At 63.1% G+C, this 81,408-nt stretch carries 78 protein-coding genes, 2 tRNA genes and 1 pseudogene; 48 read left to right on the top strand and 33 right to left on the bottom strand.

Going from position 1 to position 81,408, the window contains the following annotated elements:
* Window positions 1-375: pseudogene (locus BLU67_RS10130) on the top strand (hypothetical protein); the annotation flags it as partial.
* A gap of 166 nt (window positions 376-541) precedes the next feature.
* Here the strand turns inward: BLU67_RS10130 and BLU67_RS10125 are convergent.
* The 10 genes from BLU67_RS10125 to dnaA form a co-directional block, all read right to left on the bottom strand.
* Window positions 542-614 (bottom strand) — tRNA-Ala (locus BLU67_RS10125).
* Between the two features lie 14 nt (window positions 615-628).
* A complete protein-coding gene (locus BLU67_RS12295; protein WP_176780778.1) occupies window positions 629-781 on the bottom strand; it encodes a DLW-39 family protein in 153 nt (50 codons plus the stop codon).
* 23 nt (window positions 782-804) lie between these two features.
* Window positions 805-881, bottom strand: a tRNA-Ile gene (locus BLU67_RS10120).
* A 65-nt stretch (window positions 882-946) separates the two neighbouring features.
* Entirely contained in the window at window positions 947-1,480 is a 534-nt protein-coding gene (locus BLU67_RS10115) for a DUF3566 domain-containing protein (protein ID WP_092565566.1), read from the bottom strand.
* Window positions 1,480-3,945, bottom strand: a complete 2,466-nt coding sequence (gene gyrA, locus BLU67_RS10110; RefSeq protein WP_092565580.1) for a DNA gyrase subunit A — start codon at window positions 3,943-3,945, stop codon at window positions 1,480-1,482. The genes BLU67_RS10115 and gyrA overlap by 1 nt, the downstream gene beginning before the upstream one ends.
* 94 nt (window positions 3,946-4,039) lie before the next feature.
* Entirely contained in the window at window positions 4,040-6,064 is a 2,025-nt protein-coding gene (gene gyrB, locus BLU67_RS10105; protein WP_092565564.1) for a DNA topoisomerase (ATP-hydrolyzing) subunit B, read from the bottom strand.
* A 150-nt stretch (window positions 6,065-6,214) separates the two neighbouring features.
* Complete coding sequence (locus BLU67_RS10100; protein ID WP_092565562.1) at window positions 6,215-6,769, bottom strand: DciA family protein; 555 nt, start codon at window positions 6,767-6,769, stop codon at window positions 6,215-6,217.
* A complete protein-coding gene (recF, locus tag BLU67_RS10095; RefSeq protein WP_092565560.1) occupies window positions 6,766-7,914 on the bottom strand; it encodes a DNA replication/repair protein RecF in 1,149 nt (382 codons plus the stop codon). Before recF ends, BLU67_RS10100 begins: the two co-directional genes overlap by 4 nt.
* Before the next feature lie 15 nt (window positions 7,915-7,929).
* Window positions 7,930-9,057 (bottom strand): DNA polymerase III subunit beta, encoded by a 1,128-nt coding sequence (dnaN, locus tag BLU67_RS10090; RefSeq protein ID WP_092565558.1) that lies wholly within the window; start codon window positions 9,055-9,057, stop codon window positions 7,930-7,932.
* A gap of 391 nt (window positions 9,058-9,448) precedes the next feature.
* Window positions 9,449-10,927 (bottom strand): chromosomal replication initiator protein DnaA, encoded by a 1,479-nt coding sequence (dnaA, locus tag BLU67_RS10085; RefSeq protein ID WP_092565556.1) that lies wholly within the window; start codon window positions 10,925-10,927, stop codon window positions 9,449-9,451.
* A 491-nt stretch (window positions 10,928-11,418) separates the two neighbouring features.
* Between dnaA and rpmH the strand changes: the two genes are divergently transcribed.
* The 8 genes from rpmH (at window position 11,419) to BLU67_RS10045 (ending at window position 17,436) form a co-directional block, all read left to right on the top strand.
* Window positions 11,419-11,556: a 50S ribosomal protein L34 gene (rpmH, locus tag BLU67_RS10080; RefSeq protein WP_092565554.1), complete on the top strand. Its 138-nt coding sequence runs from the start codon at window positions 11,419-11,421 to the stop codon at window positions 11,554-11,556.
* 14 nt (window positions 11,557-11,570) lie between these two features.
* Window positions 11,571-11,954, top strand: coding sequence for a ribonuclease P protein component (rnpA, locus tag BLU67_RS12715; RefSeq protein ID WP_092565552.1), 384 nt, complete (start codon window positions 11,571-11,573; stop codon window positions 11,952-11,954).
* Window positions 11,951-12,241 (top strand): membrane protein insertion efficiency factor YidD, encoded by a 291-nt coding sequence (gene yidD / locus BLU67_RS10070; protein WP_092565550.1) that lies wholly within the window; start codon window positions 11,951-11,953, stop codon window positions 12,239-12,241. The genes rnpA and yidD overlap by 4 nt, the downstream gene beginning before the upstream one ends.
* 3 nt (window positions 12,242-12,244) lie before the next feature.
* Window positions 12,245-13,390, top strand: coding sequence for a membrane protein insertase YidC (gene yidC / locus BLU67_RS10065; protein WP_261977095.1), 1,146 nt, complete (start codon window positions 12,245-12,247; stop codon window positions 13,388-13,390).
* Window positions 13,391-13,461: 71 nt separating this feature from the next.
* The gene (locus BLU67_RS10060; RefSeq protein ID WP_092565548.1) at window positions 13,462-13,998 is read left to right on the top strand and encodes a Jag family protein; all 537 of its coding nucleotides are present in this window, start codon (window positions 13,462-13,464) and stop codon (window positions 13,996-13,998) included.
* A 6-nt stretch (window positions 13,999-14,004) separates the two neighbouring features.
* A complete protein-coding gene (gene rsmG / locus BLU67_RS10055; protein WP_092565546.1) occupies window positions 14,005-14,634 on the top strand; it encodes a 16S rRNA (guanine(527)-N(7))-methyltransferase RsmG in 630 nt (209 codons plus the stop codon).
* A gap of 855 nt (window positions 14,635-15,489) precedes the next feature.
* On the top strand, window positions 15,490-16,347 hold the full coding sequence (locus BLU67_RS10050) for a ParA family protein (protein ID WP_261977097.1): 858 nt from the start codon (window positions 15,490-15,492) through the stop codon (window positions 16,345-16,347).
* 3 nt (window positions 16,348-16,350) lie between these two features.
* Window positions 16,351-17,436, top strand: coding sequence for a ParB/RepB/Spo0J family partition protein (locus BLU67_RS10045; protein WP_092565544.1), 1,086 nt, complete (start codon window positions 16,351-16,353; stop codon window positions 17,434-17,436).
* On the opposite strand, the gene BLU67_RS10040 is transcribed toward BLU67_RS10045, so the two are convergent.
* The 3 genes from BLU67_RS10040 to BLU67_RS10030 form a co-directional block, all read right to left on the bottom strand.
* A complete protein-coding gene (locus tag BLU67_RS10040; protein WP_092565542.1) occupies window positions 17,433-18,362 on the bottom strand; it encodes a D-alanine--D-alanine ligase family protein in 930 nt (309 codons plus the stop codon). The genes BLU67_RS10045 and BLU67_RS10040 overlap by 4 nt on opposite strands.
* Window positions 18,363-18,374: 12 nt before the next feature.
* The gene (locus tag BLU67_RS10035) at window positions 18,375-19,631 is read right to left on the bottom strand and encodes an aminotransferase-like domain-containing protein (protein WP_092565574.1); all 1,257 of its coding nucleotides are present in this window, start codon (window positions 19,629-19,631) and stop codon (window positions 18,375-18,377) included.
* A gap of 134 nt (window positions 19,632-19,765) precedes the next feature.
* Window positions 19,766-20,218, bottom strand: a complete 453-nt coding sequence (locus BLU67_RS10030) for a nucleoside deaminase (protein ID WP_222842467.1) — start codon at window positions 20,216-20,218, stop codon at window positions 19,766-19,768.
* A 146-nt stretch (window positions 20,219-20,364) separates the two neighbouring features.
* On the opposite strand from BLU67_RS10030, the gene BLU67_RS10025 reads away from it, so the two are divergent.
* From BLU67_RS10025 to BLU67_RS10000, 6 genes are all read left to right on the top strand, one after another.
* Window positions 20,365-21,054, top strand: a complete 690-nt coding sequence (locus BLU67_RS10025) for a FadR/GntR family transcriptional regulator (RefSeq protein WP_092565538.1) — start codon at window positions 20,365-20,367, stop codon at window positions 21,052-21,054.
* A complete protein-coding gene (locus BLU67_RS10020; RefSeq protein WP_176780777.1) occupies window positions 21,035-21,913 on the top strand; it encodes a dihydrodipicolinate synthase family protein in 879 nt (292 codons plus the stop codon). The genes BLU67_RS10025 and BLU67_RS10020 overlap by 20 nt, the downstream gene beginning before the upstream one ends.
* Window positions 21,914-21,942: 29 nt before the next feature.
* Window positions 21,943-23,268 carry an ABC transporter substrate-binding protein gene (locus BLU67_RS10015; protein ID WP_092565534.1) on the top strand — a complete coding sequence of 442 codons (1,326 nt, stop codon included), beginning with the start codon at window positions 21,943-21,945 and terminating at the stop codon, window positions 23,266-23,268.
* A gap of 28 nt (window positions 23,269-23,296) precedes the next feature.
* Window positions 23,297-24,244, top strand: a complete 948-nt coding sequence (locus BLU67_RS10010) for a carbohydrate ABC transporter permease (protein ID WP_092565532.1) — start codon at window positions 23,297-23,299, stop codon at window positions 24,242-24,244.
* On the top strand, window positions 24,237-25,091 hold the full coding sequence (locus BLU67_RS10005; RefSeq protein WP_176780776.1) for a carbohydrate ABC transporter permease: 855 nt from the start codon (window positions 24,237-24,239) through the stop codon (window positions 25,089-25,091). Before BLU67_RS10010 ends, BLU67_RS10005 begins: the two co-directional genes overlap by 8 nt.
* A gap of 68 nt (window positions 25,092-25,159) precedes the next feature.
* A complete protein-coding gene (locus BLU67_RS10000) occupies window positions 25,160-26,293 on the top strand; it encodes a hypothetical protein (RefSeq protein WP_143027400.1) in 1,134 nt (377 codons plus the stop codon).
* A gap of 4 nt (window positions 26,294-26,297) precedes the next feature.
* Here BLU67_RS10000 and BLU67_RS09995 read toward each other — a convergent pair whose 3' ends face one another.
* Window positions 26,298-27,224: a LysR family transcriptional regulator gene (locus BLU67_RS09995; protein WP_092565526.1), complete on the bottom strand. Its 927-nt coding sequence runs from the start codon at window positions 27,222-27,224 to the stop codon at window positions 26,298-26,300.
* 72 nt (window positions 27,225-27,296) lie between these two features.
* Here BLU67_RS09995 and BLU67_RS09990 point away from each other — a divergent pair, with 72 nt between their 5' ends.
* Window positions 27,297-27,659: a CBU_0592 family membrane protein gene (locus BLU67_RS09990; protein WP_143027399.1), complete on the top strand. Its 363-nt coding sequence runs from the start codon at window positions 27,297-27,299 to the stop codon at window positions 27,657-27,659.
* Window positions 27,660-27,760: 101 nt separating this feature from the next.
* Window positions 27,761-27,946, top strand: coding sequence for a hypothetical protein (locus tag BLU67_RS09985; protein ID WP_092565522.1), 186 nt, complete (start codon window positions 27,761-27,763; stop codon window positions 27,944-27,946).
* A gap of 86 nt (window positions 27,947-28,032) precedes the next feature.
* Here BLU67_RS09985 and trxA read toward each other — a convergent pair whose 3' ends face one another.
* The 5 genes from trxA to BLU67_RS09960 form a co-directional block, all read right to left on the bottom strand.
* Window positions 28,033-28,356 carry a thioredoxin gene (gene trxA / locus BLU67_RS09980; RefSeq protein ID WP_092565520.1) on the bottom strand — a complete coding sequence of 108 codons (324 nt, stop codon included), beginning with the start codon at window positions 28,354-28,356 and terminating at the stop codon, window positions 28,033-28,035.
* Between the two features lie 14 nt (window positions 28,357-28,370).
* Complete coding sequence (gene trxB, locus BLU67_RS09975) at window positions 28,371-29,345, bottom strand: thioredoxin-disulfide reductase (RefSeq protein WP_092565518.1); 975 nt, start codon at window positions 29,343-29,345, stop codon at window positions 28,371-28,373.
* Between the two features lie 73 nt (window positions 29,346-29,418).
* On the bottom strand, window positions 29,419-33,228 hold the full coding sequence (locus BLU67_RS09970) for a lipid II flippase MurJ (RefSeq protein WP_092565516.1): 3,810 nt from the start codon (window positions 33,226-33,228) through the stop codon (window positions 29,419-29,421).
* On the bottom strand, window positions 33,228-35,147 hold the full coding sequence (locus tag BLU67_RS09965) for a DUF6049 family protein (RefSeq protein WP_092565514.1): 1,920 nt from the start codon (window positions 35,145-35,147) through the stop codon (window positions 33,228-33,230). Before BLU67_RS09965 ends, BLU67_RS09970 begins: the two co-directional genes overlap by 1 nt.
* The gene (locus BLU67_RS09960; RefSeq protein ID WP_092565512.1) at window positions 35,144-35,662 is read right to left on the bottom strand and encodes an NUDIX hydrolase; all 519 of its coding nucleotides are present in this window, start codon (window positions 35,660-35,662) and stop codon (window positions 35,144-35,146) included. Before BLU67_RS09960 ends, BLU67_RS09965 begins: the two co-directional genes overlap by 4 nt.
* Window positions 35,663-35,777: 115 nt before the next feature.
* Here BLU67_RS09960 and BLU67_RS09955 point away from each other — a divergent pair, with 115 nt between their 5' ends.
* The 4 genes from BLU67_RS09955 to BLU67_RS09940 all read left to right on the top strand — a co-directional run bounded on the left by BLU67_RS09955 (window position 35,778) and on the right by BLU67_RS09940 (window position 41,795).
* The gene (locus BLU67_RS09955; RefSeq protein WP_261977096.1) at window positions 35,778-37,193 is read left to right on the top strand and encodes a CCA tRNA nucleotidyltransferase; all 1,416 of its coding nucleotides are present in this window, start codon (window positions 35,778-35,780) and stop codon (window positions 37,191-37,193) included.
* Entirely contained in the window at window positions 37,194-38,483 is a 1,290-nt protein-coding gene (locus BLU67_RS09950; RefSeq protein ID WP_092565508.1) for an MFS transporter, read from the top strand.
* Between the two features lie 95 nt (window positions 38,484-38,578).
* Window positions 38,579-40,861, top strand: coding sequence for a transglycosylase domain-containing protein (locus BLU67_RS09945; RefSeq protein WP_092565506.1), 2,283 nt, complete (start codon window positions 38,579-38,581; stop codon window positions 40,859-40,861).
* A 16-nt stretch (window positions 40,862-40,877) separates the two neighbouring features.
* Entirely contained in the window at window positions 40,878-41,795 is a 918-nt protein-coding gene (locus BLU67_RS09940; protein WP_092565504.1) for a NaeI family type II restriction endonuclease, read from the top strand.
* A 17-nt stretch (window positions 41,796-41,812) separates the two neighbouring features.
* Here the strand turns inward: BLU67_RS09940 and BLU67_RS09935 are convergent, their stop codons facing one another.
* Together BLU67_RS09935 and BLU67_RS09930 are read right to left on the bottom strand one after the other, a co-directional pair.
* Window positions 41,813-42,868: a DNA cytosine methyltransferase gene (locus BLU67_RS09935; protein ID WP_261977094.1), complete on the bottom strand. Its 1,056-nt coding sequence runs from the start codon at window positions 42,866-42,868 to the stop codon at window positions 41,813-41,815.
* Between the two features lie 19 nt (window positions 42,869-42,887).
* Complete coding sequence (locus BLU67_RS09930) at window positions 42,888-44,864, bottom strand: thioredoxin domain-containing protein (protein WP_092565502.1); 1,977 nt, start codon at window positions 44,862-44,864, stop codon at window positions 42,888-42,890.
* Between the two features lie 208 nt (window positions 44,865-45,072).
* On the opposite strand from BLU67_RS09930, the gene rpsF reads away from it, so the two are divergent.
* The 4 genes from rpsF to rplI are packed head-to-tail and all read left to right on the top strand — an operon-like array spanning window position 45,073 to window position 46,682.
* Complete coding sequence (gene rpsF / locus BLU67_RS09925) at window positions 45,073-45,360, top strand: 30S ribosomal protein S6 (RefSeq protein ID WP_092565500.1); 288 nt, start codon at window positions 45,073-45,075, stop codon at window positions 45,358-45,360.
* A gap of 40 nt (window positions 45,361-45,400) precedes the next feature.
* Complete coding sequence (locus BLU67_RS09920; protein ID WP_092565498.1) at window positions 45,401-45,925, top strand: single-stranded DNA-binding protein; 525 nt, start codon at window positions 45,401-45,403, stop codon at window positions 45,923-45,925.
* 47 nt (window positions 45,926-45,972) lie between these two features.
* Window positions 45,973-46,209, top strand: coding sequence for a 30S ribosomal protein S18 (rpsR, locus tag BLU67_RS09915; protein WP_092565496.1), 237 nt, complete (start codon window positions 45,973-45,975; stop codon window positions 46,207-46,209).
* A gap of 23 nt (window positions 46,210-46,232) precedes the next feature.
* The gene (gene rplI / locus BLU67_RS09910; protein ID WP_092565494.1) at window positions 46,233-46,682 is read left to right on the top strand and encodes a 50S ribosomal protein L9; all 450 of its coding nucleotides are present in this window, start codon (window positions 46,233-46,235) and stop codon (window positions 46,680-46,682) included.
* A gap of 134 nt (window positions 46,683-46,816) precedes the next feature.
* Here rplI and BLU67_RS09905 read toward each other — a convergent pair whose 3' ends face one another.
* Complete coding sequence (locus BLU67_RS09905) at window positions 46,817-48,337, bottom strand: ATP-binding protein (protein WP_092565492.1); 1,521 nt, start codon at window positions 48,335-48,337, stop codon at window positions 46,817-46,819.
* A 337-nt stretch (window positions 48,338-48,674) separates the two neighbouring features.
* Between BLU67_RS09905 and BLU67_RS09900 the strand changes: the two genes are divergently transcribed.
* The 11 genes from BLU67_RS09900 (at window position 48,675) to BLU67_RS09850 (ending at window position 59,040) form a co-directional block, all read left to right on the top strand.
* Window positions 48,675-49,586, top strand: a complete 912-nt coding sequence (locus BLU67_RS09900; RefSeq protein WP_092565490.1) for an alpha/beta fold hydrolase — start codon at window positions 48,675-48,677, stop codon at window positions 49,584-49,586.
* A 5-nt stretch (window positions 49,587-49,591) separates the two neighbouring features.
* On the top strand, window positions 49,592-51,322 hold the full coding sequence (locus BLU67_RS09895; protein ID WP_092565488.1) for a bifunctional 3-(3-hydroxy-phenyl)propionate/3-hydroxycinnamic acid hydroxylase MhpA: 1,731 nt from the start codon (window positions 49,592-49,594) through the stop codon (window positions 51,320-51,322).
* A gap of 10 nt (window positions 51,323-51,332) precedes the next feature.
* The gene (locus BLU67_RS09890) at window positions 51,333-52,283 is read left to right on the top strand and encodes a 3-carboxyethylcatechol 2,3-dioxygenase (protein WP_092565486.1); all 951 of its coding nucleotides are present in this window, start codon (window positions 51,333-51,335) and stop codon (window positions 52,281-52,283) included.
* Complete coding sequence (locus tag BLU67_RS09885; protein WP_222842466.1) at window positions 52,284-53,126, top strand: 2-keto-4-pentenoate hydratase; 843 nt, start codon at window positions 52,284-52,286, stop codon at window positions 53,124-53,126. It abuts the gene before it with no gap.
* Between the two features lie 2 nt (window positions 53,127-53,128).
* Window positions 53,129-54,058 carry an acetaldehyde dehydrogenase (acetylating) gene (locus tag BLU67_RS09880; protein WP_092565484.1) on the top strand — a complete coding sequence of 310 codons (930 nt, stop codon included), beginning with the start codon at window positions 53,129-53,131 and terminating at the stop codon, window positions 54,056-54,058.
* A gap of 1 nt (window position 54,059) precedes the next feature.
* Window positions 54,060-55,076: a 4-hydroxy-2-oxovalerate aldolase gene (gene dmpG / locus BLU67_RS09875; RefSeq protein WP_092565482.1), complete on the top strand. Its 1,017-nt coding sequence runs from the start codon at window positions 54,060-54,062 to the stop codon at window positions 55,074-55,076.
* 14 nt (window positions 55,077-55,090) lie between these two features.
* Entirely contained in the window at window positions 55,091-55,714 is a 624-nt protein-coding gene (locus BLU67_RS09870; protein ID WP_092565480.1) for a cysteine hydrolase family protein, read from the top strand.
* Window positions 55,711-56,472: an SDR family NAD(P)-dependent oxidoreductase gene (locus BLU67_RS09865; RefSeq protein ID WP_092565478.1), complete on the top strand. Its 762-nt coding sequence runs from the start codon at window positions 55,711-55,713 to the stop codon at window positions 56,470-56,472. The genes BLU67_RS09870 and BLU67_RS09865 overlap by 4 nt, the downstream gene beginning before the upstream one ends.
* A 74-nt stretch (window positions 56,473-56,546) precedes the next feature.
* Window positions 56,547-57,188, top strand: coding sequence for a VOC family protein (locus BLU67_RS09860; RefSeq protein WP_092565476.1), 642 nt, complete (start codon window positions 56,547-56,549; stop codon window positions 57,186-57,188).
* 222 nt (window positions 57,189-57,410) lie between these two features.
* Window positions 57,411-58,109 (top strand): SDR family oxidoreductase, encoded by a 699-nt coding sequence (locus BLU67_RS09855; RefSeq protein ID WP_092565474.1) that lies wholly within the window; start codon window positions 57,411-57,413, stop codon window positions 58,107-58,109.
* A gap of 4 nt (window positions 58,110-58,113) precedes the next feature.
* The gene (locus BLU67_RS09850; RefSeq protein ID WP_092565472.1) at window positions 58,114-59,040 is read left to right on the top strand and encodes a ribokinase; all 927 of its coding nucleotides are present in this window, start codon (window positions 58,114-58,116) and stop codon (window positions 59,038-59,040) included.
* Here BLU67_RS09850 and BLU67_RS09845 read toward each other — a convergent pair.
* The 10 genes from BLU67_RS09845 to BLU67_RS09800 form a co-directional block, all read right to left on the bottom strand.
* On the bottom strand, window positions 59,037-59,759 hold the full coding sequence (locus BLU67_RS09845) for an aminoglycoside 3'-phosphotransferase (RefSeq protein ID WP_092565470.1): 723 nt from the start codon (window positions 59,757-59,759) through the stop codon (window positions 59,037-59,039). The two genes, BLU67_RS09850 and BLU67_RS09845, sit on opposite strands and share 4 nt — an antisense overlap.
* A gap of 74 nt (window positions 59,760-59,833) precedes the next feature.
* Window positions 59,834-61,201 (bottom strand): MFS transporter, encoded by a 1,368-nt coding sequence (locus BLU67_RS09840; protein WP_092565468.1) that lies wholly within the window; start codon window positions 61,199-61,201, stop codon window positions 59,834-59,836.
* 197 nt (window positions 61,202-61,398) lie between these two features.
* Window positions 61,399-61,833: a PaaI family thioesterase gene (locus BLU67_RS09835; RefSeq protein ID WP_092565466.1), complete on the bottom strand. Its 435-nt coding sequence runs from the start codon at window positions 61,831-61,833 to the stop codon at window positions 61,399-61,401.
* Window positions 61,834-61,842: 9 nt separating this feature from the next.
* Complete coding sequence (locus BLU67_RS09830; protein ID WP_092565464.1) at window positions 61,843-62,307, bottom strand: hypothetical protein; 465 nt, start codon at window positions 62,305-62,307, stop codon at window positions 61,843-61,845.
* Between the two features lie 12 nt (window positions 62,308-62,319).
* The gene (locus BLU67_RS09825) at window positions 62,320-63,927 is read right to left on the bottom strand and encodes an AMP-binding protein (RefSeq protein ID WP_092565462.1); all 1,608 of its coding nucleotides are present in this window, start codon (window positions 63,925-63,927) and stop codon (window positions 62,320-62,322) included.
* Window positions 63,924-64,733 carry an SDR family NAD(P)-dependent oxidoreductase gene (locus tag BLU67_RS09820; protein ID WP_092565460.1) on the bottom strand — a complete coding sequence of 270 codons (810 nt, stop codon included), beginning with the start codon at window positions 64,731-64,733 and terminating at the stop codon, window positions 63,924-63,926. Before BLU67_RS09820 ends, BLU67_RS09825 begins: the two co-directional genes overlap by 4 nt.
* A gap of 3 nt (window positions 64,734-64,736) precedes the next feature.
* Window positions 64,737-65,318 carry an aromatic-ring-hydroxylating dioxygenase subunit beta gene (locus BLU67_RS09815; protein WP_092565458.1) on the bottom strand — a complete coding sequence of 194 codons (582 nt, stop codon included), beginning with the start codon at window positions 65,316-65,318 and terminating at the stop codon, window positions 64,737-64,739.
* Between the two features lie 18 nt (window positions 65,319-65,336).
* Window positions 65,337-66,566 (bottom strand): NAD(P)/FAD-dependent oxidoreductase, encoded by a 1,230-nt coding sequence (locus BLU67_RS09810; RefSeq protein WP_176780775.1) that lies wholly within the window; start codon window positions 66,564-66,566, stop codon window positions 65,337-65,339.
* Window positions 66,567-66,569: 3 nt separating this feature from the next.
* Window positions 66,570-66,914 (bottom strand): bifunctional 3-phenylpropionate/cinnamic acid dioxygenase ferredoxin subunit, encoded by a 345-nt coding sequence (locus BLU67_RS09805; protein ID WP_092565456.1) that lies wholly within the window; start codon window positions 66,912-66,914, stop codon window positions 66,570-66,572.
* A gap of 2 nt (window positions 66,915-66,916) precedes the next feature.
* Window positions 66,917-68,278 carry an aromatic ring-hydroxylating dioxygenase subunit alpha gene (locus BLU67_RS09800; protein ID WP_092565454.1) on the bottom strand — a complete coding sequence of 454 codons (1,362 nt, stop codon included), beginning with the start codon at window positions 68,276-68,278 and terminating at the stop codon, window positions 66,917-66,919.
* Window positions 68,279-68,470: 192 nt separating this feature from the next.
* Here BLU67_RS09800 and BLU67_RS09795 point away from each other — a divergent pair, with 192 nt between their 5' ends.
* Window positions 68,471-69,445, top strand: coding sequence for a zinc-binding dehydrogenase (locus tag BLU67_RS09795; RefSeq protein ID WP_092565452.1), 975 nt, complete (start codon window positions 68,471-68,473; stop codon window positions 69,443-69,445).
* Here the strand turns inward: BLU67_RS09795 and BLU67_RS09790 are convergent.
* Complete coding sequence (locus tag BLU67_RS09790; RefSeq protein ID WP_092565450.1) at window positions 69,442-70,176, bottom strand: hypothetical protein; 735 nt, start codon at window positions 70,174-70,176, stop codon at window positions 69,442-69,444. The two genes, BLU67_RS09795 and BLU67_RS09790, sit on opposite strands and share 4 nt — an antisense overlap.
* 146 nt (window positions 70,177-70,322) lie before the next feature.
* Between BLU67_RS09790 and BLU67_RS09785 the strand changes: the two genes are divergently transcribed.
* The 11 genes from BLU67_RS09785 to cas2e all read left to right on the top strand — a co-directional run bounded on the left by BLU67_RS09785 (window position 70,323) and on the right by cas2e (window position 81,241).
* A complete protein-coding gene (locus tag BLU67_RS09785) occupies window positions 70,323-71,198 on the top strand; it encodes a formate/nitrite transporter family protein (protein ID WP_092565448.1) in 876 nt (291 codons plus the stop codon).
* 30 nt (window positions 71,199-71,228) lie between these two features.
* On the top strand, window positions 71,229-71,732 hold the full coding sequence (locus BLU67_RS09780; RefSeq protein ID WP_092565446.1) for a hypothetical protein: 504 nt from the start codon (window positions 71,229-71,231) through the stop codon (window positions 71,730-71,732).
* Window positions 71,733-71,735: 3 nt separating this feature from the next.
* Window positions 71,736-72,224 (top strand): GNAT family N-acetyltransferase, encoded by a 489-nt coding sequence (locus tag BLU67_RS09775; protein WP_092565444.1) that lies wholly within the window; start codon window positions 71,736-71,738, stop codon window positions 72,222-72,224.
* Window positions 72,225-72,330: 106 nt separating this feature from the next.
* Window positions 72,331-75,201 (top strand): CRISPR-associated helicase/endonuclease Cas3, encoded by a 2,871-nt coding sequence (locus BLU67_RS09770; protein WP_092565442.1) that lies wholly within the window; start codon window positions 72,331-72,333, stop codon window positions 75,199-75,201.
* Window positions 75,194-76,849, top strand: a complete 1,656-nt coding sequence (gene casA, locus BLU67_RS09765; protein WP_092565440.1) for a type I-E CRISPR-associated protein Cse1/CasA — start codon at window positions 75,194-75,196, stop codon at window positions 76,847-76,849. The genes BLU67_RS09770 and casA overlap by 8 nt, the downstream gene beginning before the upstream one ends.
* Window positions 76,800-77,450 carry a type I-E CRISPR-associated protein Cse2/CasB gene (gene casB / locus BLU67_RS12710; RefSeq protein WP_092565438.1) on the top strand — a complete coding sequence of 217 codons (651 nt, stop codon included), beginning with the start codon at window positions 76,800-76,802 and terminating at the stop codon, window positions 77,448-77,450. The genes casA and casB overlap by 50 nt, the downstream gene beginning before the upstream one ends.
* Window positions 77,447-78,574, top strand: coding sequence for a type I-E CRISPR-associated protein Cas7/Cse4/CasC (gene cas7e / locus BLU67_RS09755; protein ID WP_092565436.1), 1,128 nt, complete (start codon window positions 77,447-77,449; stop codon window positions 78,572-78,574). Before casB ends, cas7e begins: the two co-directional genes overlap by 4 nt.
* The gene (gene cas5e, locus BLU67_RS09750) at window positions 78,571-79,278 is read left to right on the top strand and encodes a type I-E CRISPR-associated protein Cas5/CasD (RefSeq protein ID WP_092565434.1); all 708 of its coding nucleotides are present in this window, start codon (window positions 78,571-78,573) and stop codon (window positions 79,276-79,278) included. The genes cas7e and cas5e overlap by 4 nt, the downstream gene beginning before the upstream one ends.
* Window positions 79,278-79,937 carry a type I-E CRISPR-associated protein Cas6/Cse3/CasE gene (gene cas6e / locus BLU67_RS09745; protein WP_092565432.1) on the top strand — a complete coding sequence of 220 codons (660 nt, stop codon included), beginning with the start codon at window positions 79,278-79,280 and terminating at the stop codon, window positions 79,935-79,937. Before cas5e ends, cas6e begins: the two co-directional genes overlap by 1 nt.
* A gap of 9 nt (window positions 79,938-79,946) precedes the next feature.
* Window positions 79,947-80,873 (top strand): type I-E CRISPR-associated endonuclease Cas1e, encoded by a 927-nt coding sequence (cas1e, locus tag BLU67_RS09740; RefSeq protein WP_092565430.1) that lies wholly within the window; start codon window positions 79,947-79,949, stop codon window positions 80,871-80,873.
* Window positions 80,861-81,241, top strand: coding sequence for a type I-E CRISPR-associated endoribonuclease Cas2e (gene cas2e / locus BLU67_RS09735; protein WP_092565428.1), 381 nt, complete (start codon window positions 80,861-80,863; stop codon window positions 81,239-81,241). Before cas1e ends, cas2e begins: the two co-directional genes overlap by 13 nt.
* Window positions 81,242-81,408: the final 167 nt, after the last annotated feature.

Here is an 81,408-nt window from a genome sequence, read left to right as displayed (position 1 = left end):
CTGGAACGCCTGACCAAAAAAGGCACGTTATTCAACTTTTTGACCGCCCACCCCGGCCACGTGCTGCACGCTACAACGAACATCGCTGAGTCCCTCAATTCCCGCATCGCCGCCGTCAGCTACTACCACCGGGGCTTGTCCGAATCCCACCTGCTCACTGCCGTGGATTGGGTTCTGTACTTCCGCTGGGTCGCACCCAAACCCGTGCCGCAGATCTACACCCAGTGGCACCAGGCCGACAGACCCCGCAGGTGGATCATCCCCAAAAAATCGAACAAGCCGAACGAGAAAATCGGACCCGCCCACTACGACACCCACACCACCGCCGAAGAAGGCCTCTGGGCACGAAAAGGAAGGGCAGGACGCTCCAACTAGACAACGACACGCCGTCTAAAGCAACACGTTTTGGCCGGTATCCCACGCGCGCTAAGAATCGGGAGCCAGACTTTCGAGCTCCCTGATACGCGGTGGGCTTAGAAAAGCTACAAGGCCCGAACCGAAACCATCAACGATGGCAAGGGTTCGAGCCTTGTGGATCGAGTGGAGCCAAGGGGACTCGAACCCCTAACCCCCTGCTTGCAAAGCAGGTGCGCTACCAATTGCGCCATGGCCCCTAGTGCGAAACAGTCTACTTCTGCAGCGCGATGAGATCTTCGGGAGTCTCGCCGAAGCTGTCGGTGACCTCGGCCCAGATGTCGCGCTCTTCGCGCTCTTGCTGAATCCGAACCCACAGGGCGTAACCGGCGATGGAAGCTGCGGCGATTGCCAGAATCTTCTTCACGTTGCCCTCCTTAGGCGAGTACGTGGTGGGCCTAGCTGGACTCGAACCAGCGACCTCTTCCTTATCAGGGAAGCGCTCTAACCGACTGAGCTATAGGCCCGTGACCGAATGAGAATATCCCATTTTGTCGGTCAATCCCAAACCGGGATGTGGTGTTCCCGCTCACTACTCCTCGACGAGGGTGACATGGATGCCACCGACGAGGGACGCGACGATGTTGTAAAGGAACGCGCCGATAGTCATGAGGACTGTCAGCAGGATCGTGTTCGCGATCGCGACGATCGTGGCCAGCGAGATGACCTTGTCGAAGTGCAGGTAGCCAAGCAGCTTGGAGAACTCCCCGGAGGAGGTATCGATCTCGCCGATGATCTTGGTGATTTGGGCGAAGACCTGGAAGGAGTCCAACAGCAGCCAGACGAGCGCGGCGGCGATGACGGTCATGACGCCGATCGCGATCGACAGCAGGAAGCCAAGCTTCATGACCGACCACGGATCGACGCGCTGGATGATGCGGTAATCGACTGCCAGGCCCGTGGTTTCGCCCGTGCCGCGCCGCGCAAAGAAGCCGGTGCGCGGCTCATCGACCTCGGCGGGCTCACGGACGTCGCCTGCCTCGTCGTAGGTGAGGACGTCGTCCTCGCTCGGGGGCGGCGGGGAGACGAGTCGTGGGCGATCCTCGTTGGTGTTGTCCTGGCTCATTAGGCCTCCTCAGCCGACTCGGCGTCGTCTTCGTCGTCGGTCTCATTGTTCAAAGTGATCGCGATGATGCGATCGCCCTTGTCCGGTTTTGCGAACGTCACGCCCTGGGTGTTGCGTCCGGTGCGGTTAACCTCCGCAACCTTTGTACGCACGATCTTGCCACGTTCCATGATGACGAGGACCTCATCATCGTCGTGCGTCACCAATGCGCCGATCAAGTCGCCGCGGGCGTCGACGAGGTTGGCGACCTTCACGCCCATGCCTCCGCGGCCCTGGACCCGGTATTCGGACAGGCGCGTGCGCTTGGCGAAGCCGCCCTCGGTGACGACGAAGAGATCGGCTTCGTCTTCCACGACGTCCATGGTGAGCAGTTCATCGCCGTCGCGGAAGCGCATGCCGCGTACGCCGGAGGTGGCGCGGCCCATCGGGCGCAGGGCCTCGTCGGTGGCGGTGAAGCGCAGCGACTGGCCCTTCTTGGAGACGAGGATGAGATCGTCGCCGACGCAGGCCAGGCGAGCGGAGACGAGCTGATCGGCGTTGCCGTCCTCGTCTTCGCGCAACCGGATGGCGATGACGCCCCCGCTGCGGTTGGAGTCGTACTCGGTGAGGTAGGTCTTTTTCACGAGGCCTTCGCGCGTGGCGAGGACGAGGAAATCGGCCTGCTCGTAATCCTTGATGGCGAGCACCTCGGCGATGTGCTCCTCGGGCTGGAATGCGAGGAGGTTCGCGACGTGCTGGCCCTTGGCGTCGCGCCCGCCCTCGGGCAGCTCGTAGGCCTTGGCGCGGTAGACGCGCCCGAGGTTGGTGAAGAACAACAGCCAGTGGTGCGTCGTCGTGGTGAAGAAGTGCTCGACGATGTCGTCTTCGCGCAAGGCGGCGCCACGCACGCCCTTGCCGCCGCGGCGCTGGGAGCGGTAGTTGTCGATGCGGGTGCGCTTGGCGTAGCCGCCGCGCGTGATGGTGACGACGACGTCTTCTTCGGGGATGAGGTCTTCCATCCGCATTTCGCCGTCGAAGGGCAGGATCGTCGTGCGGCGTTCATCGCCGTATTTCTCGACGAGGGCTTCGAGCTCTTCGCCGACGATGACGCGCTGGCGTTCGGGCTTGGCGATGATGTCCTCGAAGTCGAGGATCTGCGCCTTGAGGTCCTCGTATTCCTGCTGGATCTTCAGGCGTTCCAGGGCAGCGAGGCGGCGCAGCTGCATGGACAGGATCGCCTCGGCTTGGACCTCGTCGATGCCGAGCAGTTCCATGAGGCCGCTGCGCGCGTCCTCGGTGGTGCGCGAGGCGCGGATGAGGGCGATGACCTCGTCGAGGGCGTCGAGCGCCTTCATGTAACCCTCGAGCAGGTGCATGCGTTCCTGCGCCTTGCGCAGCAGGTAGCGCGTGCGGCGGACGATGACCTCGAGCTGGTGGTTGACCCAGTGGCGGATGAAGCCGTCGAGCGAGAGGGTGCGCGGCACACCGTCGACGAGCGCCAGCATGTTTGCCGGGAAGTTCGCCTGCATCGCGGTGTGCTTATACAGGTTGTTGAGCACGACCTTCGCAACGGCGTCGCGCTTGAGCACGATGACGAGGCGCTGGCCGGTGCGGCCAGAGGATTCGTCGCGGATATCGGCGATGCCAGGCAGGCGGCCTTCGTTCACGCCTTCGGCGATGCGCTTGAGCAGGCGGTCGGGGTTGACCTGGTAAGGCAGTTCGGTCACGACAAGGCAGGTGCGACCGTTGATCTCGTCGACCTCGACGATCGCGCGCTGCGTGATCGAGCCGCGGCCCGTGCGGTAGGCCTCCTCGATGCCGCGGTAGCCGAGGATCTGCGCGCCGGTCGGGAAGTCGGGGCCCTTGATGCGCTGCAGCAGCGCTTCGAGGAGCTCTTCCTTCTCGGCTTCAGGGTGCTCGAGCAGCCACTTCACGCCGTCGGCGACTTCGCGCAGGTTGTGCGGCGGGATGCGGGTTGCCATGCCGACGGCGATGCCCTCGGAGCCGTTGACGAGGAGGTTCGGGAAGCGCGCGGGCAGCACGACGGGCTCGAGCGAGCGGCCGTCGTAGTTCTCCTGGAAATCGACCGTCTCGCGGTCGATGTCGCGCACCATCTCCATCGCGAGCGGCGCCATCTTGGCCTCGGTGTACCGCGGGGCGGCAGCGCCCTGATCGCCGGCGGAGCCAAAGTTGCCCTGGCCGGTGACGAGCGGGTAGCGCATCGACCACGGTTGCACGAGGCGGACGAGGGTGTCGTAGATCGCCGAGTCGCCGTGCGGGTGGTAGTGACCCATGACGTCGCCGACGATGCGCGCGGACTTGGAAAATGCGCTGTCGGGCCGGTAGCCACCGTCGTACATCGCGTAGAGAACGCGGCGGTGGACGGGCTTGAGGCCGTCGCGAACATCGGGCAGGGCTCGGCCCACGATGACGGACATCGCGTAGTCGAGGTAGGACCGCTTCATCTCGGTCTTCAGGTCGACCATTTCGATGCGGTCGCGGCCCTCGGTTACGACATCCAGCTCGTCGTTGGTCTGCTCATCGCTCACAGTGATACTTCTTTCGCGTCGTTAGTTCCGGCTAGATGTCGAGGAACCGGACGTCCTTGGCGTTTCGTTGAATAAAGCTGCGTCGGGATTCGACGTCTTCGCCCATGAGGATCGAGAAGATCTCGTCGGCCGCGGCAGCTTCCCCGATCGTGACCTGGCGCAGCGTGCGGGTCTCGGGGTTCATCGTGGTTTCCCACAGTTCGTGATCGTTCATCTCGCCCAGACCCTTGTAGCGCTGGATCGCGCTGTCCTTGGGCAGGCGGTTACCGGCCGCGCGGCCCTCCTCGATCGCGGCGTCACGCTCGCGATCAGAGTAGACGTACTGGTGCGGCGCATTCGTCCACTTGATGCGATACAGCGGGGGCTGCGCGAGGTAGACGTGCCCGTTTTCGACGAGCGGCTTCATGTAGCGGAACAGGAGGGTCAGCAGCAGCGTCGAGATGTGCTGGCCATCGACGTCGGCGTCTGCCATGAGGACGATCTTGAAGTAGCGCAGGCGATCCAGGTCGAATTCTTCGCCGATGCCGGTGCCGAACGCCGTGATGAGCGCACGCACTTCCTCGTTGGATAGCGCGCGGTCCAGGCGAGCCTTCTCCACGTTCAGGATTTTGCCTCGCAGGGGCAGAATTGCCTGGGTTTCCGGGTCGCGGCCCTGCACGGCCGAGCCGCCTGCGGAGTCACCCTCGACGATGAAGATCTCGCACTTCGTCGCATCGCGCGAGGTGCAGTCCTTGAGCTTGCCGGGCATCGACGCTGACTCGAGTGCGCCCTTGCGTCGGGTGGCTTCGCGTGCCTTGCGGGCTGCCATGCGAGCGGCTGCCGCTTGCTGCGACTTGCGAATAATGTCGCGAGCTTCCGAGGGATGTGCGTCAAACCAGTCGCCGAGCTTGGCGTACAGCTGTTGCTGGACGAACGTCCGCGCTTCGGTGTTGCCGAGCTTCGTCTTCGTCTGGCCCTCGAACTGCGGCTCTCCGAGCTTGATCGAGATGACAGCGGTCAAGCCCTCACGGATATCGTCGCCCGTGAGGTTATCGTCCTTGTCCTTCAGCAGGCCCTTGTCTTTGGCGTACTTGTTGACGAGCGAGGTCAGCGCCGAGCGGAAGCCTTCTTCGTGGGTGCCGCCTTCGGAGGTGTTGATCGTATTCGCGTAGGTGTGGACGGCCTCGGAGTATCCGTTCGTCCACTGCATGGCGATTTCCAGGGAGATCTTGCGCTCGGGATCTTCCGCGGAAAAATCGATGACGTCGGCGTGCACCGGCTCGACGCGCTTCGCTGAGTTCAGGTATTCGACGAAGTCGTACAGGCCGCGCTCGTACAGGTAAGTCACTTCGCGGTGGCCGGCTACCGGATCGTTTTCGGTGCCTTCGTCATCGCCGGTGATCTCGTCGCCCGCGTCCGTTGCCTCGTCGCGCTCATCGGTGAGCGTAATTCTCAGGCCCTTGTTCAAAAACGCCATCTGCTGGAAGCGTGCCCGCAGCGTTTCGAAGTCGAAGTCGACCGTTTCGAAAATTTCGGGATCCGGATAGAACGTCTGGCTCGTGCCGGTCTCGTCCGTCGGTTCACCCTTGCGCAGCTCGCCAACGGGCTTTCCGCCGTCGGCAAAGGACTGGTACCAGGTGTAGCCCTGGCGCTTGACGACGGTTTCGACCCTCGTCGACAGGGCGTTCACGACCGAGACACCCACGCCGTGCAGGCCGCCGGATACGGCGTAGGAATCGCCGCCGAACTTGCCGCCAGCGTGCAGGATCGTCATGGCCACCTGGACCGTCGGGATACCTTCGGTCGGGTGAATGTCCACCGGAATACCGCGGCCGTCATCATCAACGCGCAACCCGCCATCGTTCTGGATCGTCACCTCGATGTGGGTGCAATAGCCGGCTAGCGCTTCATCAACGGCGTTATCTACGACCTCATAGACCATGTGGTGTAAGCCGCGCTCACCGGTGGAGCCGATGTACATGCCCGGGCGTTTGCGGACTGCTTCAAGCCCTTCGAGGACGGTAATACTGCTAGCACCGTAGTCAGGCCGATCCTCGGCGCTCGTTGCGTCAGCCACGATAGCGGTGTCTCCTTCAAGGCACGGGTACAGCCCGGCGACTCACGCTGACGTCGCACGACACCGAGGCGTTTTTCGCACGGGCTCTGAACTTGACCAGTCTATCGGAAATCCGACAAACCCGAAGTTACACACAGCCTGTGGATAGCTCTAGTTGTAGGTGTCACGCGGACCTCGACCCCTGACAACTCGCGGCCCTTTTTTCCAACTCGGCGCCGCCGGTCCAACAATCTTGATGTCCGTGACGACGCCATCGCCCGCCTCTTCCGCGATGCGGCGTTCGATTTGAGGCAACAACAGTTTCAGCTGCGTGGCCCACGCTGTCGACGACGTCCGAATCGTTAGGACGCCATCCTTAAATGACTCGGCTGAGCAGTGTTGCGCCGTCTGTGGACCGACGATCTCCGCCCAGTTGCCAAGGACAGCACCGACGCCAACCTCAGAAAACCAATCCCGCATCCGAACGAAGCGTTCGGCCACATCGGCGACCGGCTGCGGATCGCGCCGCGAGCGTTTCGCACCTGATCCGACGTCGCCCAGCCCCGGTCCCCCAAGCGGAACTGCATCCATCTCCTCGACGAGATCGTCCGCGTGAATCTGCCGCTGCCGAGCAGACCGACCCCGACGATAGACGTGTCCTCGCGTCATGCGTCGCGCCCGCTGATAGGCCATGAGCGCGGCTTCGTCGCTTATTTCGTCGCTCATGATTCGTCTTTGCTGACCACTGAGTTTGCGACGGTATAACGCTGGGCGTTGAGTTTCTCGGGGACATCCGAGGCCACCGCTGCCGTAACAAAAACCTGTTCGGCGTCCGCGACCATTTCCGCGAGTCGGCGCTGGCGCGAGCTGTCGAGTTCGGCGAAAACATCATCCAAAATCAGGATCGGACTCGTGCGCCCATCGCTATCGTTTCGGGCACGAAGAAGCTCATAGGATGCCAGGCGCAACGCAAGCGCGAAAGACCACGACTCGCCATGGGAGGCATAGCCACGAGCCGGCAGCTCGTTCAAGGTGAGCACGAGGTCATCGCGATGCGGCCCCGCCAATGTCACTCCGCGTTCAATCTCTCGAGCACGATTATCGACGAGCGCCGACGCCAGGCGTTGCCTCATCTGATCGAGATCTCGCAGCTCGTCGAGCGGAACGTCCCCGAGCGAGGACTTGGTCGAGAAAGCCGCCGTGGACTGGCCGCTCGCAACTTCGTCGTACGCCGCTTCGACGAGGGGTTGTAACTCGGCGACCATATCCGCGCGCGCAACGATGATCTGCGAGCCCAAATCCGCAATTTGTTCATCCCAGACGTCAAGCGTTGACAGGTCGGGGCTGCGGCCGGCGCGCTGCTGGCCGAACGCACTTTTCAGCAGCGCCGAGCGTTGCCTGAGAACCCGGTCGTAATCAGTCTTGACGCCACCCAGTCGCGGCGAGAACTGCACGAGGAGGTCATCGAGGAATCGGCGCCGATCGGAGGGGTCACCCTTGACCAAGATGAGGTCTTCGGGCGCAAAAATCACGCAATGCACGATGCCGAGCAGTTCGCGCGTCTTCACCGGGGTGCGGTTCAGCCGGGCGCGGTTGGCCTTGCCAGCAAGAATTTCAACTTCCAGCATCAGGCTGCGATCGCCGTCTTGGACCTTCGCCCTGATGACCGCTGCCGACTCGCCCGCCTTCACCAATGCGGTGTCGGCTGCCACCCGGTGCGACGAGAACGTCGCGAGGTAGGCAATAGCCTCGACAAGATTGGTTTTTCCCTGGCCGTTCAGCCCGATCAGAGCCTGAGCACCCGTTGCGAACTGGACGACCTGGTGGTCGTAGGAACGAAACTGGTCTAGCGCTAGATCCGAGATGAACACGGTTGACTTGGGGAGCTAGATCCCCACCCGGAGGGGCATCAGCAGGTAGCGGAAGCTCGTGTCGTCATCACCGTCGAGCTTCTCCTGTCCCGTCAACGCCGCAGGCTTCGAGGGGTGAGTGAAGGAGAAACGAACGTACGGGGTGTGAATGACCGAAAGCCCATCCAGCAGGTACGGCGGGTTGTAAGCCGTGACGAGATCTTCCCCGACGAGGCTGGCTTGAACCGCTTCCGACGCCTGAGCATTTTCGCCCTGGCCGGCCTCCAAGGCCAGTTCACCGTCGGTAAACGTCAAACGAATGGGAGCATTACGCTCGGCTACGAGTGCCACACGCTTGACGGCTTCGGTAAGAGCCGCGGTATCGACAACCGCATGGGTCGGCATGGAATCGGGGAAGAGGCGACGCACCTTGGGGTAGTCACCCTCAACCAGCTGAGATGTCGTGTGCTTGCCACCGGCTTCGAAACCAATGAGAGATCCTTCGCCTTCGGCATCCAGCGTGATCTGGACATCCTCACCGGAGGTCATGGATCGAGCAACATCGGTCAGGGTCCGGGCGCGAACGAGCGCCGAGGTCGAAATTTCCGGATCTGTGGGGATCCAGGTCAGTTCGCGAAGCGCCAACCGGTACCGGTCGGTTGCCATCATGGTGATCTTTTCGCCCTCAATTTCGACCAAAACACCGGTCAGCAAAGGCAGGGTGTCGTCACGCGAGGCCGCAATGGAGACCTGGTTGACGGCATCGGTGAAGACCGCGGGCTCGACCTGGCCTGCAAGGCTCGGCATGTTCGGCAGAGCCGGGTAGTCCTCTAGTGGCATCGTCAGCAGGTTGAATCGGGAGGCTCCGCAGGTGAGCGACACATTCTGTTCATCCGATTCGATCGTGACCGGCTTGTTTGGAAGCGACTTACAAATATCTGCGAGCAGTCGCCCAAGAACGAGAACTTCGCCGTCATCGTCGATCTCGGCGGGTAGCTCACACTTGGCGGACACCTCGTAGTCGAACGAGGACAGCGTCAGTGCACCATCGCGAGCTGAAATCCGTACACCCGCAAGGACGGGAACTGCAGGACGGGTAGGCAGTGACCGAGCCGTCCACGTTACGGCTTCCGTCAACACATCACGATCAACCCTGAACTTCACGATCTCTCTCTTCTTCCGGTTGGCACTTCCCGGATCCTACCCAGGTTTCCTACGACTTAGAATCTCACGAATCGAGCTCCGACAGGACCATCCCCAGGTTTGGATCGGCCACATCCCGCCCGCCACAAGCCCAAGTACTTCGAGCTTTTGTCATTTCGCTTTTATAAGTAGTCATCATCATAGGGGGTGTTAATCCTGTGGAAAGGCCAAGTTTTTGGTGTGATCCCGCGGAGTTACCATGTGCATGGATTGTGGATAGTTTCAGGAGAAGTGACGTCGTGCTGTGAGGAGTTCGTTGTCATCACCAAGCTATCCGCAACCGCCGAGCACGTTGTCCACGACAAATCGCCCTCACTCACAGCTGGTTAACAACTGCTGTGAATGACAAGAACTACTGCCCTCCGCGCAGCGCGTGCTGGCGGATTCCCGTCGTGAGGTCCTTGACCTGCTGGTAGATGGTCGGCTCTTGAGCCAGCTGTGCGGTGATTTTCCGGCACGCATGCATGACGGTCGTATGGTCACGTCCGAAGGCATCGCCAATCTTCGGCAACGATAGGTCCGTCAGTTCGCGGCATAGATACATCGCGATTTGGCGAGCGGATGCGACGCTCTTGGAACGGTCGGGTGAGCGAAGGGTCTCGATAGAGATATCAAAGTGCTTCGCGGTTTGGGTCATGATCATCGTAGGAGTGATCTCCTGACCATTCGGGTCCGTGATGATGTCCTTCAACACGAGCTCAGCAAGACTGAGATTGACCGGCGTGCGGTTGAGATTCGCAAAGGCTGTGACACGGATTAGTGCGCCTTCGAGTTCACGGATGTTCGTGACGATCCGGGTAGCGATGTACTCCAGAACGTCGGACTCGACCTCAAGCTTTTCTGCTTGGGCCTTCTTGCGGAGAATTGCGATACGTGTTTCCAGATCCGGCGGCTGGACATCTGTCAGCAAGCCCATCTCGAAACGAGAAATCAGGCGATCGCCAAAGCCCTTGAGTTGTTTGGGCGGGATGTCGGAGGTGATGACGACCTGCTTGGAATTGTTATACAGCGTGTTGAACGTGTGGAAGAACTCCTCGACCGTCTGCTCCTTGCCCCCAAGGAACTGGATGTCATCGATCAGTAGCACGTCGACGTTGCGGTAACGGCGTTGGAAGTTCTCGGCTTTGTCGTCACGAATCGAGTTGATGAAATCGTTGGTGAACTCTTCGGAATTCACGTATTTTACTCGGATTCCCGGGAAGAGATGACGGGCATAGTGACCGATGGCGTGTAGCAGGTGTGTCTTACCAAGGCCCGATCCGCCGTAGATGAACAGTGGGTTGTATGCCTTGGCAGGAGATTCGGCGACCGCGGTAGCCGCTGCCTGCGCGAACCGGTTGGATGGTCCCGTCACGAATGTTTCGAATACGTACTTGGGATTCAGTCGTGCGGGATCCTCTTCGACGGGAAGGGCAGCGGTCGAAGCAAACGAACGAGTAGGAACCTCGGTAGGCGAGGATTCGGTGTCTCCGAAATCTGCTTGGATCACGTTGTCTGGCGCTGATTGTTCTGAGGAAGTGACAGCACGAGCTGAGCTGGAAGGCTCTGGTGTCGCCGGAGAATTGATGGGGACAGAATTCAGTTCCGGATTAACGGCGAACAGGATGGAGAGCTTCTTGCCCGAGACATCCTCCACGGCCTGGTGCAACGGATCCCGCAGGAGTGTTTCCAAGTGATCACGAGCGATCCCAGAGGGAACCTCGACGATGAGGTGTTGGTCAGTCTCGGCGGTTGGGCGGGCCATGAAAGCGAAAGCCATTGATACCCGGGGGGTGCTGGAGTCCTGTTGAAGGCGGGCTAAGACCCCATCCCACAGTTCCGTTAATTCCATGACACTCCTCGAGACACGACATTGGCAGCGGCAAGCGAACTCAAGTCTGCCAGATCTGGATCTCTCACCGTCTGCTTAGTATGCCTCAGGATCCACTTATCCACACAGCTATCCACAGATTGTGGGCAAGTGTCTTTCGCAGCATGATCGTGCGAATCTGGAACTACACGCTTGTAGTTTCACACAGCTTTTTCTTGGTCTTCCACAGCTGTTCACAATGGTTGTACCCAAGCTTGAAGGTTCATCGCCAGTGGTATGACGCTTTGGCGGACATTAGCCGCAGGATTGCCGGCCATTTGGTGTGGGTAACATCATGCGTGCTCGGCGCAGCCGCCCTTGACCCGCAGGCTCCAGTTCACGTAGCGTTGTGTGGCTGTCACTGTGCTGTTTTCGCATGCCATAACCTCGCGAAATTTCTCAGTGGCCACCTGACATTGCTTGGCTCGATGACCTCGAGTCAAGAAACACACCGAAATACTGGGAGAATTGCTGTGAGCAAGCGGACTTTTCAGCCGAACAACCGCCGTCGCGCCAAGGTGCACGGTTTCCGTCTGCGCATGCGTACGCGCGCCGGCCGCGCCATCCTGTCTGCGCGTCGTCGCAAGGGTCGCGCAAAGCTGTCGGCCTAGATCAAGCCGGCTAGGTGTTGCCGCGTAATAATCGGCTGACCCAATCGGAGGACTTTCGAAAGGTCTTTCGCAAGGGTCGCGCTAGTGGTGGCACCTATGTCGTTTTGCACTGGCTTCGGGGTTCCGACTCATCGGACGATCCACAGCTGCGCGAATCTGCGTGTGAGACAACTCGGATCGGTTTCATCGCCTCGAAGAAGGTGGGAAATGCTGTGATGCGGCACCGGGTCAAGCGACAACTTCGTCATCTGATGCGCGAGCGCCTCGGGGAGTTCCCCGCGGGCGCTCGTGTTGTTGTGCGTTCCTTACCAGCAGCCGCCGGAGTGTCCTCAAAGGACCTCGCAGAAGATCTCGACGGCGTGATTAGTCGGAGCTTGAAGAGGGTGGGTTCACGGTGAATCCCCTGTCGTGGATCCTGACGAAGCTGGTGCGCTTCTATCAAGTGGCGATTTCTCCACTTACTCCCCAATCGTGCAAGTATTACCCGTCGTGCTCGACCTATGCGATCGAGGCGATAAGAGTCAATGGAGCGATCAAAGGCGTGGCTCTCGCCACTTGGCGGTTGTTGCGTTGCAATCCGTGGTCTGATGGTGGCGTCGATTTCCCACCAAATTCAGACATGGAAGTTCCGATCCCTCCAGATCCAGAAGACCTGGATCATTCCGTAGATATGAAGGCGAGCTAAGCAGTGGGCTGGTTTGATAGTTTTCTCTACCCGATCAAGGTAGCGGTCGCATGGATCATGGTCATGATCCACAACGGACTCGTTGCGATTGGAGTTGACTCGGAGAACGGTCTTGCCTGGGTCCTGTCGATCGTCGGGTTGACCATCGTTATCCGAATTATCTTGATTCCGCTCTTCTTCAAGCAGATCAAGGCATCGCGCGGGATGCAGATTATGCAGCCTGAGCTGCAGGCGCTGCAAAAGAAGTACAAGGGTAAGACTGATCCGGCCTCGCGCCAGGCTCAGCAGCAAGAAATGATGGCCCTGTACAAGAAGCACGGAACGAACCCGTTCTCTTCGTGTATGCCGATCTTGCTGCAGATGCCGATCTTCTTCGCGCTCTTCCGGGTGTTGGCCTCGCTCCCTGAGCTCGCTCGGGGCACCTATCCCAGAGCGAGCATTGGTCCGCTCACTCAGGAACTCGCGCAGCAAGCCGAAGCATCGACGCTTTTTGGTGCGCGCCTTTCCGATACCTTCATGCAGACGACAGAGCTCACGCCGAAGATCGTGACGCTCATCCTTATCGCGTTGATGTCTATTACGACCTTCATTACTACGCGACAGCTGACGATGAAGAACATGTCTGCGGCGGCGCTCGATAACCCCATGGCACGCCAGCAGAAGATGATGATGTATCTCTTCCCCGTCATCTTCGCCGTAACAGGCGTCAACTTCCCGATCGGTGTGCTGATCTACTGGACGACGACAAACCTGTGGTCCATGGGCCAGCAGTTCTATACCATTCACAAGCATCCGGCCCCCGGTTCTGAGGCCGAGAGGAAGAAGATCGAGCGCGAAAACCAAAAGCGAGTGGCTAAGGGTTTGCCCACGATCGAGGAAGAAGAGCGGCAAAAGAGACTTGAAGCTGCCCTGGAGGAAGAGTCCAAGGGTCAGCGCCAACAACCTGTTCGCAAGGATCGGGCCGGTCGCGGCAAGACTTCCCGCGACATTCTCCACTCTGACGAGACTCAGCCAGAAGAAGAAGAGCCCGGTGTTATTGGTGCAGACGGTCTGACACCGGAACAGCGAGCACAGCAGGAATACGAGCGTCGGCGCCAACAGCGCGCTAAGGCTCGTCGCCAGCAAAAGAAGAGGAAGAAGCGCCGCTAACCGCTTCCCCATTTTTCAAGGTGAAGACCCCGGGAATCCAGCTCGGGTTCACCCATAAGGAAGGACACTCCATGGCAACGGACTCGAGCAGAATCAAGCAGCTCGAAGAGGAAGGCGATGTCGCCGCTGATTACCTCGAAGGGCTGCTCGACATCGCAGACTTCGATGGTGACATCGATATTGACGTCGAGCATGGTCGGGCGTCAGTTTCAGTCTTCTGCGAAGATGACGATAACCGTCAACTGTCAACTCTCGTCGGACGCGACGGTGAAGTTCTTGACGCACTGCAAGAGCTCACTCGATTGGCTGTCCAGACTAAGACGGGAGAACGTTCCCGCCTCATGGTTGACATCGCGAATTTCCGGGCGGACCTGAAGTCCCAGCTGCAGGAGCAGGGCCGTGAGGCTATCGAGACCATGCGCAAGGACAATCTCAATGAGTATGAATTTGAGTCCATGAACCCGTTCGAACGCAAGGTACTGCACGACGTTGCGGCTGCCGAGGGTCTCGCATCGGAGTCAGCGGGCGTAGAACCCGATCGCTACGTTGTGTATTCCTTTGCCAGTGCTGCAGCGTCCGAAGAAGACTCGGTCACGGAAGAGGCCTAGTTCCCGATGGGTGACATTGAGGAGATGCCCCCGGTCGTTAAGGAAAGGTTTCCTGAAACCTGGGGGCAACTCGCTCTCTTTACGCAGTTTCTGGCCGACGAGGGCGAGAAAAGGGGCCTGATTGGGCCGCGTGAGCTACCGCGACTCTGGTCGCGTCACATACTCAACTGCACAGCGATCAATGAGTTTATTCCTGAAGGAGCTACGGTCGCGGATATCGGATCTGGTGCGGGTCTTCCCGGTGTTGTTCTCGCTATTACAAGGCCGGACGTCCACGTGACGCTGGTCGAGCCGATGGAACGTCGCATCGAATGGCTTTATGACGTCACTGAAGTAATTAACCTTGAGAATGCCTGGATTGTGCGCGCTCGTGCGGAAGAACTACACGATCAGGATGAGTTTCAAGTAGTGACCGCGCGCGCCGTAGCTGCTCTCGACAAGCTCATGCGTTGGACAATGCCATTGGTTGCTGACGGAGGAAAGCTCCTGGCACTGAAGGGAGAGCGCGCCAAAGAGGAAGTCGACGCTGCACTGAAGGTCAGGCGGAAGTTCAAAGTCGCGTCGACCAGCGTTGTAGAAGTCCCCTCTCTCGTCCCAGACGAATCGCCAACTAACGTAGTGATCGTCGAGCGCTGAGAAGCTCGACCTAATCAGATGGCTCCGAGAGAGTCGCCCACCCCGTCTTCAGCTAAGTTCTGAAACCGGGTGGTTCTGTTTAACCTCGGACGCTATCGGTCTAGTTGCCGTCACATTGCACGCGAATAGAGATGCGGCCCCACCTATAGTGGCGGCCGAAGCGTCTTCGGAAGTTGTCTGATACTGACCGACCGTGTTAGGTCAGCTCGATTTCTCTCAGGCGGCGTTACTGGGCGTGCCTGTGGCGGGTTGGCGAGGTTTCCATTTTTGACGGGCTGGGACTCCTAGTTCGCTGCGCAAACCCGCGCCGGCCTTATCGTCTCAATCGTCTTGCGGATTCACCGGGGATATCCCTCTGCCGGCGCTGCACGCGATGGAGCGCGGGACAGCAGTACGGAAAGTCTGTCGCCTATGTCTGCTTGTTCCACGTGAAATGGCCGGTTTTCGGCAGGGATCTGATCTTTGTCATCCACGATATTCGGGCTCGCAGTAAGCTTTGGGTGGTTGCCTATAGGTTTCACGTGAAACCAAAACAGGCTTCGCGCGGCATCGGCACGGAGTTCGGATGCCTACGCATATTCCACTTGTACGGTTTCACGTGAAACGAACTCCGATAAGGTATCTCACTCCACTACTTCGTTGAGCTACGTTCTGCGGAGAACTCACCAAGAAGTCGGTTCGCGCCAATAAGTGTTTCACGTGAAACCATCATCCACAGGCGGTGTCTGGGCCCACTTTCCTCCGCTAGACTGGGTTCCTAGGCGAAACTTAGGAGAAAACCTGGTGGCGAAAAAAACTTCTCGCAGCAGAGACGACCTACTTAAAGCAATAAAGGACGTAGATCCCGGGACTCCCCTGGCAAATGAAGTAGCAGCCGATAGCGTATTAAAGCGGGAACTCGCTGGTGCTGAATTTCCTGCCCCAACGCGAACTCGTGTCTTAACAGTCTCGAACCAAAAGGGAGGCGTCGGGAAAACCACGACAGCCGTCAATTTGGCAGCAGCGCTGGCAAGCGAAGGACTGAAGGTACTTGTCATCGACTCTGATCCTCAGGGAAATGCGTCAACTGCTCTGAATGTTCCACATGGACAGGGAACGCCTTCGGTCTACGACTGTCTTGTGGACAAAACCCCTCTGGATCAAGTTATTGCTGAATGCCCGGACATTCCTAACCTCTGGGTCGCGCCCGCCACTATTGATCTCGCTGGAGCGGAGATCGAGCTTGTGTCTGAGGACGATCGGGCCTACCGGCTGCGGGATAGCCTGGAAGCGTTTCTGGCAACGCAGGACACACAGTTCGACTACGTCTTCATTGACTGCCCACCAAGCCTCGGCCTTCTCACATTGAACGCCTTCGTTGCAGCGGAAGAGGTCTTGATTCCGATCCAGACCGAGTACTATGCTCTGGAAGGCCTAAGCCAGCTCATGAGCAACATCGATCGCATTAGAGATGCGCTCAATCCGAAGCTGCACATTTCGACGATCCTGCTGACGATGAATGACCGCCGAACCAATCTATCAAGGCAAGTGGCCGAAGAGGTGCGGAAGTATTTCAAGAATGAGACCTTGAGAACGACTATTCCGCGCTCGGTTCGCATTTCAGAAGCGCCCTCGTTCGGGCAGACAGTGATCACCTACGACAGAACAAATAGCGGCGCACTGGCGTACCGCGTCGCCGCAAAAGAAATTGCAGACCGGGGAACGGAGAAATAGGGAATGGCTGAAAAGCGTAGAGGACTTGGGCGCGGTATCGAAGCGCTGATTCCGAGCGCTCGGACATCCGAGCGCCCCAGCGACATCTTTTTCCCGGCAGCGCCCGCTGAGAGCTCAAGTGCAGCCGAGCAAGACCAAGAACCTGCCAAACCGCAGCCAAAGAAGCAGACCACCAAGACCGCGGAAAAGCAGACTCCGGTGGTACGCGGAAGTGTTCGTGACGATGCAGCGGCTGACAATCTCGAGCCGGTCCCAGGTCTAACCGTCGCAGAACTTAAACTAGATGATATTTCACCTAATACGCGTCAGCCCCGCGATGTCTTTGACGAGGATGATCTAGAAGAGCTCGCATCCTCGATCCGTGAGGTTGGTCTGCTACAGCCCATCGTCGTGCGCCCCGGTGGCGAAGGTGTTGATACGCCCTATGAACTCATCATGGGTGAACGGCGCTGGCGGGCTAGCCGACTCGCTGGAAATGACACCATTCCGGCGATCATTAAGGCGACCGAGGACGAGGATCTGCTGCGAGACGCGCTGCTGGAAAACCTCCATCGTGCAAACCTCAACCCGCTAGAAGAGGCTTCAGCCTATCGGCAGCTACTCGACGATTTCGCGTGTACGCACGATGAGCTGGCACGGCGGATTGCTCGCTCGCGACCTCAGATCTCGAATACGTTGCGGCTGCTGAAGCTTCCGCCGCTCGTCCAGCGCCGGGTGGCTGCCGGGGTGCTGTCGGCTGGGCACGCCCGGGCACTTCTCGGGCTATCGGATCCCGCGGCAATGGAGCGCTTGGCTCAGCGGATCATCGCTGAGGGGCTCTCGGTGCGCGCGACGGAGGAGATCATCGCGCTTGGCGATGAGCCGCTGCATCCCGAGCGACGCCGCCGGCCGATTCACCATCCTGCGGCGCCCGCCCTGGACGAGCTTGCATTGAAGCTCGCCGATCGCTTTGACACCAAGGTGAAAGTGGCGATGGGTCAGCGCAAGGGGCGGATCACCGTCGAGTTTGCGGGCTTGGAGGACCTCGATCGGATCCTGCAGGTGTTGGCACCAGGCGAGGCTGGGCTCGACCTGCCGCGCGAGAGTTAGGGGAGCGCGGCGCGCACGAGGTCCGCGTAGATCTCGACGCCTGGGCCGCTGGCTGCGGCCTGCGGGAAGAGCGAGGTTTCCGTCATGCCGGGAGCGACGTTAATGTCGAGGACCCAGGGCGTGCCCTCGGCATCGACGATGAGATCGATGCGGGAGACGTGCCGCAGCCCGAGCACCTCGTGGACGGCCACGGCCGTAGCCTGAACGCGCTCAGTGACGTCCTCGGGTAGGCGTGCGGGCGTGAAGTACTCGGTGCGACCGGCGTTGTAGCGGGCGTCGTAGTCGTAGGGGCCGTCGGTCACAATTTCAACGGCCGGCAGGGCGCGCGGTCCGTCGCCGGTATCGATCACGGAGACGGCGACTTCGGTACCGTCGACGGCCTGCTCGATGAGCGCGTAGTCGGAGTAGGCGAAGCAGGCGACCATCGCGGCGGGCAGCTCGGAGGCCTCGCGCACGATTGTGACGCCGAGGGCGCTACCGCCGTCGTCGGGTTTGACTGCGAGGGGGAGGCCGAGGGAGTGCTCGACGGCAGAAAGGATGCCGCTGGCGCCGAGCTGGCGGAAGAGCATTTGTGGGAGCAGCGCGAACTCGGGGGTGGCGATGCCGTGGGCTTTGAGGATCGATTTGGCGACGGATTTGCGCGAGGCGAGGCGGCAGCCGTCGGCGTCGGTGCCGACGAAGGGCAGATCGAGGAGCTCGAGCAGATCCTGCAGTGAGCCGTCTTCGCCGGCGGCGCCGTGCACGAGCGGCCAGACGACGTCGGGCTTGAGGTCGGTGAGCTTGGCCAGGAGGTTGGCGTCGACGTCGGTGACGGTGACGTCGAAGCCGGCGTCGGTGAGGAACTGGCCGATCCGGCGGCCGGAGCGCAGTGAAACGTCGCGTTCGTGGGACAAACCGCCGGCAAGGACAACCACAGAGGTGGGCATGAAGGACTCCTGTCAGACCTGATCGGGGGTGGGCGTATCGATGCGGCCGTTACCGCCCTCGCGCGGGGGCGCCTCGGCGTCGGGGCGGATGTTTGTGCCGAAGAGTTCGACGGTCTCGAGCTCGGAGCGTACGACCTGGGAGAGGCGGCGCACGCCTTCGCGGATGGCTTCGGGCGTGGGGTAGCAGAAGGACAGGCGCATGTGGTCCCCGCCCTGGCCGTCGGTGTAAAACGCGGTGCCCGAGACGTAGGCGACGAGGTTTTTGACCGCGCGCGGCAGCATGGCTTTGGCGTCGAGACCGTCGGGCAGGGTGACCCAGGTGTAGAAACCGCCTTCGGGTTTCGTCCACTCGCACATGGGAAGATATTCGCTCAGCGCGCTCATCATGGCCTCGGCGCGGGTGCGGTATTCGCCGCGGTACTGCTTGACCTGGCCGTACCAGTCCCAGGTGTTGAGGTACTCGACGATGGAGAGTTGGCCGAGCTGGGAGGGACACAAAATCGCGGATTCGGAGGCGAGGACGAGCTTTTCGCGCACGGCGTGGGGGGCCGCGGCCCAGCCGATGCGGTAGCCCGGCCCGAACATTTTGGAAAACGAACCGAGGTAGATGACGCCGTCCGGATCGAAGGATTTTAGGGCGGGCATCGGGTCGGAGTGGAAGCCGAGGAGGCCGTAGGGGTTGTCTTCCAAAATGAGGACGTGGTGCTTGCGGCAGATCTCGACGATCTGCGGGCGGCGCTCCAGGCTCAACGTGACGCCCGCGGGGTTGTGGTAGTTCGGGACGGTGTAAAGCAGTTTCACGCGCCGGCCCTCGGACTTCAGGCGCGTCAGGGTGGCGTCGAGCTCCTCGGGAATGAGGCCATCGTCGTCCATCGGGGTGTGGACGACGTCGGCCTGGTAAGCGCGGAAGACGCCGAGCGCGCCGACGTAGGAGGGGGCCTCGGCGACGATGACGTCGCCCGGATCGATGAAGATCTCGGTGACGAGGTCGAGGGCCTGCTGGGAGCCCGTCGTGACGACGACGTCGTCGGGATGGACGCGGATCGAGTCGTACTGCATGACGTCGAGGATGGCTTCGCGCGTCTCGACTTCGCCCTGACCGGAGCCGTACTGCAGTGCGCGGGTGCCGCGATCGCGCAGGAGACGCGCGGAGATCTCGGCGATGTGGTCCATCGGCAGCGAGGACAGGTTGGGCATGCCGCCGGCGAGGGAGACAACTTCGGGGCGGGAGGCGACGGCGAACAGGGCACGGATCTCGGACGAGCGCATGCCGTGAGCTCGCTCGGCGTAACTGTCGAACCAGGGGTCGAGCCGTGTGCCGTGCGAGGGTGTACTCACGAAGTGTCCTTCCTAAAAACGATGAGCGCGAGGTGCGCTCTACGGCTTAGTCTGCCACTTCTTTGCTAGGACCCGGCTTTGCGCCACAATTCGTCGCACTCGGCGCGGCCGGGAACGTGGACCTCGATGATGGCGGAATCGTCGCGCCCGGCGAGGTAGTCGCGGACGTGCACATCGGAGTAGCCGCGCTCGTGGGCGAGTGCGGCGGGCGTCGCGTAGTAGACCGTCGGGATGCCTGCCCAGATCATGGCGGCGGTGCACATGGGGCACGGCTGGCCGGTGGCGTACACGACGCAGTCGGATAGATCGAGCGTGCCGAGCTTCTTCGCTCCTTCACGCACCGCGAGCAGCTCGGCGTGCGCCGTCGGGTCGGTGTCGGCGGCCATCGAGTTGGCGCATGCGACGACGATCTCGCCATTTCTTACGAGCGCCGCTCCAAACGGCTGGTCAGATCCGGCGGCGAGGGCCTCGCGCGTGACGTCGGCGGCGGCGCGAAAGAAGCGGCCGTGGTCGCTCATAGAGACTCCTTTAGATCCAAGGCTTGTTCCGACCATACCTCTAGCGAGCAATGCGCGAGCAGTAAAACCCTGATGGTTAAAAGGGTCTTTCACACCTATCAGATATCTGATAGGCTGACGGCAAGAACGTCCACGAAGGAGTGTCCATGAGACCTACACTCAGAGCCGAGATCGATCACAACATTCGCCAGCTCATCCGCGATAAGGAGCTCCTGCCAGGCGATCCGCTCCCGTCGGAATCTGAACTCGCGGCAATGTTTAAGGTGTCTAAGCCGACGGTGAGAGAGTCGGTACGACGGCTCGAAGTTCTCGGGCACGTTCAGGTGCGGCGTGGCGTGGGACTACAAGTAGGGGATTTCGACTTCCGGCATGTCGTCGACTCACTGCCCTATGAGTACCTCACGACCGGCGATGTCCTGCTCGATCTCCTCGAGGTTCGCGCCGTACTGGAGGAGGGCTTCTTACGTCGTGCGTTGAACCAGTATCAACCGATCCACTTCGCACGGCTACAGCGCATCGTGGAGCGAATGGAAAAGGAATCCCAGATCGGAGAGATCAACGCTAATACTGATCGGGAGTTCCACCTCGCGCTGTACGAACCGCTAAAGAACTCCATGGTGGAGCAGGTCATCGAGACTTTCTGGGCGCTGTTCGAGAATGCCCGCTCGGCGCTCGCGCTGACGGTCAATGTGCGAAGCGTGGATGACCACCGTCGGATCCTCGAAGAGATTGTCGCAGGCCGCGAGGATGCTGCAGTGAAGGCACTCCACTCGCACTTCCAACCGGCTTTCCAGGATATTCGCGCGGAGGTGGAACGTGTTCAAAGCGCACAGTAACGCCATCCCGGCGCTCGTCACCGCCTTTGATGACTCGGGTGGTTACGCTCCCGAACTCCAGAAGGACCTGGTCAACCTGCTCAACACGCAAGGTGCAGACGGGTACTTTGTCGCCGGAACTTCGGGCGAGTGCTACCACCTTTCACTGTCCGAGAAGCGATCGCTCTGCCAGGATGTCGCCGAGCTCGCAGGCGGCAGGCAAGTCGTCCTGCACGTCTCGTCGGCTGATCCGCGCGAGACTCAGGCGCTCACCCGCGAAGCGGATATTCTCGGCGCGACTGCGATTGCCGTTGGTGCCCCGCCGTATTTCGTCTACGACGAGAAGCAAATGTGGGATTACTTGGTGAGCCTGAAGAACCTCACCCAGCTGCCGGTCTTCTATTACTTCATCCCATCGCTCGGGGGACCACTGCTGCCGCACCAATTCTTGGAGCGGGCCTTTGATGAGGGGATTGTGCAGGGCGTGAAGTACAGCGACACTGATCTTCTGACCATGTCGCGGCTCATCGCCGCCCGCCCGAGCTTCAAGGTTTTCGTGGGCTCAGACGACTTGGTTCTTGCTGGCTGTGCGATGGGAGCCGTGGGTGCGGTGGGCTCAGGCTTCAACGTCGCCCTGCCGCTCGTGGTCTCACTTTTTGATGCGTTGGATGACGGAGATCTTGACCGCGCCCGCGCAGCCCAGCAACGCTTGTGCAAACTCACGACCCTCATGGAGGGCTTCGAGTTCATCACTTTTCTTAAAGCTCTGCTCCGTCATCAGGGCCTCAATGTCGGGCAAGCTCGACCCCCTATACGAACAACGCCGCCGGATGCATCCGTTCTGACGGCCGCATCCGCACTCATCACCGACTCGATTTAAGCTCGATCCCACTCAACGAGGAGAATGACATGAAGCAGACATCGGGACGTCAGTTCCCCGACATGGACCGGCGATCACTCTTAAAGTTCACGGGCGCTCTCGGAGCAATGGCAGCGTTGGCTGCCTGCACGCCCAAGGAAAGTGACTCGACGGATACCACCGGCTCGCAGACGGCGAAGCTGGAATTCCTGTGGCCCGGCACCTCCGATCCGGAAACTGCCGTCGCCAATGACTTCAAGACGACGATTGCCGATAAAGGCATCGATCTCGAATACAACTTCCTGTCCTGGGCCGACATGCAAAAGCAGATTTCGGTTCGCGTCCAGGCGCAGGATCCGCCCGACTTGACGATGACGCAAGATGTCTCCGACTGGGTTCGCATGGGCGCCCTGGCTGATTTGAGCGACCGATTCGGTTCGCTCAATATCGACCGAGGCCAGTTCCGCCCGGGCAGCCTCGAGTACTCCGAGATCGACGGCAAGCTCTATGCGCTGCCCTACTCCGCACAGTCGTGGACGCTCGTCGTCAACGAGGAACTCCTCGGCCAGGCGGGCATCGATATCGCCTCGCTGGAAACGTATGCCGGTATGCAAGAGGCGGCGGAAAAGCTCACCGGGGATGGCAAGTATGGCTTTTGCATCCCGATGCAAAATCCGCGCTTCTCCTTCCGAACCTTCGCCACGGCCGCGTACGCCAACGGCTTCCAGCCGGGCGACTACGAGAATCCCGATGTCGCGAAGTGGGTGGAGACCCTCGAACACCTCAAGGCCTTCAATGATCTACGGCCGCCGGCCGACAAGGCCTGGGCGTATCCCGAAATGTTCCGCGCCTTTGCCAATGGCGAGGTCGCAATGGTGGCGGCCGGTTCGTTCTTCACCGCCAACGTCTACGAGCTCAACCCGGAGATCGTTGGCAAGAGTGTCCAGCTGGCCTACCCCAAGGGACCCCAGGGCAGCGACAAGCGCGTGCCCATCTCGAACGCCGGATTCGCCGCCTTTGCCGGCAGCAAGAACATCGATAAGGGGTGGGAGGCGCTCAGCCAGTTGATGGACAAGGAGTGGATGGCTCGACTGACGGCCGTCGCTCACGCTCCCGCGCTCACGTCCGTGACAACCGAGGACCTCAAGCCGTGGGTCGAAAAGTACTATCCCAAGGCGGTTGAGGGTCACCTCAAGCAGTGTGAGAGCCAAGCCAAGATCGCCGACGACAACGGGGTGGAACTGCAAAAGATCGCCGGGCAGCCGGCTATCGAGCCCGAGTTCCAGCAGATCTTCTCCGAATACCTGGCTGGATCGATGAGCGCTGAAGACACGGTGACTCGGATGAGTGAACGCTTCGCCGCGGTAGCCCAGTAGGAAGCAGGAGAGCCTAGGAGGGCACAACATGGTACGCGCATCCGTTGCGACCAGGGCCTCGCAGCGCAGCAGATCGGAAAAAATTCGATGGTGGTATAACTCCACCGGGTTCTGGCTGCTGCTCATGGCGCCGGTTCTCTTGGTACTGGCGGTGCTCCAGTTCTACCCGTTCTTGGACACCATCCGGTTGGGGTTCACCGACGCGAGCGCGACCCCCGGGACCGGCTCGTTTATTGGACTCGAGAACTTCCGGTTCCTCACTACCGATGACCCGCACTTTTGGCTCATCGTGCGCAACTCCTTCGTCTGGGTGATTGCCTCGGTCATCCTGCAACTGGTGATCGGGACGCTGTCAGCTCTCGTGTTGAACATGAACCTCCGGTTCCGCTACCTGTGGCGTGGCCTCCTCATGGTCCCGTGGGTGACGCCGACCGTTGTCGTCGGACTCATCTGGCGGTGGATCTTTGAAGGGTCGCAGGGCGGATTAGCGAACTACACGTTGGAAACGCTGGGCGTCATCGACGATCCGATCGTCTATTTGGCGTCGAATTTCTGGGTGTGGCCAGTCCTGCTGCTGGCCTCGACATGGAAAGGCGTGCCCTTCGTGGCGCTCCTTGTGCTCGCCTCCCTGCAGGGCGTCTCCGATGATCTGCACGAGGCGGCAAAGGTCGATGGCGCTAACCGGTGGCAGCGATTTTGGGCGGTGACGATTCCCCACCTTCGTCCCACGCTATTTGCCGTCGGAATGATCTCCCTGGTGACGACGTGGTTCAAGTTTGAGCTTATCTGGGCGCTGACCAAGGGCGGGCCAGGATATGCGACGTCCATTCTTCCGACCTACGTCTATACCTGGGCATTCGAGCGCTTCAAGTACGGAACGGCGGGCGCCGTGGCAACGCTCGCGATGATAATCATTTTGGCTGCGGCGGGCCTGTACGCCTGGCTGCTACGAGAAAAGGATGAGCAGCATGCGTAAAAAGTCCCTGTGGGCAGTCCTTCGTTCGTGGCTCGTGCGATATGGGCTGTTGTTGGTTCTTATGTCCTTCCTGCTGCTACCCGCAGCGTGGATGGCCCTCAGCTCGTTTCGGTCGAATCACGACCTGTTCGGCCCCACGCCGAACCTCGCGCTTACGGGTTTCACCCTCGATAACTATCGGTGGGCGATGCAGCCCGATGGGCTCGCGATGGGACAGCTCCTGCAAAACACGTTTGCGACCAATGCGATGAGCGCCGTGCTGACGACCGCGTTCTGCGCGATCGCTGGCTACGGTTTAGCCCGCTATCGCGGCGGACTTGCCAAGGCCATCATCTTCTTCCTCATCTTGGCTCAAATGATCCAAGGGCCGATGATTATGGTGCCCTGGTACAACATCGCCGCGAGCCTCAACCTCGTCAACACGCGCGAAGTCCTCGTCCTGATCTATCAGACCCTGACGATCCCGGCGGCAGTGTGGCTCATGGCCGGCTTCTATCGGGCTATTCCTCGTGAGCTTGAAGAGGCCGCCGCCGTCGATGGCTCGGGACGGATCAGAACGTTCTTCTCGGTAATCCTGCCGCTGTCGCTGCCCGGTCTGTCTGCGATCGCGCTCTACTCGTTCATCCTTGGGTGGAACGACTACCAGTACGCCCTGATCCTGACGAGCTCGAAGTACTCGAAGACTCTCCAGATCGGGATCGCGCAACAGATGGAGTCCATTGGCGCGACGAATTGGGGCGGCATTCTCGCCGCGGGTACGATCGCCGTCATCCCGGCAGTCATTATCTTTTCGCTCGTCCAAAAAACCCTGATCCAAGGCCTGACAGCAGGAAGCGTCAAAGGCTAAGGCAGCCAGCCTACAGACACGCAGTATGGCCCGAAATCCTGCGCCTTTTGGGGAGCGCTAGGCTGTCGGTGTCACATTCGTTTCTCGTGATTGGTGAACTCCCCGTGGACATCCCTGAACTCGTGTCCGTTGCGATCTCTTCGACCGAACGCCTTGCGCGTGACCTACCCGAAGGACTCACGCCGTACTACTCCAAGGACGGCTCAATGATCGCCGGCTCCTGGCCGGACACGCATCCGATTCCGTGGACTGTCGCGTTTTGGCTCGGCAGACTGCGGGCGATCGAGGAGGTCTCGGGAAGTGACGTCGTGCGGGAGCGTCGGGTGTATGAACAAGAGCGCCTTATTGCCTCGCTGCAATCCGATCTGCAGTACTACAACCACGATCTTGGGTTCATCGGGATTCTCGGTTTCACCGGCAATGAGCAGACGCTGATCGGCGGTGCGGCTGAGGCGCGCGAGATTTGCCGCGAGGGTCTTATGTCGCTCGTGCATGTGCCGAGCGGCATGGTCGATACGCACGGCGGCGACGCCGATGGTGAAGCCAAGGCGATCGTCGACTCGTTCATGAATGTGCCGCTGCTTTTCAGCGGGGAAGCGAGCGAGGAGCAGCGGGCAACGGGGATCGCGCACGAGCGCCGGCTGTGGACGCACCTGCGGGTGCGTCCGGGGCACTGGTTCCAGGGCGGCATGTTCGCGGCCAACGGCGCCTTCGACCGGCCGTTTACTAAGCAGGGCCACGCCCCCGATTCGACCGGCTGGACGCGCGGGCTGTCGTGGGTGACCTACGGCCTGCGGATCGCATTAGCGCAGGGCGTTCATGGCAGCGAGCATGCCGAGATCGATGAAGAGATCAGTGCGCTCGATGACCGGCTGCTTGCGCCCGGAGCATCCTCGCTCGTGCCATGGGATCTGGAAGCAGCGCACACGGAGGCGAAGGACTCCGGGGCGCTCGCGATCGCGCTTGCGGGCGCGATGCAGTTCGGAGGCAGCACGGACCTGCTGGCCGCAAACCTGCAGGCTCTTGAGTCGGCGGGAGCGATTGAAACCGAGGATGAATCCGGCGGCCTGCTGAGCTTGTCGACCTATCACGTCCCGCACAACATCGGTATCGACGCGCACACCACGTGGGGAGATTACTTCTACCTCGAGGCGCTGCTCGCCCCGAGCGGGTTCGTCTCCCCCTACCGTCGGCTCGGCTGACTCGTTACTGGTCGATCGATCCGGCGCCGGGCAGGCCCACGATGGAGGCCGTCTCCACCAGGAGCTGGAGGACGGCTTCATGGGCGGGCTCTAGCCCACCGGCTGCCTCCCGGTGTCGGATCACGAGCTGGCGAACGCCAAGGCCGGGAAGGCGCGTGATCTGGATGCCCTCGGTATCGATGTTGGACACTGCCAAGCGGGGAAGGACCGTCGAACCAAGGCCCGCCCGAATCATGTCGAGGGCGACGTCGTAATCGGCGTAACGGTGGATCGAGATCTCTGGGTCGGGCAGCGCGGACTGAAGGCGCTCGATAGCTTGGGCCGAGGCCGCCGCCGGCTCAACACCGAGCCACGTCGTCGTCGTGAGGTCCGAGATGGAGGAGGGGCGTGCATCTCCGCTCGGTTGGACGAGTAGCCACGGCTCATCGGCGTAGGGAACATCGCGCATGCCGCGCGGCACGACCGCCTGCTTTTCGAAGTCTCGTTCCATGATGAGCAGGTCGACGATGCCCGAGCGCAGCTCGCGCATGCCCTGCTTTTCCACCACTTCCCGAATGGAGACCTGCACGCCCGGGAGCTGATCGCTGACGCGAGGCAAGAGCGGGATAAGGATGTTGCGGATGGCGGTCTGGAAGCCGCCGATGACGACACTACCGGTGACCTGACCAGCCAAGCCGGCCAGCGATCGGGAGGCCTTGAACGACTCGGTTTCGATCGTTTCGGCGAGATCCGCAAGGATTCGACCCGCCGGAGTCAGGATGGACCCGTGGGGCGTACGCTCGATGACGGCGACGCCAACCTCCCGCTCGAGCTGCTGAATTTGCTGCGAGACTGCAGACGGTGACATGTGAAGCGAATCGGCCGCGGAGACCACGCCACCGTCGCGGTGGATGGCCAGCAGTATGCCGAGACGACGTGAGTTCAGGTCCATGAAGTAAAACTGTACAGCATGTACAGATAGCTTCAATTGATTCGAACCACTGCGAGTGCCACCATAGGCGTCGTGAACGAATTCTTGGTTGCAGCAATTGGTGCACTGGGGTGGGTCGGATGTCTCATGTGCCTCACGGGATACTTTCTCGTCTCCTCGCGTCGCATCATGGGGGACTCTCTGCGCTACCACGCCCTCAACATGGGCGGGGCAAGCCTGTTGGCTATGGCCTGCGTCACCACGGGCGCATGGCCGTCGTTCTTCTCGAATTTCATCTTCATCATCATCGGCTCGTGGGTGGTGTTCACCACAAAGCGCGCCTACGTCCGAGCGAAAATCGACGCTGCCATCAAGCGAGGTTCAAATCCTGAGACAAACTGGGCTCCGCGTCCCAATGAATCGTCAAGTGTCCTTGAACTTGCCGCTATGAAGTAAAACTTCACCGGCATTGCAGATAACTTTGATTGAACCTAATTCGGACAACTGAGACACTTGTACCGAAGGGGAAGACATCAAGCAGGGAAGGAAACACAATCGTGATCGTTGTTGCCGCCATCGTCTTTGTTGCGATTGCTGCGTGGGCCATCATGGCCTCGATCCGTGTGGACCTTAACTCGCGCGTGGAGGAGTCCTACGTCGAGCGTCTGGTTCATGGGGATCTGGAAGCCGCTTGCCGGAGCGCGGAGTACGCGCTGCAGGCTCGCGAGCAGCTGGTTCGCTAGCGCGCCATCGCCTTTCGTATGCCAGCGCACAAAGGAGCCGCGACCACATCTGGTCGCGGCTCCTGTGGTCGGTAGGGGATTAGCCCTTAGAGGTGCGGATCGATTTCCTTCAGCAGGTCCTTCTTCGGGCGGCCACCAATTACCTGGGCGACGGCGCGGCCTTCCTTGAACAGGATGAACGTCGGGATCGAGACGATGCCGTAGTTGCCAGCGGTCTCGGGGTTGGCGTCGGTGTCGAGCTTGACGACCTTGAGGGCCTCACCCTTCTCGTTCGCGATCTCGTCGATGATGGGAGCCATCATGCGGCAGGGCGGGCACCAGGTGGCCCAGAAGTCGACGAGGACGGGCTTGCTGGACTGCAGGACCTCCTCGGTGAAGTTCTTGTCGGTGACATCTGCAACGTTGCTCATTTTTCCTCCAGGTTCTAGTTCCACGATTCGGTGAGCTGTTCATCGACCGGGGAATCGGAGAGGTCGACGAGGTAGCGCTCGGCATCCAGGGCGGCCGCGCAACCGGTTCCGGCTGCGGTGATCGCCTGGCGGTAGGTGTGGTCCACGACGTCGCCGCAAGCGAAGACGCCGGGGATGTTGGTGCGGGTGGACGGGGAGTCGACGAGGATGTAGCCCTCGTCATCGACGTCCACCTGACCGGTAACGATTCCGGTGCGGGGTTCGTGGCCGATGGCAATGAACATGCCGGAGGCCTCGATGGTGCGCTCTTCGCCCGTAACAGTGTCCTTGACGACGAGGCCTTCCATCATGTTCTCGCCGACGACGCGCACCGGAGTGGAGTTCCAGGCGAATTCGATCTTGGGATCGTTCATCGCGCGGTCGGCCATGATCTTGGAGGCGCGCAGTTCGTCGCGGCGGTGCACGACGGTGACCTTAGAGGCAAACCGGGTGAGGAAGGTGGCTTCCTGCATCGCTGAGTCGCCGCCGCCGATGACGATGATGGGCTTATCGCGGAAGAAGAAGCCGTCGCAGGTGGCACACCAGGACACGCCCTTGCCGGACAGCGCTTCTTCTCCCTCGATACCGAGCTTCTTGTATTCCGAGCCGAGCGCGAGGATGACGGCGCGGCCGGCGAAGGTCTCATCGTCGTCGTTGGTCACAGTCTTGATGTCGCCGGTCAGGTCCACGGCGGTGATGTCCTCAAAGCGGATCTGCGCGCCGAAACGCTCGGCCTGGGTGCGCATCTGCTCCATGAGGTCCGGGCCTTGGACACCGTCGGGGAATCCGGGGAAGTTCTCGACCTCCGTCGTCGTCATGAGGGCGCCTCCGGCACTAATAGCGCCGGCGAAGACGACGGGCTTGAGGCCCGCGCGCGCGGCGTAGATGGCGGCGGTGTAGCCCGCCGGGCCGGAGCCGACGACGATGACATCGTATGGGGTGTCGGTCATGAATTCCTCTTCTCTTTCAGTCAGCGACTCGTCTAGGGTAACGGTAATGCCCCCTGGGGTATTCCCGTGGCTGTTATTCGAGGGAGATTTCTGCGAGTTCCACACGGTTCTTGCCATCGGATGCCGCCGTCGGCAACGAGGTGAACCACAGGATGATCGTGTCAGTTTCGACCGGGTCGAAACTGATCTTCGTCGATTCTGTCATGTCCGCTTCGGCGATGACAGCTCCGCCAACCGGGTCGCCGGCGTCGGTCTTGACCTGGACGTGGCCGCCCGAGCCGTGCAGCGTGAGCGTGAGGCCAGCGACCTGAGTCTTCTCGGCGAGCGTCAGCTGCAGGCCGATGCCGGATTTCATGCCGTAGGCGGGATTGCGGTAGGAGCGCGAGCGCCAGTAGCTGGCCGGATCGCCGTCGAAGGCGCGAGGCGTGAGGTCCTGGTTCTCGGCTCCATCGCCCTCCGGATCGAGGACGGTGATGGCGGAGATCGTCGGGGGCACCGCGGGTGCTTCCGTCGTCTCCTCAGGGGTCGGGGAGGCCGTTTCTTCCGGCGTGGGCGAGGCCTCGTCGGTCGGCTGGGCGGCGGTCGTCGTGGGCGCCGGGGGCGGGCTCACCGTGCCCGGGCTGCGCAGGTTGGACAGCGCCAGGATGAGTACGAGGACGAGCAGACCCGCAAAGACCGTGAGAATGAGCGGGCTCGGATCGATCCGGCGGCGCGAAAGCGGGGTGGAAGCGTCGTACTTCTCGACTTCGCCCGGCAGGTTGATCGAGTGCTTGGCGGCGAAGCCATCGAGCTTGGTGACGAGGCCCTCGATGCGCATCGTCGTGACGTCGGCCTGGCGGCGGGAGGCTTGGCGCGCCTTATCCGCGGCGATACGCGCCTTCTCGGCCGCTTCCAGCGCCTTGGCGGTCGCGGCATCGGCGCTCGCGCCCGAGAGGATCGCGTCCTTGGTCTTGCCCGCGGCTTCCAGGCGCCGGCGGCGGCGCTCCTCGCGCGTGATGGTGCCGTCATCGCCCGGGCGCTGCGCGCGCGTGATCGGCGGCGGGACCGGCATCGGGGCCGGGTCGGAATGCTCCTCGGCTGCGGGCGGGGCCGGGGGAACGTCGGCCGGGATCTCCTCGGTCACCGGGTCGGTCGCCGGCGCGTCCTCGGCCAGCGGTTCGTCGCTGGGGGACTCCTCGACGGGAGGCTCCTCGGACGCGGCGGCCCGCTCGCCCTTGCCGGCCGCGTGGGACGGCGGCGCGGGGGCGATCTCGGAGGAATCGAGGTTCAAAATCTCGGTGAAGTCGGGACCCGGATCCGGGTCCGCGAGGCTCGACTCGGCGAACGTCGGTCGCCACTGCAGCGGCGGCGCCGGGGGCGCGGCCGGGATATCGGGATTCGGCGGTGGCGGAGTCTGCCGTACACGCATCCAGACGGGAGCGCCCGCGTGGCGATTGATGGCGAGGGCATCGAGCGCGGAATCGAAATCGAAAGTCGTCCACCCGGCGAGCGCGGCGGCGACGTCGGCGGCGGAGCGGGACTCGGCGAGCGATTGGGAGCCCGCCTCGCCGCTGAGCTCGGTGTAAAGCTCGTGCAGCGCGGCGGCGTCCTGCTCGGAGGCGAGCAGCGAGCGCTCGACCGCGTCGCCCTCGTCGTCGAATTCCACGAGCGCGCCGTCGATGCCGAGGCCGACGATGACGAGGTCGCCCGCGGGCGTAAAGCGCACATGGGCGGGGCTGAGGGCAAGGTGGTGAACACCGCGGGTGCGGGCGCCATCGAGCGCTCTCGCGACCTGGGCGACGATCGCTTGCGCCTCGCCCGGGCGCAGCTGGGCGCCGGCAAGGCTCGTCTCGGGCAGCGGCTCGGTCACGACGTAGGCGCGGTTGGTCTCCTCGTCGGTCGCGACGTCGGTGATGGCCGGGAAGGGGTCGTCGTCGATGAGGTAGGCGCGGCGCGCCGAATCGATGATCGGGGCCGGGTCGGCATCCGCGCGCGACACGAAGATCGCGACGGGACGCTCCAGGACGGTATCGGTGCCGAGGTACCAGGAACCGGCGTGGCTGGCGGGGATCGAGGTGGCCTCATCCACCCGGTAGCGCCCACCGACGACGTGGCCCGTCACGGCCTCCTGGTTTGTCACGTCCGGTCCATCCTTAGTCGTTGAAATACTCCCCTTACCAGTATTGTCCACGATGCCGCGGCCAGCACGCGCGGATCCTGGAACGTGGACGGGAATTCTCGGCCCGATAATGGGGACGCGGCGCCCGACTTTCAAGGCGAGCCGAATGACTTGCGACAGCAGCCGGTTGATGTCTTCGACGCCGAGCAGGCGCGCGATGGCGATGTAGACAACAGCCATGATCGAGCCGAGCAGCGCGACGAGGAAGACGGAGTGCGTGAAGGATCTGGCCGCAGACGTCTCACCCGGCATGCCGAGGAAGCGCAGGCCGGCGAGCGCGACGAGTCCGGCGGCGCCTGCTGCGATCGCGAGGCGCAGCGCGACTCCGAGGATTGCTCCGTGATCGACGCTCGGCAGCTTGCGACCGAGTTTTACGTAGCCGATCGCGGCGCCGAGCAGCATCGAGACCGCTGTTGAGCCCGCGGCGATAGGCACCCAGTACAGCGGGGGCGCGAGCAGCCAGCCGAGCAGCGAGATCGCGATCTGCGCGATCGCCATCGGGATCTGGATGAAGAACTGGGTGCGCGCATCTTCGTAGGCGAAAAATGCGCGCTGCACGACGGACCACGCCCCCTGGAAGGGGATGCCGAGGGCGAGTGGCAGCAGGACGAGGGCGACGTTGCGCGCCTCATCGGCGGTAACGGACGGCAGCACGACGTGCGCCGTTGGGATGGCGAGCACGGCGAGGGCGACCGCGGCAAACATCGTGAACGTCGCGGTGATGCGCAGCGCGAGGCCGAAGTCGGCGGCGACGCCGGCGTGGTTGCCGGCCGCGGCCTTGTCGCTCATGCGCGGGAAGAGCGCGGTAATGAGGGAGGTCGTGAACAGCGACTGCGGCAGCATATAGATGAGGAACGCATTGTTATACGTCTGGTTCGCCGGCAGCAGGATGTCGCTCGTGGCCGCGGCACCATTGGCGGCGGCCGCCACGTTGGTGACCGCGAGGAAGCCGAGCTGGCCGACGGCGAGCCCCGCAAAGGACCACATCGCCATCCGGGAGGCGCCGCCCAGGCCCGCCACTCCGAGGCGCCAGCGGAAGCTAAAGCCCGTCTTTTTCAGCGCGATGATGAGCACGCCCGCCTGCACGGCGACGCCGAGGGTCGCGAAGCCGGCGAGCAGGGCGATCCGGCCGCCGGTCCAATCGGCGGGGTTTGCGCCCGAGCCGTCGCGGGCGAAGCCAAAGATCCACAGGTAGATGACCAGGCCGATGATCGCGACGATATTGTTGGCGACGGGCGCCCACATGTAGGGCCCGAAAGAGCCCTTGGCGTTGAGCACCTGGCCGAGCAGCGTGTAGACGCCGTAGAAAAAGATTTGGGGCAGACACCAGATCGCGAATGCGATCGCCAGGTCGAACCAGGCCGGATCGAGCTGGGAGGCGTATAGCGTCACGATGATCGAGCTGCCGATCGTCGCGATAAACGTGAGCACGAACAGCCCAAGGCCGGCGACGGTCAGCAGCCGGTTGACGTATTCGTCGCCGTCCTTGCGGCGCAGCGCCCGCACGACCTGCGGCACGAGCACGGCGTTGAGGACGCCGCCGGCCAGCAGGTTGTAGATGATGTTTGGCAGCGTGTTGGCCACCGCAAACGGGTCGGCCTGGCCGGCGCTCGCGCCGATCGCTGCCACGAGCAGCGCGTTGCGCAGCAGACCAAGGATCCGCGAGACGAGCGTCCCGGAGAACATGAGGGCGGAGGAGCCTGCAAGGCCTCGCTCTCGTACCATTACTTCTCCTTGAGGCTCGGCGCCGTATCCGCGGGCGGCACGTGCCCGCGGCCTCGCACGCCGCGTTGACGATTTCGGGCGATGGTCCGGATGATACCGCCGACGACGAGCAGCGCGAGCGCCGCCGCGGCGATCGCCGTGCCCACATTCTCCCAATCGGCGCGCACGCGCACGTCGAAGGGCGCCGAGGAGGCGATTTCCTGGCCGTCGGCGCTCATGACGCGCACCCGCACCTTTAAGTCGCCCGATCCTACGGCGTTGACCGGCATCGCGACGGTCGTGCGCGCGCCGGGCGTCAGCGTCGCCTCGACGACGCCCGGAGTTTGCAGACGCGGATCCTGGGCGACGAGATCGACGACGACGTCGGCGGGGGCGCTGAGCGCCGAGTTGATGTGGATGGGTATATCCGGCTGATCGGAAATGAGCAGCAGCGAGGAGGCCGTCTCCACCGTGATTGCGCCCGCGAGCGAGGCCGCGCGCTGCTCGATCGCATCGAGCACGCGCATGCGCTCCCCGCGCGATTCGGCGAGCGCGGTTGACCACAGGTGGCGCTCGGCGATCCGCAGGTCGCTCACGAGGCTCTCGCCGTTGCTCGTCGTGCTCGCGATCGCCGAGGCCCGCGCGATCGCCTCGCTCGCGCGCTGGTTGATCGCGGTTTCTGGCGTGGCGGGCGACTGCTCGGCGACCGCCCACGTGGCGGGGCGCTGGCCGTCGGTCTGCACAAAGGCGCCATCGGCAACGGGCGGCACCGTGCCGGGCATCGTAAACGGCGCGCCGGTCAGCGCCGCGACGGCGGCCGCGGCGGCCTCAGCATCCACGTCACGCGGCAGCGCGAGGACGAAGGTGCGCGGATCGTTCGGGCGCTCGCGGATGGTGGCGGCGGCGTGCGCGAGCAGCGCCTGGCGGTGGGCGATCGGCTCATCGCGCGCGGCCAGGTGGGCGCTCATCTTCGTGTCGATGACGAGCGCGGGCGCGCCGGAGACCGTCGCGATGCCCGAGGGCGTGTAATACGTCGCGGCCGGCTTGCGCACCTGGTCATCGCGCACGACGAGCACGGCGTCCTTGGGCCGCAGCGCGAGCGCCTCCTTGCTTACCTCCCTCGGCCACCACAGCAGCGGCAGCGAGGACGGGGCCGCGCGCAGCGATTCGGCCAGGCGCGCCCGCCCGGCATCGAAGCTCGCGAGCGCCGAGATGTCCGGGTCGCCCGCGGGCAGCGTCAGCATGGGGGTCGCCTCCAGGCCGCGCAGCGCGGGATCACCCACGAGCGTCACGCCGGCCGAAGCGAGCGTGGCGATCGCGGTCTTGCGTTCGGGCGTGGCCGCATCGCTCATCGGATCGGCGAGGATGTCGCGGCTGGAGGCGCTCGCGGTGCCAAGGATGAGGAAGTTCGATGCCGGCAGCGAGGTATCGGGCCAGTTGACGACGTAGGAGCGGGCGATGCCCGCCTCGGGCGGCGCCGCGCTGCCCGCATCGCCTGCACCATCGCTGAGGCCCGCGGCGGCCACTCGCACGAGGATGCCGCGCGGCCCGCGCGAGATCGTCGGCAGGTCCTCTTTGGGCACCGTCAGGCTCGCCTCGGCGCTCGCGCCCGCACCAAGCTCATTCAGGGTCGTCGTCGTGAGCGGTGTGGACGAATTATCGTCGCGCCCGCTGAGCCAATCATCGAGGCGCTCGCGGGCGACGGGCGTCCACGTCTGCAGCCGCACCTCCGCCACGGGTTCGGGGATCGGCGTCGAGCTCTCATTGGTCACCCGCACGCGCAGCGTGATGTCGCTCGGGCCGGCGAGCACTGCGGGCGCCTGGTCGATGATCTCGACGCGGATGCCGCCAGCCGCGCTCGCGTCGGGCACGGCGGGCAGCCACGCCGCCGCGAGGGCGCACAGCAGGGCGAGAATGGAAACGAGCCGGGCGCGGCTCATGCGCGGCCTATCAGCACATCCCGCGCGGTGGCGATCACGCGCCGCTCGTTGGGGTAGGCGAGCCGGCTTGCCGCCTCCTCCAGGGTTAGCCACGCGACGTCCTCCGCCTCCTGATCCGGATCATTGTCGACGGTGAGATAGCCGCCGATCGCTTCCAGAAGATAATGATGGACTACTTTATGGACTCGACGATGATCGCCCGCGAACCAGTAGTCAATCGTGGCGAGGTGGCGCAATACTCGGGACTTGATCCCCGTCTCCTCATAGATCTCCCGCACCGCGGCCTCGGGGGCCGTCTCGGCCCCTTCTAAGTGGCCCTTGGGCAAACACCACTCGAGCCGTCCACCGCGGTTGCGCCGCGCAATGACGGCGACGTAGGCCCTGCCGCCCACGACGTCGATCGTCACGCCACCGGCCGAGGTTTCGTCGACGGTCGGTAGGATTCTGCGCACAGCGTACGCCCGGCGACGCGGCGGCGCGGGCACGCGGCGGCGAGGACTGGGCGTAACGGACATGCCATCCAGCTTAGTCAAGCCAGCGCCGCGTTGGGCCGTGGTGAGAAATGCGCGCCCGACGTGAGAAAGTAAGGACGTGCCCACTTCCGAGAATTCCGCCCTGAGCGTCAGCCAGCTGCGCAAGATCGCCTCCTACCAGCTCGACCAGCTGCCCGCTGTCGTCATCGAGCTCGGTGAGGTGTTCGCGAACGCGGGTTTCGAACTCGCGCTCGTCGGCGGCCCGGTGCGCGACCTCTTCCTCGCCCGCCCGACCCACGATCTGGACTTCGCGACCTCGGCGCACCCGGACGATACCGAGCGCCTTCTTGCCGCCTGGGGCGATACCCACTGGGCGATCGGCAAGGAGTTTGGCACGATCGGCGCGAAAAAGGGCGAGACGATCGTCGAGGTGACGACGTACCGCACCGATGAATACGATCCGTCGAGCCGCAAACCGCTCGTGCAATACGGCGACACGCTCGAGGGCGACCTCACGCGCCGCGATTTCACCGTTAACGCCATGGCTGTGCGCCTGCCCTCGCGCGAGTTCGTCGACCCGTGCGGCGGCCTGCCCGACCTCGCCGCGATGGTGTTGCGCACCCCCATCGAGCCCGAACGCTCCTTCGACGACGATCCGCTGCGCATCATGCGTGCCGCGCGGTTTGCCGCGCAACTCGGCTTCGACGTCGAGCCGCACACGATGGCGGCGATGGAGAAGCTCGCGCCGCGCCTGGCGATCGTCTCCCCGGAGCGCATCCAGGCCGAGCTCACGCGCCTCATGACCGCGACGTGGCCGCGCCGCGGCCTGGAGCTCATGGTCTACACGGGCGTCGCGGACCTCGTGCTGCCCGAGCTCGCCAACCTGCGCCAAACCCAGGACGAACACAACCGCCACAAGGACGTCTACGAGCACACGCTGACCGTCCTCGATCAGGCGATCGCGCTCGAAACCGGCCCCGATGGCCCGGTGCCCGGGCCCGATTTCGTGCTGCGCTTTGCCGCGCTCATGCACGACGTCGGCAAGCCCGCAACGCGGCGGTTTGAGCCCGGCGGCCAGGTCAGCTTCCACCACCACGAGGTCGTCGGCGCGAAGATGACGCGCAAGCGGATGCGCGAGCTGCGCTTCGATAAGCAGACGACGAAGGACGTCTCGCGCCTCGTCGAGCTGCATCTGCGCTTCCACGGCTATGGCGATCAGGCCTGGACGGATTCGGCCGTGCGGCGCTACGTCACCGACGCGGGACCGCTGCTCGAGCGTCTGCACCGACTCACCCGCGCCGATTGCACGACGCGTAACCGTCGCAAGGCCAACCGCCTCGCGGCCGCCTATGACGATCTCGAGCGCCGCATCGACGAGCTCGCCGAGGCCGAGGAGCTCGCCAAGATCCGCCCCGACCTCACCGGCAATGACATCATGGCGATCCTCGGGATCCCGCCCGGCCCCGAGGTGGGCGCCGCCTACAAGTTCTTGCTCGAGCACCGCATGGAGCACGGGCCGATGAGCCGCGAGGACGCCGAGAAAACGCTGCGGGCCTGGTGGGAGGCGCGCTAGGTGCGCCTCATCGCCGACCTCAAGACCCTCACGGGCTACGCGGGTTTCCGCAAACTGCTGGCGATCCGCCTGGTGAGCCAGACGGGCGACGGGCTCGTGCAGGCGGGCCTGGCCTCCCTGTTCTTCTTCTCGCCCGAGCGCCTGACGACCGCCGGGGACGTCGCCATTGCGTTTGCGGTGCTGCTGCTGCCCTTCACCGTCGTCGGCCCGTTCGCCGGGCCGCTGCTTGATCGCTGGCGCCGCCGCCAGGTGCTGCTCTACGGCAATGCCGTGCGAGCCGTCCTCGCGGTCATCATTGGCCTGTGCCTCGTCCAGCTCGGCATCGGGCCCGCGGTCTACGCGCTCGCGCTGCTCATCCTCGGCGTCAATCGCTTCCTGCTGTCCGCGCTGTCGGCCGGGCTGCCGCTCGTCGTGCCGCGCCACCTGCTCCTCATGGCGAACTCGATTACGCCGACCCTCGGCGCCGGCGCCGCGGTGCTCGGGGCCGTCATCGGTTTCGGCCTCGGGATCGTCCTGCCGACGGGTTCGGTGCGCGATTTCGGACTGCTCGCCGCCGCCGGCCTCGTCTTCGCGGCCGCCGCCGCCCTCGCGCTGCGCCTGGCCCCTGGCGAACTCGGCCCCGACGGTTCGGGTGAGCGTCGCCGCTCGGTATTCGCCGTCCTTAGCGAGCTCGCGGCCGCGGCCCGCTACCTGACCGCCCGCCGCACCCCCGGCGCGGCGCTCGCGGTGATGGCGACCCACCGGTTTTTCTACGGCGTGAACTTCCTCGTCCTCATCCTCGCTTCGCGCAACCTCCTCGTAGATCCGACGAACGCCGCGGCCGGGCTCGCGCTGTTCGCCACCCTGTCGGGCATCTCCTTCGCCGGCTCGGGCCTCGCGATCATCGCGACGCCCATCGCCCACGAGCGGCTCTCCCCGCAGCAGTGGATCCTCACGTGTTTGGGGATTGGCGCCCTCTCCCAGCTCGTGGCCGCTACCGCCCCCGCGGTGCCCGTCATCGCGAGCGCCGCCTTCCTCCTCGGGCTATCCGTCCAGGGCGCGAAAATCGCCGTCGACACGATCGTCCAGCGCGATACCGCCGACGCCTACCGCGGCCGCGCCTTCGCGCTGTATGACGTGATGTTCAACGCCGCGTTCGTGGGAGCCGCCGGGCTCGCGGCCGCCATCCTGCCCGATACCGGGTGGTCGCGCGGCGTCTTCCTCGTGCTCGCCGCCGCCTTCGCGCTGCTCGCCGCGGCCTACCGCCTGAGCCCCGCCGAGCCCGCCGACGTCGCCCCCACTCGCGTGTGATCCGCCACGTTCGGGGGTGAGTTAGCTCGCTCGGCTCTGTTATCCGTGTGGCTGGTGGGGCCATACTGGAGGGTACTGATCTGGAAGGACTGGGTGTGAACGAGCATCAGGGCAAACCCGTGACGCGCCGAAGCCTGCGCGAATCACGCAACGCGGCTCCGCCGAAGCCGCCAAAGGGCCGTACCCGCACGCTCAGTGCGACCAAACCCAACGGCAAGCGCCGGCGCTACCCGCGCCCGAACAAGGGTCCGATCCTGCGCTGGCTGCCGGGCTGGAAACTGGTCCTCGGCCTCTTCGCGTTCCTCATCGCCTCCGGCGCGGGCCTATTCGCGCTCGCCTACTCGATGATCGACGTGCCGCAGCCGGGCGACTTCGCCCAGGCCCAGACGACGACGGTCTACTACGCCGATGGCGAGACCCAGCTCGGAACGTTCTCCGAATACGATCGCAAATCGGTCGCGCTATCCTCCCTGCCCGAGCACGTCGGCCACGCCGTCGTCGCCTCCGAGGACCGGCGCTTCTACACCAACCCCGGCATCGACCTGCGCGGTATTGCGCGCGCCACGTGGAACAACCTGCGCGGCAACCCGCTGCAGGGCGCCTCCACCCTCACCCAGCAGTACGTCGAGCGCTATTACGTCGGCGATACCAAGGACGTCGTCGGCAAGGCGAAGGAAGCGATCCTCGCGCTGAAGATCGACCAGCAGCAGTCCAAGGAAGAAATCCTCGAAAACTACCTGAACACCATCTACTTTGGGCGCGGCGCCTACGGTATCGAGGTCGCCGCCGAGCACTATTTCGGCAAGAGCGCCAAGGACCTGTCGATCGCGGAGTCCGCGCTCCTGGCCGGCCTCATTCCGGCGCCCTCGAAGTGGGATCCGGCCGTCATGCCTGAGCGCGCCGAACAGCGCTGGAACCGAGTCCTAGACATCATGGTCGCCGACGGCTGGATCACCCAGCAGGAGCGTGATCAGCAGACCTTCCCCGAGACGATCGACTACAAGCCGGTCAACGCCCTGAAGGGCCCGAACGGCTACCTGCTCGACATGGTGAAAAACGAGGTCGTCAACAAAGCGGAGATCTCCGAGGACGAGCTGAACACGCGCGGCCTGAGCATCGTCTCCACGATCCAAAAGCCCCGCCAGGACGCCGCCGTCGAGGCCGTCAACGCGCTGCCGGAAGACCGGCCCGAAAACAACCGCGTGGGACTGGCCTCCATGGATCCGCGCACCGGCGCGCTCGTCGCCGTCTACGGTGGTCCGGATTTCGTCAGCCAGCCGCGCAACGCCGTCACGCAGGACCGGGCCCAGGCCGGTTCGACCTTCAAGGTCTGGACGCTCATCGGCGCGCTGGAGGAGGGGTACTCGCTCTACGACACCTTCCAGTCCTACAACAACATGGAGATCGAGGGCTTCGATAAGCCCGTACGCAACTACGACCGGTTCAACCGCGGGCGCATCAATCTCGTGAAGTCGACCGAGGACTCGGTCAACACCCCCTACGCCCAGCTGAACGTCGAAATCGGCCCCCAGCTGACGCTGGACACCGCCGTGAAGGCCGGCATCCCGAAGGACACGCCGGGCCTGGCTCCCGTGCCTTCCAACGTGCTCGGCCCGGCCTCGCTGCGCCCGTTCGATCAGGTCCGCGCCTATGGCACGATCGCCGCGCAGGGTGTGAAGCACGAGCCGTTCATCGTCTCCGAGATCACGGACGGGCGCGACAACGCCATCTACAAGGCGGGCACCGACGGCGAGCAGGTCTTCGACGCCGATGTCATGGCCGATGCGACCTACGCAATGCAGCAGGTGACCCGCACGGGCACCGCGCACTACGTCGGCTCGCACCTTGGCCGCCCCGCCGCGGGCAAGACGGGCTCATCGAATGACTACAAGTCGGCGTGGTTTGCGGGCTTCACGCCTCAGCTCGTGACCGTGGTCGACATGTACCAGGTCGGTCCGGACGGGCAGGAAGAAGAGCTCACCGGCTTCGGCGGAATCCGCACGGTCGCCGGCGGCACCTATCCGACCCAGATCTGGACGAACTATATGAAGGCCGCGCTCGAGGGCGAAGAGGTCATCCCGTTCCCGGAGCCGACGGCGAAGAAGGCCACGAAGCATCCGATGCCGGTGCCGACGCGCACGCAGGCACCGACGCAAGCTCCGAGCGAAGAGCCGACGGAAGAGCCGACCGAGGAACCCACCGAGGAACCCACGGAAGAGCCGACCGAGGAGCCGACGGAGCAACCCACCGAGCAGCCGACGGAGACGCCGAACCCCACCGAGACCCCGACGAAGCCGGGCAACAATAAGCCGGGCAGGCCGGGTCAGCCGGATAAACCCGCGCCACCGGGCCGCGGCAACGGCGGCGGAAACAACTAACAGGAGGGGAGTGTCTGTGTGCTCCGAGTCTGTCAGCAATCAACCAGATCACGAGATCGAAGCAGTTGCAGCTGAAATTCTGAGGTTGGACCCGTCAGGTGAGCGTATTGCCAAGGTTTTTCGGCGGACGTTCGACCAGGCCTATGACGGTCTCAATACAGGTCGATATAAGCTCGGTCAGCTATACAAGACCGAAAAAACCCATTTCGGCACCCAGTTTGAGATCAACCTGCAACGTGAGCTGGACTTCGAGGACGGGGTCGTTCTCGACTACTGTATCGCCGGTATTGAGGTGGATTGTAAGTACTCGCACACGGGACAATGGATGCTCCCAATTGAATCGTTCAATCATCTCGTGTTGGTAGCGCAAGCCGACGACTTGAGATCGTACTGGAGACTCGGAGTGGTCCGTGTTAGCGAGGAGAATCGTCGGACAAGTGAGAATAGAGATCGAAAGACCGGCCTGAATAAGCTCGGTAGATCGCGAATCAGGTGGTTGTTTTTCGACGCGAATTTACCGCCCAACGCGTTGCTTCAGCTCCCCGAGTCAGAAGTCGAGCGAGTGATGGCTCTTAGAAGCGGGCAGCGTCGGATCAACGAGCTCTTGCGAACGGCGCAGAACCAGAGGATTAGCAGAAACATCATCGCGACAGTTGCTCAGCAGAGCGATTACATGAAGCGAGTACGAGGCAATGGGGGCGCTCGGAGCGCATTACGAAACGAAGGTATCGTGATTCTTGGGGGCGACTACAAAGCTCAGCAGAGAATCGCTCGCGAACTGGGTGCTGAGGTTCCCGAGCGCGGCGAGGTCGTAGCGGTACGCGTCGTCCCTTCTATGCCTGGAGTAGGTGTAGAAATCTCAGAGACTTGGTGGCGGCTTGCCCTGCCGGGTGAGGACACACCCGCGTCGGCGCCGATTATTCCCTACGCATAATGATGAGTCGCAGAGTTCTAGCCGATTGCGCGGAGTTCTTCACCGCTACTGGTCTCGCGTGTCACTCCAGCTCCTAACGCCGTCTTGATTGATTCGCCGATCGCGGCTGCGACCGGCGGGGGGAAGGCGTTCCCGATCTGACGGTAGATGGAAGTTTTACGCCCTGCGAATGTCCAGTCCGGAGAGAATCCTTGAACTCTCGCTACCATCGGATTGGTGAGACGCGGAATGTGCGCTTCTGGCATTTCAGGACCGGGAGCTTCGTTTGCGATGCCCTTTCCGTCCACGCCGAGTCGCAGCCAAGCCTCTTTCGCTCTAGTGGGTCCGAGATCCGCGCCACCATGTTTCTTTGATCCGCCAACTACCGTCGGAGCAATACTGTTCGCTCGCTTGGCCCAGGACGAAGCTCCCAGCCAGCCACGTTCTCCCATCATTACTTCGAGAGTCTGACCAACCGAGGGAGGTGTTCCGATTGGGCGGGGCCATTCGAAGTTTCGGAAGTGTGGTCGTTTGAGTGCGACGAGAATGAAGCGAGGACGGAGCTGAGGAACGCCATACTCGCTTGAATAAAGCAGTTGCCAATCCGTGTCATATCCGCAGTGATCAAGTTCCCGAAGGATCGATTCGCGATAGGTAGAGAATCGGGCTGAAGCGAGCCCTCGAACGTTTTCTAGCATCACAGCAGTCGGACGGGCTTCCCTTACGAGCCGGAGAGCTTCGGGAAACAAATCGCGTTCGTCGTCGGAACCGAGCTGCTTTCCGGCGATACTGAACGGTGGGCACGGCACGCCACCGGCAATCAGATCGATTCCACGGAACTGGCGTCCATCTATGGAGCGAACGTCGGCTTCGAGGACATTCCAATCGGGGCGATTTCCACGAAGTGTCTCAGCGGCATCATGATCGATTTCAACCGCCAGCTCGTGACGGAAGCCTGCGAGCTCTAAACCCGAAGACTGTCCTCCGGCTCCCGCACAAATCTCCAGGACATGCATGTCGCTCGACCTCTTCATTCCTTCATTGTTCCACTTCGGGTAACTGGTACAGCTTCCCAGGTCCATGAAGCGTCTCACGAACCTGTGACACGCTCCATCAAGGATGTTGTTCGATGGCTTCTCTTAAGCTATCGCCTGTCGTGATGGGCGCCGAGCAGACCTGGCCGCGGCACACGTAGGCCGCCGCCCGGCCCGCGACGGGCCCGCGCCCCTGGAGCAGGGGAGCGGCGTCGCGCTCACCCACGATGATCAACGCGCCCGGAGAGGCGAGCTCGCGGGCGCTCCGGGCGAGGGCCGCAGCGCCGTCGCCGGCGGCGATCCCCACCTGTAGCGGGCCGGAGGCAAGGTCTTCAGCAATGCAGAGCGCCCAGCCCGCGAAGCGTGGCGCCTCGCGCATCACTCCCGCGAGCAAGCGCAGACTCTCGCGGCCCGCCACCACATGCTCCGGCGAGCCCGCGGCCGTGCCGTAGCGAATGAGGGCGCCCGCGAGCGTCGAGGAGCCCGATGGCTCCGCATTATCGCTCTCGCCGCGCGGCCGGACGTACAGCTCGGTGTCGGCGGCGACGTCATAGATGAGCCCATCGGCGTCCCGGAAGCGTTGGCTTGCCGCATCCAGGAGCTGGTGGGCGCGTTCCAGCCAGCGCGGCTCGGCGGTCGCGAGATGCAGCGCCACGAAGCCCTCCGCTACATCGCCGTAGTCCTCGGCGACGCCGGGCGCCTGGCCCACAGCGCCGTCCCGCGAGGTGCGGCGCAGTTCGCCGTCGACGAGATGTGTCTCCCACAGCGCGTCGGCGCAGGTGATGGCCGCTTCCAGCCACGACGGTTCGTCAAGCGCCATCGCCGCATCGGCCAGGGCCGCGATCGCGAGGCCGTTCCAGGCAGCGATCACGGCGTCGTGGCGATCAGGCTGCGGGCGCCGACTGCGCGCCGCAAGGAGGCGCTCGCGGACGGGAAGCCACCAGTCCCAGTCGATATCGCCGAGCAGCTGCAGCGTCGAGGTACCGTGCTCGAATGTCCCCGCTTCGGTGACGCCGAGGGCCCGCGCGGCACGCGCGCCGTCGGCCTCACCGAGGACGTCGACGAGTTCGCGAGGCGTCCACACGTAGGTGGCGCCCTCCTCGCCATCGGTATCGGCGTCGAAGGAGGATGCGAACATGCCCTCGCGCGTGTGCAGATCTCGCAGCAGAAACCCCGCAGTGCCACGGGCGGCGTGCAGTGCGAGGGCGCGCAGCGGCTCATCGGCGCGGATCGCCACGTGCGCAAAATGCCGCAGCAGCAGGGCATTGTCGTAGAGCATCTTCTCGAAGTGTGGGACTACCCAGGCGCGGTCGACCGCGTAGCGCGCAAAGCCACCGGCGAGCTGATCGCACATGCCGGAGCGGGCAATGGCATCGGCGGTGTGGGCGACCATGACAAGCGACGATTCGTCGCCCGTGCGGATCGCGTGCCGCAGCAAAAAGTCGAGCGCCATCGTCGGCGGGAACTTCGGCGCAGACCCAAAGCCGGCGAACTCGGCGTCGTAGCTGCGCGCGAGCATGCTCGCCGCCTCGGCTAAGTCGCCATCGGAGATCGCCTCGTGTGAACCGCCGGCTTGGGCGTCGCGCAGAATCGAGGCGACATGTGCGCCGCTCGCCCGGGCCTCATCGCGCTGGTCCTGCCACACCCGCACCATTTGGGTCAGCAACTGCATGAACTGCGGTTTCGTTAGGTAGGTGCCGCACCACAGCGGGGTGCCGTCGGGGGCAAGGAGGCAGGACATCGGCCAGCCGCCGGATCCCGTCATCGCTTGGGTTGCCGCCATGTATGCCGCATCAACGTCGGGCCGCTCCTCCCGATCCACCTTGATAGGGACGAAGTTTTCATTCAGGAGCGCCGCGACTTCGGCATCCTCGAATGACTCGTGCGCCATGATGTGGCACCAGTGGCACGCCGCATAGCCGACCGACAGCAGGATCGGAATGTCGTGCTCGCGAGCATGCGCGAGGGTCTCATCGGTCCACTCCTGCCAGGCGACGGGATTGTCGGCGTGCTGGCGAAGGTAGGGGGAGGCGGCAGAACCAAGAACGTTCTTCATCTTCCAACCGTAGGCGACGCGGCAAGCGGGAGGCCGGCGTTCGTCACAGCTGCCGATAACGTCTAGATACGCGCGGAGGCCTGCACTATAGTGGGAGATTGTGCTGTCGGCACCGGCAGAAATCTGCTGCCCGTCGATACTCACACGCATCACCCTCCTGTCACGGAGAGACCGTGACCGACTAGACCACAGGAGGTGGGGTTAACGAATGCGTAACTATGAACTCATGATCATCCTCGATCCCGAGGTGGATGAGCGTTCCGTAGGGACCACGCTGGACAAGTTCCTCGAGGTCATCACCAAGTCCGGTGGCACCGTGGACGTCGATATCTGGGGCAAGCGTCGTCTTGCTTATGACATCAACAAGCGTTCCGAGGGCATCTACGCGGTCGTCAACATGACCACGACGCCTGAAAGCGCCAAGGAGCTCGATCGCGTGCTCGGTCTTTCCGAAGCCGTCATGCGCACCAAGCTCATCCGTCCGGACGCGCACTAAGCGCATCCGAGCCAGTCGTCACTGAGAACAGGAAGCAATCATGGCAGGCGAAACCCTTATCACCATCGTTGGCAATCTCATCGCCGATCCCGAACTCCGGTTCACCAATTCTGGTGCACCCGTCGCGAATTTCACCGTGGCGTCGACCCCGCGGAACTTTGACCGCGAGACCCGCGAATGGAAGGACGGCGAAACGCTGTTCATGCGCTGTTCGGTCTGGCGCGACTACGCCGAAAACGTCGCTGAGTCCCTCACCAAGGGCATGCGCGTGATGGTTCAGGGCCGCCTCGTGCAGCGCAACTGGGAAACTCCCCAGGGCGAAAAGCGCTCCACCGTGGAACTGCAGGTCGACGAAGTCGGCCCCGTGCTGCGCTTTGCGACCGCTAAGGTCCAGCGCTCCCAGCGCGGCGGATCCAGCTATGGCGGCGGCCAGGGTGGCGGCCAGTCCTACTACCAGGGTGGCCAGCAGTCCTCCGGCGCGGACTACAACGCACCGGCCGGTGGCTCTCAGAACGACCCGTGGGGAACCGGCGGCTCGAGCTTCGATAACGAGCCCCCGTTCTAACCCGAACACCGAACGCTTTTTCACACTTTTATTTCGAGGAGACAACCATGGCGAAGCCTCAACTTCGCAAGCCGAAGAAGAAGATCAGCCCACTGAAGACCGTCAAGGTCGGAAACGTGGACTACAAGGACACCGCTCTGCTGCGTAAGTTCATCTCGGACCGCGGCAAGATCCGCGCCCGCCGCGTGACCGGCGTGTCCGTCCAGGAACAGCGCGCCATCGCGAAGGCCGTCAAGAACGCCCGCGAAATGGCCCTGCTGCCCTACACCAGCTCGAACCGCTAACAGCTAAGGGAGGAGAGAACTAGATGAAGCTCATTCTTACCCACGAGGTCTCCAACCTTGGCACTGCCGGCGACGTCGTCGAGGTCAAGGACGGCTACGGCCGTAACTTCCTGCTGCCGCGCGGCCTGGCCACTCCGTGGACCAAGGGCGCCCAGAAGCAGATCGACCAGATGAAGGCCGCCCGCAAGGCCCGCGAGATCGCCTCCGTTGAGGACGCCCGCGCCCTGCGCGACGCCCTGCAGGCCAACTCCGTCACCATCGAAGAGCGCGCCGGCGAGTCCGGTCGCCTCTTCGGCGCTGTCTCCACCAAGGAGATCGCGGACGCGGTTGAGTCCCAGCTCGACAAGAATATCGATCGCCGCACCATCGAGATCGGTAACCCGATCAAGTCGGTTGGCGAGTACAAGGTTTCCGTGAAGGTGCACCCCGAGGTCCAGGCCACCCTGGATGTCGTGGTCAAGGCCGCCAAGTAAGGCCCACCCACCAAACCACGTCACGGCCGGTCCAAGGAGCAATCTTTGGACCGGCCGTTTCGCATACCAGCGTTGGCGGGGATCCCTACTTTCGGCCTAACCTAACCGAACCTAACCGGGAGGTAGGTTGATGGTTAGGTAGATTTAGAGATTCTCTCCCCTTTAGAACTGCCCTGGGGAACAAGGCGGTATCGGCGCCGCGGGCTATACGTCGCGTCAGTCGCTTCGATCTTTCCCTCCGCAATCAAGTCATTCAGGTGACGAACTATAGTTGTTCTGCTCAAGCCAGAGGCGTCTATAAGGTCGGAAGACGACAGTGACTTCCCCTGCGAAAGAGCATGCATGATGGCACCTCTCGTGCTGCGAATGCCCTTGCTCTCCTGCTCCGCAGGAGTAAGACGTCGTCTAAACATCGTGATTTTGAAATGGGTGGGAGAGTCCGTGGGAATCGGATCTTGCATAAGCGCTTTGCGTAGAGCTTCCGCGATAATCGCGTATCCAGTCCCACGATTCTCTGCCACCGCGCCTCCATCTACCGATTGCACGTCTTCCAGGAGCCTTGAAAGGCTGGCGTTCCGGGACGATGAAGTTCCTGCCCGGCCGAGTGAATCAACTGTTATATTTCCGAAGAGTCCACCGGGATTAATGATCTCCATGCGATCCACATACATGTCGACTTGAACTGGAGTGCCTCTAGACATAGGAGAATAGTCGCGATGCATGAGCGCGTTGGTGATGGCTTCTCGTACAGCTTCAAGTGGATAGTCTGGTAGGTCTTTTCGGAAGGCGCCCTCGATCAATCCGCCGGTGCGCATGTTTCGGCTAACCGCTGCGACTGTATCCTCGACCATTTCCGGAATTGAGCCGTCAATGGAACGAGAATCAAGCAGCCTAGCTCCTCCGGAAAGCACGTCCGCCTTGGTAGTGCCGGGATAGACCGCAAACGCTACATTCAGTCGGGGGAAAAATTCCTGTGGGTAATCGCCGAGAGCGAGAAGACCCGCAAGGGTGGGGTGGTCAGTCTCGCCAGTATCCCTGCCGATTACGTGGAGCCTGCGTAGCGCTACTTCGCGTCCGCCCTTGACTGCACGAGGCTTAGTTGTTTGTAGGCGCGCTAAGAGGTTGGCGACTGCGCGCCCGTCTAGGTCGGATAGGTCCGCATCGATGACGGTTTCGCGATCGAAAAGAGGTTGGGAGCGATTCTCGCTCATGCGGTCGATCTCATAGGGAGTGAGTAAGCGGTTTCCGTCGTGTGACCTTATATAGCTACCACCGTACTTTCCTTGGCTTGTGACGAAACACGGGCGCTCCGCGGGCGGAAGTGCCACCACCTTGGCGACGACAACAGCTCCCTCCTCAAAGGGAATTATCGATATCGGAAACCGAAGGGCTGGAGAGAGATCATTGGCCGCAATCCCCGTTAGAGCATCTGCCCCAGCCTTAGCATCAAATCCCTGAACTGGGATAAAGCCTTCTTGCTCGTTCAACCCGAGGATAAGTGTTCCGCCGTTGCCATTGGCGAAAGCGGACATCGTTGCGCGAAGATCTTTTGGTATTCCTCTGGCCGCAGTCTTCACCTCGACCGATTCTGTATCAGTTCCGATTTTGCGCAGAGCTTGGATCAGCTTCCGCACATCCGCTTCGGCGTCCGTCATCCCTAGCCTCTTTCGAAGAACCTCACACGTGCCCTACATCGTACCTAACCAGGAGGAAAGTAGGTGGTTAAGTTGTGAAAGGGGTGTCGGGTCAGTGGTTTTGTCTTGTATTCGTGCGGGGCTTACTTGTGTAAAGGGTTCCTTGTAGCTACTTCCAGACACCTAACCTAACCGAACCTAACCAGGAGAAAGGTAGATGGTTAGGTTGGTGTAAGGTTTACCACCAGGCGGCACAAAACTGCTCATGTTTCACGCGATGGAACAGTTCCCCGACGCTGGGGCACGCGCGCTCGTACAGTCAAAGTAAGGCACGCAATATCCGAGCAAAGGAGCAGTAATGTCTCAGCAGGTTATCGAATCCGACGGCAGCATCAACGGCCGGCCGTACACCTCTGTGTGGGACGATCTCGCGGAAGTCGAGTTCTCTCAGGGCTACCTGCAGGCGGGGCCCTATAAGACCCGCTACCTGCACGCCGGCTCGGATGACAAGCCGCTGCTGCTCCTGCTGCACGGCGTCACCGGCCATGCCGAAGCCTACGCCCGTAACCTGGCGGCGCACGCCGAGCACTTCAACGTTTACGCGATCGACTTCATCGGCCACGGCTACTCGGCCAAGCCCGAGCATCCGCTGGAGATCAAGCACTACGTCGACCAGGTCCTCGCCGTCATCGAGGCCCTCGGTTACGACAAGGCCTACCTGTCCGGCGAGTCCCTCGGCGGCTGGACCGCGGCCCGCCTCGCCCAGCTGCATCCCGACAAGGTCGAGCGCGTCGTCCTCAACACGATGGGTGGCACGATGGCCAACCCCAAGGTCATGGAGCGCCTGTACACGCTGTCGATGGAGGCGGCGAAGGACCCGTCCTGGGAGCGTGTGAAGGCCCGCCTGGAATGGCTCATGGCCGACCCGACCATGGTTACCCCCGACCTCATCCGTACCCGCCAGCGCATCTTCCAGCAGCCCGACTGGCCCATGGCGTGCGAGATGAACATGGCGCTGCAGGACCTGGAGACCCGCAAGCGCAACATGCTCTCCGACGATGACCTGCGCGAGATCCAGGCGCCCGCGATGGTGCTGTGGACGACGAAGGACCCCTCGGGCCCCGTTGATGAGGGCGCACGCATCGCGGACCTCATCCCGAACGGCCACCTGCAGGTGATGGAAAACTGCGGACACTGGCCGCAGTACGAAGACACCGAGACCTTCAACAAGCTCCACCTGGACTTCCTGCTCGGCAAGGCGGAGGCGTAAGGACCATGGCTGAGGAGAGCAATCGCGAGGAGGTTGATGTCCTCATCGTCGGCGCCGGGCCCGTCGGCCTGACCCTGGCGAACCTGCTCGGTGGCTACGGCGTCTCGGTGCTGCTCGCCGAGGCGCGCAGCGACCTCATCGACTACCCGCGCGGCGTCGGACTGGATGACGAGTCCTACCGCACGATCCAGGCGATGGGGCTCATCGAGCCCGTGCGGCCGCACACCAACCCGAACCACATCGTCAAGATCGTCAACGGCAAAGGCCGCGTCCTGACCGCGAACAATCCCACGAGCGAACCCTTCGGCTTCGCGCGCAAGCACGGCTTCATCCAGCCGCTCGTGGACCGCGCCTTCTTCGAGGGTCTGGATCGCTATGAGCACGTGACCGTTGCCTTCGAGCACATGCTCATCGGCTTGGAGGAATCGGACGACCTCGTCACGGCGACGCTCGAAGTCGGCCCGCGTGACATGGACGGTACGACCGGCCCGCTGCCGGGCACGAGCCCGACCACGCGCCAGGTGTGCGCGAAGTTCGTCGTCGGCTGCGAGGGCGGCCGCTCCTTTACCCGCAAGTGGCTGGGCGCGACCTTCGTCGGGGAATCGCCCTCGACCCGCTGGCTCGTCGTCGATGTGGAAAACGATCCCGTCGGCACGCCCGGCGTCTACCTCGGGGCCGATCCGAAGCGGCCGTACGTTTCGATCGGGCTGCCGCACGCGGTGCGCCGCTGGGAGTTCATGCTGCACGAGGATGAGCCCTCCGATGCGAGCGAGGACGACGCCTTCGTGCACGGCCTGCTCACCCCGCACGTGCCGGATCCGACGAGCCTGCAGGTCATTCGGCGCCGCGTCTTTACCCACCACGGCCGCGTCGCGGACACCTTCCGCTCTGGCCGCGTCATCATCGCGGGTGACGCCGCCCACCTCATGCCCGTGTGGATGGGGCAGGGCTTCAACTCGGGGCTGCGCGATGCGACGAACCTCGCGTGGAAGATCGCGACGCTCACCCGCGGCCAGGCGGGCCTCGACCTGCTCGATACCTACGACGCGGAGCGGCGCGAACACGCCAAGGCCATGGTCGACCTATCGATGACCATGGGAAATTTCATCAAGCAGCAGGACAAGCGCGTGGCGCTCGTGCGCGATTCGGTCTCGACTGCGCTCGGCGCCGTGCCGCAGATCAAGTCCTACTTCTCCGAGATGCGCTTTAAGCCAATGCCGCGCTACACCCGCGGCGTGCTCGTCGATCCCAATACGCTCGCACCCGGCCGCGCGGCCGCGAAGATCACGCGCGACCTCATCCCCGTTGCGACGGCCGAGAACTGCGATTCGCCCGTCGGCGTGCAGTTCATTCAGCCGCGCGTGAGCGTCGCGGGCCATGACGGCCCGATCCTACTCGACGATGCGCTCGGTCCGTGGTGGGCGATCGCCGCGTGGGGCAATGACCCTCGCCGCCACCTCGCGCCCGAACTGCTCGACAAGGCACGCGAGCTCGGCATGAGATTTGCGTGCATCGTTCCCGAAACCCAGCGCCCCTGGGCCGAAGCGGCCTACGAGGCCGCCGATGACTTCGTCGTCATCGGCGATCACACCGGCGCGCTCAAGAGATGGTACGACGACCGTCCCGTCTCCCTTGTGTTCATCCGTCCCGACCGGTTCGTGGCCGCGGCGGTGCTCGCGCAGGAGGCCTCTCCTGCGTTCCGGTCGCTGCTCGCCGCACTCTCGTCCACGATCTAAGGAGCCCATCATGCCCGTCGCCCTGCTCACGATGTCCCACTCGCCGCTGCTCGAACACGCCAACCCGCCCGAAGAGGTCGCCGAGGCCGTCCAAGGCGCATTCGCCGAGGCGCGCGAGTTCGTCACCCAGTTCGATCCCGACCTCATCATCAACTTCGGCCCGGACCACTACAACGGTTTCTTCTACGACCTCATGCCGCCGTTTTGCGTCGGCTTTGCGGCCGTCGGCACCGGCGACTACAACTCCTTCGACGGCGAGCTCAACGTCCCCACGGAGATCGCCCAGGATCTCGCGCAGTACATCATCGACCAGGACCTGGACACCGCGATCTCGCGTCGCATGGAGGTCGACCACGGCGCCGTCCAGCCGATCGAAATCATGTTCGGCGAGCGAGTCGCGGAGCTGTCGGTCATTCCCGTCTTCGTGAACGGACTTGCCAAGCCCTTCATGCGGATGGCGCGCGTGCGCAAGCTCGGCGACGCCGTCGGCGCCTTTGTGAAGGAGCACCTGGCCGACAAGAAGGTGCTGTTCATCGGCTCCGGTGGCCTGTCCCACGAGCCGCCGGTTCCGCAGTGGGCGACCGCGACCGAGGAACAGCGCAAGTTCCTGCTCGAGGGCCGCCACCCCACCCCCGAGGCACGCGCCGCCCGAGAGGCCAACACGATCGCCGTCGCGAAGGCCTTCGCCGCCGGTGAGGCCGATATCCGCGACCTCAACCCCGAGTGGGACGCCGCCTTCATGGACATTTGCCGCTCCGGCGAGCTCGAGCGCTTCGACGCCTTCACCGCCGAGGACATGGCCGAAGAGGCCGGGCGTTCCTCGCACGAAACCCGCACCTGGGTCGCGGCATTCTCCGCGCTGCGCGCGGCCGCCGGCACCTACGACGTCACCTACGAGTTCTACCGGCCGATCCGCGAATACATTGCGGGCTTCGGCGTCATGACGGCCAAGGAGGCCTAAGTGGACGGCAAGGACATCACCGACGGGGACGATACCCCGACGTCTCGCACGGCCCAGCTGGCCGAGGCCTCGCGCGACCTGCTCGAGGCCTACGCGACGGGCGTGCCGATCGCCCCGCTGCGCGAGACGATCGAGGGCCTGAGCCTGGATGAGGCCTACGAGATCCAGCTGCTGCAAGAAGAGCAGGCGCTCGCGGAGGGGCGAAAGGTCGTCGGTCGCAAGATCGGGCTGACCTCGCTCGCCATGCAGCGCCAACTCGGCGTCGACTCGCCCGACTTCGGCTTCTTCACCGACGACGTCGTCTTCTACGACGACGCCGAAATCCCCGTCGAGCATTTCATCTCGCCGAAGGTCGAACCCGAGTTTGGCTTCTACCTCGGCGCGGACCTCACGGGCGAGGTGAGCCTGGATGAGGCGATCGAGGCGATCGCCTCGGTGCACGCCGCGATCGAGATTATCGATTCTCGCATCCGCGACTGGGACATCCGCCTCGTCGACACCGTCGCCGATAACGCCTCGCTCGGCGCCGTCGCCGTCTCGCGCGAACCGCTCGACCTCGACATCGCCGATCTCGCGAGCACCCGCTGCGCGCTGCTGATCGACGATGAGGAGGTCGGGGCCGGCACTGGCGCCGACGTCATGGGGCACCCCGCGGCCCCGCTCGCGTGGCTCGCGACGACGCTCAGTAAGCGCGGCGTGCACCTGAAGAAGGGCGACCTCGTGATCCCCGGGTCCTTCTGTGCGGCACACGCGGTTGAAGCGGGATCGCGCGCCACCGCAGACTTTGGTCAGGCCGGCGCGCTCACCATCACCTTCGGCGCGGGCCCCACAGTTAAGGAGTAGGCATGAGCCAGAAAAAGTACACGGCGGCGATCGTCGGACCGGGCAACATCGGGACCGACCTCATGTTCAAGCTCATGCGCCGCTCCGAGTGGATCGAACCCGTCTACATGGTGGGCGTCAAGGACTCCGAGGGCCTGCGCCGCGCCGCGAAGCTCGGCCTGGAGACGAGCGCCGAGGGCGTGGACTGGCTGCTGGAGCAGTCCGACCTGCCCGACTTCGTCTTTGAAGCCACGAGCGCCAAGGCGCACCTGGCAAACGCGCAGCTCTACCGCGAGGTCGGGATGCGCGCGATCGATCTGACGCCCGCCGCGATCGGCCCCTACGTCTGCCCGCCGGTGAATCTGGAGTCGATGCCCGACGTCATGAACGTCAACATGATTACGTGCGGTGGCCAGGCCACGACGCCGATCGTCGCCGCCGTCTCCGACGTCGTCCCCGTCGAATACGCCGAGATCGTTGCCTCGATCGCGTCCAAGTCGGCCGGGCCCGGCACCCGCGCCAACATCGATGAATTCACCGAGACGACGGCCGCCGCGCTGCGCGTGGTCTCGCGCGCCAAGCAGTCCAAGGCGATCATCATCCTGAACCCCGTCGAGCCGCCGATGCTCATGCGCAACACGGTCTACTGCTCGCTGCCCGCCGAGGCCGCCGCCCCCGGCGCCCTGCAGGATCAGGTCAACGAGTCGATCGCGCGCATGGTCGAGCGCGTCCAGGAATACGTGCCGGGCTACCACCTGACGGCGGACCCGCAGTTCGATGAGGCCCGCGAGGATTGGCGTGGCTGGGGCCGCGTCACCGTCCTCATCGAGGTCAAGGGCGCCGCGAACTTCCTGCCGGAATACGCCGGCAACCTCGACATCATCACCGCCGCCGCCGCGCGCACCGGTGATCTGATGGCCGAGCGGATGAGCTCCGCTCAGAAGGGAGCCTGACATGGCCCAGTACAAGGTTCGCCTGACGGACACCACCCTGCGCGATGGCTCGCACGCGATGCGCCACCGCTTCACCGAGGACCAGGTCCGCAAGGTCGTGCGGGCCCTCGATGACGCGAACATGCCCGTCATCGAGGTCACCCACGGGGACGGCCTCGCCGGCTCCTCCTTCAACTACGGGTTTTCCGCCGTCGACGAGATGGTCCTCATCCAGGCCGCGGCCGAGGAGTCCAAGAACGCGAAGATCGCCGTCCTCATGCTCCCGGGCCTCGGCACGATCACCGAGATGAAGGAAGCGCACCTGCGCGGCGCGAAGGTCGTGCGCATCGCCACGCACTGCACCGAGGCGGACGTCTCGATCGAGCATTTCCACGCCGCGCGCGAGCTCGGCTTGGAGACGGTCGGCTTCCTCATGCTCTCGCACCGCATCTCCCCGAGCGAGCTCGCCGCCCAGGCGCGCATCATGGCCGACGCGGGCTGCCAGTGCGTCTACGTCGTCGACTCCGCCGGTCACATGATCATGGAGGACGCCTACGACCGCGTGGACGCCCTCGTCCAGGAACTCGCGGGCGACGCCGAAGTGGGCTTCCACGGCCACCAGAACCTGTCCTTTGGCGTGACGAACTCCGTGTACGCCGTGCGGGCGGGCGCCACGCAGATCGACGGCACCCTGCGCGGCCTCGGCGCCGGCGCGGGCAACTCCCCGACGGAGGTGCTCGCCGCGGCCTTCGAACGTCTCGACATCGAAACTGGCGTGGACGTCAACGCCCTCATGTTCGCCTCCGAAGAGGTGCTGCGCCCGATGATCACGCGCATGCCGGTCATGGACCGCGCCTCGATCATGCAGGGCAAGGTGGGCGTGTACAACTCCTTCCTGCTGCACGCCGAGCGTGCCGCCGAACGCTACGGGCTCGCCGCCCACGACATCCTGGAGGAAGTCGGGCGCCGCGGCTACGTCGGTGGGCAGGAAGACATGATCATCGATGTCGCGGTTTGGCTGCAGGGCCAGTCCCGCTAGCCGATGATGGTGTCATGACGAGAGACCCGAACGAACGCCTCACCCTCGTCGGCCCCGGGCTCGCGCTCGTGATCGTGCACATGCAGCACGATATCGTCGACGCCGACCGTCCCTTCGGCGCGCTCTTTGCGCCCGAAATCGAGGCGAAGAACGTTGTCGCCGCCTGCGCCCGCGCCGCCGATGCGGTGCGGGCCGCCGGCGGCCTCGTGATCTTCGCGCGCATCGCCTTTGACCCAAGCGGGGATGACCTGCACGCCAACATCCCGCTGCTCGCCATGGCCAAGGACGCCGGCTGCCTCATCAACGGCACCCCCGGCGCCGAGATCATCGAGCAGTTGGACGTCACGGACGATGACGTCGTCCTCACGCACACCCGCCCGGGCCCATTCACCGGCACCGAGCTGGAAAAGACCCTGCAGGACCAGGCCATCCGCGACGTCGCCGTCGCCGGTGTCGCGACGAACGCCTCCGTCGAGGCCACGATCCGCCAGGCCGGCGATCTCGGCTTCTCGCCGTTCGTGCTATCCGACGCCTGCGCTGCGGCCGATAACGCCCAGCACGAGGCCTCGCTTGCCACCATGGGCGGCCTGTTCGCCTCGGTCATCACCGTCGAGCAGATGGCGGAGGCCCTGCCATGAGCGTCGCCGTCATCACCGGAGCCGCCTCCCAGCACGGGATCGGCTTCGCCATCGCCAAGCGCCTGGCCGCCCGCGGCCTCGACCTCGTCCTCATCGACTTATCCGAGGACGTCACCGCGCGCGCCGACGAGCTCGCCGGCCAGGGTATCCGCGCCCTCGGCCTCACCTGCGACCTAACCGATGAGGAAATGGTGACGAGCGCCGTCTCCGCCGCGACGGAGTTCGCCGTTGCGGGCGGCGGCCACGTCGAGGTCCTCGTCAACAACGCGGGGATCGCCTCGCCCACCCGGATCGCGGACATCACCCACGACGAGTGGCACACCCTGATGGACGTCAACCTCACCGGGATGTTCCTGCTGACGCAGGCCTTCGGCGTCGCAATGCGCGAGCGCGGCGGCGGCGCGATCATCAACATGTCCTCGATCTCCGCCCAGCAGGGCGGCGGCAACTTCGCGGGCGCCCACTACGCCGCGAGCAAGGCGGCCGTCCTCGGCTTCACCAAGGCCGCCGCCCGCGAACTCGCGCCCGGGGGAGTCGCGGTCAATGCCGTCGCGCCCGGCCTCATCGACACCGACATCACCTCGGCCGTGCTGCGCGAAGCCGAGGAGTCCGGCGAGACGAAGTTCGTCGCCGGCATCCCTGCCGGGCGGCCCGGCACGCCGGATGACGTCGCGAGCGCCGTCGAGTTTTTGGCGCTCGACGCCGGATTTGTCGTCGGCCAGGTCATCTCCGTCAACGGCGGCGCTTACCTGCCGTAGCGCTTGGTCAGGACAGGACAAATCGAACCCCGTAGGGTTGAACCAGTTCTGACATCGAAGGGGAAGCCTCGAACATGAGCCGCGTCGATCACCTCGTTATCTCCGTTCCCGACATCGATACCGCAGCCCAGGAGTGGGACGAGGTGGGCCTGCCCTCCTCACCCGGCGGTACCCATCCAGGTGGCACCGTCAACGTCCTCATCCGCGGCTCACAGCACGCCTACGTCGAACTCATTGCCGCCCCCGAAGGTGCCGACAACATCTGGTCGGAACGCGTGCGCAATACGCTCGGCCCGCTGTCGTGGGCAATTTGCGTGCCCGATATCGAAGCCGCCTGCCAAGCCGCGACGGAAGCGGGCTTCGAGCCCGGTGACATCCGCGACGGCGCCCGAACCACGGAGTCCGGCGAGGAGTTGTCCTGGCGCATGGTGGACCTCGGCGAGCAGCCGTTCGACGCGAAGCTGCCCTTCTTGATCGAGTGGATCAAACCGATGAGCGACGGTCCCGCCCACGGGCCCGTCCTGATCGGCATGTGCGTCGAGGTCGAGCATCCCTCCGAGTTGGAAAAACTCTTAGACGCCCTCGACTTTGACGACAAGGACGTGACCGTCGCGCTCGCCGAGGGTGACCGCGGGCTCGTCTCAGCCACGTTTAGGACTCAAGAGCCAGTCGCCGAAGTTGCCGAGCTCAACGGGCTGACAGTCAACCTGCACTGAGGCCGCCGACGTCGAGGATGTGCGCGGATCCCGTGTGGGGCGACACGAAAATTTTCGAGTAGATCTTCTAGTAGACATGAGGTACGCATGGTGACTCCGGCGTGGGAAGTGAAGTCTGGTGTTATCTCGAGGCTAACGAGCAGCATTCGTCGATAAAACCGCCTGCGGTTGGATTACGGTTCAACCTCGCGACTGACAGTAGGGCCCGCATAGGCTGGGGGTATGACGAACTCTCGCCCCACTGCACTGATCACCGGAGCTTCGCGCGGGATTGGCCGCGCCATCGCCATCGAACTGTCGACGACGCACGACCTCATTGTCGGAGCCTCGAGCGACGACTCCCTCGTCGACCTCATCGCCGAGATCCCCGGATCCCGCTCCTTTGTCGCCGACCTGACGAGCCCCAAGGATATTGCCCGGGCCGTTTCCGAGCTTCGCCTCGAGCGACTCGACGTGCTCGTTCATTCGGCCGGCGTCGTGGGCGGTGAACACGTCGCGGAGACGCCCTGGTCCGAATACGATCGGGTGTTTTCGATCAACGTCTATGCCGTTGCCGAGTTGACCCGGCTCCTCCTGCCAGCGCTGCGCGAAGCAGGCGGTCAGGTGATCGCGATCAATTCCGGGTCCGGATTCCGCTCTGGGCCGGGAAGCGCCGTCTACTCGGGATCGAAGTTCGCACTGCGAGCGCTGACCGATGCGCTGCGGGAAGAAGAGCGCGGAAAGGTTCGCGTCAGCTCCATCCATCCCGGTCGCGTCGATACTGACATGCAGGTCGAGCTGCAAGAAGCAGCGGGGAATACGAACTATGACGGATCGATCTACCTCAGGCCCGAGTCTGTCGCAGCCGCTGTTCGGCTCGCCGTGGATGCGACGGACGAGGCGACGATCGAAGAGCTGTCCATTCGGCCGGTGAAGCAGTAGCTCGATGGCTGGGTCAGTTGTCGTCGTCGGATCGATCAATTGCGACTCCTATGTCGAGGTGAGCGAGCATCCGAAGCCGGGTGAGACGATCCTCGGGCTGGATTCTTCGCGCAGCTCGGGCGGTAAGGGCGCAAACCAGGCCGCGGCCGCCACGATTTTTGGGGCCCCGGTGGGGATGCTCGGTGCTGTCGGGCAGGACGACGATGGCGAGTTCGTTGTGGGTGAGCTCGGCAAGCGGGAGGTTGATACCTCGCACGTGGCGGTGGTCGGGGAGCCGACGGGGCGGGCGCTCGTCACCGTGGACTCGTACGGGGAGAACACCGTCATCGTGCTGCCGGGCGCTAATGCGACGGTGACGCCGAGCTCGCTCGCGGACCGCGAGGAGATTATCGCTGGCGCCGATGTCGTCGTAACGCAGGGCGAGATCCCCGCCGACACGATCGAATGGCTCGCTGGTGTCGTGACCGGGCGGCTCGTGTGCAATCTCGCTCCGGTGGTCGAGGTCTCGGAGGAGACGCTTGCTCGCTTCGATCCGCTCATCGTCAACGAGCACGAGGCAAAGGACCTGCTGAGGCAACTCGGGCGCGATGGCGAGGTCAGCCAAGGCGGCGAGGCCGAGCGGATCGGGTGGGAGCTGGTTGAACGGCTGAGCGAGCTCGAGTTGCCGAGCATCGTCGTGACGCTGGGCGATGAGGGCGCGATCTGGGCGGATGACACCGGACGCGCACACGTGCCCTCGGTCCCGGTGAAGGTCGTGGATACGACGGGTGCGGGTGACTGCTTCGTCGGGGTTCTTGCCGGGGCGCTCGCGGACGGCCAGTCCCTAGCCGAGGCGACCAAGCTTGCCGCGCGCGCCGGCGCCTTTGCCTGCCAGGTGATGGGGGCGCAGCCCTCCTACCCGAAGAGCCTCGCGGACCTCGAGGCGCTCTAGGTCGCCTCCCACAACGACTCGTAGTAATCGAGGCGCTCGTGGTCGGGCTCCAGCCCATAGGACTCGATAAACAGCTCGCGGTAGCCGGGCCCGTAATTCCACGTCGTTGCGAGCGCACCGACGGCAATGTCTGCCCACCGGTCGGCCACGCCGAGCGCACCGAAGTCGACGAATCCCGCGAGCGAGCCGTCATCGAGCAGCAGCGTGTTCGGGCTGCAGGGATCGCCGTGGCAGACGACGGGCCGGTCGATCTCAGGGGCATGGTCAAAATCGGGTGGCACCTCGATGCCGCGTTCGCGCGCGTTGCGGATCCGAGCCGGCGCGGACCACTGCCAGCGGCACGATTCCACCGGAAGCGAGTCGTGCAGAAAGCGCAGCGACCGGCCAAGCGCGCGCACCGCGGCCTCGGGCTGTTCGATCCAGAACGGGTCGACAGCGCTGCGACCGGGAAGCGCGCGCGTGACCAGCCACTCGTGCGTCCAATCCTCGCCGGTATCGAGCACCTCGGGGCAGGGGACGTAGGCGCCCGCCCAGCGCAGTCGCTCGGCCTCGCGAGCCATGGAGGTCTCCAGATTTTTTGGACCCCACTTAATGAAGCGCTCGCCGGCCGAAAAGGTCAGGCCGCCGAGCTCATTTGTCCACACGCATCGCACCTCGTCGCTGCCGGCCAGCTCCATAACGATTGGCGGAGCAGCGACGTCATCCGTAGGAATCGACATGCTGCCAGGCTAGTCGCAGGCGCGAAGTGGCGGCGGCCGAAAGGATCCGACCGCCGCCACTTACTGGCATGGAGTTAGCCGCGCTTGGCCTCTTCACGCGCCAGACGGGGGTGGGTTTCCTTGGAGAGGGCCACTGCCGCGCCGGAGATCGCGAACAGGATGACGAGGTAGATACCAACGCTCCAGATGCCGTCGGTGTTGTACACGTCGCCGGACTGCAGGAAGCGGTTGGCCACCAGCGGGATGAGGCCGGCGCCGAGGACCGAGCCCATCTGGAAGGTGAGGGAGGAGCCGGTGTAGCGGGCGTTGGTCTCGAACTTTTCGGACAGGAACGCGCCGATCGGGCCGTACATGGAGGCCTGGATGATCGGGTTACCGAGGATGAAGGCCATTCCCACGAGGATCGGCTTGCCCGAGGAGAACATGAGGAACATGGGCCAGATCGCGATCATCGAGAACAGCGCGCCGGCGAGCATGACGGGCTTGCGGCCGACCTTATCTGAGACCCAGGCGAAGAACGGGATCGTGAAGATGTGCAGCACAGAGGACACGGTCAGCATGAACAGGGCCGAGTCGCGGGTGATAGCGCCCTCGGAGGCCTGCACGACGTAGGGGACCATGATGACCATGAGCAGGGCCTGAACTGCGAGGGGAGCAGCGCCGGCCAGGGAGCCCGTGATGACTTCCTTGGGGTACTTGGTGAACATCTGCTTCAGCGGCGTCGCGCGCTCGGTGAAGCCATGGTGCTTAGCCTCTTCGAAGTCCGGCGACTCTGTCACGCGCAGGCGAAGGTACAGACCGATCAACACGATGACGGCCGACAGCAGGAAGGGTACGCGCCAGCCCCAGGAGAAGAACTGCTCATCGGGCAGGGTAGCGAACAGGCCGAGCATGAGGGTGGAGAGCACGGCGCCGGTCGGGCCGCCGGTCACGGCGATCGAGGCGCCGAAGCCGCGGGACTTCTTGGTGGAGTGTTCCATCGCCATGAGGGTGGCGCCCGCCCATTCGCCGCCGACGGCAAAGCCCTGGGTGATGCGCAGGAAGACGAGTGCCAGTGGGGCAGCGACGCCGATAGCGCCGTAGGTCGGCAGCAGGCCGATCCCGATGGAGACGAAGCCCATCACCATGAGGGTAATGAACAGCATGTTCTTCCGGCCGAAGCGGTCACCGAAGTGGCCAAAGAGCAGACCGCCGATGGGGCGGGAGATGTAGCCGGTGAACAGGATGACGTAGGACAGGAAGGTGCCCATCGCCGGGTCGAGCTCGGAGAAGAACAGCGGCGGGAAGACGATGCCGGCCGCGGCACCGTACAAAAGGAAGTCGTAGTATTCGACGGTCGATCCGAGGAAGGAGGAGGCCAGCGCGCGGCGCGACTCCTTCTTTTGCTGAGCACTCCCCTCGGGGGCGCGGCCGACCTTCGTGGTGGCGGTGATATCTGACATGGTCTCTCCCGGTGCAGGGGCCCTTCGCTGGGCCGATGTCGATTGTAGGGGTGACCTGATTCTTCGGTTAACGCCGATAGTCTCGCTGAGGCTGTTCCACCTAGCGGAACGTGACCGGGGTCATAGAGATGGTATACAGCGCGTAAAAAACGACCGGGCAACCCTCGCGCGAGGATTGCCCGGTCGGCTGCAGCGTTTTAGCGCTGGGTGACCACGTAGGTCGTCACGACGTTGGTCAAAAGCTTGCCATGTTCATCGCAAACTTTGGTATCGGTGACGATGAGGGTGCGCCCGGCGCGCACGATCGTGGCGGTGGCCGTGACGTCCCCGGACTTCGTGTTGGACACGACGTTGATCGAGGATTGCACGGCCAGCGGGAAGACGCCCTCGGCGACGTTGAGCATGGCGAGCCAGGTGCCGGTGACATCGGCGAGCCCGAACATCGCGGGCGCCGAATACATCCCGGCGGGCTGGGTGACCTCGCGGCGCAGCGGCATCCCGACGACGACCTCCTCCGGGGTACCGGAGACGGGGTAGAGGGCGAGCGTCGCGGCGACGTCATTGACGCCCTCGTAAAACTCGTTCCAGCGTTCGATGAAGGGATCGCCCGCTGGGTTGTCAACGACGGTCATTGCAGCCTCCTAGTGGCCGGCGCGCGTTTCGATCGCGCGCGGTTCCTTCAGCACCCACTCGGGCTCTGCCACGAGCAGCGAGAGCTCGATATCGCCCGGGATCTCGACGTCGACGACATAGCGGTAGCCGGCCCGCTCGCCGAAGTCGATCGCCGGAATATCGCCCGCATTCGTGGCGAGCACGATGCGGCGGCAGGCGCTATCGTGCTCGAAGATCTCGTGCGTGGCGGCCCACAGGGCCTGCGGATCCTCCGTGTGGACCTCGACCTCCAGGTCGCGGGCGCCGACGGGGTAGGCCTCCGACAGGCGGCCCGTCAGCGTGTGGCGCACGGCCACCGAGCCCAGGTCCGCGCCCTCGCGCGTGACCTGATAGGAGGTTTCCCAGCCCTCGGGGCCCGGCGCGGTGCTCACCTCGAATTCGTCGCCGGGGCGGTCATCGGAGTAGAAAATTCCGGGTAGCTCTTGGCGCGTCATTGCGGGTCCTTCCTAACCTTGGATCTCGGTGGCCCCCGAGGCCACCATGTCACGGATCGAGCGCTTGTCGAGCTTGCCCGAGGAGTTTCGCGGGACGGCGTCGACGAGCACGAGTTTCTTCGGCAGCTTGTAGCGGGCGAGGTGGCGGTCGCAGAATTCGCGCACCTGCTCAATGGTGGGCTTGGCGCCGCCCTCCATCGCCATGACGGCGACGACGTTCTCGCCCCACTTCGGGTCCTTTTGACCGACGACGGCGACGTCGGAGCAGCCGGGGTATTCGATGAGGACGCGCTCGACCTCGGCGGGGTAGACGTTCTCGCCGCCGGTGATGATCATGTCCTTGAGGCGATCGACGATGAAGAGGTAGCCGTCCTCGTCGGCGTAGCCGATGTCCCCGGAGCGGAACCAGCCCTCGTGGAAGGCGGCCTCGTTGGCTTCGGGCGCGTTCCAGTAGCCGGGGGTTACGTTCGGGCCGCGTACCCACATTTCGCCGGTTTCGCCGGGCGTCGTCACGTCCTCGAGCATGACGGGATCGACGAGCTTGACCTCGGTGTGCAGCATCGAGATGCCGCAGGAGCCCGTCTTCTCCTTCGTCATGGCCGCGGGCAGGTAGGTAGCGAACGGCGAGGTCTCCGTCAGGCCCCACGCCTGCTGGACGTCCACGCCCTTTTCCGCATACTTCGCGATGATGACGGGCGGCACGGGCGCGCCCGCGCAGATTGTGGCGCGCATGGAGGTGAGGTCCGCGCCCTCGAACTCGGCCTGGTTGCTCATGACGAGCAGCTGGGCGGGCACGACGAAGGCGGAGTTGATGGCGAAGTCCTCGATGTCCTTCAGCGTGCGCACGGGATCGAACGCGCGGCGCACGACGGTCGTGTTGCCGCGCTCAAAGGCCCGGATCGTGAAGGAGTTGAGTGCGCCGATGTGGAACATCGGCGCCACGGCGAGGTTCATGTCCCCGACGCGGGTATCGACCGAGGTATCGACGTTGACGGAGTTCCACCAGATATTGCCGAACGTCAGCTGCACGCCCTTCGGTACGCCCGTCGTACCCGAGGTGAACAGCAGCAGCGCGAGATCGCGCATCCCGACCTGCTTGGGGGCGGGCAGATCCTCGCTGACGTCGCCAAAGACCTCCGAGGCACGGTGCCAGTAGGGCGGGGCGCCCGCGGCGGCCTCGACGGCCGGGTCGTTGTCGATGAGGAAGATGTGGTGGCGCTGGGCGCCGTAGACGTGGGAGAGGACCTCGGCGTGGGAGGATTCGACGATGATCGAGTGCGGGGTGCCGCGCACGAGCAGCTCGGAGATTTCGGCGGGCGCGAGGCGGAAGTTCAGCGGCGTGAAGACGGCGCCGAGCCACCAGGTGGCGAACATCGTTTCGAGGAACGCGGCCGAGTTCATGCCGAGGTAGAAGATGCGGTCGCCGTCCTTGACGCCCGAGGCGCGCAGCCGCGAGGCGATCGCCTTGACGTTGCGCGTGAACTCGGCGTAGGTCAGCTCCTGATCTTCGTAGATTAGCGCGAGTTTATTCGGCGTGAAATGCGCGTTGCGGGCGAGGAAGCTCGCGGGGTTGAGGTCGATCTCGTCGATCGAGGCCGTAAGCGAGTGATCGATCTTCATTGTTGATCTCCTTGGGCGGCGGAATAAAACCCTCGGGCGGAAATGCCGCCGTCGGCGCGGATGATGGAGCCGGTGATCATGGCCGATTCCTCGCGGGCGGCGAGCATGACGTACGGCGAGGTAAACGCTTGCGGATCCGTGGGCGAATCGTGCAGCGGGATGTAGGGGTTGGGCCCGGGCCCGCGCCGATCGAAGGAATCGGCGAGCGAGCGGTCATCGAGCCCGAGGGTGGCGGGGCCCGACAATCCGGTGCGCACCCCACCGATCGCGACGCCGTTGACGCGCACGCGAGGGGCGAATTCGTGGGCGAGCTGGATGACGAGGCCGCGGGCCGCGAACTTCGAGGCGGTATAGAGCGCGCCCCCGCCCGCGGCGTAGAACGAGGCGTTGGACAGCGTCATGACGATCGCGCCGCGGGAGGCCTGCAGCGCGGCGGCCGCGGCCTGGGCGGCGAGCAGATAGCCGAGGACGTTGATCCGCATGATCTCGTCGAAGGCGTCGGAAAGCTCGGCGGCGCTCAGGTGGGTCAGGCGGCGCTGGTAGTCCCAGATGCCGGCGTTCGGCACGAGGACGTCGAGGCCGCCGAAACGCGCCTCGCACATCGCGACCGCGTCGGCCAGGGCCGCGCCATCGCGCACGTCGGCCTCGTAGGTGACGAGGCCCTCGCGGGGGGCGATCGCGCTCGTGTCGCGGTCCAGGGCCAGGACGGAGGCGCCTTCGGCAAGGAAGCGCTCGGTGATCGCGGCGCCCAGCCCGGACGCCGCCCCCGTAACGAGGGCGGCGGTAGCAGGCAGGCGCGGGCTCATGGGCTAGAAGAACGTCGAGATGTTCTTGACCATGAGGACGTTGACGTCGAACAGGATCCGGCGCTTGGCGACCTTGAAGGAGCCGTCCTCACCGATACGCACGACGTCGCGGCGCTCCCCGGCGTACCAGTCCTGTTCGCGCTCCAGGCGGGAGCGCCACACGATGAAGTTGGTGCGCGCGGTCAGCTCGCCCTCGCCGCTGTGGCGGGCGGTGAGGTTGGAGATGAGGTGGCGCGTGCGCGAGGGCGGATCCTCGGCCCAGGCCATGCCGGAGTCGAAGCGGCGGATACGCCAGGCCAGCGAGTCCTTCGTCTCGTCGTAGAACGCGGCCTCGTTTTCCTTCGCGATCGACAGCGCCTGCTGGCGACGCATCCGGTTGGAGCGGGTGGGCGCCCAGTAGTGCAGGTCCTCGTCGAAGAGTTCCAGCCAGTCGGCGAAGCGGCCGTCGTCGAGCAGTTCGGCCTCGTAGAAGTAGAACTGCTGGAGGCGGTACCACGTCTCGAGATCGACGAGGCTGCCTTCCAGGTCATCGGTGGCGACCGCACCGGCGGCGCCGACCACGTGTTCGTTGGGCTGGGACGTCATGATGCTGCTCCTAGGGGGTTAACGTGCCAATTTCTTAACGTCGATGTCGGGGTTGGCGAGGTCCGCGGGATCGACGATCTTGCCGCGGTCGATGATGCGGCGGGCGGCGCGGACGGCCATGCCGCCATCGATCGCGACGGCGCCGATGACGCGGCCGTCGTCGGCCACGCGGAATGCGAGCTGGGGGCGGCCCTCGACCTCGCGGATGACCGTTGTGCCGGGCTCGCTCATGAGGCCGATGCCCTCGACGTGCACGCCGTGGCGGTCGGACCAGAACCAGGAGGAGCCAAATTTCGGCAGCTCGGCGCCCAGGATGGAGGCCGCGGCGGCCTTACCATCGTTGGCGGCGGACTCCCAGTGTTCGTGGCGCCGGGCGAGCGAGCCGTCCTCGTTGCGCAGTCGCGCGACGTCGCCGATCGCCCAGATCCGTTCGTTGCTGGTGCGCCCGCCGGCGTCGACGAGGACGCCGCCCTCCTGCTCGAGTTCGGCGGAGGCCGCGAGCGGGCAGTAGGTGTCGATGCCGATGGCGACGAGGACGACGTCGGCCGCGATCATCGTCTTGCCTTCGGTATCGTGCGCGCCGTCGAGATCGATCGCGAAGGCCTCGCCGTCGTGCGTGATCTCGGTTGGCAGGCCGGTAAAGCAGGTGATGCCGTGCTCGGCGTGCATCGCGTGCAACGCCTCGGCGATCTCGGGGCCGACGGCCGGCACCAGAGGGATCGGCGCCGGATCGATGAGCGTGACCTCGCAGCCGTTCTTCGCGGCCGTGGAGGCGACCTCGGCGCCGATGAGGCCGGCGCCGATGATCGCGACGCGAGCGCCCGGAACCAACCGCTCCTTCAGCGCGAGCGAGTCGGCCTTGGTGCGCAGCGTCAGGATGCCGGGCAGGTCCCCGCCGGGGATCGCCAGGCGGCGCGCGCTGCCGCCGGTAGCAAGGACGATGGCATCGGGCTGCAGCGCGTCGCCGGATTCGAGCACGATGCGCCCGGTATCGGGTTCGATGCGATCGGCGCGGTCGGTGACAATCGCGACGTCGTTGTCCTCATACCAGCTGGCGGGCGCCAGGAGCGTGTCATCGGTGGCGAACTCTCCCGTCAGCAGTTCCTTGGACAGCGGCGGGCGGTCATAGGGCAGGCCTTCGGGATCGACGATCGTGAGGCTGCCGGTAAAGCCGCCGGCGCGCAGTTCGCGGGCGCAGGAGAAGCCGGAGATTCCCCCGCCAATAATGACGACCGATGACACGCTCATGGCTCAGTCGCCTTCCGCGGGGGTGCCGGGGAAGAGGTAGACGTCCTCGCCGCGCACCTCGACCTTATGGGTGCGCATGTCCTCGGTGGCGGGCATGCACAGCACCTTGCCCGTGCGCAGGCAGAAGCGCGCCGTGTGCATCGGGCACTCGACCTCCTCGCCTTCGATCCAGCCATCGGCGAGCGAGGCGTCGGCGTGGGTGCACGTGTCATCGAGGGCGTACCACTCGTCGTTATCGGAATGGAAGACTGCGATCTTGGCTTCGAAGCCGGATTCCTCCGGTTCGACGACGATCGCCTCGCCTTCCTCGACATCGTCGATGGATGCGACCTTGATTCCCTCACTCATGGTTAGTTGCCTTCCTTTTCATGCCATGCCGGGGTCGACATGAGTTCACGCCACTTACGGTAGAACGAACGACCGGCCGCGTCCGAAAAGAGTTCGGAGGTGGTGCCGGGGTAGTCGGGATCTTCCTTCTCGGTTCCGATGCCCATCTGGTAGTTCAGGGCGACGCGGTTAGTAATGAAGCCGCCCGCGATCGCCTGGCATTCCGACCAGTTTTCGCCGTCGTCCTGCTCGAAGATGCCCGAGGGGCCGAAGGTTCGCAGATTGTGCAGGCGCTGGGCCTCGCGGACCTCTTCCGGCATCGACTTATCGAGCACCGTCCAGGCCCACACCTCCATCTTGTTCGGACCCTTGGGGTGCCACACGCGGATGGAGCCGTTGACGGGCAGGTAGCTAAAGGAGGGGAAGACGGTGGCGTGCCCGTTGGTCATCGGGCCGGTCACGCGCTTGTCACCGAGGCGCTCGCGTAGCGCGTCGTAGTCGTAGTAGTCGTGTACGACGGAGTTATCGAAGCGGTTGCGTTCGTGCACCGGGAAGCCGGCGCCGTGGCCGTTGGGGGAGACGAACTGCTTGCCGGGGCGCTCCGCGATCTCCTTCTTCGGGCCGCGGCCCGTCGGGCTCATGACCATGAGCGCGGAGGCGTGCGACATGTTGACGTGGTACCAGTCGGTCGCGAACTGTTCGGCCGCGAGCTTCCAGTTGCCGTCAAGGACCCACTTCATGACGCCGCCGACGACGGTCGTGCCCTCCGGATCGCGATCGATGAACGCATCGAGGTACCAGCGCAGATCGCCGAGCGCGTCCTCCAGCGGGATCGCGTTCGGGTCCCAGTTGCCGAAGATCAGGCCCTTGTAGGACTGGACGTTCGGGACCTCGACGAGGCCCCAGTCCTTCTTATCGAAGCCCTCGCCGTAGGCGTACTCGTTCGGGACGTTGGCGAGATTGCCGTCGAGGTCAAAAGACCAGCCGTGGTAGGTGCAGGTGAAGTTCTTCGTCGTGCCGAAATCCGCGCGGCAGACGCGGGCGCCGCGGTGGCGGCAGGAGTTCAAGAACGCCTTGATTTCCTTCTTGCGGTTCATCGAGACGAGGATCGGATCCTCGCCCATGAAGGTCTGGAAGAAGTCGCCGGGGCGCTTGAACTGATCCTCGTGGGCCAAAAACAGCCAGGAGCGAGCGAAGATGCGTTTCATCTCCTGCTTGTAGACCGCCTCTTCGGTGAAAATGCCGCGATCGACGAGGCCGCCGTCGGGATCCACCATGGTTGAAACGTCCAGTGTCGTGGCGAGGTTATCTGGCCGCTCGAGCTTGCCGATGGGCGGGGTTTTGACCTCTGGTGCCTCAGCAGTTTCGTCGGTTGGTGCAGTCATGCGAACTCAACTCCTTCGTCGGGGGCAACGGCTCAGTGATGCGCTGGCTGCCTCCAGCTTTTCACCGTTCCGCGCGCCCGGTCACGCTTTCGTGCCAAACAATGAAAAGCACCGCCAGTCAACCGCTGTTCCACCTGGCAGCACGCGGCACATTCTCACCTAGAGGGCAGATCCGGCTCATATGATGAGCCCATGCGTGCTGCCGTAGTCACCTCCCACCGCCCCGATGACATCCTCGCTGCGCTCGAGATCACCGACGTCGCCGAGCGCGACCTGTCGCCCGGCTGGGCGCGCGTGCACATGCGCGCCGCTTCGCTCAATATGCACGACGTGTGGACGCTGCGCGGCGTCGGCCAGGATCCGGCCGTGCTGCCCCTGATCCTCGGCTGCGATGGCGCCGGTGTCACCGATGACGGCCGTGAGGTCATGATCCTGCCGGTCATTGCCGACGCGGATCGCGGCGCGGGCGACGAGACGCTCGACCCCAAGCGGGCGCTGCTATCCGAACGCCACGACGGCACCTTCGCCGAGGTGCTGCACGTGCCCGAGCGCTGCCTCATCGACAAGCCCGCGCACCTGTCCTTCGCCGAGGCCGCGTGCGTGCCCGTCGCGTGGGGGACCGCCTACCGGATGCTGCGCCGCGCGGGCCTCGGGCCCGGCCAGAGCCTGCTCGTGCAGGGCGCGACGGGCGGGGTGAACTCGGCCGCGATCGCGCTCGGCGCCGCGATGGGCGCGCGCGTCTGGGCGACAAGCCGGACCGCCGACAAGCGTGCCACCGCCCTCGACCTCGGCGCGAGCGCCGCCTTCGAATCGGGCGAAAAGCTGCCCGAGCGCGTGGACGTCGTCGTCGATAACGTGGGCGCTGCGACGTGGCGGCACTCGCTGCGCTGCTTAAAGCCCGGCGGCGCGGTCGTCACGTGCGGCGCGACGACCGGCGGCAATGTCGACGCCGAACTGCACCGGATCTTCTTCCAGCAACTCTCGATCATCGGCTCGACGGGTTGCACCCGCGCCGAGCTCGTGGAACTCGGCCGCCTCATGGAACAGGCCGAGCTGCGCCCGCTGATCGACCGCGAGATTACGCTGTCTCAGCTGCCCGAGGCGATCACCGACATGGCCGATGGCGCCATCGAAGGCAAGGTCGTCATCACCGACTTTTCGGCCTAGAGCTCGCGCGCGAGGGAAAGCGCCCGCGTCCAGGAGCCGAAGGTGATCCGCAGCGTCGAGACGCTCGGATGCAGCCGCCCGGCGTCCAGCTCGGTGCCGGCCCAGCCCTTATAGCGTGCCTGCGCGGGCCGCGCCCCGATCGCGTCGCAGTGCTTGAGGTACTGGGCGAGCGACTCCAAGTACGCCGTGCGGTAGTCGTCATCGAGCAGCGGCGCGGCGGGCGGTAGCGGCTCGACGGGCTCGACAGGATCCCAACCGGCCGAGACCTTTACGTCCTCCCAGCTCGGCCCGAAGTGGTTGAGCTGGGTTTGCAGCGGCGGCGGCCAATGCGGGCGCGAGTCGAGCATCGGCGGCAAGAACCGCGTCGTGATGATCGTGCGCCACCGCTCATATTCGGAGGACGAGAACGCCAGGTGCGGATCCTCGGCGACGAGCTGCCAACCGGCCGCGATCCCGTGGCGAATGTGGGTCGGCGTCATCGCCGTCTCCCCAACGTTCACGAGCAGCGGTTCGGTCTGCTCCCAGGCGTGCCGGATGAAATCGTGGACGTGCTCGGGCAGGTTGACCGGGGGCGTGAGCCGCAGCGGCGTCCCGAGCGGCGGCAGGTCGATGATCCCCTCGAACTCGAGTTCCTCACGCGCCGCGACGATATAGAACAGGGCAGCGTGATACGAGGCCGAGCGATCCTTCGGAAACTTCACGACCGGGGCACGGGAGCTGTCCTCCATCATGCCTCCCCTCTGGGTGTTCGATAGGGGCCGTGCTCGCGACACTGGCCCCTGCTGGTCAAGAATAAGGCACATTGGCGTCTCTGTGTGATCTGGGGCACCACGAAGGAAGTGGAAGTGGAGAAATTAGCCGCTCTAGGCTGGTAGGTATGATCCCCTCGCCATCCGAAATCGCCGACATCGCCGAAGCGGGCCTCATCAAAAAGGCAACGACGCCCTGGCGCACGACCTTCGTCTCCGCGATGTTTGCCGGCGCCCTCATCGCGATCGGCTTCGTGTTCTATACGACGAGCCAGGTCGGCGCCGATCAGCTGCCCTATGGCGTCGCGCGCGTGCTCGGCGGCGTCGTATTTTCCACCGGCCTCGCGCTCGTCATCATCCTGGGTGCGGACCTGTTTACCTCGACGACGATGACGCTGCTGCCCGGCATGGACAAGAAACTCCCGGCCGGCCGCCTGCTCGCGCACTGGGGCGTCGTCTACCTCGGCAACTTTGCTGGATCGCTGCTCGTTGCCCTCACGATCTTCCTGTCGGGAACCCACCACAATTCCGCCGGCGGCTGGGGCGCCGTCGTCATCGAGTCCTCCGTCGCCAAGGTCAGCCACACGTTCGTCCAGGCCTTCTTCCTCGGCATCCTGTGTAACGTCCTCGTCTGCCTCGCCGTGTGGGCCGGCTTCGCGGGCAAATCAGTAACGGACAAGATGGTGGCGATCACCCTGCCGATCGCGCTGTTCGTCGCGACCAGCTTCGAGCACTCCGTCGCCAACATGTTCATGATCCCGCTCGGTCTCATGATCAAGGCCGAGGGCGCCACCGACGTTATGGCCGCCGTGAACTCATCGGCGAACGTCGATGCGCTGACAATCCCCGCCTTCTTCCTCGACAACCTGCTGCCGGTAACCCTCGGCAACATCGTCGGCGGCGGCGTGTTCATCGGCCTGGGCATGTTTATCTGGCACCGCCGCGGCGCCTACCGGCAGACCGCCGCCGCAGCCGCGACGTTCAAAGCACCCCGCGAGGACTAGCGTGTCCGAGCCGGCGCGTACAGTGTGCCCATGACAGATACGACGGCTCACCTCTCGAGCTACCTGCAGCGCCGCGGGCTCGCCGGGCCCACCAGCAACGATGCCGCGGCCGTTGCGGCCCACCTGCGCAGTGTCATCGCCGACGCCCTGCCGCGCGAGACCATCGAGTACCTGACGGTAACGAAGGCCGCCGAGCACGCGGGCGTGAAACGCTCGGCCTTCCAGTGGCACCCGCTGCCGCGGCCCGATGCCACCTTCGGAGAGGGATTCGAGGGCTGGCTGCCGGAGACGATCGAGTGGTGGGGTGCTGAGCGTGGCAACGACGGCGCAGTCCTCGGCGGTGAGCCGATCGAGTACTGGGGCCCGTTCGACGTGGCGAACTATCTAGCGATTGACCGCACGACGCTTGCGCGCTACCGGATGCCCGCGCCGGATGGGAGGGTCGGTCGCCGCTCCGGGTGGCTACCCGGGACGATCGTCGCCTGGAATCTCGTGCGCGAGAGCATTAAGGACCCGATCGCGGAGCAGATCTAGCCGATGGCTACCGGCTCCCAGGTTGAGGTCCGGACCATCACGCCCGATGACTGGCAGGCATGGCGGGAACTACGCCTTGCTGCCCTGCAGCAATCGCCTGAAGCCTTCGGATCGCGCTATGACGACTGGGTGAACGCGAGCGAAGTGGCGTGGCGGCGACGCCTGAGCGACGGCCCGATGTTCGTGATCGCGAGCGTAGCTGGCGAGCCGTGCGGGCTCGCAGCAGGACACATCGACGACGCGAGCGGCCAGCGTTTTCTCATCTCGCTTTGGGTGCGCCCGTCCTGCCGGAGGAAAGGTGTAGCCGAGGCGCTCATTGGCGCCGTCGCACAGTGGGCGAAAGTTGAAAGCGACCATCTCTACCTGAACGTTCGGGTCGATAATGATGCCGCTCGGAGCCTGTACGAGAAGCTCGGGTTCCTCGTTGTTGGTCCCGCGCCGCACGAGGAGGATGAACCGCCCGAGCTCGTCATGCGCGCAGTGCTCGGATAGATCAGGCTCAGCGTCGGCGATAACACAAACGCGTAATCGGCCCATACCTGACTTGTAGTGATGTGGACTACAATATGGAGAGGCATCGCAGCTTTAGGAGTAGTCAATGGTCGGATGGTCAAAGTCATGGCCAATGACAGGGTTTGTTGAGCAATGGCTGCCCCTGACCACCCACCTACGTGACGCCGAAGCTGCGATGGAGTTTCTCCTTGATAGCTGGGTTGGACCGTCGGTTAAAACTGCGGCCGAATCTGCTTTTGGTTCGATTGACCAATCTGGTGAGGGACGTGACGCATGGCAAAGGTTCCGCTCGCTGTGCATCTTTTGCGCCGGGACACACGATATCGGGAAGCTTGCGCCGAGTTTCGCCGGAAAGGTCGAAGCGCTACGGAGTCGTTTCGAAGATGAAGGTTTAACTATTCCGCCGTCAGATACGAACACACGGTCGCTTGCGCCCCACGGGTTGGTCTCCGCGGTACTGGTAGACCGGTATTTCGCAGAAGAGGGCTTGAGACAGCTACGTCCACTCGCTTCAGTTGTGGGAGCCCATCACGGATTCCCGGTAGAGCGTCGCAGCATGAGCGTGGTCCAACACTTCACAGAACTTATTGGGGACGACACCTGGTGGATACGGCAGCGCGAGATAATTGACGACGCAGCGAAGAGAGCCTCAATCGATCAAGTAATTCCGCAGGGTTTTCGCTGGCCGCAGCCGATCCTTGTGCTGATTCTTGCCTTGGTAGAGGTGGCAGATTGGCTATCGTCCAATCCAGAGTACTTTCCGCTGATTGGCATCGACGATTCCGGTCGCCGGCTGGGGGAGCCGGACAGCATGAGAACCCGCGCCGACTCGGCAATCACGAGGTTTGAGCTGCCGCCACCGTGGAATCCGAAGGACTCGAGAGATTCGGCCTCCGATGCTTTGAAGTCGAGATTTGGATTTCCCGACTCTGCACAGGCAACGATCGCTCAACAGGAATTGGTTGAACAGGCTCGGACGGTAGGAACGTCGGGCTGTCTCCTCATCCTCGAAGATGCGACAGGTTCGGGTAAGACCGAAGCTGCGCTGTTAGCAGCAGAGGTGTTAGCGGCACGGACCGGAAGATCAGGCGTGTTGTTCGCGCTGCCAACTCAGGCGACAACAAACGCGATGTTCCGGCGGATGATGAACTGGCTCGAGCGGACCAGCGCTGTCTACGGGGAAGGCGTTTATGCCGCCTCACTCCAACATGGAAAACAGAGCTTGGAATCTTCAGCCGATCGGCTTCGACGCGTCGGTTGGCAAATTCATGATGACCTTATGGGCCGGTTGCCCTCACTCGATGAACCGGTCGATATGGGGCGCGACGTGCACAGCGCTGCGCGAAGAATTGCGATCTTGCCGTGGCTGTCGGGACGTCGGAAGTCTGTACTCGCCGACTTTGTAGCTTCGACCATCGATCACGTCCTGTTTGCCGCACTGAAGTCTAGGTTTGTTGAGCTCAGGCATCTTGGCCTCTCGAGAAAAGTTGTCGTTCTCGACGAGGTCCATGCCTTCTCCTCCTACATGAATGTCTTTCTTGAGCGAGCACTATCGTGGCTGGGAGCTCATGCCGTGCCGGTCATTATGCTCTCCGCGACACTGTCACAGCCGACGCGACAGAGATTTGTTGAGGCGTACCAGCGTGGCGCGATTACGGCAGGTCACTTCCGGCAGACAGAAGAATCTGCGAATGAACGTGAGGATGTTCCGTATCCATCAATCACAACATGCGACGACTCTGGTCTGCGACATCTCGCCCTCGACAGAGGAGATGCGATTCCGGCCAGAACACAACTGTGTGCTTCCAACGCCGATGATAATCTCGAGGATCTCCTGAGTTCACTATTGGTTGACGGCGGGTGCGCGTTGGTCATCAGGAACACCGTTAAACGAGCTCAAGACACCTACGACTTTCTGTCCCAGGCTTTTCCGAACGACGTCACCCTCATGCATTCGAGATTTACAGTTCGGGACCGCCAGAATCGAGATCGTGAACTACTGGAGAAGTTTGGTAAAAGCGCCGGCGATCACCGCCCTCATCGCGCAATAGTCGTGGCCACTCAAGTTGTCGAGCAATCACTCGACGTCGATTTTGATGTTCTTGTCACGGATCTTGCCCCAATCGATTTGCTGATCCAGCGTATTGGCAGAATCCACAGGCACCCCGGGCGCGAGCGACCCAAACGCCTATCCAACCCCACCTGTTATGTCGCAGGGACGGGCACAGACGACACCCGACCATTTCCGCTCGAGCCGGGTTCGCGAGCCATCTACTCGCCAGGAGAACTCATTCGAACAGCAGCATCAATCCTTCCCTTGCTGCATGAGGGGCGACCGCTTGCCGTTCCGGATGATGTATCGAGATTGATGGAAGACGTCTACGGCCCGAGGGAGATCAAGCTGTCTAATCCCTGGCAAGAAATGCTAGTTCGTTGGCAAACGCGCTACGAAAAGTCGCTGGAGACGAGACTCCGGGCCGCCAATACGTTTGCGCTGGAAGAACCTAGAACTCCAACCGCACGAACTTCTCTCTTCGATTGGCACACAATGGACGTATCGTCAGAGGAGTCTGACGGATATCGAGCTCAAGTAGCCGTCCGAGATGGACAGGAAGCCATAGAGGTGATTCTCATCGACGTCGATGACAAGAGGGTGCTTCGCACCCTCCCACATCTAGGGGGTGAAGAGATCCCGACGATGGAATGTCCACCGCATCGGTTGGCACGCACGCTTGCAGAGTCGATGGTTCGACTTCCTCCCGCATTCGGTTGGAGTGATCGAATAGATCAGGTCCTCGACGAACTCGAACGAAATAGTCGATACGCCACATGGCAAGAGTCTCCGATTCTTCGGGGCCAGCTGGTACTGCCGTTGTATTCCGGAGAATGCACACTCGTGGGACGACGTTTGAGGTACAGCGTTGAACGAGGACTGGAGGAAGTTCCACATGAATGAGCGGCCAACATTCGATCTCTTGACGGAACCGTGGATTCGTGTCATGACAGTGGATGATGAGGTAAGGGAGGTCGGACTCCTGGAACTGTTCCAGTCTGCTGAGCGGATCGCTAGGTTATCGGGGGACTTGCCAACACAGGACGTCGCCATCCTCAGGCTCTGTCTTGCGATCATGCATCGTGCAGTTGAGGGACCAACGGATATTGACCACTGGTACGAGATCTTCACTGATCCGCAAGCGACATTAGAAACGGTCAGCCTCTACTTGGAGGACCACCGCGAGAGATTCGATCTTCGAGATCCGGTTAAACCCTTCTTCCAAGTCGCAGACCTGCGAACAAAGAGTGGAGAGTTCAAAGGCATCGAGGCCGTCCTGCAGGATGTTCCTGCAAGCGAGAAGTTCTTTACGCTGCGCAGAGGAAAAGGCTTAGAAACGATGAGTTGGGCGGAAGCTGCTCGCTGGCTAGTGGCTTGCCACGCATACGATATCTCTGGAATCCACTCTGGGGCAGTAGGCGACCCTCGGGTAAAGGGTGGAAGAGGATATGGAATCGGAACCGGGTGGGCAGGGCAGCTGGGCATCGTATACGTTGTGGGCTCGACTCTCTGGGAGACGCTTCTTTATAACCTCGTGGCACGGGATCACGATGGAACGGGACTTACTGATTGGGACCTAGCCCGTGATCTTCCACCATGGGAACGGGAGCCAGACGATCAGACCACAGCCGACGTCGACGGCATAAGCCCGACTGGCCCGGTCAATACTTACACGTGGCAATCCCGCCGGATTCGACTCCATGGGGCCGAGTCAGTTACGGGAGTTCTCGTGTGCCAGGGAGATCGTATTACTCCGCAGAACCGCCAGACCGTTGAGCCGATGACCGCGTGGAGGTATTCAAAGCCTCAAAGCGATAAGCACAAGGCAGATGTGTACATGCCGCAGAAGTTCTCGGCACAACAGGTGATGTGGCGGGGGCTACGGGCACTCCTTCCGCAAATCGCTGGAGAGACACCGAGGCGTTCAGGTGGATCTGGGGCCGCCATGCTCCCAGCCGGAACGCTGTCATGGTTCAGTCAGCTCGCCCAAGAGTTTGAAGAACTCTCAGCGCACCAGCTCATCTACCCGGTCTCGATTCTGACTATGGAGTACGGATCAAACGAAGCGGTGTTCGACGACCTTGTCGTGGACGAGATAGCGCTTCCGCTTTCGGCCCTTACAGGTGACCCGCAGCTGATCCTTGCCATCAAAGTGGCACTCGATGCCACGACAGAAACGGCATACCTCGTAGGAAGATTCGCGGCCAATATTGCGCAGGCAGCTGGCGCGGAGCCTGACAAGGCAGGGGCCATTCGAGACGAATCCCGGCGGGAATTCTTGTACGAACTCGAGCCGGAGTTCAGGGAATGGCTCGCACAAGATAGCGCGGATCGGGTCACGCGAACAATCAGCTGGCAACGGCATTTGCGAGCTCGAGCAACAGCAGCGGGCGAAACGATATTCGCCAGAGCGCCGTTGGCAGCGCTGCGAGGAAATAGTTCCGGTGATGCGGGAAGGGCAAATGCGTGGTTCCATGCAGCTTTGAAGAAGACGCTTCCCGATGCCTATCCAAAGAACGAAGACAGTGAGGTTGGACATGACAGTAAGTGATCGAGCGCCGACGTATTCACGTCGCTCCCAGATTCGCCACCTCGTGGCGGGACGGGTATTACGCCTACAGGAAGGTTACTTATCCGGTGGTTCATCGGAACGAGGCGCATTAGCTGCTCTGCGCAAGGGATTCGCGCTGGGCCCGGGTCAAAACCCGGAAGTATGGGAGTTGACATCAGTGCCTGCTGACGCCGACGTTCCATTTGATACACCCACGTGGAGCGAGCGCGCAGTACATGACGCTTTGACACTGTATTCGTGGCATCAACAATCACGGAACGACCCGATGCACACGCAAAAGCGAACACTGTCGCGCGCAGTTGGTGAACTCGCCTATCGAAAGCGTGACAACGAGGGCCAAAGCAAAGCGGTCCGGCGGCGATTTGATGCAGCCGTTACCGCGACGACCGAGCGAGAACTTGTCCACCATCTGCGTGGACTCATTGGTCAGCTCCGGTCGGAAGGAATCGCTTTCGACTACGGGGAGTTAGCAAGCGATCTCTACCAATTCCAAGCTCCGGGAGGGGCCTCAACCGTGCGTCTAAAGTGGGCGCGCCAGTTTGCCGGACTTCCGGCAGGGGAGAAGGAAAAACTGTCATGAGTACGTTCATCGATTTCCACATTGTCCAGGATGCTCCGCCAAGCTGTATCAACCGCGACGACAACGGTTCGCCGAAGAGTGCCTTTTATGGCGGCGTAGCGCGCCTTCGCGTCTCGAGCCAAGCGTGGAAGCGCGCTACGCGCGAGAAATTCGAGGCGGTCATCGACCGACGTGAGAGGGGAACGCGAACTGCTCAGGCAGTGGAGTTGGTCGAGAAGTCAATCAACGAGCAGGCAGATGACCTAACTGATCGCGCCGAGGAACTGGCCGAAGAGGTAGTTAAAGCCACAGGTATCAAGATCGAGTTGCCGCGAGGGAGAAAGGAGGGTGAAGCCAAGAAGGTAACGGGGTATTTGCTCTTCCTGTCGAATGCTCAGATCGATCTCCTTGCGAAAGAAGCCATCGACTCGGTCCGTGAAGAACGAGAGATTGATAAGAAGACCGCGAAAGCTGTCTTGAGGGCCGATAACTCCATCGATCTTGCACTGTTCGGTCGCATGGTTGCGGATTGGCCGGACGGGAACGTTGATGCGGCGTGCCAGGTGGCGCACGCGATCTCAACTCATCCCGCAGAGACGGAGTTTGACTTCTTCACCGCAGTCGACGACGTCAAGGCTCAAGCGGAAGATGCCGACGCAGGCGCAGGCATGATGGGCACAGTGGAGTTTGCTTCGGCAACTCTCTACCGTTATGCCACCATTAACATGGACCAGCTAGTTGAGAATCTCGGCACGACTGATTCAGCAATCGCTGCGGTCAAGGCATTCGCGGAGGCCTTCATCACCTCAATGCCGACAGGCAAGGTGAACACGTTCGCAAACTTCACGCTCCCTGCAGCAGTGATTGTTACGGTCCGTTCTTCGCAGCCGATTTCCTATGTGGGGGCCTTTGAGACGCCCGTTCGCGCGACCACGCAGTCGGGCTACACCGAAAAGTCTGTATCAGCAATCGCGAATTTCGCTAAGGAGATCGAATCTACCTACCGAATGACTCCAGAAGCTTCGTTCGTAGTAACGCTCGACACCCATGCCGAAGCGTTAGCAGAGCTAGGTGAGAGGGTCTCGTTCCCAGAGCTTGCCGAGAAACTCACAACCACCCTCGGAAGCTCAGATATTGCGTCATGAGCACACTGCTTCTGAAGCTAGCGGGACCTCTCCAATCGTGGGGAGTGAGCTCACGGTTCAATGTCCGGGAAACCCGTAACTATCCATCAAAAAGCGGCATTCTAGGCCTCATAGCTGCCGCAGAAGGGCGACGACGGAGTGATCCTCTAGAAGACCTTCTCGATCTCCAGTTAGCGGTGAGGGTGGACAAGCCAGGAAAACTCGTGCGCGATTTTCATACCGCCCATAATCGAGCGGGCCGCTCGATGCCACTGTCCCACCGCTACTACCTGTCTGATGCCGTGTTCGTGGCCGGAATCGAGGGTCCTGATGGCCTCATCGAGGGGATAAAGGCTGCGGTGGAATCACCGGTCTTCACCCTGTTTCTCGGACGACGATCATGCCCACCGGCATTCCCGCTGAGCCTAGGACTTAGGGACGGACCTCTCGGAGACGTCATCGAGGGTGAACCCTGGCACGCACCGACCTGGTTCCAACAGCAGTGTGGCCGGCAGCAAGGTTACCGAGCGCGGATCATCGCTGACCAAGGAGTAGCCACCAGGACATCTGGAATAGATACCGAGCTGGTCCAAGATGTGCCGCGGTCATTCGATCCCGCTAATCGTCAATACGACTGGCGTCGAACCACGTCGTGGACAATCTCGTTGCTAGATGCACCTTCAGACAGGCATGACCCCATGTCATTGACCGTAGGAGGACACTGATGTTTCTGACGCGGCTCTACCTCAATGCGGCGCGTCGAGGGGCTCGGAAACTCATTGGATCACCGCAGGCCATGCATGCGGCTGTCATGGCGAGTTTCTCACCTCAAGTACATGATGAAACGAGGGGGAGGCCCTTATGGCGGCTAGATCCTCGCCCCAACTCGCCTGCGCTTTATATCGTTTCAGCCGCGATGCCGGACTTGACGCACATTGTTGAGCAGGCAGGCTGGCCCACCACGAGCGAATGGGAAACCCGAGACTACTCGCCCATTTTGAACTCCTTGACTGCGGGACAGAGATTCTCCTTCCGACTTGCGGCAAATCCAGTTCGACGCTCGATGTCAGACGCGAGTCAGGGCCGAGGCAAGGTCTATGCGCATGTGACGGCGGAACAGCAACGCCAGTGGTTGATCGATCGCCAAGAAGCGATCGGTATTAGCTTTCTGGAGTCGCTGGACGCGATGCCCAACGTACAGTTGACTCAGCGGGAACGGATGGTGTTTCACAGAAAGGGAGCGCGGGTCACAATCGCTAAGGCCGTTTTTGAAGGGTCGTTCGAAGTGAGAGACGCCGACATGCTCAGGGAAGCACTGACGCGTGGCATCGGAAGGGCGAAAGCTTACGGGTGTGGGCTCATGACGTTAGCGCAACGAAACTAACGAGCTGGCATGCCTAGATTGCCTCCAGTCCCCCTACAAGCACTCCCTCGTATCGAGGACCGGCTCACGTTTCTCTATCTTGAACACTGCGTCGTTCATCGAGAAGATGGGGCTGTAACCGCCAGAAACGCAGAGGGCACGACGTACATCCCCGCGGCTACTCTCTCAGTCTTGATGCTCGGTCCAGGTACATCAATCAGTCATCAGGCAATGGTCCTGTTGGCGGAATGTGGCACCACTACGGTTTGGGTTGGCGAAAGAGGAGTTCGGTACTACGCCCATGGTCGAAGCCTTGCTGCAACCTCTCGGTTAGCTGAGGCGCAGGCGAAGGCAGCCACTAACAAGAATGAGCGACTCCAAGTTGCAAGACGGATGTATCTGAAGCGATTCGGTGGGGAGCACGTTGGCTCTCTGACAATGCAGCAGCTGCGAGGTCGTGAAGGCGCCCGCATGTCCCGCCTGTATCGGTCATTGGCAAAGCAGTTCGAAGTCCGGTGGGATGGCAGAAGCTACGAAGCTGACGACTTCGATGCAGCAGATCCAATCAATGCCGCAATCTCGGCGGCAAATGCCTCGTTGTACGGGCTAGTTCACGCGGTGGTTGTCGGACTGGGGTGCAGCCCGGGGCTTGGAATCGTTCACTCGGGTCACGCACGGTCGTTCGTCTACGACATTGCTGACCTATACAAGGCTGAAGTCTCCCTGCCACTGGCCTTCAGATTGGTGAGTGAGGAGGTCCCGGATTTGCTCCGCGAAGTCCGACGGCAGATGCGGGAGCTGATGCATGAATGTCGATTGATTCCGGTAATTGTCCGGGATATCCAGGAGTGCCTTGGAACGAACATTGTCGCTGATGCGACGATAGTTTCGCTTTGGGACTATCAGCAAGGCGCAGTTGCTGGTGGAGCAAATTGGTCGGACCCATGGGACACGTAACGTTAGTCTTGACGGCAGCTCCTAGTTCACTGCGTGGCGAGCTAACGAGATGGTTCTTGGAGATAGCCCCGGGCGTGTACGTCGGAGATGTCTCACGACGGGTACGGGAGCAGATCTGGCAATTGATCGAGGACCACCTCGGGAGTGGTCGTGCGATTATTTCGTTCAGCGACACGTCTGAACAGGGCTATGGTTTCGACGTTCTGGGGCACGACAAGATCCCGGTCGATGTAGACGGACTTACCCTCATCCGTCAGCCCTTCGCGGCAGGATTAACAGCCTCACCAGGAGCTGACCGTTCACCGCCAGAGTCCTGGAGTATCGCGGCCCGTCGACGCAGGTATGGGCGGAAACCGATCGGAAAATGAGAATGGTTCGCGCCTAAGGACTGAACGGAATAGGCAATTAGGAGAGGGTTTTTCACTATAATCGCGAGTGTGCTCCCCGCGTGAGCGGGGATGATCCGACCCCGAAGTCGCCGCAGAGCGACTCAACCTCGTGCTCCCCGCGTGAGCGGGGATGATCCGGCCGCGAA

Source organism: Bowdeniella nasicola, from assembly GCF_900107735.1.
Lineage (GTDB): Bacteria > Actinomycetota > Actinomycetes > Actinomycetales > Actinomycetaceae > Bowdeniella > Bowdeniella massiliensis.
The sequence above is the reverse complement of the archived record's forward strand: the minus strand, read 5'-3'. Positions and strand labels throughout refer to the sequence as shown.

Excerpts from the sequence above, each read along its gene's own strand:
- BLU67_RS10115 (WP_092565566.1), bottom strand. The coding sequence starts at position 1,480 with ATGAGCCAGGACAACACCAACGAGGATCGCCCACGACTCGTCTCCCCG.
- gyrA (WP_092565580.1), bottom strand. The coding sequence starts at position 3,945 with ATGGTCGACCTGAAGACCGAGATGAAGCGGTCCTACCTCGACTACGCG.
- BLU67_RS10100 (WP_092565562.1), bottom strand. The coding sequence starts at position 6,769 with ATGAGCGACGAAATAAGCGACGAAGCCGCGCTCATGGCCTATCAGCGG.
- dnaA (WP_092565556.1), bottom strand. The coding sequence starts at position 10,927 with ATGGAATTAACGGAACTGTGGGATGGGGTCTTAGCCCGCCTTCAACAG.
- BLU67_RS10060 (WP_092565548.1), top strand. The coding sequence starts at position 13,462 with ATGGCAACGGACTCGAGCAGAATCAAGCAGCTCGAAGAGGAAGGCGAT.
- rsmG (WP_092565546.1), top strand. The coding sequence starts at position 14,005 with ATGGGTGACATTGAGGAGATGCCCCCGGTCGTTAAGGAAAGGTTTCCT.
- BLU67_RS10045 (WP_092565544.1), top strand. The coding sequence starts at position 16,351 with ATGGCTGAAAAGCGTAGAGGACTTGGGCGCGGTATCGAAGCGCTGATT.
- BLU67_RS10040 (WP_092565542.1), bottom strand. The coding sequence starts at position 18,362 with ATGCCCACCTCTGTGGTTGTCCTTGCCGGCGGTTTGTCCCACGAACGC.
- BLU67_RS10035 (WP_092565574.1), bottom strand. The coding sequence starts at position 19,631 with ATGCGCTCGTCCGAGATCCGTGCCCTGTTCGCCGTCGCCTCCCGCCCC.
- BLU67_RS10030 (WP_222842467.1), bottom strand. The coding sequence starts at position 20,218 with ATGAGCGACCACGGCCGCTTCTTTCGCGCCGCCGCCGACGTCACGCGC.
- BLU67_RS10025 (WP_092565538.1), top strand. The coding sequence starts at position 20,365 with ATGAGACCTACACTCAGAGCCGAGATCGATCACAACATTCGCCAGCTC.
- BLU67_RS10015 (WP_092565534.1), top strand. The coding sequence starts at position 21,943 with ATGAAGCAGACATCGGGACGTCAGTTCCCCGACATGGACCGGCGATCA.
- BLU67_RS10010 (WP_092565532.1), top strand. The coding sequence starts at position 23,297 with ATGGTACGCGCATCCGTTGCGACCAGGGCCTCGCAGCGCAGCAGATCG.
- BLU67_RS10005 (WP_176780776.1), top strand. The coding sequence starts at position 24,237 with ATGCGTAAAAAGTCCCTGTGGGCAGTCCTTCGTTCGTGGCTCGTGCGA.
- BLU67_RS09995 (WP_092565526.1), bottom strand. The coding sequence starts at position 27,224 with ATGGACCTGAACTCACGTCGTCTCGGCATACTGCTGGCCATCCACCGC.
- trxA (WP_092565520.1), bottom strand. The coding sequence starts at position 28,356 with ATGAGCAACGTTGCAGATGTCACCGACAAGAACTTCACCGAGGAGGTC.
- trxB (WP_092565518.1), bottom strand. The coding sequence starts at position 29,345 with ATGACCGACACCCCATACGATGTCATCGTCGTCGGCTCCGGCCCGGCG.
- BLU67_RS09970 (WP_092565516.1), bottom strand. The coding sequence starts at position 33,228 with ATGGTACGAGAGCGAGGCCTTGCAGGCTCCTCCGCCCTCATGTTCTCC.
- BLU67_RS09965 (WP_092565514.1), bottom strand. The coding sequence starts at position 35,147 with ATGAGCCGCGCCCGGCTCGTTTCCATTCTCGCCCTGCTGTGCGCCCTC.
- BLU67_RS09960 (WP_092565512.1), bottom strand. The coding sequence starts at position 35,662 with ATGTCCGTTACGCCCAGTCCTCGCCGCCGCGTGCCCGCGCCGCCGCGT.
- BLU67_RS09930 (WP_092565502.1), bottom strand. The coding sequence starts at position 44,864 with ATGAAGAACGTTCTTGGTTCTGCCGCCTCCCCCTACCTTCGCCAGCAC.
- rpsF (WP_092565500.1), top strand. The coding sequence starts at position 45,073 with ATGCGTAACTATGAACTCATGATCATCCTCGATCCCGAGGTGGATGAG.
- BLU67_RS09920 (WP_092565498.1), top strand. The coding sequence starts at position 45,401 with ATGGCAGGCGAAACCCTTATCACCATCGTTGGCAATCTCATCGCCGAT.
- rpsR (WP_092565496.1), top strand. The coding sequence starts at position 45,973 with ATGGCGAAGCCTCAACTTCGCAAGCCGAAGAAGAAGATCAGCCCACTG.
- rplI (WP_092565494.1), top strand. The coding sequence starts at position 46,233 with ATGAAGCTCATTCTTACCCACGAGGTCTCCAACCTTGGCACTGCCGGC.
- BLU67_RS09905 (WP_092565492.1), bottom strand. The coding sequence starts at position 48,337 with ATGACGGACGCCGAAGCGGATGTGCGGAAGCTGATCCAAGCTCTGCGC.
- BLU67_RS09900 (WP_092565490.1), top strand. The coding sequence starts at position 48,675 with ATGTCTCAGCAGGTTATCGAATCCGACGGCAGCATCAACGGCCGGCCG.
- BLU67_RS09895 (WP_092565488.1), top strand. The coding sequence starts at position 49,592 with ATGGCTGAGGAGAGCAATCGCGAGGAGGTTGATGTCCTCATCGTCGGC.
- BLU67_RS09890 (WP_092565486.1), top strand. The coding sequence starts at position 51,333 with ATGCCCGTCGCCCTGCTCACGATGTCCCACTCGCCGCTGCTCGAACAC.
- BLU67_RS09880 (WP_092565484.1), top strand. The coding sequence starts at position 53,129 with ATGAGCCAGAAAAAGTACACGGCGGCGATCGTCGGACCGGGCAACATC.
- dmpG (WP_092565482.1), top strand. The coding sequence starts at position 54,060 with ATGGCCCAGTACAAGGTTCGCCTGACGGACACCACCCTGCGCGATGGC.
- BLU67_RS09870 (WP_092565480.1), top strand. The coding sequence starts at position 55,091 with ATGACGAGAGACCCGAACGAACGCCTCACCCTCGTCGGCCCCGGGCTC.
- BLU67_RS09865 (WP_092565478.1), top strand. The coding sequence starts at position 55,711 with ATGAGCGTCGCCGTCATCACCGGAGCCGCCTCCCAGCACGGGATCGGC.
- BLU67_RS09860 (WP_092565476.1), top strand. The coding sequence starts at position 56,547 with ATGAGCCGCGTCGATCACCTCGTTATCTCCGTTCCCGACATCGATACC.
- BLU67_RS09855 (WP_092565474.1), top strand. The coding sequence starts at position 57,411 with ATGACGAACTCTCGCCCCACTGCACTGATCACCGGAGCTTCGCGCGGG.
- BLU67_RS09850 (WP_092565472.1), top strand. The coding sequence starts at position 58,114 with ATGGCTGGGTCAGTTGTCGTCGTCGGATCGATCAATTGCGACTCCTAT.
- BLU67_RS09845 (WP_092565470.1), bottom strand. The coding sequence starts at position 59,759 with ATGTCGATTCCTACGGATGACGTCGCTGCTCCGCCAATCGTTATGGAG.
- BLU67_RS09840 (WP_092565468.1), bottom strand. The coding sequence starts at position 61,201 with ATGTCAGATATCACCGCCACCACGAAGGTCGGCCGCGCCCCCGAGGGG.
- BLU67_RS09835 (WP_092565466.1), bottom strand. The coding sequence starts at position 61,833 with ATGACCGTCGTTGACAACCCAGCGGGCGATCCCTTCATCGAACGCTGG.
- BLU67_RS09830 (WP_092565464.1), bottom strand. The coding sequence starts at position 62,307 with ATGACGCGCCAAGAGCTACCCGGAATTTTCTACTCCGATGACCGCCCC.
- BLU67_RS09825 (WP_092565462.1), bottom strand. The coding sequence starts at position 63,927 with ATGAAGATCGATCACTCGCTTACGGCCTCGATCGACGAGATCGACCTC.
- BLU67_RS09820 (WP_092565460.1), bottom strand. The coding sequence starts at position 64,733 with ATGAGCCCGCGCCTGCCTGCTACCGCCGCCCTCGTTACGGGGGCGGCG.
- BLU67_RS09815 (WP_092565458.1), bottom strand. The coding sequence starts at position 65,318 with ATGACGTCCCAGCCCAACGAACACGTGGTCGGCGCCGCCGGTGCGGTC.
- BLU67_RS09810 (WP_176780775.1), bottom strand. The coding sequence starts at position 66,566 with ATGAGCGTGTCATCGGTCGTCATTATTGGCGGGGGAATCTCCGGCTTC.
- BLU67_RS09805 (WP_092565456.1), bottom strand. The coding sequence starts at position 66,914 with ATGAGTGAGGGAATCAAGGTCGCATCCATCGACGATGTCGAGGAAGGC.
- BLU67_RS09800 (WP_092565454.1), bottom strand. The coding sequence starts at position 68,278 with ATGACTGCACCAACCGACGAAACTGCTGAGGCACCAGAGGTCAAAACC.
- BLU67_RS09795 (WP_092565452.1), top strand. The coding sequence starts at position 68,471 with ATGCGTGCTGCCGTAGTCACCTCCCACCGCCCCGATGACATCCTCGCT.
- BLU67_RS09790 (WP_092565450.1), bottom strand. The coding sequence starts at position 70,176 with ATGATGGAGGACAGCTCCCGTGCCCCGGTCGTGAAGTTTCCGAAGGAT.
- BLU67_RS09785 (WP_092565448.1), top strand. The coding sequence starts at position 70,323 with ATGATCCCCTCGCCATCCGAAATCGCCGACATCGCCGAAGCGGGCCTC.
- BLU67_RS09780 (WP_092565446.1), top strand. The coding sequence starts at position 71,229 with ATGACAGATACGACGGCTCACCTCTCGAGCTACCTGCAGCGCCGCGGG.
- BLU67_RS09775 (WP_092565444.1), top strand. The coding sequence starts at position 71,736 with ATGGCTACCGGCTCCCAGGTTGAGGTCCGGACCATCACGCCCGATGAC.
- BLU67_RS09770 (WP_092565442.1), top strand. The coding sequence starts at position 72,331 with ATGGTCGGATGGTCAAAGTCATGGCCAATGACAGGGTTTGTTGAGCAA.
- casA (WP_092565440.1), top strand. The coding sequence starts at position 75,194 with ATGAATGAGCGGCCAACATTCGATCTCTTGACGGAACCGTGGATTCGT.
- casB (WP_092565438.1), top strand. The coding sequence starts at position 76,800 with ATGCCTATCCAAAGAACGAAGACAGTGAGGTTGGACATGACAGTAAGT.
- cas7e (WP_092565436.1), top strand. The coding sequence starts at position 77,447 with ATGAGTACGTTCATCGATTTCCACATTGTCCAGGATGCTCCGCCAAGC.
- cas5e (WP_092565434.1), top strand. The coding sequence starts at position 78,571 with ATGAGCACACTGCTTCTGAAGCTAGCGGGACCTCTCCAATCGTGGGGA.
- cas6e (WP_092565432.1), top strand. The coding sequence starts at position 79,278 with ATGTTTCTGACGCGGCTCTACCTCAATGCGGCGCGTCGAGGGGCTCGG.
- cas1e (WP_092565430.1), top strand. The coding sequence starts at position 79,947 with ATGCCTAGATTGCCTCCAGTCCCCCTACAAGCACTCCCTCGTATCGAG.
- cas2e (WP_092565428.1), top strand. The coding sequence starts at position 80,861 with ATGGGACACGTAACGTTAGTCTTGACGGCAGCTCCTAGTTCACTGCGT.